This is a genomic window from Pseudomonas sp. LBUM1651, from assembly GCF_059716135.1.
Map to the genome: position 1 here is coordinate 56,980 of NZ_CP166805.1, position 113,775 is coordinate 170,754.

Annotated in this window: 107 protein-coding genes, 3 tRNA genes, 4 rRNA genes and 2 pseudogenes (1 of these 116 only partly in view); 66 read left to right on the forward strand and 50 right to left on the reverse strand. The window is 58.9% G+C overall.

What is annotated here, in order from left to right:
• Positions 1-39 precede the first annotated feature (39 nt).
• On the forward strand, positions 40-681 hold the full coding sequence (yihA, locus tag ACA066_RS00265; RefSeq protein WP_017341758.1) for a ribosome biogenesis GTP-binding protein YihA/YsxC: 642 nt from the start codon (positions 40-42) through the stop codon (positions 679-681).
• Positions 682-1,063: 382 nt separating this feature from the next.
• Here yihA and polA read toward each other — a convergent pair whose 3' ends face one another.
• Entirely contained in the window at positions 1,064-3,835 is a 2,772-nt protein-coding gene (gene polA, locus ACA066_RS00270; RefSeq protein ID WP_497697663.1) for a DNA polymerase I, read from the reverse strand.
• A gap of 74 nt (positions 3,836-3,909) precedes the next feature.
• Here polA and ACA066_RS00275 point away from each other — a divergent pair, with 74 nt between their 5' ends.
• Positions 3,910-4,200: a DUF2782 domain-containing protein gene (locus ACA066_RS00275; RefSeq protein WP_497697664.1), complete on the forward strand. Its 291-nt coding sequence runs from the start codon at positions 3,910-3,912 to the stop codon at positions 4,198-4,200.
• Between the two features lie 58 nt (positions 4,201-4,258).
• Positions 4,259-5,209 (forward strand): homoserine kinase, encoded by a 951-nt coding sequence (locus tag ACA066_RS00280; protein WP_497697665.1) that lies wholly within the window; start codon positions 4,259-4,261, stop codon positions 5,207-5,209.
• A 108-nt stretch (positions 5,210-5,317) separates the two neighbouring features.
• Here ACA066_RS00280 and ACA066_RS00285 read toward each other — a convergent pair whose 3' ends face one another.
• Positions 5,318-6,238 carry a zinc ABC transporter substrate-binding protein gene (locus tag ACA066_RS00285; RefSeq protein ID WP_497697666.1) on the reverse strand — a complete coding sequence of 307 codons (921 nt, stop codon included), beginning with the start codon at positions 6,236-6,238 and terminating at the stop codon, positions 5,318-5,320.
• 66 nt (positions 6,239-6,304) lie between these two features.
• Between ACA066_RS00285 and zur the strand changes: the two genes are divergently transcribed.
• Genes zur through ACA066_RS00305 form a run of 4 tightly spaced genes read left to right on the forward strand, consistent with a single transcriptional unit; the run spans position 6,305 to position 9,107 of the window.
• Positions 6,305-6,787 carry a zinc uptake transcriptional repressor Zur gene (gene zur, locus ACA066_RS00290; protein ID WP_017341763.1) on the forward strand — a complete coding sequence of 161 codons (483 nt, stop codon included), beginning with the start codon at positions 6,305-6,307 and terminating at the stop codon, positions 6,785-6,787.
• Positions 6,787-7,572, forward strand: coding sequence for a zinc ABC transporter ATP-binding protein ZnuC (gene znuC, locus ACA066_RS00295; protein WP_497697667.1), 786 nt, complete (start codon positions 6,787-6,789; stop codon positions 7,570-7,572). The genes zur and znuC overlap by 1 nt, the downstream gene beginning before the upstream one ends.
• The gene (znuB, locus tag ACA066_RS00300) at positions 7,565-8,353 is read left to right on the forward strand and encodes a zinc ABC transporter permease subunit ZnuB (RefSeq protein ID WP_497697668.1); all 789 of its coding nucleotides are present in this window, start codon (positions 7,565-7,567) and stop codon (positions 8,351-8,353) included. The genes znuC and znuB overlap by 8 nt, the downstream gene beginning before the upstream one ends.
• Positions 8,354-8,390: 37 nt before the next feature.
• Positions 8,391-9,107: a PA5502 family lipoprotein gene (locus tag ACA066_RS00305; protein WP_497697669.1), complete on the forward strand. Its 717-nt coding sequence runs from the start codon at positions 8,391-8,393 to the stop codon at positions 9,105-9,107.
• Between the two features lie 120 nt (positions 9,108-9,227).
• Here ACA066_RS00305 and katE read toward each other — a convergent pair whose 3' ends face one another.
• A complete protein-coding gene (katE, locus tag ACA066_RS00310; protein ID WP_497697670.1) occupies positions 9,228-11,366 on the reverse strand; it encodes a catalase HPII in 2,139 nt (712 codons plus the stop codon).
• 262 nt (positions 11,367-11,628) lie between these two features.
• Here katE and ACA066_RS00315 point away from each other — a divergent pair, with 262 nt between their 5' ends.
• From ACA066_RS00315 to ACA066_RS00325, 3 genes are read left to right on the forward strand one after another with little or no spacing between them, the layout of a single operon-like run.
• Positions 11,629-12,636 (forward strand): methionine ABC transporter ATP-binding protein, encoded by a 1,008-nt coding sequence (locus ACA066_RS00315; protein ID WP_497697671.1) that lies wholly within the window; start codon positions 11,629-11,631, stop codon positions 12,634-12,636.
• Positions 12,636-13,310 carry a methionine ABC transporter permease gene (locus ACA066_RS00320; protein ID WP_008002212.1) on the forward strand — a complete coding sequence of 225 codons (675 nt, stop codon included), beginning with the start codon at positions 12,636-12,638 and terminating at the stop codon, positions 13,308-13,310. Before ACA066_RS00315 ends, ACA066_RS00320 begins: the two co-directional genes overlap by 1 nt.
• A 56-nt stretch (positions 13,311-13,366) precedes the next feature.
• Complete coding sequence (locus tag ACA066_RS00325) at positions 13,367-14,137, forward strand: MetQ/NlpA family ABC transporter substrate-binding protein (protein ID WP_497697672.1); 771 nt, start codon at positions 13,367-13,369, stop codon at positions 14,135-14,137.
• Between the two features lie 150 nt (positions 14,138-14,287).
• On the opposite strand, the gene ACA066_RS00330 is transcribed toward ACA066_RS00325, so the two are convergent.
• Genes ACA066_RS00330 through ACA066_RS00350 form a run of 5 tightly spaced genes read right to left on the reverse strand, consistent with a single transcriptional unit; the run spans position 14,288 to position 18,190 of the window.
• Positions 14,288-14,923 carry an SCO family protein gene (locus tag ACA066_RS00330; protein WP_017341770.1) on the reverse strand — a complete coding sequence of 212 codons (636 nt, stop codon included), beginning with the start codon at positions 14,921-14,923 and terminating at the stop codon, positions 14,288-14,290.
• On the reverse strand, positions 14,920-15,819 hold the full coding sequence (cyoE, locus tag ACA066_RS00335; protein ID WP_084317506.1) for a heme o synthase: 900 nt from the start codon (positions 15,817-15,819) through the stop codon (positions 14,920-14,922). The genes ACA066_RS00330 and cyoE overlap by 4 nt, the downstream gene beginning before the upstream one ends.
• Entirely contained in the window at positions 15,807-16,880 is a 1,074-nt protein-coding gene (locus ACA066_RS00340) for a COX15/CtaA family protein (RefSeq protein ID WP_497697673.1), read from the reverse strand. The genes cyoE and ACA066_RS00340 overlap by 13 nt, the downstream gene beginning before the upstream one ends.
• A gap of 10 nt (positions 16,881-16,890) precedes the next feature.
• Positions 16,891-17,484 carry a PA_0111/PP_0108 family redox-active disulfide protein gene (locus tag ACA066_RS00345; protein ID WP_497697674.1) on the reverse strand — a complete coding sequence of 198 codons (594 nt, stop codon included), beginning with the start codon at positions 17,482-17,484 and terminating at the stop codon, positions 16,891-16,893.
• Positions 17,450-18,190, reverse strand: a complete 741-nt coding sequence (locus ACA066_RS00350) for an SURF1 family protein (protein WP_497697675.1) — start codon at positions 18,188-18,190, stop codon at positions 17,450-17,452. Before ACA066_RS00350 ends, ACA066_RS00345 begins: the two co-directional genes overlap by 35 nt.
• A gap of 70 nt (positions 18,191-18,260) precedes the next feature.
• Between ACA066_RS00350 and ACA066_RS00355 the strand changes: the two genes are divergently transcribed.
• Positions 18,261-18,464: a twin transmembrane helix small protein gene (locus ACA066_RS00355; RefSeq protein WP_008152470.1), complete on the forward strand. Its 204-nt coding sequence runs from the start codon at positions 18,261-18,263 to the stop codon at positions 18,462-18,464.
• Positions 18,465-18,511: 47 nt separating this feature from the next.
• On the opposite strand, the gene ACA066_RS00360 is transcribed toward ACA066_RS00355, so the two are convergent.
• The 4 genes from ACA066_RS00360 to coxB all read right to left on the reverse strand — a co-directional run bounded on the left by ACA066_RS00360 (position 18,512) and on the right by coxB (position 22,959).
• Positions 18,512-19,399: a cytochrome c oxidase subunit 3 gene (locus ACA066_RS00360; RefSeq protein WP_497697676.1), complete on the reverse strand. Its 888-nt coding sequence runs from the start codon at positions 19,397-19,399 to the stop codon at positions 18,512-18,514.
• Positions 19,400-19,424: 25 nt separating this feature from the next.
• A complete protein-coding gene (locus ACA066_RS00365) occupies positions 19,425-19,976 on the reverse strand; it encodes a cytochrome c oxidase assembly protein (RefSeq protein WP_214380049.1) in 552 nt (183 codons plus the stop codon).
• Between the two features lie 180 nt (positions 19,977-20,156).
• Positions 20,157-21,749 carry a cytochrome c oxidase subunit I gene (gene ctaD, locus ACA066_RS00370; protein WP_497697677.1) on the reverse strand — a complete coding sequence of 531 codons (1,593 nt, stop codon included), beginning with the start codon at positions 21,747-21,749 and terminating at the stop codon, positions 20,157-20,159.
• An 82-nt stretch (positions 21,750-21,831) separates the two neighbouring features.
• Complete coding sequence (coxB, locus tag ACA066_RS00375; RefSeq protein WP_497697678.1) at positions 21,832-22,959, reverse strand: cytochrome c oxidase subunit II; 1,128 nt, start codon at positions 22,957-22,959, stop codon at positions 21,832-21,834.
• A 370-nt stretch (positions 22,960-23,329) separates the two neighbouring features.
• Here coxB and ACA066_RS00380 point away from each other — a divergent pair, with 370 nt between their 5' ends.
• Entirely contained in the window at positions 23,330-23,980 is a 651-nt protein-coding gene (locus ACA066_RS00380; RefSeq protein WP_497697679.1) for a hypothetical protein, read from the forward strand.
• 98 nt (positions 23,981-24,078) lie between these two features.
• On the opposite strand, the gene ACA066_RS00385 is transcribed toward ACA066_RS00380, so the two are convergent.
• The 3 genes from ACA066_RS00385 to ACA066_RS00395 all read right to left on the reverse strand — a co-directional run bounded on the left by ACA066_RS00385 (position 24,079) and on the right by ACA066_RS00395 (position 27,731).
• Entirely contained in the window at positions 24,079-25,605 is a 1,527-nt protein-coding gene (locus ACA066_RS00385; protein ID WP_497697680.1) for a SulP family inorganic anion transporter, read from the reverse strand.
• Positions 25,606-25,697: 92 nt separating this feature from the next.
• Entirely contained in the window at positions 25,698-26,429 is a 732-nt protein-coding gene (locus ACA066_RS00390; protein WP_027926126.1) for a carbonic anhydrase, read from the reverse strand.
• 243 nt (positions 26,430-26,672) lie between these two features.
• Positions 26,673-27,731: a PA0069 family radical SAM protein gene (locus ACA066_RS00395; RefSeq protein WP_497697681.1), complete on the reverse strand. Its 1,059-nt coding sequence runs from the start codon at positions 27,729-27,731 to the stop codon at positions 26,673-26,675.
• Positions 27,732-27,962: 231 nt separating this feature from the next.
• Here ACA066_RS00395 and ACA066_RS00400 point away from each other — a divergent pair, with 231 nt between their 5' ends.
• Positions 27,963-28,265 carry a hypothetical protein gene (locus ACA066_RS00400; protein WP_497697682.1) on the forward strand — a complete coding sequence of 101 codons (303 nt, stop codon included), beginning with the start codon at positions 27,963-27,965 and terminating at the stop codon, positions 28,263-28,265.
• 192 nt (positions 28,266-28,457) lie between these two features.
• Positions 28,458-29,099: a phosphatase domain-containing protein gene (locus ACA066_RS00405; RefSeq protein ID WP_497697683.1), complete on the forward strand. Its 642-nt coding sequence runs from the start codon at positions 28,458-28,460 to the stop codon at positions 29,097-29,099.
• Between the two features lie 45 nt (positions 29,100-29,144).
• Here ACA066_RS00405 and ACA066_RS00410 read toward each other — a convergent pair whose 3' ends face one another.
• The gene (locus tag ACA066_RS00410) at positions 29,145-29,432 is read right to left on the reverse strand and encodes a YheV family putative zinc ribbon protein (protein ID WP_095126748.1); all 288 of its coding nucleotides are present in this window, start codon (positions 29,430-29,432) and stop codon (positions 29,145-29,147) included.
• Positions 29,429-31,480, reverse strand: coding sequence for an oligopeptidase A (prlC, locus tag ACA066_RS00415; RefSeq protein ID WP_497697684.1), 2,052 nt, complete (start codon positions 31,478-31,480; stop codon positions 29,429-29,431). Before prlC ends, ACA066_RS00410 begins: the two co-directional genes overlap by 4 nt.
• A gap of 89 nt (positions 31,481-31,569) precedes the next feature.
• Here prlC and ACA066_RS00420 point away from each other — a divergent pair, with 89 nt between their 5' ends.
• From ACA066_RS00420 to ACA066_RS00430, 3 genes are all read left to right on the forward strand, one after another.
• Positions 31,570-32,115 carry a gamma carbonic anhydrase family protein gene (locus tag ACA066_RS00420; RefSeq protein ID WP_497697685.1) on the forward strand — a complete coding sequence of 182 codons (546 nt, stop codon included), beginning with the start codon at positions 31,570-31,572 and terminating at the stop codon, positions 32,113-32,115.
• Positions 32,116-32,141: 26 nt separating this feature from the next.
• Positions 32,142-32,792: an HAD family hydrolase gene (locus ACA066_RS00425; protein ID WP_497697686.1), complete on the forward strand. Its 651-nt coding sequence runs from the start codon at positions 32,142-32,144 to the stop codon at positions 32,790-32,792.
• 173 nt (positions 32,793-32,965) lie between these two features.
• On the forward strand, positions 32,966-33,424 hold the full coding sequence (locus ACA066_RS00430) for an REP-associated tyrosine transposase (protein WP_497697687.1): 459 nt from the start codon (positions 32,966-32,968) through the stop codon (positions 33,422-33,424).
• A gap of 89 nt (positions 33,425-33,513) precedes the next feature.
• Here ACA066_RS00430 and ACA066_RS00435 read toward each other — a convergent pair whose 3' ends face one another.
• The gene (locus ACA066_RS00435) at positions 33,514-34,605 is read right to left on the reverse strand and encodes an aminopeptidase (RefSeq protein WP_497697688.1); all 1,092 of its coding nucleotides are present in this window, start codon (positions 34,603-34,605) and stop codon (positions 33,514-33,516) included.
• A 60-nt stretch (positions 34,606-34,665) separates the two neighbouring features.
• On the opposite strand from ACA066_RS00435, the gene ACA066_RS00440 reads away from it, so the two are divergent.
• Both ACA066_RS00440 and ACA066_RS00445 read left to right on the forward strand, forming a co-directional pair.
• The gene (locus ACA066_RS00440; RefSeq protein ID WP_497697689.1) at positions 34,666-35,088 is read left to right on the forward strand and encodes a PA0061/PA0062 family lipoprotein; all 423 of its coding nucleotides are present in this window, start codon (positions 34,666-34,668) and stop codon (positions 35,086-35,088) included.
• A gap of 40 nt (positions 35,089-35,128) precedes the next feature.
• The gene (locus ACA066_RS00445) at positions 35,129-35,551 is read left to right on the forward strand and encodes a PA0061/PA0062 family lipoprotein (protein WP_497697690.1); all 423 of its coding nucleotides are present in this window, start codon (positions 35,129-35,131) and stop codon (positions 35,549-35,551) included.
• Positions 35,552-35,557: 6 nt separating this feature from the next.
• On the opposite strand, the gene ACA066_RS00450 is transcribed toward ACA066_RS00445, so the two are convergent.
• Both ACA066_RS00450 and ACA066_RS00455 read right to left on the reverse strand, forming a co-directional pair.
• A complete protein-coding gene (locus ACA066_RS00450) occupies positions 35,558-35,791 on the reverse strand; it encodes a DUF1161 domain-containing protein (RefSeq protein ID WP_497697691.1) in 234 nt (77 codons plus the stop codon).
• 149 nt (positions 35,792-35,940) lie between these two features.
• Positions 35,941-36,372 carry an OsmC family protein gene (locus ACA066_RS00455; RefSeq protein WP_497332283.1) on the reverse strand — a complete coding sequence of 144 codons (432 nt, stop codon included), beginning with the start codon at positions 36,370-36,372 and terminating at the stop codon, positions 35,941-35,943.
• A 244-nt stretch (positions 36,373-36,616) separates the two neighbouring features.
• Here ACA066_RS00455 and ACA066_RS00460 point away from each other — a divergent pair, with 244 nt between their 5' ends.
• Positions 36,617-37,618 (forward strand): LLM class flavin-dependent oxidoreductase, encoded by a 1,002-nt coding sequence (locus ACA066_RS00460; protein WP_497697692.1) that lies wholly within the window; start codon positions 36,617-36,619, stop codon positions 37,616-37,618.
• Between the two features lie 68 nt (positions 37,619-37,686).
• On the opposite strand, the gene ACA066_RS00465 is transcribed toward ACA066_RS00460, so the two are convergent.
• Both ACA066_RS00465 and ACA066_RS00470 read right to left on the reverse strand, forming a co-directional pair.
• Complete coding sequence (locus ACA066_RS00465; RefSeq protein ID WP_497697693.1) at positions 37,687-37,908, reverse strand: DUF1161 domain-containing protein; 222 nt, start codon at positions 37,906-37,908, stop codon at positions 37,687-37,689.
• Positions 37,909-38,030: 122 nt separating this feature from the next.
• Positions 38,031-38,246 (reverse strand): dodecin, encoded by a 216-nt coding sequence (locus ACA066_RS00470; RefSeq protein ID WP_057011580.1) that lies wholly within the window; start codon positions 38,244-38,246, stop codon positions 38,031-38,033.
• A 159-nt stretch (positions 38,247-38,405) separates the two neighbouring features.
• Here ACA066_RS00470 and ACA066_RS00475 point away from each other — a divergent pair, with 159 nt between their 5' ends.
• Positions 38,406-38,732, forward strand: coding sequence for an ElaB/YgaM/YqjD family protein (locus tag ACA066_RS00475; RefSeq protein ID WP_497697694.1), 327 nt, complete (start codon positions 38,406-38,408; stop codon positions 38,730-38,732).
• Here the strand turns inward: ACA066_RS00475 and ACA066_RS00480 are convergent.
• Positions 38,729-39,622, reverse strand: a complete 894-nt coding sequence (locus ACA066_RS00480; RefSeq protein ID WP_497697695.1) for a LysR family transcriptional regulator — start codon at positions 39,620-39,622, stop codon at positions 38,729-38,731. The genes ACA066_RS00475 and ACA066_RS00480 overlap by 4 nt on opposite strands.
• A 126-nt stretch (positions 39,623-39,748) precedes the next feature.
• On the opposite strand from ACA066_RS00480, the gene trpB reads away from it, so the two are divergent.
• The 3 genes from trpB (at position 39,749) to ACA066_RS00495 (ending at position 42,346) form a co-directional block, all read left to right on the forward strand.
• Entirely contained in the window at positions 39,749-40,969 is a 1,221-nt protein-coding gene (trpB, locus tag ACA066_RS00485) for a tryptophan synthase subunit beta (protein WP_497697696.1), read from the forward strand.
• Complete coding sequence (gene trpA, locus ACA066_RS00490) at positions 40,969-41,781, forward strand: tryptophan synthase subunit alpha (protein WP_497697697.1); 813 nt, start codon at positions 40,969-40,971, stop codon at positions 41,779-41,781. Before trpB ends, trpA begins: the two co-directional genes overlap by 1 nt.
• Before the next feature lie 121 nt (positions 41,782-41,902).
• Complete coding sequence (locus tag ACA066_RS00495) at positions 41,903-42,346, forward strand: anti-virulence regulator CigR family protein (protein ID WP_497697698.1); 444 nt, start codon at positions 41,903-41,905, stop codon at positions 42,344-42,346.
• A gap of 55 nt (positions 42,347-42,401) precedes the next feature.
• On the opposite strand, the gene ACA066_RS00500 is transcribed toward ACA066_RS00495, so the two are convergent.
• From ACA066_RS00500 to ACA066_RS00545, 10 genes are all read right to left on the reverse strand, one after another.
• On the reverse strand, positions 42,402-44,363 hold the full coding sequence (locus tag ACA066_RS00500; RefSeq protein WP_497697699.1) for a DUF7844 domain-containing protein: 1,962 nt from the start codon (positions 44,361-44,363) through the stop codon (positions 42,402-42,404).
• Positions 44,360-44,680 carry a DUF2388 domain-containing protein gene (locus tag ACA066_RS00505; RefSeq protein ID WP_214380071.1) on the reverse strand — a complete coding sequence of 107 codons (321 nt, stop codon included), beginning with the start codon at positions 44,678-44,680 and terminating at the stop codon, positions 44,360-44,362. Before ACA066_RS00505 ends, ACA066_RS00500 begins: the two co-directional genes overlap by 4 nt.
• A 27-nt stretch (positions 44,681-44,707) precedes the next feature.
• A complete protein-coding gene (locus tag ACA066_RS00510; protein ID WP_497697700.1) occupies positions 44,708-45,016 on the reverse strand; it encodes a DUF2388 domain-containing protein in 309 nt (102 codons plus the stop codon).
• A gap of 105 nt (positions 45,017-45,121) precedes the next feature.
• Complete coding sequence (locus tag ACA066_RS00515; RefSeq protein WP_497697701.1) at positions 45,122-45,439, reverse strand: DUF2388 domain-containing protein; 318 nt, start codon at positions 45,437-45,439, stop codon at positions 45,122-45,124.
• 610 nt (positions 45,440-46,049) lie between these two features.
• Positions 46,050-46,265, reverse strand: coding sequence for a DUF1127 domain-containing protein (locus tag ACA066_RS00520; protein ID WP_007947887.1), 216 nt, complete (start codon positions 46,263-46,265; stop codon positions 46,050-46,052).
• A 319-nt stretch (positions 46,266-46,584) separates the two neighbouring features.
• On the reverse strand, positions 46,585-48,078 hold the full coding sequence (gene scpC, locus ACA066_RS00525; RefSeq protein WP_497697702.1) for a succinyl-CoA:acetate CoA-transferase ScpC: 1,494 nt from the start codon (positions 48,076-48,078) through the stop codon (positions 46,585-46,587).
• A gap of 180 nt (positions 48,079-48,258) precedes the next feature.
• Positions 48,259-49,692 (reverse strand): NAD(P)(+) transhydrogenase (Re/Si-specific) subunit beta, encoded by a 1,434-nt coding sequence (locus ACA066_RS00530; protein WP_497697703.1) that lies wholly within the window; start codon positions 49,690-49,692, stop codon positions 48,259-48,261.
• Positions 49,692-50,015 (reverse strand): NAD(P) transhydrogenase subunit alpha part 2, encoded by a 324-nt coding sequence (locus tag ACA066_RS00535; RefSeq protein ID WP_017335806.1) that lies wholly within the window; start codon positions 50,013-50,015, stop codon positions 49,692-49,694. The genes ACA066_RS00530 and ACA066_RS00535 overlap by 1 nt, the downstream gene beginning before the upstream one ends.
• A gap of 15 nt (positions 50,016-50,030) precedes the next feature.
• Positions 50,031-51,152, reverse strand: coding sequence for a Re/Si-specific NAD(P)(+) transhydrogenase subunit alpha (locus ACA066_RS00540; protein ID WP_497697704.1), 1,122 nt, complete (start codon positions 51,150-51,152; stop codon positions 50,031-50,033).
• A 434-nt stretch (positions 51,153-51,586) separates the two neighbouring features.
• On the reverse strand, positions 51,587-52,486 hold the full coding sequence (locus ACA066_RS00545; RefSeq protein WP_497697705.1) for a LysR family transcriptional regulator: 900 nt from the start codon (positions 52,484-52,486) through the stop codon (positions 51,587-51,589).
• Positions 52,487-52,643: 157 nt separating this feature from the next.
• On the opposite strand from ACA066_RS00545, the gene ACA066_RS00550 reads away from it, so the two are divergent.
• The 8 genes from ACA066_RS00550 (at position 52,644) to rrf (ACA066_RS00585) (ending at position 61,118) form a co-directional block, all read left to right on the forward strand.
• Positions 52,644-53,825 (forward strand): acyl-CoA dehydrogenase, encoded by a 1,182-nt coding sequence (locus tag ACA066_RS00550; RefSeq protein ID WP_497697706.1) that lies wholly within the window; start codon positions 52,644-52,646, stop codon positions 53,823-53,825.
• Between the two features lie 13 nt (positions 53,826-53,838).
• Positions 53,839-55,059: a CaiB/BaiF CoA transferase family protein gene (locus tag ACA066_RS00555; protein ID WP_497697707.1), complete on the forward strand. Its 1,221-nt coding sequence runs from the start codon at positions 53,839-53,841 to the stop codon at positions 55,057-55,059.
• A 642-nt stretch (positions 55,060-55,701) separates the two neighbouring features.
• Positions 55,702-57,238, forward strand: a 16S ribosomal RNA gene (locus ACA066_RS00560).
• A gap of 82 nt (positions 57,239-57,320) precedes the next feature.
• Positions 57,321-57,397, forward strand: a tRNA-Ile gene (locus ACA066_RS00565).
• A 28-nt stretch (positions 57,398-57,425) separates the two neighbouring features.
• Positions 57,426-57,501: transfer RNA gene (locus ACA066_RS00570), tRNA-Ala, on the forward strand.
• 236 nt (positions 57,502-57,737) lie between these two features.
• Positions 57,738-60,629: ribosomal RNA gene (locus ACA066_RS00575) — 23S ribosomal RNA — on the forward strand.
• Between the two features lie 151 nt (positions 60,630-60,780).
• Positions 60,781-60,896 (forward strand): 5S ribosomal RNA (gene rrf / locus ACA066_RS00580).
• A 106-nt stretch (positions 60,897-61,002) separates the two neighbouring features.
• A 5S ribosomal RNA gene (rrf, locus tag ACA066_RS00585) occupies positions 61,003-61,118 on the forward strand.
• The 16S, 23S and 5S rRNA genes sit together here with 2 tRNA genes alongside, the layout of an rRNA operon.
• A gap of 141 nt (positions 61,119-61,259) precedes the next feature.
• On the opposite strand, the pseudogene ACA066_RS00590 reads toward rrf (ACA066_RS00585), so the two are convergent.
• From ACA066_RS00590 to ACA066_RS00605, 4 genes and pseudogenes are all read right to left on the reverse strand, one after another.
• Positions 61,260-63,757 (reverse strand): annotated as a pseudogene (locus tag ACA066_RS00590) (TonB-dependent siderophore receptor).
• Between the two features lie 87 nt (positions 63,758-63,844).
• A complete protein-coding gene (locus ACA066_RS00595) occupies positions 63,845-64,858 on the reverse strand; it encodes a FecR domain-containing protein (protein ID WP_497699788.1) in 1,014 nt (337 codons plus the stop codon).
• On the reverse strand, positions 64,858-65,358 hold the full coding sequence (locus ACA066_RS00600) for a sigma-70 family RNA polymerase sigma factor (RefSeq protein WP_497697708.1): 501 nt from the start codon (positions 65,356-65,358) through the stop codon (positions 64,858-64,860). The genes ACA066_RS00595 and ACA066_RS00600 overlap by 1 nt, the downstream gene beginning before the upstream one ends.
• 19 nt (positions 65,359-65,377) lie before the next feature.
• Positions 65,378-65,689: a hypothetical protein gene (locus ACA066_RS00605; protein ID WP_497697709.1), complete on the reverse strand. Its 312-nt coding sequence runs from the start codon at positions 65,687-65,689 to the stop codon at positions 65,378-65,380.
• On the opposite strand from ACA066_RS00605, the gene ACA066_RS00610 reads away from it, so the two are divergent.
• Positions 65,669-67,549: a methyl-accepting chemotaxis protein gene (locus ACA066_RS00610; RefSeq protein ID WP_497697710.1), complete on the forward strand. Its 1,881-nt coding sequence runs from the start codon at positions 65,669-65,671 to the stop codon at positions 67,547-67,549. The two genes, ACA066_RS00605 and ACA066_RS00610, sit on opposite strands and share 21 nt — an antisense overlap.
• A 125-nt stretch (positions 67,550-67,674) precedes the next feature.
• On the opposite strand, the gene ACA066_RS00615 is transcribed toward ACA066_RS00610, so the two are convergent.
• The 5 genes from ACA066_RS00615 to ACA066_RS00635 all read right to left on the reverse strand — a co-directional run bounded on the left by ACA066_RS00615 (position 67,675) and on the right by ACA066_RS00635 (position 74,648).
• Complete coding sequence (locus tag ACA066_RS00615; protein ID WP_497697711.1) at positions 67,675-68,142, reverse strand: SRPBCC family protein; 468 nt, start codon at positions 68,140-68,142, stop codon at positions 67,675-67,677.
• Positions 68,143-68,164: 22 nt separating this feature from the next.
• Positions 68,165-71,581: an amino acid adenylation domain-containing protein gene (locus ACA066_RS00620; protein WP_497697712.1), complete on the reverse strand. Its 3,417-nt coding sequence runs from the start codon at positions 71,579-71,581 to the stop codon at positions 68,165-68,167.
• 13 nt (positions 71,582-71,594) lie between these two features.
• A complete protein-coding gene (locus ACA066_RS00625; RefSeq protein WP_497697713.1) occupies positions 71,595-72,524 on the reverse strand; it encodes a diiron oxygenase in 930 nt (309 codons plus the stop codon).
• Entirely contained in the window at positions 72,521-73,297 is a 777-nt protein-coding gene (locus tag ACA066_RS00630; protein ID WP_497697714.1) for a DUF3050 domain-containing protein, read from the reverse strand. The genes ACA066_RS00625 and ACA066_RS00630 overlap by 4 nt, the downstream gene beginning before the upstream one ends.
• A gap of 640 nt (positions 73,298-73,937) precedes the next feature.
• Positions 73,938-74,648, reverse strand: coding sequence for a GntR family transcriptional regulator (locus ACA066_RS00635; protein WP_497400875.1), 711 nt, complete (start codon positions 74,646-74,648; stop codon positions 73,938-73,940).
• Between the two features lie 197 nt (positions 74,649-74,845).
• Here ACA066_RS00635 and lapG point away from each other — a divergent pair, with 197 nt between their 5' ends.
• Positions 74,846-75,538, forward strand: coding sequence for a cysteine protease LapG (gene lapG, locus ACA066_RS00640; RefSeq protein ID WP_497697715.1), 693 nt, complete (start codon positions 74,846-74,848; stop codon positions 75,536-75,538).
• Between the two features lie 14 nt (positions 75,539-75,552).
• Positions 75,553-77,511: a cyclic di-GMP receptor LapD gene (lapD, locus tag ACA066_RS00645; protein WP_497697716.1), complete on the forward strand. Its 1,959-nt coding sequence runs from the start codon at positions 75,553-75,555 to the stop codon at positions 77,509-77,511.
• Positions 77,512-77,654: 143 nt separating this feature from the next.
• Here lapD and ACA066_RS00650 read toward each other — a convergent pair whose 3' ends face one another.
• A complete protein-coding gene (locus tag ACA066_RS00650) occupies positions 77,655-78,020 on the reverse strand; it encodes a tryptophan synthase subunit beta (protein ID WP_497697717.1) in 366 nt (121 codons plus the stop codon).
• Positions 78,021-78,250: 230 nt separating this feature from the next.
• Here ACA066_RS00650 and ACA066_RS00655 point away from each other — a divergent pair, with 230 nt between their 5' ends.
• The 11 genes from ACA066_RS00655 to ACA066_RS00705 all read left to right on the forward strand — a co-directional run bounded on the left by ACA066_RS00655 (position 78,251) and on the right by ACA066_RS00705 (position 89,764).
• The gene (locus tag ACA066_RS00655; RefSeq protein WP_497697718.1) at positions 78,251-79,138 is read left to right on the forward strand and encodes a TauD/TfdA dioxygenase family protein; all 888 of its coding nucleotides are present in this window, start codon (positions 78,251-78,253) and stop codon (positions 79,136-79,138) included.
• Positions 79,139-79,155: 17 nt separating this feature from the next.
• Positions 79,156-80,181, forward strand: coding sequence for an ABC transporter substrate-binding protein (locus ACA066_RS00660; protein ID WP_497697719.1), 1,026 nt, complete (start codon positions 79,156-79,158; stop codon positions 80,179-80,181).
• 5 nt (positions 80,182-80,186) lie between these two features.
• Positions 80,187-81,047: an ABC transporter ATP-binding protein gene (locus ACA066_RS00665; RefSeq protein WP_497697720.1), complete on the forward strand. Its 861-nt coding sequence runs from the start codon at positions 80,187-80,189 to the stop codon at positions 81,045-81,047.
• A 20-nt stretch (positions 81,048-81,067) separates the two neighbouring features.
• Positions 81,068-81,934: an ABC transporter permease gene (locus ACA066_RS00670; RefSeq protein ID WP_497697721.1), complete on the forward strand. Its 867-nt coding sequence runs from the start codon at positions 81,068-81,070 to the stop codon at positions 81,932-81,934.
• Between the two features lie 206 nt (positions 81,935-82,140).
• Positions 82,141-83,061 (forward strand): LysR family transcriptional regulator, encoded by a 921-nt coding sequence (locus tag ACA066_RS00675; RefSeq protein ID WP_497697722.1) that lies wholly within the window; start codon positions 82,141-82,143, stop codon positions 83,059-83,061.
• Positions 83,062-83,280: 219 nt separating this feature from the next.
• Positions 83,281-84,816, forward strand: coding sequence for an MFS transporter (locus ACA066_RS00680; RefSeq protein WP_497697723.1), 1,536 nt, complete (start codon positions 83,281-83,283; stop codon positions 84,814-84,816).
• Positions 84,817-84,842: 26 nt separating this feature from the next.
• Positions 84,843-85,907, forward strand: a complete 1,065-nt coding sequence (locus ACA066_RS00685; RefSeq protein ID WP_497697724.1) for an HlyD family secretion protein — start codon at positions 84,843-84,845, stop codon at positions 85,905-85,907.
• On the forward strand, positions 85,904-87,466 hold the full coding sequence (locus ACA066_RS00690) for an efflux transporter outer membrane subunit (protein WP_497697725.1): 1,563 nt from the start codon (positions 85,904-85,906) through the stop codon (positions 87,464-87,466). The genes ACA066_RS00685 and ACA066_RS00690 overlap by 4 nt, the downstream gene beginning before the upstream one ends.
• 114 nt (positions 87,467-87,580) lie before the next feature.
• Positions 87,581-88,171, forward strand: a complete 591-nt coding sequence (locus tag ACA066_RS00695; protein ID WP_497697726.1) for a hypothetical protein — start codon at positions 87,581-87,583, stop codon at positions 88,169-88,171.
• 43 nt (positions 88,172-88,214) lie between these two features.
• A complete protein-coding gene (locus tag ACA066_RS00700; RefSeq protein ID WP_497697727.1) occupies positions 88,215-88,373 on the forward strand; it encodes a hypothetical protein in 159 nt (52 codons plus the stop codon).
• Positions 88,374-88,456: 83 nt separating this feature from the next.
• Entirely contained in the window at positions 88,457-89,764 is a 1,308-nt protein-coding gene (locus ACA066_RS00705) for a glycosyltransferase family 39 protein (protein WP_497697728.1), read from the forward strand.
• Here the strand turns inward: ACA066_RS00705 and ACA066_RS00710 are convergent.
• Positions 89,761-90,519, reverse strand: a complete 759-nt coding sequence (locus ACA066_RS00710; RefSeq protein ID WP_497697729.1) for a slipin family protein — start codon at positions 90,517-90,519, stop codon at positions 89,761-89,763. The genes ACA066_RS00705 and ACA066_RS00710 overlap by 4 nt on opposite strands.
• Before the next feature lie 2 nt (positions 90,520-90,521).
• Entirely contained in the window at positions 90,522-91,052 is a 531-nt protein-coding gene (locus ACA066_RS00715) for an NfeD family protein (RefSeq protein WP_497697730.1), read from the reverse strand.
• A 260-nt stretch (positions 91,053-91,312) separates the two neighbouring features.
• Between ACA066_RS00715 and ACA066_RS00720 the strand changes: the two genes are divergently transcribed.
• The 10 genes from ACA066_RS00720 (at position 91,313) to ACA066_RS00765 (ending at position 100,180) form a co-directional block, all read left to right on the forward strand.
• Positions 91,313-91,774 (forward strand): aminoacyl-tRNA deacylase, encoded by a 462-nt coding sequence (locus ACA066_RS00720; protein ID WP_497697731.1) that lies wholly within the window; start codon positions 91,313-91,315, stop codon positions 91,772-91,774.
• A gap of 140 nt (positions 91,775-91,914) precedes the next feature.
• Positions 91,915-92,160 (forward strand): DUF2789 domain-containing protein, encoded by a 246-nt coding sequence (locus tag ACA066_RS00725; RefSeq protein ID WP_497697732.1) that lies wholly within the window; start codon positions 91,915-91,917, stop codon positions 92,158-92,160.
• An 82-nt stretch (positions 92,161-92,242) separates the two neighbouring features.
• Positions 92,243-92,488 carry a type II toxin-antitoxin system Phd/YefM family antitoxin gene (locus ACA066_RS00730; RefSeq protein ID WP_497697733.1) on the forward strand — a complete coding sequence of 82 codons (246 nt, stop codon included), beginning with the start codon at positions 92,243-92,245 and terminating at the stop codon, positions 92,486-92,488.
• A gap of 126 nt (positions 92,489-92,614) precedes the next feature.
• On the forward strand, positions 92,615-93,043 hold the full coding sequence (locus ACA066_RS00735; protein ID WP_497697734.1) for a MarR family winged helix-turn-helix transcriptional regulator: 429 nt from the start codon (positions 92,615-92,617) through the stop codon (positions 93,041-93,043).
• Positions 93,040-95,112, forward strand: coding sequence for an FUSC family protein (locus ACA066_RS00740; RefSeq protein WP_497697735.1), 2,073 nt, complete (start codon positions 93,040-93,042; stop codon positions 95,110-95,112). Before ACA066_RS00735 ends, ACA066_RS00740 begins: the two co-directional genes overlap by 4 nt.
• Complete coding sequence (locus ACA066_RS00745; RefSeq protein WP_008034684.1) at positions 95,109-95,318, forward strand: DUF1656 domain-containing protein; 210 nt, start codon at positions 95,109-95,111, stop codon at positions 95,316-95,318. The genes ACA066_RS00740 and ACA066_RS00745 overlap by 4 nt, the downstream gene beginning before the upstream one ends.
• Positions 95,315-96,202 (forward strand): efflux RND transporter periplasmic adaptor subunit, encoded by an 888-nt coding sequence (locus ACA066_RS00750; protein WP_392893189.1) that lies wholly within the window; start codon positions 95,315-95,317, stop codon positions 96,200-96,202. Before ACA066_RS00745 ends, ACA066_RS00750 begins: the two co-directional genes overlap by 4 nt.
• A complete protein-coding gene (locus tag ACA066_RS00755; RefSeq protein WP_497697736.1) occupies positions 96,199-97,647 on the forward strand; it encodes an efflux transporter outer membrane subunit in 1,449 nt (482 codons plus the stop codon). Before ACA066_RS00750 ends, ACA066_RS00755 begins: the two co-directional genes overlap by 4 nt.
• 82 nt (positions 97,648-97,729) lie before the next feature.
• Positions 97,730-98,365: an NADH:ubiquinone oxidoreductase subunit N gene (locus ACA066_RS00760; protein WP_497697737.1), complete on the forward strand. Its 636-nt coding sequence runs from the start codon at positions 97,730-97,732 to the stop codon at positions 98,363-98,365.
• Between the two features lie 309 nt (positions 98,366-98,674).
• On the forward strand, positions 98,675-100,180 hold the full coding sequence (locus ACA066_RS00765) for a YdgA family protein (protein ID WP_497697738.1): 1,506 nt from the start codon (positions 98,675-98,677) through the stop codon (positions 100,178-100,180).
• Between the two features lie 3 nt (positions 100,181-100,183).
• On the opposite strand, the gene ACA066_RS00770 is transcribed toward ACA066_RS00765, so the two are convergent.
• The gene (locus ACA066_RS00770; protein ID WP_497697739.1) at positions 100,184-101,710 is read right to left on the reverse strand and encodes an FAD-dependent oxidoreductase; all 1,527 of its coding nucleotides are present in this window, start codon (positions 101,708-101,710) and stop codon (positions 100,184-100,186) included.
• 139 nt (positions 101,711-101,849) lie between these two features.
• Between ACA066_RS00770 and ACA066_RS00775 the strand changes: the two genes are divergently transcribed.
• The 5 genes from ACA066_RS00775 to ACA066_RS00795 all read left to right on the forward strand — a co-directional run bounded on the left by ACA066_RS00775 (position 101,850) and on the right by ACA066_RS00795 (position 105,660).
• Complete coding sequence (locus tag ACA066_RS00775; RefSeq protein WP_497697740.1) at positions 101,850-102,410, forward strand: YbhB/YbcL family Raf kinase inhibitor-like protein; 561 nt, start codon at positions 101,850-101,852, stop codon at positions 102,408-102,410.
• Between the two features lie 86 nt (positions 102,411-102,496).
• Complete coding sequence (locus ACA066_RS00780) at positions 102,497-104,188, forward strand: vWA domain-containing protein (protein ID WP_497697741.1); 1,692 nt, start codon at positions 102,497-102,499, stop codon at positions 104,186-104,188.
• A 1-nt stretch (position 104,189) separates the two neighbouring features.
• Positions 104,190-104,756 carry an RNA polymerase sigma factor gene (locus tag ACA066_RS00785; RefSeq protein WP_497697742.1) on the forward strand — a complete coding sequence of 189 codons (567 nt, stop codon included), beginning with the start codon at positions 104,190-104,192 and terminating at the stop codon, positions 104,754-104,756.
• Positions 104,753-105,373, forward strand: coding sequence for a hypothetical protein (locus ACA066_RS00790; protein ID WP_497697743.1), 621 nt, complete (start codon positions 104,753-104,755; stop codon positions 105,371-105,373). The genes ACA066_RS00785 and ACA066_RS00790 overlap by 4 nt, the downstream gene beginning before the upstream one ends.
• Before the next feature lie 20 nt (positions 105,374-105,393).
• Positions 105,394-105,660: a hypothetical protein gene (locus ACA066_RS00795; RefSeq protein ID WP_497699789.1), complete on the forward strand. Its 267-nt coding sequence runs from the start codon at positions 105,394-105,396 to the stop codon at positions 105,658-105,660.
• Between the two features lie 20 nt (positions 105,661-105,680).
• Here the strand turns inward: ACA066_RS00795 and ACA066_RS00800 are convergent, their stop codons facing one another.
• Together ACA066_RS00800 and ACA066_RS00805 are read right to left on the reverse strand one after the other, a co-directional pair.
• Positions 105,681-106,529 (reverse strand): hypothetical protein, encoded by an 849-nt coding sequence (locus ACA066_RS00800; RefSeq protein WP_497697744.1) that lies wholly within the window; start codon positions 106,527-106,529, stop codon positions 105,681-105,683.
• 232 nt (positions 106,530-106,761) lie between these two features.
• Positions 106,762-107,100 (reverse strand): M48 metallopeptidase family protein, encoded by a 339-nt coding sequence (locus ACA066_RS00805; RefSeq protein ID WP_497699790.1) that lies wholly within the window; start codon positions 107,098-107,100, stop codon positions 106,762-106,764.
• A gap of 73 nt (positions 107,101-107,173) precedes the next feature.
• Between ACA066_RS00805 and ACA066_RS00810 the strand changes: the two genes are divergently transcribed.
• On the forward strand, positions 107,174-108,499 hold the full coding sequence (locus tag ACA066_RS00810; protein ID WP_497697745.1) for an S-type pyocin domain-containing protein: 1,326 nt from the start codon (positions 107,174-107,176) through the stop codon (positions 108,497-108,499).
• Between the two features lie 7 nt (positions 108,500-108,506).
• Complete coding sequence (locus ACA066_RS00815; RefSeq protein ID WP_347803078.1) at positions 108,507-108,761, forward strand: bacteriocin immunity protein; 255 nt, start codon at positions 108,507-108,509, stop codon at positions 108,759-108,761.
• Positions 108,762-109,340: 579 nt separating this feature from the next.
• Here the strand turns inward: ACA066_RS00815 and ACA066_RS00820 are convergent.
• Positions 109,341-109,523 (reverse strand): annotated as a pseudogene (locus ACA066_RS00820) (integrase arm-type DNA-binding domain-containing protein); the annotation flags it as partial.
• Between the two features lie 167 nt (positions 109,524-109,690).
• Positions 109,691-109,767: transfer RNA gene (locus tag ACA066_RS00825), tRNA-Arg, on the reverse strand.
• Positions 109,768-110,116: 349 nt separating this feature from the next.
• On the opposite strand from ACA066_RS00825, the gene gabD reads away from it, so the two are divergent.
• The 3 genes from gabD to ACA066_RS00840 all read left to right on the forward strand — a co-directional run.
• Positions 110,117-111,559 (forward strand): NADP-dependent succinate-semialdehyde dehydrogenase, encoded by a 1,443-nt coding sequence (gabD, locus tag ACA066_RS00830; protein ID WP_497697746.1) that lies wholly within the window; start codon positions 110,117-110,119, stop codon positions 111,557-111,559.
• Positions 111,560-111,741: 182 nt separating this feature from the next.
• Positions 111,742-113,019, forward strand: a complete 1,278-nt coding sequence (gene gabT / locus ACA066_RS00835; protein WP_497697747.1) for a 4-aminobutyrate--2-oxoglutarate transaminase — start codon at positions 111,742-111,744, stop codon at positions 113,017-113,019.
• A 141-nt stretch (positions 113,020-113,160) separates the two neighbouring features.
• Positions 113,161-113,775: the 5' portion of an HDOD domain-containing protein gene (locus ACA066_RS00840; RefSeq protein ID WP_497697748.1), read on the forward strand. Its footprint extends 600 nt past the window's final position; the window shows 615 of its 1,215 coding nt (coding positions 1-615); its start codon is at positions 113,161-113,163; its stop codon lies beyond the right edge, outside the window.

Below are 113,775 nucleotides of genomic sequence, written 5' to 3' on the forward strand. Positions count from 1 at the left end.
GCCGCGTCCATTCCCGGCGCCGCCCACATCGGAAATCCCATGCAACTCAAGAACCCCATCCTCGGCCTGTGCCAACAGTCCACCTTCATGCTCAGCGCTGCCAAAGTCGATCAATGTCCCGACGACGAAGGCTTTGAAGTGGCCTTCGCCGGGCGTTCCAACGCCGGTAAATCCAGCGCGTTGAACACCCTGACGCATGCCAGCCTGGCGCGGACCTCGAAAACCCCGGGTCGCACGCAACTCTTGAACTTCTTCAAGCTAGACGATGATCGTCGTCTGGTCGACCTGCCGGGCTACGGTTACGCGAAAGTGCCGATCCCGTTGAAGCTGCACTGGCAGCGTCACCTCGAAGCTTATCTGGGTGGTCGCGAGAGCTTGAAAGGTCTGATTCTGATGATGGACATCCGTCATCCAATGACCGACTTCGACCTGTTGATGCTCGACTGGGCCGTCGCCAGCGGCATGCCGATGCACATTCTGCTGACCAAGGCGGACAAGCTGACTTACGGCGCCGCGAAAAACGTGCTGCTCAAGGTTCAGTCGGACATCCGTAAAGGCTGGGGTGATGCGATCAGCATCCAGCTGTTTTCGGCGCCAAAACGCATGGGCCTGGAAGACGCCTACACTGTATTGGCGGGCTGGATGGAACTGGCTGACAAAGGCTCCGAACTCGCGGAGTAACAAATCGCGAGCAAAAAAAACCCCGGACTTCTTATGGGGAGGGGGAAGTTCCGGGGTTCAAGTTCCGGACCGCTAGGGCGGGGTCCAGATATCTGCCAACACTTAACACAACATAGGAGCATCGAAGGGCTTCACCAGCCATTCAGTTACTCTGAGTGACAGTTCACAGGTTTAGTTCCGGCGTTTCAAAAACCATTTGAAATAAGCCGGATCGTTTTCTGAAATAAGCGCCCTTCGAGCTCTCTGCCGCGGCACTATGCCGCAGCATTAAGATCCTGTAGGAGCGAGCTTGCTCGCGATGGTCGTTAACGATAACGCTGAAATTCTGACACTCTGCGGTGTTCTCAGGTTCATCGCGAGCATGCTCGCTCCTACAAAGGGTTTAGTGAGCCTCGTCCCAGTTATTGCCTACGCCAACCTCGACCAGCAGCGGCACATCAAGCTTAGCGGCGTCGGCCATGTGAGCGCGTATTTCCTCACGAACCTGATCGACCAGATCTTCACGCACTTCAAGCACCAATTCATCGTGCACCTGCAGGATGACTTTGGCGTCCAGACCCGATGAGGTCAGCCAGTTATCCACAGCCACCATGGCTTTCTTGATGATGTCCGCCGCCGTGCCTTGCATCGGGGCGTTGATCGCCGTGCGTTCGGCACCTTTGCGCAGGGCCGGGTTTTTCGCGTTGATTTCCGGCAAGTACAGGCGACGACCGAAGATGGTCTCGACAAAACCTTGCTCGGCCGCCTGGGCGCGGGTGCGTTCCATGTACTCCAGGACGCCTGGATAGCGGGCGAAATAGCGATCTATGTACGCCTGGGACTGTTTGCGATCGACGCCGATCTGCTTGGCCAGGCCAAACGCGCTCATGCCGTAGATCAAACCGAAGTTGATCGCCTTGGCGCTGCGACGCTGATCGGTGGTGACTTCGGCCAATTCAACCCCAAAGACTTCCGCCGCCGTGGCTTTGTGCACGTCCAGGTCATTGCGGAAGGCGTGTAGCAAACCTTCGTCCTTGGCCAGGTGAGCCATGATGCGCAGCTCGATTTGCGAGTAGTCCGCGGCCAGCAGCTTGTAGCCTTTTGGCGCAACGAACGCCTGACGAATCCGACGCCCTTCGGCGGTACGGATCGGGATGTTCTGCAGGTTCGGATCACTGGACGACAAACGCCCGGTCGCCGCGACAGCCTGATGATAAGAGGTGTGAATCCGCCCGGTGCGCGGGTTGATCTGCTCCGGCAGGCGATCGGTGTAGGTGCTTTTGAGCTTGCTCATTGAGCGGTACTGCATTAGCACTTTTGGCAGTGGGTAATCCTGCTCGGCCAGTTCCGCCAGCACGGCTTCGGCGGTGGACGCCTGGCCCTTGGCGGTTTTGCTGAGGATCGGCAAGCCGAGTTTTTCGTACAGGATCACGCCCAATTGCTTCGGCGAACCCAGGTTGAATTCTTCTCCAGCGATGGCGAATGCCTCACGCTCCAGTGCGACCATTTTCTCGCCCAGCTCAACGCTTTGAATGCCCAGCAGGTTGGCATCGACCAACGCGCCCTGGCGTTCGATTCGCGCGAGTACCGGCACCAATGGCATTTCAATTTCGCTCAGGACTTTGCTCAGGCTTGGAATCGCGTTGAGCTTTTCCTGCAAGGTCTGATGCAGGCGTAGCGTCACGTCGGCGTCTTCAGCGGCGTAAGGCCCGGCCAGTTCCAGGGAGATCTGGTCAAAAGTCAGCTGTTTGGCACCCTTGCCCGCAATGTCCTGAAAACCTGTGGTGGTGTGATTCAGGTACTTGAGCGCCAGGCTGTCCATGTCGTGGCGGGTCGCGGTGGAATCCAGCACGTAGGATTCGAGCATGGTGTCGAAGGCGATGCCTTGCACGGTGATGCCGCAGCTCTGATCGCCACCGATGGCGCAGTTGGCCAGGATGTTCATATCGAACTTGGCGTGCTGGCCGACCTTTAGTTTGTTCGGGTCTTCCAGGATCGGTTTCAGTGCGCGCAGCACGGTGTCGCGATCGAGCTGATCCGGCACGCCCATGTAGGAATGGGTCAGCGGGATGTAGGCCGCTTCGTTGGCCTGTACAGCGAACGACAGGCCGACCAGTTGCGCCTGCTGCGCATCGATGCCGGTGGTTTCGGTATCAAAGGCGATCAGCGTAGCGTCGTTGAGCTTATTCAGCCACAGGTCGAAATCGGCCTGAGTGAGGATCGTCGTGTACTTGAGTTCAGTCTCGACGGCGGCTTCTTCAATCACCGGCGCGCTGACTTCCTGGCCGGAACGCTTGGCGTCGCGCTGGTTTTCTTCGAACCAGCTCTTGAATTCCAGCAGCGTGTAGAGCTCGGCCAGTTTGTCGTGATCCGGCTTGCCCATTTGCAGGTCGTCGAGGCCGATATCCAGTGGCACGTCGATCTTGATCGTCGCCAGTTGGTAGGAGAGGAAAGCCATCTCCTTGTGCTCTTCAAGTTTGGCCGGCAGGGTTTTCGCGCCGCGAATCGGCAGGGTCGGAACGATGTCGAGCTGTGCGTAGAGCTCGGTCAGACCGCCGTTTACGCCGACCAACAGACCGGAAGCGGTCTTGGGACCGATGCCCGGAACGCCCGGGATGTTGTCGGAAGAATCGCCCATCAACGCCAGATAATCGATGATCTGCTCGGGAGCGACGCCGAATTTCTCCTTCACGCCCTCCACGTCCAGCGCGCTACCGGTCATGGTATTGACCAAGGTAATGTGGCCGTCGACCAGTTGCGCCATGTCCTTGTCGCCGGTGGAGATGACCACCGGGCGGTCGGCCGCCGCACTGCTGCGGGCCAGGGTGCCGATCACGTCATCGGCCTCGACGCCTTCGACGCACAGCAGCGGGAAGCCCAGAGCGATCACGCTCTGGTGCAGCGGCTCGATCTGAACGCGCATGTCATCGGGCATGCTCGGACGGTTGGCCTTGTATTCGGCGTACATGTCATCGCGAAACGTCCCACCCTTGGCGTCGAACACCACGGCGAACGGACTGTCCGGGTACTGCTTGCGCAGACTCTTGAGCATGTTCAACACACCTTTGACCGCTCCGGTCGGCAGACCCTTGGAAGTGGTCAGCGGTGGCAGGGCGTGAAAGGCGCGGTACAGGTAAGAAGAACCGTCCACCAGGACGAGGGGGGCTTGGCTCATGAGCAGGATCAACCTTTTCGGCGGGTCCGGCGCTAGAATAGCGGGACCGTTGACGACAAAGGGACAAGGTTATCATGCGCACACTAAATCACCTGTTGCTGGCTGGCTTGTTTGCAACCGTTCCACTGGCCGTCATGGCGGCGGATGATGCGCCGACTCCGGAGCCGGAAGTCACGATTCGCACGGAAGGCGATAAAACCATCCAGGAGTACCGCCAAAACGGTTTCCTGTATGCGATCAAGGTCACGCCGAAGAACGCACCGCCGTATTTCCTGGTGCGCGCGGACGGGACGGATGCAAACTTCATCCGCTCGGATCAGCCGGATATGCTGATTCCGTCGTGGAAGATTTTTGAATGGAAGTAGTTTCTTAATTTCAATCGGCGCTGGCTCAAGCAGCGGCGCCCGTACTGGCAGTTAAAACATGTCTGTGTTCACCCCGCTGGCTCGGCCCGAGCTGGAAACCTTTCTCGCCCCATACGGGCTCGGCCGCCTGCTTGATTTCCAGGGGATTGCCGCCGGTAGCGAAAACACCAATTTCTTTATCAGCCTGGAGCAGGGCGAATTTGTCCTGACCCTGGTTGAGCGTGGTCCGGTTCAGGAGATGCCGTTCTTCATTGAACTGCTGGACGTGCTGCATGAAGCCGACCTTCCGGTGCCTTACGCCTTGCGCACCACCGATGGCGTCGCCTTGCGCGAGCTGGCGGGTAAGCCTGCGCTGTTGCAGCCGCGCCTGGCCGGCAAGCACATCAAGATCGCCAACGCACAGCATTGCGCCCAAGTGGGCGAGTTGCTCGCGCACCTGCATCTGGCAACCCAGGCCAACATGATCAAGCGCAAAACCGATCGTGGCCTGGACTGGATGCAGGAAGAGGGCACGCAGCTGTTGTCGCACCTGAATGCCGAGCAGAGCGATTTGCTGCAGCGGGCGCTGGATGAAATCACACAGCAAAAAGAGAAAATTCTGGCGTTGCCTCGGGCCAACATCCACGCGGACCTGTTCCGCGACAACGCGATGTTCGAAGGCACGCACCTGACGGGATTGATCGACTTTTACAATGCTTGCTCGGGGCCAATGCTCTACGACGTGGCGATTGCCTTGAACGACTGGTGCTCGGACGACGACGGGTTGATTGACGGACCGCGGGCGCGGGCGTTGCTGGGGGCGTATGCAGCGTTGCGGCCATTCACCGCTGCCGAGGCCGACTTGTGGCCGACCATGCTGCGTGTGGCGTGTGTGCGGTTCTGGTTGTCGCGGTTGATTGCCGCAGAGTCTTTCGCCGGGCAGGACGTGTTGATTCACGACCCAATGGAATTTCAGCAGAGGTTGGCGCAGCGGCAGAAGGTCAGCACGCCGCTGCCGTTCGCCCTCTGAATTGTGGCGAGGGAGCTTGCTCCCGCTGGCCTGCGCAGCAGGCCCATTTTGGGGCCGCTTCGCTGCCCAGCGGGAGCAAGCTCCCTCGCCACAGGGTTATCGCTGTATTTACAACGACTCCAGACACCCCGCCAAATCATTCCCCAACTTCTCCAGCACCTGCTCATACCCCTGAGCAGTCGCCGGCGTGTACCCGCCCAACGCATCCAGTTCCGCCAGTTTCACAGGCAACCCCGCCACCAACGTTTCCGCCAGGCGCGGCCGCAACGGCGGTTCACTGAACACACAGGTCTTGCCCACTTCCTGCAACCGCGTGCGCATTGCCGACACATGCTGGGCACCCGGCTGGACTTCGGCGGCGACGCTGAACACGCCCGTGTGCTTCAGACCGTAAGCGTCTTCGAAGTAGTCGAACGCTTCATGGAACACAAAGTACGGTTTGCCCGCGATACCCGCCAGCCGCGCCTTCAAGCGCAGGTCCAGCGCATCCAGGCGCTCATCGAACGCTTTGAGATTGCTTTGATAACGCGCCGCATTGGCCGGATCGGCAGCACTCAAATCCGCGGCCATTTTCGTCGCGATCACCCGAGCGTTGACCGGCGATAACCACAAATGCGTATCCAGGCTGCCCGGACGGTGATCGTGATCATGCTCATCGGCTTCTTCTGCGTGGGAGTGACTGTCTTCGGCGAAACGACGCAATTTCAGCCCCGGCAGATCCTGCACGGCGACGCTCGGCAGCGTACGACCCTTCAGCACGCGAGGCAGGAAACCTTCCATGTCCGGACCGATCCAGTAAACCAGATCCACCGATTGCACCTTCCGTACATCGGAAGGGCGCAAGGCATAGTTATGCGGCGAAGCACCCGGCGGCAGCAGCACTTCCGGGATTGCCACGCCGTCCTGCACCGCAGCGGCAATCAGCTGTAGCGGCTTGATGCTGGTGAGGACTTTGACTTCAGCATGAGCAGAACCGATCAACAGAAAACTGGCGACAAATGCGACAAAGATAGAAAAAAGTCGGGACACGATGACCACTCGAAGAGGCGAGAACGGGTAACATAATAACGTCTCTCACAAAACTCGTCGCCGCTCATGCCTAAAACACCGATTGCCAGCCGTCCCCACGACCACTCTCATTGCGTTCACAGCGCACTGTCTGAGGCCGATGCCCTGTGCGCACGTCAAGGCCTGCGCCTGACCGCCTTGCGCCGGCGGGTGCTGGAACTGGTGTGGCAAAGCCACAAGCCGCTGGGTGCCTACGACATTCTTGCGGTACTCAGCGAGCAGGATGGCCGCCGCGCTGCGCCGCCGACCGTGTACCGCGCGCTGGATTTCCTGCTGGAAAACGGCCTGGTGCACCGCATCTCCTCGCTGAACGCCTTCGTCGGCTGCAATCACCCGGAACACGCCCACCAGGGCCAGTTCCTGATCTGCCGCGAATGCCACGCCGCCATCGAACTTGAGCAGAAGTCCATCAGCGACGCGATCATTGGCAGCGCCAGGGATGTCGGATTCGTCGTCGAAAGCCAGACCGTCGAAGTGGTCGGCGTCTGTTCGGGTTGCCAGGGGGCTTGATGAGCAACGCGCTGATCCGCCTCGAGCAGGTTGCCGTCACCTTCGCCGGGCAAAACGTGCTGGATAACATCGAACTGAGCGTCGAACCGGGGCAGATAGTCACCCTGATAGGTCCCAACGGTGCCGGCAAAACCACCCTCGTGCGGGCGGTGCTCGGCTTGTTGAAGCCGGACAGCGGCAGCGTGTGGCGCAAGCCGAAACTACGGGTCGGTTACATGCCGCAAAAACTTCACGTCGATCCGACGCTCCCACTGTCGGTGCTGCGCTTCTTGCGGCTGGTGCCCGGTGTGGATCGCACTCGCGCGTTGGCGGCCCTCAAGGAAGTGGGCGCCGAACAGGTGATCGACAGCCCGGTGCAAAGCGTTTCCGGTGGTGAAATGCAGCGCGTGCTGCTGGCCCGGGCGCTGTTGCGCGAGCCAGAATTGCTGGTGCTCGACGAGCCGGTGCAAGGCGTCGACGTGGCGGGTCAGGCCGAGTTGTACAGCCTGATCACCCGTCTGCGTGACCGTCACGGCTGCGGCGTGCTGATGGTTTCCCACGATTTGCATCTGGTCATGAGCACCACCGATCAGGTGGTCTGCCTCAACCGTCACGTCTGCTGCTCCGGTCATCCCGAACAGGTCAGCGGCGATCCGGCTTTCGTCGAGTTGTTCGGAAAGAACGCACAAAGCCTGGCGATTTATCACCACCATCACGACCACGCCCATGATCTGCATGGTTCGGTGGTCACCACGGCCTCGACGGCCCAACCCCACGTTCATGGAGATAGCTGCAAGCATGGCTGATTTTCTGCTCTACGCCCTGCTTGCAGGCCTGGCCCTGGCGCTGGTGGCGGGCCCGTTGGGATCTTTCGTGGTCTGGCGGCGCATGGCGTATTTCGGCGACACCCTGTCTCACGCAGCCTTGCTCGGCGTGGCGTTGGGCTTTTTGCTGGATGTCAGTCCAACGGTGGCGGTCACCGTCGGCTGTTTGTTATTGGCGGTGTTGCTGGTGACCTTGCAACAGCGTCAGCCGCTGGCGTCCGACACGCTTTTGGGAATTCTCGCACCGAGCACACTCTCTTTGGGCTTGGTGGTACTAAGCTTCATGCACGAAGTGCGGATCGACCTGATGGCGTATCTGTTCGGCGATTTGCTGGCGATCAGTCCGACCGATCTGGTCTGGATTCTCGGTGGCAGCGCAGCTGTCATGGCCTTGCTGGTGACATTGTGGCGGCCATTGCTGGCGATCACGGTGCATGAAGAGCTGGCAAGGGTGGAAGGTTTGCCGGTGCCGGCGCTGCGTCTGACCCTGATGTTGCTGATCGCCGTTGTGATCGCCGTGGCGATGAAAATCGTCGGTGTGTTGTTGATTACGTCGTTGCTGATCATCCCCGCGGCTGCGGCACAACGTCACGCCCGGTCGCCGGAACAGATGGCACTGGGCGCGAGCCTGCTGGGCATGCTCGCGGTGTGTGGCGGGTTGGCATTGTCCTGGTTCAAGGACACCCCGGCGGGCCCGTCGATCGTGGTGACGGCCGCCGCGCTGTTTCTGCTGAGTTTTGTCCTGCCCCGTCGAGGGGTGTAGACTTGCTCGTTTTTTGCGCAAATAGAGAGTCGCAGGAATGAAGCTGTTAGCCTCCCGTTATCTGCTCCTTGTTGCATTTTCGCTGCTACTGGGCGCATGTCAAAGCACGCCACCGGCGGCCACCGAGGCCACTGATGCGCGGGCCACGGCCATCGCACAGCTCGAGCAAAGCCTCGCCAGCAGCGAACTGGCCACTGCTGAAGATCAACTGGCGGCCTTGCAGGCCGGGTCGCCAAACGATCCATCCCTTGTGCAGTACCAACGGCAACTCGCCGAAGCCTATCTGCAACGCAGCCAGATCGTGCTGCAAAAAGGCGATGTGAATGCTGCTGCCACCGCCCTGAGCCGTGCGCGGGTATTGATGCCCAAGGCGCCAGCACTGACCGGCGGGGTCAACAACGCTATCGTCAATGCGCGCAAGGCTGAGCTCGATAGAGCGGAAGCGGCGCTGTTGGCTGCCGAGGCGAAACCACAGGCGAAAGTGATTGATCCGACCGCTGAGAGCACTACCGTCGCATTGAACCTCACCGATATGAGCAAACTTCGTCGTCAACTGGATGCGATCGCGGCCGATGTGGTGAATTATCAATGTGACGTGAGCATTCAGGCGCCGCGTACGCAGGATTATCCTTGGCTAGCCACGCTGCTGACGAAGAGGGTGAAGAAGCTGGATTCGGGGTTTGACCTGAATCTGCAGAAGCAGATTCTGCGCAATGTCCCGGCGCAGATGGTCTTGAGTCCGCGTAAACCTTAAAAACATCGCGAGCAGGCTCGCTCCCACAGTGGATCGGGGTGACCCTATGTTTGTGGTCAACCCGAACCCCTGTGGGAGCGAGCCTGCTCGCGATAGCGTCCTTGCTATCGATACAAATCCTTAAGCCGGAATCGCCTTGGCCTTAGGCTCCCGATCCCAAACCCGATGCTGCCCGATCGCCGCAAAAAACGCCTTGATCAACTTCGCGTCCGTCCCCACGATCAACCCCGCATCAGCCTCCAGCTTCAACACATCCAGCAATTGCTTCGCCTCGCCTTGCAGCGCGATCGCCTTCAAGTGCTTGTACGCCTCCAGCACGTAATGCAGCGCCACGCCATCACCGCTCAACGCTTTGATGGATGCCGCGCCACCCGGCACAAAGACCGCATCGAAGGCGATGGATGGCATGCCTTCCATGGAGGCATCCACCGGCAGCGTCTTGCCATCGGCCGTTGTCACCGGGGCGGACGTCGGGCCGAGCAGTTTGGCGTGCGCGCCTTCTGCTTTCAGCGCTTTTTTCATGGCATCGATTGCAGCGCCATCGACACCGTTGGCCGCCAGAATCGCGACTTTGCGGGTTTTGATATCGCCCGGCAACAAATTGGCCTGGCTCAGGGCCGGTGAGCGGTCCAGGGAGATTTTCGGCACATCGACCGTCCCGGCCTTCGGTGCCGGCAAGCCAAGGTTCTGCGCCACACGCTTGGCCAGTTCCAGGTCGATGTTGGCGAGGATCTCATTCACTTCGCGCGCACGGATAAACTCCCGCTCAACCTTGCCCAGCTCAAAGCTGTAGGCCGCGATGATGTGTTCCTGCTCGTGTTTGCTCATGCTGTGAAAGAACAGCCGCGCCTGCGAGAAGTGATCGCTGAACGACTCACTGCGCTGGCGGATCTTGTTGGCGTCGATGCGCTCTGGATAGGTCTCGAAGCCGCCATCTTGCGCGGCGGGCGGTGTTTCTTTCGGCCAGCCACCGTCGATGGAGTTCGGCTCGTAGGACGCGCGCCCCTTGTCGATGGTGGTGCGGTGCATCGCATCCCGCTGGCCATTATGGAAAGGGGCCACCGGACGGTTGATCGGGATCTCGTGAAAATTCGGCCCGCCAAGTCGGCTGATTTGCGTATCGGTGTAGGAAAACAACCGACCTTGCAGCAACGGATCGTTGGAGAAATCGATGCCCGGCACGATGTGCCCCGGGCAGAAAGCGACCTGCTCGGTTTCTGCGAAGAAGTTGTCCGGGTTGCGGTTGAGCACCATCTTGCCCAACGGCGTGATGGGCACGATTTCCTCTGGAATGATTTTGGTCGGGTCGAGAATGTCGAAATCGAAGGAATGTTCGTTTTCCTCTTCGACGACCTGTACGCCCAATTCCCATTCCGGGTAATCGCCCATCTCGATCGATTCCCAGAGATCGCGACGGTGGTAATCGGTGTCTTTACCGGCGAGTTTCTGCGCTTCATCCCAGACCAGCGAGCAGGTCCCGGCGGAAGGGCGCCAGTGGAATTTGACGAAACGCGATTTGCCCTCGGCGTTGATCATCCGGAATGTATGCACGCCGAAGCCTTGCATGCTGCGCAGGCTTTTCGGGATCGCCCGGTCGGACATCGTCCATATCACCATGTGCGCTGATTCCGGCACCAGCGAGACAAAGTCCCAGAAGGTGTCGTGCGCCGAGCCGCCCGTAGGAATCTCGTTGTGTGGCTCGGGTTTTACCGCGTGAACGAAGTCAGGAAACTTGATCGCGTCCTGTATGAAAAACACCGGCATGTTGTTGCCCACCAGGTCGAAGTTGCCTTCGTCGGTGAAGAACTTCACGGCGAAACCGCGTACATCGCGCACGGTATCGCCTGACCCGCGCGGACCTTGCACCGTGGAAAATCGTACGAAGACCGGGGTTTTCTTACCCGGGTCCTGTAAGAAACCGGCCTTGGTCAGTACGGAATGGTTTTCATAGGTCTGGAAAAAACCATGAGCGCCAGTGCCCCGGGCATGGACGATGCGCTCCGGGATCCGCTCATGGTCAAAGTGCGTGATCTTTTCACGCATGATGAAATCTTCCAGCAACGACGGGCCGCGGGCGCCGACTTTCAACGTGTTCTGGTTGTCCGAAACCTTCACGCCCTGGTTGGTGCGCAGGGCTTGGTCGGTGGCGTCGGAGCGGAATTTTTCCAGGCTGTCGAGCTTGGCATTGGTGTTGCCGCGGTCCAGTGTGTCGGTCCCGGCCAGTGCGCTTTTAGGGGCGGCAGGCTTCTTGGTACTCATCAGTCGTAAACTCCTCGTTGCGTTCTCGTCCTAGCCGGACTTGTGAGCAAGGTTCCAGGCACGGCACCTGGCGGTTATCGAGTTGCCTAATTAGTGACTGGCGAGGGTTTCAGCCGTTCCTTTTTTATGACCTTTGATCGCGTTATTGCCAAATGAAAGGTTGAATGCGGAATAAATGCTAATAACCTCTATACGGACAGGCTAAAATGCGCGCCCGGCTAACCGCTGATCCCTTTCTAACGCGCCCCACAAGGTTCGCTACGTGATCGAGTTTCAAAACGTCCACAAAACCTACCGCGTCGCCGGTAAGGATATTCCCGCCCTGCACCCGACCAGTCTGACGATTGAGAACGGTCAGGTCTTCGGCCTGATCGGTCATTCCGGTGCGGGAAAAAGTACCCTGCTGCGTCTGATCAATCGCCTGGAGAACTCCAGTGGCGGCAAGATCATCGTCGACGACGAAGAAATCACGGCGCTCGACGCCAACAGCCTGCGCCGTTTCCGTCAGCAGGTCGGGATGATTTTCCAGCACTTCAACCTGCTGGCGTCCAAGACCGTTGCCGACAACGTCGCGTTGCCGCTGACCCTCGCGGGCGAACTGTCGCGCAGTGAGATCGACCAGCGTGTGGCCGAGTTGCTGGCGCGGGTTGGCTTGTCCGACCACGCGAAAAAGTACCCGGCGCAGTTGTCCGGCGGCCAAAAGCAGCGCGTCGGCATTGCCCGCGCGCTGGCGACCAAGCCGAAAATCCTGCTGTGCGATGAAGCCACCAGCGCCCTGGACCCGCAGACCACGGCGTCGGTCCTGCAATTGCTGGCCGAGATCAATCGCGAGCTGAAGCTGACCATCGTCCTGATCACCCACGAGATGGATGTGATCCGTCGCGTCTGTGACCAGGTTGCGGTCATGGACGCGGGTGTGATTGTCGAGCAAGGCTCGGTGACCGAGGTGTTCCTGCATCCCAAGCACCCGACTACCAAGCGTTTCGTGCAGGAAGACGAGCAGGTCGACGAAAGCGAACAGCGCGACGATTTTGCTCACGTGCCGGGCCGTATCGTGCGTCTGACCTTCCAGGGCGAAGCGACCTACGCGCCATTGCTGGGGACTGTCGCTCGGGAAACGGGCGTGGACTACAGCATCCTGGCCGGTCGTATCGACCGCATCAAAGACATCCCCTACGGGCAATTGACCCTGGCGGTCACCGGCGGCGACATGGACGCGGCGTTTGCCCGCTTCACCGCGGCTGATGTCCACATGGAGGTGCTGCGCTGATGGAAGCCCTGACAAGTTTCTTCGCCAATATCGACTGGTTCGAAATCTGGCTGGCCACTGGCGATACCCTGCTGATGCTCGGTGGTTCGCTGTTGTTCACCGTGCTGCTGGGCCTTCCGCTTGGCGTGCTGTTGTTCCTTTGCAGCCCGCGTCAGTTGCTGGAAGCCAAGGGTGTATACGCGATGTTGTCGCTGGTGGTGAACATTCTGCGTTCGCTGCCCTTCATCATTTTGCTGATCGTGATGATTCCGTTCACCGTGTTGATCACCGGCACTTCACTAGGTGTTGCCGGTGCAATTCCTCCGCTGGTGGTGGGTGCCACGCCGTTCTTCGCGCGACTGGTGGAAACCGCCCTGCGTGAAGTGGATCGCGGCATCATCGAAGCGACACAGGCCATGGGCGCGACGACACGTCAGATCATCACCAATGCCTTGCTGCCAGAAGCCCGCCCGGGCATCTTCGCGGCGATTACGGTGACAGCTATTACACTGGTGTCCTACACGGCGATGGCCGGTGTGGTGGGCGCGGGTGGTCTGGGTGACCTGGCGATCCGTTTTGGTTACCAGCGTTTCCAGACCGATGTGATGGTCGTCACCGTGGTATTGCTGCTGGTCCTGGTTCAAGTGCTGCAAACCGTTGGCGATAAGCTGGTCGTACACTTCTCGCGTAAATAAGTCATGAGCCGGCCATTCGCTGGCAGGCGCCATGCGCCTCACAAGGAGTTAGCTGAATGAAAAAACTACTCGTCGCGTTTGCTGCTGTTGCAGCATTTTCCGCCCACGCCGACACCCTGACCGTTGCGGCCTCCCCAGTCCCGCACGCAGAAATCCTCGAATTCGTTAAACCGGCCCTGGCCAAGGAAGGCGTGGATCTGAAAGTCAAAGTCTTCACCGACTACATCCAGCCGAACGTGCAAGTGGCCGAGAAACGCCTGGATGCCAACTTCTTCCAGCACCAGCCGTACCTCGATGAGTTCAACAAGGCCAAGGGCACCAACCTGGTTTCCGTGGCCGGTGTGCACCTGGAACCGCTGGGCGCTTACTCCAGCAAGTACAAAGCGCTGACCGAACTGCCGGGCGGCGCCAACGTAGTGATCCCGAACGACGCCACCAACGGCGGCCGCGCGCTGTTGCTGCTGGCGAAGGCTGGCCTGATCAAGTTGAAGGATTCGAACAATATCCTGTCGACCGTCAAGGACATCACCGAGAATTCCAAGGACCTGAAATTCCGCGAACTGGAAGCCGCGACCCTCCCGCGCGTGCTGACCCAGGTCGACCTGGCGCTGATCAACACCAACTACGCGCTGGAAGCCAAGCTTGATCCGGCCAAGGATGCTCTGGTCATCGAAGGCAGCGACTCGCCGTACGTGAACATCCTCGTTGCCCGTCCGGACGACAAGGACAGCGAAGACATGAAGAAGCTGGTTGCCGCGCTGCACAGCCCGGAAGTGAAAGCCTTCATTCTCGAGAAGTACAAAGGCGCGGTGGTGCCGGCGTTCTGATTTGAAGCGGTAACGAAAAATGGGGCGCATTGAATGCGCCCCATTTTTTATGCCTGAAACACAGTTCCTGTAGGAGCACAGCTTGCTGGCGATGGCGATCTCACGGACGCCATCGCCAGCAAGCTGTGCTCCTACAGAGAAGCGTGTCGCTTATTTGCGGTTAAGCATCACCGGCAACTGCGCCACCAACTTGGCGTTGTTCAACGGCGCCCGAATAAACCCGCGCTGTGTCCCGTCCGGCCCGATCACCGCCAGGTTGCCGCTGTGATCAACCGTGTAATTCGGCTTGCTGGTGTCCGCCGGAATGAACGGAATGCTCACCGCGTTGGCCAGCTTCTGAATGTCCTCGACCGAGGCCGCCGTCAGCCCCTGAAACTGCGGATCGAAGTAACCCAGGTATTGCTTGAGCTGCTTGGGGGTATCGCGGTTCGGATCGACGCTCACCAGGATGATCTGCAATTTATCCACAGCTTCTGGCGGCAGTTCGCTCTTGATCTGGCGCAGCTGGGCGAGGGTGGTCGGGCAGATGTCCGGGCAGAAGGTGTAGCCGAAGAACAGCAACGACCACTTGTCTTTCAACGCATTGACCGCCACCGGTTTGCCGTCCTGATCGGTCATCGTCACGTCCGGCAGGTTACGGCTTTGCGGCAACAGGATGATCCCGGCGTCGATCAGTGCCGTTGGGTCACCCTGGCCTTTGCCCGACAGCACTTTGTTGATGGTCAGGCCCAGGACCAGCGCGATCAGGGCGACGAGGATGAAGACGGTTTTCTGGGTTCGAGTCATAGGTTCAACAGTAGGTAGTGGTCTACGAGCAGCGCGATAAACAGCAGGAACAAGTACCAGATAGAGTACTTGAACGTGTTGATCGCCGCGTGCGGCCGAGTGCCACGGTACAGCACGACGGCCCATTGCAGAAACCTCGCACCCAGTCCGACGGCGCAAATCAGGTAGAGGACGCCGCTCATGTGAATCACGTACGGCATCAGGCTGACGGCCAGCAACGCGAAGGTGTAAAGCAGGATGTGAATTTTGGTGTAGTGCTCGCCGTGGGTCACCGGCAGCATCGGAATATCAGCCTTGGCGTATTCCTCTTTGCGATGGATCGCCAGCGCCCAGAAATGCGGCGGGGTCCAGGCGAAGATGATCAGCACCAGCAGCAGCGGTTCGGCGCTGACGTGACCGGTGGCCGCGGTCCAGCCGAGCAGCGGCGGGGCGGCACCGGCCAGGCCGCCGATGACGATGTTCTGCGGCGTCGCGCGTTTGAGGAAACCGGTATAGACCACGGCATAACCGAGCAGGGAAGCCAGGGTCAGCCACGCCGTCAGTGGATTGGTGAACGCCAGCAACAACGCCTGCCCCAACACCGCCAGCACCAATGCGAACGTCAGCGCAGCCGTCGGTGAAACCCGGCCTTCGGCCAAGGGGCGCTTATGGGTGCGCGCCATCACCGCATCGATCCGCCGGTCCACTACATGGTTGACCGCCGCCGCCCCGCCGGCACACAACGCAATCCCCAGATTGCCGAACACCAGCACCGTCCACGGCACCCCGGCGCGGGTCGCGAGGAACATGCCGACCAGCGAGGTGATGAGCATCAGCACCACCACTTTCGGCTTGGTCAGCTCCAGGTAGTCACGCCAGATCGCCTGGCTGTGACGTGCGCCGATCAGAGTCGCCATGGCATCTCTCCTTTTATTGTTATGGGCCCGGCTGAATGTTTGCGCGGGCTGAAGCGCCAGCGTGTCGGTTGTTTGATCCGAACCAGACTGGTCCGGGCGTGGTAATTGACCAGCACCATCGTCAGCAGCAGCGCTGCGCCGCCGGCGTTATGCGCGACGGCCACCGGCAGCGGCAGGTGAAACAGCACGTTGCTGATGCCGAGGGTGATCTGTGCGGCGAGAGCAATCAGCACCAGCCCCGCCAGGCGCGTCATGCCGACGACTTTGAGTTGCCACGCCAGACCGAGCAGCACCAGCGTGACCAGCAATGCGCCGATGCGGTGAGTCAGGTGAATCGCCGTGCGAGCATCGCTGTCGAGCTGCCCGCCCAGGTAATTGGGGCCGATGTGTTGGGTCAGGTGAAAGCCGTTGGCGAAGTCCGCCGGGGGTAGCCATTGCCCATGACAGGTCGGGAAGTCGATGCAGGCCACCGCTGCGTAGTTGGAACTGACCCAGCCACCAAGGGCGATTTGCAGGATCACCAGCAGCAACCCGGCCGTCGCCCAGTACTGCAAACGCCGAGGCACTGTCAGCGCCGGCAGCACGCCGGACAAGCGCAAGGTCAGCAGAAACAACAGGCTCAGCGTGGCAAAACCACCGAGCAAATGCCCGGTCACCACTTGCGGCCAGAGCTTGAGCGTCACCGTCCACATGCCGAACGCCGCTTGGGCAATCACCACCGCCAACAGGAACAACGGCAGCTTCACCGGTTGCCCCGGATGCCGACGATGCACCCAGGCGCGCCCGGCCAGTACCGAAATCAACAATCCCAGCGTGCCGGCGAAGTAGCGGTGGACCATTTCGTTCCAGCCCTTGTGGGCTTCGACAGGAGCGTCGGGAAAATGCAGTTCGGCATGGGCCAGCTGGGCTTCGCTTTTCGGCACGCTGATAAAACCGTAGCAGCCCGGCCAGTCCGGGCAGCCGAGGCCGGCGTGGGTCAGGCGAGTGTAGGCGCCGAGCAACACCACTATCAGTGCCAGCAAGGTGGCAAACAGCGCGAGGCGAAATCCAGGTTTGGCCATGACGATGCCCTTATCCGATGTTCGACAGTTTCAGCAGATGGCGCAGGTCGTTGAGCAGCTCCTTGCCCTTGATCGACGGGTCGTAGCGCAGCACCAGATTGCCGTGGGGGTCGATGATCCACAGGTGCGGCGTGTCATTGCTCTGAGCGCCTTTGGTGTAGGTCGGCAGGTCCAGTGAATAACGCTGCAGCTGCGGGTACTCGCGTTGAAGTTTAGTCTCGTAATCGCTGTTCAGCGGCTGCGCGGTGGCGATGGCGTGACTGGCGCGACCGGCATCGCGGCCGAGGCCGATCTGGACTTGCCGCGCCAAGTACACCAATTGTTGGCAGTCGACCGAGCACTCCTTGGGCGCCGTGACCAGCAATTGCCAGCGATCCTCCTGCGCCTGCACGCCGAGGTCGACGCGGGTCTTGCCGTTGCCGATCAGCTCGCCGTGATAGCTGCGACCTTCCGGCACCCAGAACTGCAATTTGTACATGCCGGTGGCGAGGATCATCGGACCGATCACCCCAAGCAGGATCAGCAGCAACTGCAAGCGCCCCTTGCGCCGGTTCGTCGGCGTTTTCGCCTCAGACGTGCTGGGTGGATTCATGGCCGCTCCCATGGTGTTTCTCCTTTGCGTTGTGCCAGCCGAGGTAGAGAAAAAGGCCGAGCAGGACGATCGACATGGCGAACCACTGCACGGCATAAGCGATGTGTTTTTCCGGCCCCGTGGCCACCACCGGCCAATCGGCCTGGTAGGACGCGGGGCCGGTTTCTGCGCGTAATTCGTAGGCAAAACCTTCACGGTCCAGCGCCGTCCAGAGCTTTGAAGGCTCGACGGCAGTCACTAACCGAGGCCAGGTTTTAGTGCTCGGATCGGCCTGCAGTTGAAAGGTCGCGCCGGGTGAAACGTAGACCCAGGCGTCAAGGCTCAATGCCCGAGTCGGCGTGGTGAATTGCGGCGGTGTGCGCCGGTCCGGCCAAGGCAGCCAGCCGCGATTGACCAGCAGCCACAGTCCGGTCGCCTGATCCTGAAACGGTTGCAGCAGCTCGACGCCAACCTTGCCGTCGCGCTGACGGTTATCCAGCAACAAGCTGTGCGCCGCATCGAACTGGCCGTGCAGGCGAACCCGGCGAAAGGCCGGGTCCTCGGTGTGTTGCAGTTCGGTGCTGGCCATCGATGCGGCGGCGCGGCGCTCGGCGTAGGTGTGCAGCAGTGCGCTTTTCTCCGCCCCCCGGCTCAGTTGCCAGAAGCCGAGCGACACCAGCAGCGGCAGCAAGATGGCGACCACCAGCGTCGGCACGATGCCCGGCCGAAAGCGCTTCATGGCGTCGCCAGAAAGTCGGTAGTCGCGATAGCTATACTCAAGTGCATCGCCTTTCCCCCGGAGTCCCACCATGCTCAAAGCAGCCATCGTCCTGATGCTGATTGCCACGGTTGTCAGCCTGTTCAGCGGCCTGTTTTTTCTGGTCAAGGACGACAGCAGCTCGAACCGCCTCGTCATTGCCTTGAGTGTTCGTGTTGCCCTGGCCGCCATCACCGTCGGCTTGATCGCCTGGGGTTTTTTCAGCGGCCAGCTGGTGTCCCACGTTCCGTGGTAGCTACAAGCTTGAAGCTCGAAGCTTGAAGCTTGAAGCTCGAAGCTGCTCTAAAGCACATAGACGAAAACGAACAGCCCGATCCACACCACGTCCACGAAGTGCCAATACCAACTGGCCGCCTCGAAACCGAACTGATGGTCGTTGTCGAAGTGCCCGCGCATGACCCGCATCAGCATCACGAACAGAATGATGGTGCCCATGGTCACGTGGGCGCCGTGGAAACCGGTGAGCATGAAAAAGGTCGCGCCGTAGATGCCCGAGCCCAGGGTCAGGCCCAGTTCGTGGTAGGCGTGCAGGTACTCTTCGGCCTGGAAGCCGAGGAAGGCACAACCCAGCAACACGGTGATCGCCAGCCAGATTTTCAGCGCGCCGCGATGGCCTTTTTTCAACGCGTGGTGGGCGATGGTAATGGTGACGCTGGAGCTCACCAGCAGCACGGTATTGAGCAGCGGCAGGCCCCAGGGGCTGATGACTTCCTTCGGCGGCGGAAACAGTTTCGAGTCGGGGTTGTTCAGCAAGGGCCAGACAAATTCGAAGTTCGGCCAGAGCATGTGGGCAAGACCCTTGGCGCCTTCACCACCGAGCGCCGGACCGGAGACCTGCCGCACATAAAACAGGGCACCGAAGAAGGCGATAAAGAACATCACCTCCGAGAAGATGAACCAGCTCATGCCCCAGCGAAACGAGCGATCCATCTGGGCGCTATATAACCCCTGACGACTTTCCTTGATCACCGTACCGAACCAGCCGAACAGCATGTACGCCAGCAGCAGGCCGCCGACGAAAAAGATCAGCGGGCCGTGGGATTCCGGCCGCGCCGCTTTCAGATCGTTGAACCAGGTCGCCAGGCCGAACACGGTGACGAACATGCCGACCGTGGCGATGATCGGCCACTTGCTCTGGGCCGGTACGTAATAATGTTCATGAGTTGCCATTTATTGTTCTCCTTATCGGGCACGCTCAGCCGCCGGTATTTACAGCCACCGGTGGATGTCGGGCGGTGATATCGAACAGCGTGTAGGACAGCGTCAGGTGCTTCACATCCTTGGGCATGTCACGGTCAACGATGAAACGTACCGGCATCTCGATCCGTTGACCGGGCTGCAGCACTTGCTGGGTAAAGCAGAAACATTCGGTCTTGTGGAAATACGCCGCCGCGTTGCTCGGCGCGATGCTCGGCACCGCTTGCGCGCTCATTGGCTTGTCAGTCGGGTTGTGCGCGATGAAGATCATCTCGTTCACTGCGCCAGGGTTGGCCGTCAGTTCGTCGCTCTTGGGGTAGAAATCCCAGGACATGTCAGCAGAGTTGGTCGACAGAAACTGCACGCGTACCTGCCGCGAAGTATCGACGGTTTGCTCGCCTTCATACTGCCCGGCGGTCTTGCCATTGATGCCGAACGCCTTGCACATCACGTCGTAGATCGGCACCAGGGCAAACCCGAAAATAAACATCGCCACCACCACCAGCAACAGGCGGGTGACCAGCTTCTTCATCGAAATCGAGTCAGCCATGACAGCGAGCCTCTACACAAAACCCTGTGGCGAGGGGGTTTACCCCCGTTGGGTCGCGAAGCGGCCCCAAAACCTGTGACCGTGATGTGTCAGGCATACCGCAGGCGCTGGTTTTACGACTGCTTCGCAGCCGAACGGGGGTAAACCCCCTCGCCACAAAGGCGTCGCCGATTGCAGTGTTCATTTCACTTCCGGCGGCGTGGTGAACGTGTGATACGGCGCCGGTGACGGGATGCTCCATTCCAGGCCTTCCGCTCCATCCCACGGTTTGGCCGGTGCTGGCGGGCCGCCGCGGATGGTCTTGATCACGATGAACAGGAAGAAGATCTGCGTGGCGCCGAACATGAATGCGCCGATCGACGACACCATGTTGAAGTCGGCGAATTGCAGGTTGTAGTCCGGAATCCGCCGCGGCATACCCGCCAGCCCCACGAAGTGCATCGGGAAAAACGCCATGTTCATGCCGATGAACGAGAGCCAGAAGTGCAGCTTGCCGAGGGTTTCGTCGTACATGTGGCCGGTCCATTTCGGCAGCCAGTAGTAGGCCGACGCGAAGATCCCGAAGATTGCCCCTGGCACCAGCACGTAGTGGAAATGCGCGACCACGAAGTAGGTGTCCTGGTACTGGAAGTCTGCCGGGGCGATGGCCAGCATCAACCCTGAGAACCCGCCAATGGAGAACAGGATCACGAACGCCACCGCGAACAGCATCGGCGTCTCGAAGGTCAGTGAGCCTTGCCACATGGTGCTCGCCCAGTTGAACACCTTCACTCCGGTGGGCACCGCGATCAGCAGCGTGGCGTACATGAAGAACAGCTCGCCCACCAGCGGAATGCCGACCACGAACATGTGGTGCGCCCAGACGATGAACGACAGGAACGCGATACTCGCCGTGGCATAGACCATCGAGGTGTAGCCAAACAGTGGCTTGCGCGAAAAGGCCGGAATGATCGAGCTGACGGCACCGAAGGCCGGCAGGATCATGATGTACACCTCTGGGTGACCGAAGAACCAGAACACATGCTGGAACAACACCGGGTCACCGCCACCGGCGGCACTGAAGAAGCTGGTGCCGAAGTGGATGTCCATCAGCATCATCGTCACGCAACCGGCCAGCACCGGCATCACCGCAATCAGCAGGAACGCAGTGATCAGCCAGGTCCAGACGAACAGCGGCATTTTCATCAGCGTCATGCCGGGCGCGCGCAAGTTGAGGATGGTCGCGATCACGTTGATCGCGCCCATGATTGAACTGATCCCCATCAAGTGGATGGCGAAGATGAAGAACGTCACGCTTTCCGGCGCGTAGGTCGTCGACAGCGGGGCGTAGAACGTCCAGCCGAAGTTCGGTCCGCCGCCGGGGGTGAACAGGGTCGACACCAGCAGGATGAACGCCGCTGGCAGCAGCCAGAAGCTGAAGTTGTTCATCCGCGGCAGGGCCATGTCCGGCGCGCCGATCATCAACGGGATCATCCAGTTGGCGAGGCCGACGAACGCCGGCATCACCGCACCGAACACCATCACCAGACCGTGCATGGTGGTCATCTGGTTGAAAAATTCCGGCTGGACGATCTGCAGCCCCGGCTGGAACAGTTCGGCGCGAATCACCATCGCGAACGTACCGCCCAAGAGGAACATGGAGAACGCAAACCACAGGTACAGCGTGCCGATATCCTTGTGGTTGGTGGTCAGTACCCAGCGCATCAGGCCTTTGGCCGGGCCGTGGGCGTGATCGGTGTGGGTCTGAACATGGTCATCGATTACAGCAGTCATGTCCTGTCTCCTGCAAACAGATGGGCTGGGCGGGCCGGGGCGCATTGCCCCGACCGGTTCCTGGTGCACGCAATGGACCGGGTCATTTGCTTTCCGCCTGTTTCAGCTCCAGCACTTCTTTAGGAGTGACCATGTCGCCTTTGTTGTTGCCCCAGGCGTTGCGTTCGTAGGTCACGACCGCCGCGATATCGACTTCCGAGAGCTGCTTGCCGAACGCCGCCATCGAGGTGCCGGGCTTGCCGTGGAAGACAATGCCCAAGTGATCCTTGATTGGACCGGTGGCGATTTTCGAGCCCTTGAGCGCCGGGAACATCGGCGGCAAGCCCTGGCCTTCGGCCTGGTGACAGGCCACGCAAGTGGTGTGATAGACCTTGTCGCCACGCTCTTTAAGCTCGTCGAGGGTCCATTCCTTGCTGGTCAGCTCTTTGAGCTGCATGGCCTCGGCCTTGCGCTCACCCAGCCATTTTTCGTAATCGGCCTTTTCCTTGACCTCGACCACGATCGGCATGAAGCCGTGGTCCTTGCCGCACAATTCGGCGCACTGCCCACGGTAGAGGCCAGGCTTGTCGACGCGGGTCCAGGCTTCATTGACGAATCCCGGAATCGCATCGCGCTTGACCGCGAAGGCCGGCACCCACCAGGAGTGGATAACGTCGGCGGAGGTCACCAGGAAGCGCACCTTGGCGCCAATCGGCAGCACCAGTGGCTTGTCGACCTCAAGCAGATAGTGCTCGCCCTTCGTTTCCTTGTTGTGGATCTGATCGGCGGGGGTGGCCATGTTGCTGAAGAACTCAACGTCCTGGCCCAGGTATTTGTAGTGCCACTTCCACTGATAGCCCGTGACCTGGATATCGATATCCGGCTCACTGGCGTCGTACATCTTGATCAGGGTCGCCGTCGCGGGGACCGCCATGGCCACCAGGATCACGAAGGGCACGATGGTCCAGAGGATTTCGACGGTGGTGCTTTCATGAAATTTTGCGGCCACCTGCCCGGTTGAGCGACGGTGGAGGATCATCGACCAGAACATGGCGCCGAAGACGATGATGCCGATCACTACACAGATCCAGAAAATGGTCATGTGCAGGTCAAATACTGCGTGACTGATTTCAGTCGCTCCCGGCGCCATATTCACAGTCCAGGCGGCTTGCACCTGACCGAAAATCGACCACAACAGGAGGCCCATCCAGACGTGTGGATGTCGCATCATTGCGGGTTCCCCTTATCGTTCTTTTTATCCCGCCGGCTTTCACCTGCGGCAAGGGAGCGGCATTTCAGACTACGAACTTGAATCGCCGGGCCTTGCTGCGTGTGCAGTCGGGCGTCATCAGCTAACTCCATTCCCACCCGAGTATAGACAGCGACTGCCACCTCGCAACGTGACTGCGTAAATGATCTGAAACAGCTGGGACTTGCGTTCAAGGTCCCGAATGGAGAAGGATGCGGACGAGTGGTGGCAAATCGATATAACTGTGATGTCTCAAGGATGAAATAATTATGACAAATGCGTCTTAGCCTTTTTCATATGCCAGCTAAGTTATGTCTTCCCTATTTCATTGCCTTTGTTTCCTGGAGTTTTCATGAACACCGCCGCATTACGCGAGCAGATCCAAAAAGCCCAACAACACGAGGCCGAGACCGGCCTGTTGACGCGTCAGCTGGAAAGCAAACTGCCTCATTTACATCCGTCGATCCAATTGCCGGAGGCGGATGCCAATGGCGTGCTGACGCGTTTTGTCGCCGCCTATATCGATGAAGTGCCTGATCTGCTGGATGCAGCCAATGAAGTCGCCAGGGAAGCGGGTATCGAGTCACAGATCAAACCGGTGCTGACAATCGCCGAACAGTACTTCCTTCAGCCGCCGGCGCTTATGGCGGGTCACATCGGGCTCGACAGCCTGCTGGACGAAGCCTATCTGGCGCACCGGTTTGTCGAAGAGGTCAACGACCTGTACATCAAGCACTTTGGCCAGCCACTGATCCCCTTGGACATGACTGTCGCCAACCTGATTGCTCACCAACTGATCGGTGAGGAATTTGCTAACCAACTGGATGAGGCGGTGCATCACGCCGTGGATGAGATGCTCGACGACGAAAGCTTTGCGCTGGAGTCGGTGGAAGCCTACCGCGAGAAGCTCAGCAGCCCGGATACCGGCGCTGCGTGGAAGCGCTGGCCGTGCATGTCACGCCGGTTGGGCGTAGGGCTGGAGCTGGATCAGCCCGCCGCATAACCCCCTGTAGGAGCCGGCTTGCTGGCGATGAATGATGACGCGGTATACCTGACACACCGCATCATCGTTCATCGCCAGCAAGCCGGCTCCTACAAGGTTCAGCCGGCTGAACCTACGCCGGTGGTGGTCCGCAACCGCCCTTCCAGCCTGCGCTTCAACCCCCGCGCTTCAATCAACAGCGTCGAACCCTTGGCCGCATTGGCCCGACCCCATTCCTCAAGCAACTCCAGGCACGAGTGGTCGATGTAGCTCAGGTTATTGAGCGGCACATGCACCGTCGCACCGGCCGGAATGGTCCCCAACACCTGAGTCAACGCCGGCACCTTGAGAAAGGTCGCAGCCCCGATCAATCGCAACTCCATTTCGCCGTCCCTGGGCAGATCGATCAGGCTGATCTTCAACCGCGAGGCTTTCCACGCCAGTTTGGCCAGGGTCAGGCCGAAGCCTATCAGTACGCCGGTCAACAAGTCGGTGAAGACAATCGTCAGCGCCGTCGCGGCGTAGGTGAACATCGGCATCCGGCCATAACGGCCCAGACCGCGGAAGGCCTTGAGGTCGACCAGCTTGAAACCGGTGTAAACCAGCACACCCGCCAAGCTTGCCACCGGAATGCTTTGCAGCACGCTCGACAGCAGCAACACGAACGCCAGCAGCCAAAGGCCATGGAATATCGCCGACAGTCGCGTGGTGGCGCCAGCCTGCACGTTGGCCGAGCTGCGCACGATCACACCGGTCATGGGCAACGCACCGAGCAGGCCGCAGAGCATGTTGCCGACGCCTTGCGCCGAGAGTTCCCGGTCGAAGTCCGAGCGTTGACCGCTGTGCATGCGGTCCACCGCAGCGGCAGACAGCAAGGTTTCGGCACTGGCGATGAAAGCGACAGCGAAGGCGGCGATCAGCAAGGTCGGGTCGGCGAGATTGAGCAAGTCCGCCGGTTTCAGCCAGTCGATGGCTTCCGCCAGATTGGCCGGGACTTCCACACGTTTGACCTGCAAGGCGAGCATCAGGCTGGCGACAGTCGCCAGGCCTACACCCAGGAGCGCTCCCGGAATGAAGCGCAGGGAATGCGGGCGGAGTTTTTCCCACAGGTACATCACCGCTATGGTTGCGAGCCCGAGCAGGCCGGCCTGCCAACCAAAAGAAGGCAAGGCTTGCGCCACGGCAGCCGGAAAGGCCGCCAGGTTATCCAGCCCCGACGGTTTGGACACGGCGTCGAGCATCACATGCACCTGTGACAATACGATCAGCACGCCAATCCCGGCGAGCATGCCGTAAACCACCGCCGGTGCCGTTACCCGAAACCAGCAGCCCAGTTTCAAACGTCCGGCGACCAATTGCAGAAAACCCGCCAGCAGCAGAATCGGCCCGAGCATGGCGATGCCGTGCTGGCGCACCAGTTCGAACACCAGAACGGCCAGACCCGCCGCCGGACCGCTGACTTGCAGGGGCGAACCCGCGAGCCAACCCACGACCAGACCACCGATGATGCCGGTGATCAGGCCTTTGGCCGGTGGTAATCCCGAAGCGATGGCGATGCCCATGCACAAGGGCAGGGCGACCAGAAACACAACCACTGAAGCGAGCAGCTCCCGTGGCAGAACAGCTTTAAGTTGCGCAGCACGCATGGTGATACTCCCGAAGTTTTCTTCAGGCATGGCAAAGCCAGGCTGCTTGATCAGCAGCCTCGGCTAAAAACCACACAATGATTTAGGAGGATTTAGAAGCGCGCTTTGGGCGTCGCCACCGGAATCGGATGGCTGCCATCGAGGGGCAGGAAACAACCCTGATCCGCGTCGTAAGCTTTGATTTCGCTGGTTTCGATGCTGTAGACCCAGCCATGGATAAATAGCTGACCGTTGGCCATGCGCGAGGCCACCGACGGGTGCGTGCGCAAATGCTGTAACTGGGCGATTACATTCTCTTCGGTGAGGATGTGCATGCTTTCGTTTTCATCGGCGCAGTGGCAGTTTTCCTGGACCATGGTTTTCGCCACCTCGGCATGACGCAACCAGGCTTTGACCGTTGGCATTTTCTCCAGGCTCTGCGGGTTGAGCACCGCGCGCATGGCGCCGCAGTCGGAGTGTCCGCAGATGATAATGTGCTGCACGCCGAGCGCGAGCACGGCGTATTCGATGGCGGTGGAAACGCCGCCGTTCATTTGCCCATAAGGCGGCACAACGTTACCGACGTTACGGGTTACGAACAGGTCGCCGGGGGCGCTTTGGGTGATCAGTTCAGGAACGATGCGCGAATCGGCGCACGCAATGAACATCGCTCTGGGGCTTTGGGCCGTGGCGAGTTTTTTGAACAGTTCTTCCTGCTGCGGAAAAACTTCGTGATGAAAATGCAAAAAGCCGTCAACGATATGCTGCAGCGCTGCATCGGCGGTTTCCGCCTCCGGTTGGGCTGAAGCCGACGCAGCCAACGGCTGTTTATCCTTGTCACTCATGAATTCATCCTCATTGGCGAAGTCAGGGAATTTTCCCGTTTTTCCGGTGTGAAGCCAGTGGCTGTTTAAAAAACATCCGGGCGAGAAATCTCGACCCGTCAGTCACTCGATGAACAAGGTAGCTGCCGAAACTTAACTCAAACTGAATCAACTGCTCTAGAACGTGTGTTACAGGTTACAAAAAATGTGACCAGCCTAATTATGTCGCACGCTTCCTATTACTCAACCATAGGCCAATTGTCCTCAAATCAACGACATCTGGCGACCCGGCGGACAAAAGGCTTCGCAATCCAGATTGAAACCTTCCCGTCGATTGAGCCCCAGGCGTTTGATGGTTTTGGCAAATCGTTGTGCCAGCAGGTCGGCAAATGGACCTTCGCCACGCATCCGGCTGCCAAACCGACTGTCGTAGAGCTCACCGCCGCGGCTTTGGCGGATCAGGCTCAACACATGAGTGGCACGTTGAGGATAGTGGGCCGCCAGCCATTCCTCGAACAACGGCGCCACTTCCAGTGGCAGGCGCAGCATCATGTAGGCCGCACTTTGTGCGCCGGCCGCCTGCGCCTCGGTCAGCAGGCTTTCGAGCTCGCTGTCGTTGATCATCGGAATCATCGGTGAACACAGCACACCCACCGGAATCCCGGCTTCACGCATCACACGGATTGCCCGTAGACGGGCCTTGGGCGCAGCGGCTCGGGGTTCGAGGATGCGCTTGAGTTCATCGTCCAGGGTGGTGAGGCTGATCATCACCGCTACCAGCCGTTGTTCGGCGAGTTCAGCCAGCAGGTCCAGGTCGCGCAGAATCAGCGAGCCCTTGGTGATGATCGTCACCGGGTGACGGTAACGCAGCAGCACTTCCAGGGTTTTGCGGGTGATCTTGTGTTCGCGCTCGATGGGTTGGTATGGATCGGTGTTGGAGCCCAGGTTGATCGGTGCGCATTGATAGCCGCGTTTGGACAGTTGCTCCTCCAGCACATCGGCGGCATTGGTCTTGGCAATCAGTTTTGTTTCGAAATCCAGCCCCGGTGACATGTCCCAATAAGCGTGGCTGGGTCGTGCATAGCAATAAATGCAGCCGTGCTCGCAGCCGCGATAGGGGTTGATCGAACGATCGAAGGGCAGGTCTGGCGAGTTGTTGCGGGTAATGATGGTTTTCGCGGTCTCGATGCGCACCTCGGTGCCCTGAGTCATCGGCGCTTCCTGATACCAGCCATCGTCCTCCGCCACCGAGCGGTTGGGGGCGAAGCGGTTGTGCGGGTTGGTGACGGTGCCGCGGCCGCGGGGTGGCAAGGGAGTGCTCATCGATCGATACTCGTTGCTGTATGTACATACAGTATCGGAGGTTGAGCGAGCCGGCCAGTGCCGTTCGGCACTCCGACAAGGCAGGAAACTTCTTTGCAATGGAGTTGATCGACAAGTGCAATTTAGTGACATTCCGGGAAACATATAGTGAATAGCTTGGAAGCTAACTTGATAAGTAGTATTCGTCTCGCACGAAGTTTCGTGTATTAACTCTTTAAATGGAATTTATAAATGTCGTTTTTTAATCAGCGCGGTATTTTTTTACAACTTATGCAGCCAAGCCCTTCGGAACCAAACACGCTCGTTTCAATGCAGCTTGCCCGGAAGGAATTGGGTTGGGATGCCGCAAACGAAGCGCAGACCGAGGCCCTGGTGGATTCCGTCTATATGACTGCAACCTCGGTTGATGGCGGTCGTTCTTTCAACATCAATATAGTCAAAAGTGATGTGGACGGTGACGGCGATATTGACAGTGATGACAAGGAAAAACTGCTGGCTCTGGCGAAAGCTTATTCCAGTATCGTCAACCCATAAGCCTGTTTTATCACTGAGCCTGTGAAGATTCATGCAGGCTTGTTTGTAAGTAACAAATGGGATTATCTCTGGTGTTAAATATCGGATAAAAATTGGCCCCATCACGATTCTTTGACAGACGGCTCACAGGCCTTTGACTGTTGTGGGCTCAATCTGGCGTCGTCACCCCGCCTCTCAATACGGTCGCCGAGCATGTCCCCACGTATTATCCCTGCGATATGTCTGTCGCTGGTTGCACTGTTCAACCTGACGTTCGCTCACGCTGACGAGACAATCGTGCCCCGTCCTGCGGAGTGGGCTCAACCGGTCGAGGTCCAGTACAACCTTTTCCAGATGTCCCCGACGCTCTACCGCAGCGCATTACCCGACCGCGGAGCCGTTCCCTTGCTGGCAAAACTCAAGGTCGCCACTGTGATCAACTTCCTGCCCGAGTCCGATTCAAGCTGGCTGGCCACGCCCGGTATTGAACAGGTTCAACTGCCCTACCGCACCAATCACGTGGATGATGCGCAAGTCCTCGCGGCCCTTCGTGCCATTCAGAGTGCCGAAGCCAAAGGCCCGGTGCTGATGCACTGCAAACACGGCTCGGACCGGACTGGCCTGATGGCCGCCATGTACCGGGTGGTCGTGCAGGGATGGAGCAAGGAAGATGCCCTGAACGAGATGACTCAAGGTGGCTTTGGTGACAGCACCCACTTCAGGGACGGGGTTCATTACATGATGCAGGCCGATGCCGAGAAGCTGCGCACTGCGCTGGCCAACGGGGAGTGCAGCACGAGCCCGTTCGCCGCGTGCTCGATGAAAAACTGGTTCAAGTCCGCCCATGTCGAGTAATCAGCACCTCCCACGGCATTGCGCTGTGGGAAGTGATCACTGAACTCAGTGCTGTTCGTCAGGCTTTTTCTTCAGCTTCGGGTTCGGGAAAAACTGTACGGCCTGAACCTTGGCGTCCGGCACCTTCAGCGCTGAAATATTGACCCGCGTACCCAATTCCTTGGGTACGGACAGGCCTTGTTCATTCAACGTGTCCGAATACCCGCAAGCCACGCACTCGCGGTGCGGGACTTCGTCTTCGTTCCACATCATCAACTTGTCCGGCTCGCTGCACGCCGGGCAAACCGCCCCGGCGATGAAACGCTTTTTCGTCTTCACAGGTCCCTCACTCATGCTGCTGCGACCTCACTCAGGCCGCTGTGGCGCAAGAGTGCGTCAATCGACGGGGCACGGCCACGGAAGTCGACGAACAGCACCATCGGCTCCTGAGAACCGCCGCGGGCCAGGATCGCTTCGCGGAATGCGCGACCGGTTTCGGCATTGAGCACGCCGTCTTCTTCGAACTTCGAGAACGCGTCGGCGGACAGCACTTCGGCCCATTTGTAGCTGTAGTAACCCGCCGCGTAGCCGCCAGCGAAGATGTGGGCGAAGCTGTTCGGGAAGCGGTTGTAAGCCGGCGGGCGCATGACCGAGACCTCGTCGCGCACGCCTTCGAGCACTTGCAGCACGCTGCGGCCATCGCCGTGGGTGGCATGCAGTTCGAAGTCGAACAACGAGAATTCCAGCTGGCGCACCATCATCAGGCCGGACTGGAAGTTCTTCGCCGCGAGCATTTTTTCCAGCAGATCCTGGGGCAGTGGCTCACCGGTTTCGTAATGACCGGAAATCAGCGCCAGACCTTCCGGCTCCCAGCACCAGTTTTCCATGAACTGACTTGGCAGCTCGACCGCATCCCACGCCACGCCATTGATGCCGGACACACCCGCGTGTTCGACGCGGGTCAGCAGGTGATGCAGGCCGTGACCGAATTCGTGGAACAGGGTGGTCACTTCGTCGTGGGTCAGTAGCGCAGGCTTGCCGCTGTCGGCCGGGGTGAAGTTGCACACCAGATTGGCGACCGGATTTTGCAGTGACCCTTCAGCGGTGCGGCGACGGTCGCGGGCGCCGTCCATCCAGGCGCCGCCGCGCTTGTTGGCGCGGGCATAGAGGTCGAAGAAGAAGCGGCCGACATGCTGGCCGTTTTCCTTGATTTCGAACAGGCGAACGTCAGGGTGCCAGGTGTCGAAGCCTTTCTGCTCGGCGATTTCGATGCCGTACAGACGTTGAACGATGGCGAACAGACCGCTCAACACTTTATCAATCGGGAAATAGGCGCGCAGGGCTTCCTGGGCAACGCTGTAACGTTGTTCGCGGAGTTTTTCACCGTAGAAACCGCTGTCCCAGCTTTGCAGGTCCGGGCAGCCTTGTTCGGCGGCGTAGGCCTTGAGCTGTTCCAGATCCCGGGCGGCGAACGGCTTGCTGCGCTTGGCCAGATCGCGCAGGAAACTCAGCACCTGATCACTGGATTCAGCCATTTTGGTGGCCAGACTCAGCTCCGAGAAGCTGCCGAAGCCCAAGAGTTTTGCCAGCTCCTGACGCAGGTCGAGGATTTCTTCCATCACCGGGCCGTTATCGTTCTGACTGGCATTCGGACCCTGGTCCGACGCACGGGTGCAGTAGGCGGCGTAGACTTCCTCGCGCAGGGCACGGTCGTGGGCGTAGGTCATCACCGCGTAGTAGCTCGGGAATTCCAGGGTGATCAGGAAACCTTCCAGACCCTTGGCCTGGGCTGCGGCGGCCATTTGCGCCTTGGCGGAATCGGTCAGGCCGGCGAGGGCGGCTTCGTCGGTAACGTGCTTGGTCCAGGCCTGAGTCGCATCGAGCAACTGGTTGGAAAAGCGGCTGCCCAGCTCCGACAATTTGCTTTGCACCTCGGCGTAACGCTGTTGCTCGGCTTCTGGCAGATCAATACCCGACAGACGGAAGTCACGCAGGGAGTGTTCCAGGATGGTTTTCTGCGCCACGTCGAAACCGGCGGCTTCCGGACTGCTGGCCAGGGCTTCGAAGGCCTCGAACAATTCGCGGTTCTGGCCCAGCTCGGTAGAGTAGGCACTCAGGGCGGGCAGGCAGGATTCGTAGGCTTCGCGCAATTCGGCGCTGTTGCACACGGCATTCAGGTGGCTGACCGGGCTCCAGGCAGCGCCCAGGCGATCGTTGAGTTCGTCCATCGCCAGCACCAGGCCGGCCCAGGTCGGTTGTTTGCCCTGGGTTTTGAGGATCTCGATAATCGCGGCGCGGTTGTCAGCCAGGATCTGTTCAATGGCCGGTTGCACGTGTTCGGCACGGATTGCCGAGAACGGCGGCAGGTCGTAGGACTGCAGAAGAGGGTTGTTCACGCTCACGGTTGGCACCTTGGCTGGAAGAAACATGCGGCCATCTTAATTACAATCGACGCTCACCGCAGCTATCGGCAACAGAGAGAAACCCTATCGTGACCCTTCGCAAGTATCAGAACCACACGCCACTGCTGGGCAAAGGCGCTTTTGTCGACAGCTCGGCCGTGGTGATCGGCGACGTCGAAATCGGCGATGACAGCTCCGTTTGGCCGCTGACGGTGATCCGCGGCGACATGCACCGCATCCGTATTGGCGCGCGCACCAGCGTTCAGGATGGCTGCGTGCTGCACATCACCCACGCCGGGCCGTTCAATCCTGATGGCTTTGCGTGTTTGATCGGCGACGATGTGACCATCGCGCACAAAGTCATGCTTCACGGGTGCAGCGTGGGCAGCCGGGTGCTGATTGGCATGGGCAGTATCGTCATGGACGGCGCTGTGGTCGAGGACGATGTGATCATCGGCGCCGGCAGCCTGGTGCCACCGGGCAAGCACCTGGAAAGCGGTTTCCTGTATGTGGGCAGCCCGGTGAGGCAGATACGTCCGTTGACTGAGAAGGAAAAAGCCTTTTTCACCTACAGCGCGGCGAACTACGTGAAGCTCAAGGATCTGCATCTGGCTGAAGGCTACGACCAGCTCTGACCCTGCGCCCTTATTCAGGATTCAACATGCATTACCCAACCGTATTGTTCGACCTCGATGGCACCCTGACCGACCCGCGCGAGGGCATCACCCGCTCGATCCAGTTCGCCCTGGGCAAACTGGGGATCGAAGAACCCGACCTGACCAAACTGGAACACTTCATCGGCCCGCCGTTGCTACAGGCGTTCATGCAGTTCTACGACTTCGACGAACCCAAGGCCTGGGAGGCGGTGAATTTCTATCGCGAGCGCTTCAAGGTCACCGGCCTGTATGAAAACCGCGTGTTCGATGGCGTTACGCCGCTGCTGGAAACCCTCGGCGGGCAAGGGCGCCAGCTGTACATCGCGACTTCCAAGCCGTGGATCTTCGCCCGGGAAATCGCCCGGCACTTCGACTTCGCCAAACACTTCAAAGTCATTTACGGCAGCGAGCTGGATGGCACGCGGACCAACAAGGTCGAGCTGATAGCCCACTTGATGGCCGAAGAAAACCTGGACCCGGCCAGCACCCTGATGATAGGCGACCGCAAACACGACCTCATCGGCGCGCGCAGCAACGGCCTGGATGCTGCGGCGGTGGGTTATGGTTTTGGCAGCCATGAAGAGTTGAGCGCAGAAGCGCCGACGTATCACTTCGAAACGCTGGATGAGATGCATCAGGCGTTTTTGCAGCGTTAGTCAGATCGCTTTCGCGGGCAAGCCTCGCTCCTACAGGGAAACACCGAACTTGTAGGAGCGAGGCTTGCCCGCGAAGGCGTCCTCCCATACACATCCTGATCAACAGTTCTCACTCAAATCCCTTCTTATCGTCCTAGCCTGAAGACTAAGGCCACGATCAAGGAGGATCATCATTGCCGGAGTTAAAACACGCTCACCGATTGCGCACGGGACGATATTCGGAGTCCGGCCAGATTTACCTACTAACGGCGGTACTTTTGAATCGAGAGCCGTTGTTCCGCGACTTCAACAATGGGCGCTTGGTAGTCGACGCTTTTAGAACGGCTGAGGGAGAAGAGTTGGCGAAATCTTTAGCCTGGGTCGTCATGCCCGATCATTTCCATTGGTTGATCGAGCTACAAAATACTCAGCTACCCAAGTTGATGGCTCGGACTAAATCACGCATTGCAGTGACGCTTAATCGTTCAATTGGCCGTCAAGGTCCGGTTTGGCAACACGGCTATCACGATCGCGCCATTCGAAAGGAAGAGGACTTGCAGGCGGTTGCTCGCTACATCGTCGCTAACCCGTTGCGTGCGGGTTTGGTTGAGAAGGTAGGGAATTATCCGCTGTGGGATGCGATTTGGTTGTGACCTTTTGAGGGCGCTTTCGCGGGCAAGCCTCGCTACTACGGATCGGTATCTGTCCCGTAGGAGCAAGGCTTGCCCGCGAAGAGGCCCGTTCAATCGCCGGAAATGTTCGATTCCGCTAATGCTTTCAATGCCGCCTTCCGCCCACCTACGGGCAATGCGCCAAGCGTTTCCACCGCCGTATAAAAGTTCACCCAATCCCCACCCGTCTGCCGGAACAACGCCGCAAACGCCGGCACCCACTGGTCGTACAAACCAAACGGCAGCAATCGGGCGTTATTCATCGGCGCGTTGATCCAGGCGTCATAACGTTTGTCCCCAGACCATTGGCTGTCGCGCAACTGCCGGTATTCAACGCGTAACCGCTCAAACTCAGCGGCTTTGCGTTGACGCATCAGCTCGGTGGCGAGCGGCTGAGCGTATAGCTTTTCCAGTCGCGTGCGAGTGTCCAGAACCAGTTGAATAAACTGATCCCGCCGCTGCGCCAGGGCGCCACTGTCCGGCGCCAACCCGCGATGCGCACGCCATTGCCGAGTGCCTTCCTGCTCCACAAAAGTGGCGAAAGACTCGTTGAATTCAGTGTCGTCCTTCACATAAAAGCGCTGGTGCGCCAACTCATGGAAGATCAAGGTCGCCAACCGTTCATCCCCCCAACCCATCATCGAACTGATGATCGGATCGTTGAACCAGCCGAGCGTCGAATAAGCCTCGACACCGCCGATCGACACGTCCATACCTTGCAGTCGCAGCAATGCTGCCTCGCCACGGGCCGCGCTCTGGTTGTAATAGCCGCGATAGGCCACGCAACCGGCGACGGGGAAACAATGGTTTTGTGGTGTGAGGGAAAATTCCGGCGTGGCAAACACATTCCAGACTACGAACGGTCGGCCAATGTCAGCGTACAAACGGTAGCTCTGGTTATCCGGCAGATGCAGCTGCTGGCTGGCGAACGTTCGTGCCTTCTGCGACTGGGTCAGATGCGCACGAAGCTTCTGATCCCGAGCAGGATTGGCAATCACGTCGGAAACCGGTTCCCGAGCCCGCAGCAGTTTCAACTGACCACTGGCCAATTGGCCGTAATAGCTGACGCTGGCGCAACCATTGAGCAACAAAAGCAACACACCCGGAAACAAAACGCGCAAAACGCGATCAAGTAACCCAAGGCTTGGAAGCGGCCTGATCAAAATAAAATCATCCCTGGAGAGTCTGCCCGCAAGACTATCCCGCCTGACTGGAGCTCCGCTATGCGCAAGATGATGCTGACGGGAGGCCTGTTGATGCTGACAGGCTGTGCAGGATTCGGATTGCCCCACCCTGATCCCGCCCAAGCGTGGATCGATCTCCATACACAGCAACAAGACACCGCGCTGCAGGCGCTGGAAGTCGATGACAAGGCCTCCACCGACAAGCGCTATTTCGAGGTTCAGCCCGGCAGCCATGAGTTGACGGTGCGTTATCAATTCCCGGTCGAGCCGAGCAACATCGGGCCTGACGCCGAGCCGCTGTGGCGCGATTGCCAACTGAATGTGAAATTCAACAGCTTCAACGCCGGTGAGAAATATCAGCTGCAAGCAGGGAATATCGGTTTTCGGCCGTGGGCCAAGCTCTATGACCAACAGCGAAAAGTGATAGGCCAGGGCACACCGGCAGGCTGCCAACGCACTTGATCAGCGTTATGCTGAATGACCAATCCTCGGGACATTCATCATGCGCAGGTTGTTGCTATTGCTCGCGGCAGGCGCCATCGCCGGTTGCCAGAGCCCGCTGCCGGCGGTCAATCCACAGATGGCCTGGGTCGAGTTCTCGACGCCTTTCCCCAACGATAAGTTGCTGATGGCGGAACGACTGGACAAGCAGCGATTGCGCGATGGGCGTTACTTCCAGGTGACGCCCGGCAGCCATGAGCTGATCGTTCGTTTCGACTTTGAAGTGCCCGGTGGCGGGGGCTTGGGCGTGATGAACGGTCCCTCGGAACGGTTGTGCTACCTGACCATCAACTACGATCATTTCGAAGCAGGCCAGCGTTATGTGCTGGAAGGCCGTTCGATAGCGTTCACCCCCGGCGCTCGGTTGTACAACGCCAAGCGGGAAATCGTCGCTGAAGACCGAGAGTCCTATTGCCTCATGTGAGGCGGATCAGCGGTCGTTCTTCTGGTAAATGATTTTCTTCGTGCCGCCTTCGCACGAGCCAACGACCATATTCTGATCGTGCACTTCGTCGTTGGTGACGATTTCCAGCGTGTAGGACGAGACGTTATTGGCCTGGATCTTGGCTTCGATCTCGGCCTTGAGTTCTTCACAGGATTTCGGTGCCGCGAGGGCTGATGTGGCCAGCGCGCAACAGATAACCACCAAGGCAAAACGTTTCATGGTTGAAGCTCCTTTGAGGCAGCACGCAGGTTGATGCGTTTTCGCTGCTGTCATTTATTCGACCACAGTCACGCCAGCCGCGTTTTGTTTCAACGCAAAAAAATCGCAGCCTGTGGAAGGCTGCGATCACTTATCGCGACAACGCGGATCTAATTGACCAGTGTGGCATCCAGACTGATCTTCGCATTCAACACTTTGGAGACCGGGCAGCCTTCTTTGGCTTTATTGCTGAGCTCCTCGAACTGCGCTTGAGTCGCGCCAGGGATTTTTGCCTTGAGGATCAATTTCACCGCCGTGATCGCGAACCCGCCGTCCACTTGGTCCAGTGTGACCTCGGCATTGGTATCGATGCTGTCAGCCTTGAGACCGGCATCGCCGAGAATCATCGAAAATGCCATGGAGAAACAACCGGCGTGGGCCGCGCCGATCAGCTCTTCCGGATTAGTGCCTTTACCGCCCTCGAAACGAGCCTTGAAGCCGTAGGGCGCTTCTCTGAGAACACCGGTTTCCGTGGAAATCGAGCCGATGCCGGTTTTCAGATCACCTTCCCAATGCGCTGATGCTTTCTTGGTAATAGCCATGTCTGCCTCCTCAGGATCCGGCGCGAAGCGTCGCGCCTTCGTGGTTTTCGGTTGCTAGGGTTCTGAGGATAGACGGTGGTGCAAAGTTCACCTGATCTCATTAATCCTACCGTTTTCGTAGGATTTTTTGCCTTGGCTATTGAAACTCGGGTATATGCCCTCATTGCATGAAACACGCTTATGGATTCGGCAGGTTTTCGTTTTCAAGAAAAAACCTGCGTCCTCAATTTGGAGAAGCAGGTTTATGAAACAACTGTCCGATATCAAATTCTCGACCCTTGATCTGGTGCCTGTGCGCGAGAATGGCAGCGCAGCCCAGTCGCTGCGTAACTCTCTGGACCTGGCGCAGCACGTCGAAAAATTCGGCTACAACCGTTTCTGGGTGGCGGAGCACCACAACATGGACGGCATCGCCAGTTCGGCGACCTCGGTGTTGCTTGGCTATCTGGCTGGCGGCACGTCCACCATTCGGGTCGGCTCGGGTGGCGTGATGTTGCCCAACCACGCGCCGCTGGTGATCGCCGAGCAGTTTGGCACCCTCGAAAGCCTTTATCCGGGCCGGATCGACCTCGGCCTGGGACGCGCCCCCGGTTCCGATCAGATGACCGCCCGCGCCCTGCGCCGTGAGCGCTCCGGCAGCGCCGACGATTTCCCTGAAGATGTGGCGGAGCTGATGCGCTACCTCGGCCCACGCACGCCGGATCAACGGATCATCGCAATGCCGGGCACCGGCACCAATGTCCCGGTCTGGTTGCTGGGTTCGAGCCTGTTCAGTGCACAACTGGCGGGTGAGCGCGGTTTGCCCTACGCCTTCGCTTCCCATTTCGCACCGCGTTTCATGCATGAGGCGATTCGCGTCTACCGCAATCACTTCAAGCCTTCAGCGGTATTGGATAAGCCTTACGTGATGCTTGGCGTTCCACTGGTAGCGGCTGATACCGACGAGCAGGCCGAGTATCTGGCAACGTCGGTCTATCAGCGCATCCTCGCGTTGATGCGTGGCCAAAGCCTGGTGCAACGTCCGCCGGTGAAAACCATGGATGGCCTGTGGCTGCCCCATGAGAAAGACGCGGTCCATGATTTCCTGGGGCTGGCAATGGTTGGCAGCCCGCAGAAAATCCGCGCCAAGCTGGACGTATTGATTGAGCAGACCCAGGCAGACGAGCTGATTTTCACCTGCGACCTGTACGAACATGCCGATCGGGTGCACTCCTACGAGCTGCTGGCGCAGGTCATGAAGGGCTGACGCTGAAACAACGCGCACAAAAAAGCCGACGCCATTGCGTCGGCTTTTTCATTAACGATGGAATCAGCCTATCGCTTGTAGACGATTTCCTTGGTGCCTTTTTCACAGGTGCCGACGACTTTTCCGTCAGTAGGAGTGCCTTTATCGACGATCTCAAGCGAATAACCTGATACGCCCTTGGCATCAAGTCCCGCAGCAATCTCGGCTTTGAGCTCTTCGCACGACTTGCCTTCAGCAAAGGCTGTACCTGCAAGGCTCAACAAACCTACCGCCAACATAAACTTCTTCATCGGTCGCACTCCCTGGTCGGATCAAAGGGAGCATCCAGCCATCAGCCGGATGCACTCATGTAGCGCTTTGCCATTCCTTATGGCATTTGGCCGGCGCGCAAGTTCAGGAGACTTGCTCAAACTCAGCTGCTGGCAATCCGGAACCCGACTTTGAGCGTTACCTGGAAGTGTGCTGCCTTGCCGTCCTTGATGTGTCCGCGGGTTTCGGTCACTTCAAACCATTCCAGGTGCTTGATGCTCTTGTTGGCTTCGGCCAGCGCGTTGTTGATGGCGTCTTCAATGCTGGTGGTGGATGAGCCGACAAGCTCGACTTTCTTGTAAGTGTGATGGTCAGTCATGGGCTTTCTCCCTTGGGGTTTGAAATACAGCCTAGCAGTGATTTTTCGTATTACTTCTGTCGGCCTGTCCGACACAGAAGTTCAGATTTACTGCACTTTCTCGAACCCCTGAAGTCCCAACCAACACACGCCACTCATCATCAATGCAGGAGAGCCACCATGGCCAACACCTCTTTACGTAAAGCCTCATTGCAAAGCATGGAAGCCGAGATCGAGAGTCTGCTGAAATCTTTGGAAAACCTGAAGGACGACGCTTCGGACGAGTCGCGTAAAACCCTCACGGCCTTGAAAGCCAACGCCGAGAGTGCCCTGAAACATTCGCGCCATCTGCTCAGTGATGCGTACGAAGAAGTCAAAGTCAAAACCCGTGAAACCGGGATCGCCACCCGGGACTACGCGCAGGAACACCCTTGGACTACAGCCGGTGTCGCTGTGGGTGCGCTGGGTCTGCTCGCCGCTTACCTGCTGTTCAAACGCGGCGACTAATCTGCTTGGCGCAGCTCGTTTTTGAGCCACTGTGCCAGTTGCCGAGCGCGCCCGTCCGCGGAGCGCTTGGGTAGCCACAACGCCAGTTGCGCCGGGGTTTCACTGAAGCCCCACGGCGCAACCAGGCGACCGGCCTTCAAGTCCTCGGTCACCAGTGGTTCAGGGGCAATCGCCACACCCAGCCCGGCGACCGCCGCCTCCAGCAAATAATACAAATGCTCGAAACCCTGCCCGTACTTCAACGCATTGGCGTCGAGGCCGCTTTGCTGCGCCCAGCTTGGCCAGGCCTGCGGACGTGAGGTGGTGTGCAACAACGGCTCGTTCAACAGCGCGCTTGCCGGTGCCTTTTCGAGTCGGTCGTAACCGGCGATGCGTGGGCTCATGACCGGGCCGATGCGTTCGCTGGCCAATTCGTAGACTTGCATGTCCGCGGGCCATGGCGGCTCGGCAAACACCAGTAACGCGTCCAACCCCGGTCGACGAGGATCGAGATCGCCTTCTCCGGCCGACAGGTGCAGGCGCAGGTCTGGCAAGTCAGCATTCAACCGCCCCAGGCGCGGAATGAACCAGCGCGCCAGCAGACTCCCCGAGCAGCCAAGCACGAACGGTGCGTCGGCTGTGCTTTGCGTCAATTCGGCGCAGACGGTGCGCAACCGTTCGAACGCTTCACCGCTGGCGTCGCGCAATCGCACGCCGGCATCTGTGAGTTTAAGGCCGCGTCCGTCCTTGATGAACAGACTCACGCCGAGATGCTCTTCGAGCACTTTCAGTTGCCGGCTCACTGCGCCGTGGGTGACGTGCAGCTGTTCGGCGGCCTGGCTGACGCTGTTCAGGCGGGCAGTGGCTTCGAAGGCGCGAAGGGCGTTCAGCGGTGGAAGGTCATGGCTCATGGAATCTGTGAGTTTTCCTGACGGGTTGCGGCGATCTTATCGGTTTTCAGCTCAGGGCGTCAGGGGTAGAGTTAAGCGCACTCTCTCTTCAAAAGCTTCATCTCACCCATTCAACCGGAGCGACCCATGACCCAGACTAATCTGCGCAACGGCCCCGACGCCAACGGCCTGTTTGGCGCGTTCGGTGGCCGCTACGTCGCCGAAACCCTGATGCCGTTGATCCTCGATCTGGCCCGCGAATATGAAGCGGCCAAGGAAGATCCGGCATTCAAAGAGGAATTGGCCTACTTCCAGCGCGACTACGTCGGACGTCCGAGCCCGCTGTATTACGCCGAACGCCTGACCGAATTCTGCGGCGGCGCGAAGATTTATCTGAAGCGTGAAGAGCTGAACCATACCGGCGCGCACAAGATCAACAACTGCATCGGTCAGATCCTGCTGGCCCGGCGCATGGGCAAAAAACGCATCATCGCCGAGACCGGCGCCGGCATGCACGGCGTGGCAACCGCCACCGTGGCCGCGCGTTTTGGCCTCGACTGCGTGATCTACATGGGCACCACCGACATCGAGCGCCAGCAAGCCAACGTATTCCGCATGAAACTGCTGGGCGCCGAAGTGATCCCGGTGGTCGCCGGCACCGGCACTCTGAAAGATGCGATGAACGAAGCCCTGCGTGATTGGGTGACCAACGTCGACAGCACCTTCTACCTGATCGGCACCGTGGCCGGCCCGCACCCTTATCCGGCGATGGTTCGCGACTTCCAGGCCGTCATTGGCAAGGAAACCCGCGAACAGCTGCAAGCCCAGGAAGGTCGTCTGCCCGACAGCCTGGTGGCGTGCATCGGCGGTGGTTCCAACGCCATGGGCCTGTTCCATCCGTTCCTCGACGACAAAAGTGTCGAAATCATTGGTGTCGAAGCGGCCGGTCACGGCATCGAAACCGGCAAGCACGCCGCGAGCCTGAACGGCGGCGTACCGGGTGTGCTGCACGGCAACCGCACTTTCCTGCTGCAGGATGACGATGGCCAGATCATCGATGCTCACTCGATCTCCGCCGGCCTCGACTACCCGGGTATCGGCCCGGAACACGCCTGGTTGCATGACATCGGTCGCGTTCAATACACCTCGGTGACCGATGACGAGGCCCTCGACGCATTCCATAAGTGCTGCCGCCTGGAAGGGATTATTCCTGCATTGGAAAGCGCCCACGCCCTGGCCGAAGTATTCAAGCGCGCACCGAGCTTGCCGAAAGATCACCTGATGGTGGTCAACCTGTCCGGCCGAGGCGACAAAGACATGCAAACCGTGATGCACCACATGGAACAATCCAAGCAGGAGAAACACTGATGAGCCGCCTGCAAACGCGTTTTGCCGAACTCAAGGAACAGAACCGCGCCGCCCTGGTGACCTTCGTCACCGCCGGCGACCCAAGCTATGACACTTCGCTGGCGATCCTGAAAGGCTTGCCCGGTGCTGGCGCCGACGTGATCGAGCTGGGCATGCCGTTCACCGATCCAATGGCCGACGGCCCGGCGATCCAGCTGGCCAACATTCGCGCACTGGGTGCCAAACAGAACCTGTTGAAAACCCTGCAAATGGTTCGCGAGTTCCGTGAAGGCAACAGCGAAACGCCGCTGGTGCTGATGGGCTACTTCAACCCGATCCACATGTACGGCGTGCCACGTTTCATCGCTGACGCCAAAGAGGCCGGCGTGGATGGTCTGATCGTGGTCGACCTGCCGCCCGAGCATAACGGCGAGCTGTGCGACCCCGCGCAGGCTGCCGGTCTGGACTTCATCCGTCTGACCACCCCGACAACCGATGATGTGCGCCTGCCGACGGTTCTGAACGGCAGCTCCGGTTTCGTCTATTACGTGTCTGTGGCTGGGGTGACCGGGGCCGGCGCGGCGACGCTGGAACACGTTGAAGAAGCGGTTGCGCGTCTGCGTCGCCACACCGATCTGCCAATCAGCATCGGTTTCGGCATTCGTACACCGGAGCAAGCGGCGTCCATCGCGCGTCTGGCTGACGGTGTCGTGGTGGGTTCGGCGTTGATCGATCACATCGCCAATGCATCGACGCCGGATCAGGCGATTGATGGCGTGTTGAGTCTTTGCGCGGCGCTGGCCGATGGCGTGCGTAAGGCCCGTGTCAGCTGAAGGTAAAGTTCCTGATACAGAGGAATTAGAGCCTCGCGGCACAGACTAAACAGCAAGACCGAGGGCTTCAGGACTACGTTCTGAAGCCCTTTTTGCTGTAGGTGCAGTGAGGAAAGACCTGATGAAAATGCCGAAACGTCTGATTGCCAGCCTGGGCGCGCTGATGCTCAGTGCCACCCCATTGCTGCACGCCAGCGCCGATCAGCGCGACGATCACGACCGCGGCGGCCAGCAACAAGGCCATTACGACAACCACGGCGATGACCACCGTGGCCCGCAGGACAACCATCGCGGCGGCCCTCCGCCACGGGACTTTGGCCCGGTGCGCCAGTCGATTCGCGACAATCATGGCTATTTCGTACGCGGTGCGCCGCCACCTCCTGGCATTCATCTGGAACGTGGTCGGCCATTGCCGCACGGTTATTACGGAGAACGCCTGGATAATCGCGCGCTGAGTCGGCTGCCGTATTACCAGGGTTATGAATGGCGGCGCGCGGGTGGCGACATTGTCCTGATTGCCGTGGGCACCGGGATCGTCTATGAAATTCTGGATGGGGTGCTTTGATTTAACGGACAGGCAAAAAGAAGGCTTCGTGGTTCATCCACGAAGCCTTTTTCCTTTATGGCAGTTCCAATCCGCCCGACGCTTTATGCAATTTCCGCAAATGCTCGCCAACCTGCTTCAGGTTGGCTTCGTTGGCGGCCATCTCCGCTGCACGGCTCGGCTCGAGCAACGCTCTCACTTCCTTGTCCAAATCACCGGTCAATGCCTGAAGCTGCTTCTGCCGCAGGCTGCTTTCCGATTCCAGGCGTTGCCATTCACTGGGCTGAGGCAATCCATAACCGCCGGTGCCGAGCAGCTCCGCCGGACGGCTGAGGAAGCCGCTGTTGGCGAGAATCTGCTGCAACGTCGCGTTGGCCTTGTCCATGCCGCCGTTCTTCAACTCCCGGGCGCCGAGATAGCGTTGCTTCACTTCGTCCTGGGCCAGCACCAATTGTTGTCGGAAAGCGGCCTGTTCCAATAGCAGCAAAGCCGCGCTGGTGCGCAAGTCAGCCTGGTCAATCCACTGGCGACGTTCTTCAGCCTTCAAGGACAACCAGTCTTCGACCTTGTCCTGTTTGATCGGCAGGTGCTTCTTCAGCACTTCGAACATCGCTTGATAGCGATCACGGAAAGAGTCGAAGCGATAGCCAAGCCGCAGTGCTTCGCGAGGATCGTCCAGCACGCTGGTATCCGCCAGTCCGCGTCCCTTGAGCACTTCCAGCAAGCCGTTGGGCATGATGTTGTCCAGCCCGACCAGTTTCGCGTTGTTGGTGCCGCTGCGTAGCAACTTCAAACCTTCAACCGCGCAGTTGTTGGACAGGAAGAAGTAATTGCCGTCGTAGCTCCAGTGCATTTCGGCGGCGTGTTCCACCACGTCTTCAATCTCGTTGCGCGACAAATTCAGCGGCACCGAGGCGAGGCTGCGCAGTTCGGTCTTGGTGTACTCGTCGATCACTTGGGCCAGCGGCAGGACGAACAGGCGCGACGGGTACTTGCCGACTAATCCGTCCCAGCTCGACAGCTGTACGTCACCCACGAAGGCACGGTAGGACAACACCAGGTGCTGGTCCAGATCCAGCCGACAATCCGGCCCGCGTGGCCGGCCCGGTGCGCAGATTACAAGGCGCAACATGCTGTGGCCCCAGCGGCTGACCCAGTTCTGGTTGGCTTCGGCCAGCAGATAGTCCACGGCATACACCCGTTCCGGGTCGACCTGGCCCAAGGGCTGTTTGGCGAAGTCATTGCCGGCGTTGAGGAAGGCGAAGGATTTGCCGCAGATGTCTTTGGCGGCGGGTGCCCAGCCAAAATGTTCTTTGTAGTAGCGGTACAGCGCAGGGCGGCGACAGGCGTAGCTCGGGTCGAGGAGGAAATACTCCATGTTCACCGCGACGAACTCTTTCGGACTGCTCGTTTCGTAGATGTCCGGGCTGCGGGCGATCTGTCGGTTGTGCTGTTCGCGTTCGCCGCGACGGCCGACGTATTGCGGCCAGCCAGCAAGGTCGAGCAGGCGCGGGTCATCGCTGAGGGTAAAGCGTCGGGAGGATTGGCCGCGGCACTCATCCGGAATGCCGATCAGCCCGGAACTGTTGTTACGTCGGGTGCAGCGTTGGATCAGCGTGCGCTCACTGGTGGACCAGAGTCGCGAGCGGTCGTAAATGTGGGTGAGTTCGTGCAGCACCGTGGCCAGCATTTCACGGCGGACGGTGCCGTGAGGGCGATAAGTCTTTTTGGTTGCAGCGCTGCCGTCGGTGAGGCTGGCAAGCAGGTTGCGGTTGAGATCAAGCTCGGATACCAGTGCCGCCTGGCCGTAGGCGTTGCTCGGCATGTCATCGGTCCAGCCAACGTCGATGCGCCGGTCGAGTTGCTCGATGAACCGCGGCGGCAATGCCTGTATGGCTTCATCAAGCAGCGCCTGGCTGGCCTGTTGTTGCGCAGGGCTCAAACCTTCTGTCTTGAGCCGTAATTGCAGGCCGGCCTGGGCCGTATTGCCGAGCAGCAACACGACCCCGGCCAGGAGCCAGGCACTTAACGACCTCACAGTGCGAGGATGGCTTCGGCGAGTACCTGATCACTGGCGTCCCGAGCTTCCGGTACGCGGGTGCGCAATGTATTGAGGGCGGCTTCCAGGTGCGCACCACGAATCTCGCCATCGCTGGCGACGAAACTGGCTGCATCGTCATGGGCTTCACGAACGATTTTCGAATCACGGATGGACGTGGTGGTGTCGGACGTGAAATTGAGTGTGCGTTGGGTGGCGTTGATGATCATGTTACTGGTGGCAACCAGGGTGTGCGCCTGGGCCAGATCGGCCAATAACAGCAGGCCAAGGGTGGCGACAATCAGTGGGCTACGCATGGAACGACTCCGGACGAACGAGGATAACTATTGGACGAGAATAGCCTGCGCCAGTTCAAGATCGCTTGCATGAAGTTTTGGCTGGGCCCGACGCAGGTAATCCAGCGCGGATTCCAGTTGTGCTCCTCGCAATTGTCCGTTACTGGCAATGAATGACGCGGCGTCGTCCCGGGCGGCCAGCAGCAGCTTACGGTCGAAGGGGGCGGAGATCACCATGCTTGTGGCGTAGCCAGTGGCCACGAGACCCTGTGTCGTCAGGTCAAAGGCATGGGCCGAGCCCGCCCAGCAGGCCACCATGAAAACCGGTGTCATCAATAGATGTGTAGGAAAACGCATGAGACTCGACAGTTGAAGGCGAGTCCCAAGGCTAGCGCAACGCCCGGTCTAGAGCCAGCGCGAAACATTGGGACACGTTGGGCGTATCCCGGGAGGAGATGACTTTTAGATAGTCAGAATAGCCTGAGCCAGTTGAGCGTCCGTTGCGTTCAACCCTGGCGCCTGATGGCGAATGTGGTCAAGTGCGCTTTCGAGTTTCACGCCGCGAATGGCGCCCTCGCTGGCGACGAAGCTGGCGGCATCATCTCGGGCGGCACGGACGATCTTGTCATCACGAAAGGACGACGTGACATCGGAAGTGGCGTCGGACGTAGCCTTGAGTGCACCGACGACGGCATCGGTGGTCACGATGAAGCTGGTGGCGTGGGAATTGGCAGCCACGGCAAACAGGGCTGCAGCGCTGAGCAGACGAAGACGGGACATGGTGTAACTCCTTTGGTGAGTCGATTGAGAGGTGGCGCGGTTTCTGTTGAGTCAGACGCCTGTCGCGCAGTCATCGCCACGTTCTGGCTTGATATTAGGCCTGTAGGTGTCGGTTCGCACAGTCCCGTCTGTTCAAGCGGACGTCAGCGCCAGAACGGCTTATCCAACTCTCTGACTCGATCTGAATGACTGATGCCCAGGTCAGACAGCTGCCTGCCATCGAGTTTGCGCCAGTAAACGCGGGGTTCTGGCTCTCTCGCGGCTGTCGGCGAGGCCTCTGAGCAATCTTCCAGGCCAGGTAAACCGAGGCTTGGAGTTCGGGGTGGTAGCGGCAAGATCCAGAAGGTGATCCATGGTGCAGTCCTTTTGCTGGCAGGTCGGGATTTCATGATGATCCCGCCCGATACCCCAGGACAGACACACTCAAGTAAAATTGTACTGGTTCAGTTTTGTATTATTGCTAACTGTACCTGTCACTCGCTATGACTATTGTCTTGAGAATTTCGTGGCCCAAAACGACAAAACCCGTCGTGGTTTCCCACGACGGGTTTTGTTTGTTCAATTCGGGTGCTGGCGGTTGACCTTAAGGATCAGAGCCAGCGACGCTAACTTAGCGCCAGAACGGCTTGCTCAGCTCTTCGTAGCGTTGTGCTTCGCTAATCCCGGCGTCAGCCAGCAGACGCGAATCCAGACGAGCCAGTTGGTGGCGGCTGGAGATGCGGCGCTGCCACAGCATCAGGTTGGCGATAACGCGAAGAGGCATGGAAGCCTGGGTTTTTGCAGCGGTGTCTTCGAAGAACAGATCGGAACTGAGTGTACGTTCCATGGTTTTCATCCTTCCGCTTGTGGCGGGATTAGGTAGTGGTTTAACTGATGCCAATGATCCTCTCGTTTGGCCAGTCTCTCTAGATACAGTTCACCTGTATTGTGAGGGACCAGTTAACTGTTAAAGGGTGGTGTACTGGTCCAAATTGAGGCAACTGTACCTGTCGGCACTTATATGGTGCATTTTTTAGGATTCAGGTCGGAAACGTAGGCAATTACGGTAGGAAATGACCGGTACAGCAGTACAGTTTTAAACACATTTCTGTCTGGCAACAGCGAGCTGACGAAACTGTGTTTGCGTCAGCTGCTATCTGTACCATTTACTCGGCGAGCATCCGCCCGGTTTCTTCCAGCTTCATGTGCCAGCTCAGTGCGTCACGCAGGATATGTGGCGTGTGCCCGCCGAGTGCGCAGGCGGCGGTGAAGTAGTCATCCAGGGCTTGGCGGTAATCGGGGTGCACGCAGTTGTCGATGATGACGCGAGCCCGTTCCCGCGGTGCCAAACCGCGCAAGTCCGCCAGACCCACCTCGGTCACGAGAATGTCGACGTCATGTTCTGTGTGATCGACGTGGCTGACCATCGGCACCACGCTGGAGATCGCGCCGCCCTTGGCGATCGACTTGGTCACGAAAATGGCCAGGTGCGCGTTGCGCGCGAAGTCGCCCGAGCCGCCGATACCGTTCATCATCCGCGTGCCGCAGACGTGGGTGGAGTTGACGTTGCCGTACAGGTCAAACTCCAGCGCGGTGTTGATGCCAATGATGCCGAGCCGGCGCACCACTTCCGGGTGGTTGGAAATTTCCTGCGGACGCAGGACCAGTTTGTCCTTGTAGCGCTCCAGGTTACCGAACACATCGGCGTTACGACGGCTCGACAAGGTGATCGAACTGCCTGAGGCAAAACTCAGCTTGCCGGCGTCGATCAGATCAAAGGTCGAGTCCTGCAACACTTCGGAATACATGGTCAGGTCTTCGAACGGCGAGTCGATCAGGCCGCACATCACGGAGTTGGCAATGGTGCCGATGCCGGCCTGCAGTGGGCCAAGTTTGTTGGTCATGCGCCCGGCCGCCACTTCCTGCTTGAAGAAGTCGATCAGGTGGTCGGCAATGGCCTGAGTGTCGACGTCCGGTGGCAGCACGGTCGAAGGCGAGTCGGACTGGTTGGTGATCACGATCGCGACGATCTTTTCTGGCGGGATCGGAATGGCGGTGCTGCCAATGCGATCGTCCACTTTCACCAGCGGAATCGGCGTGCGGGTCGGGCGATACGTCGGGATATAGATGTCGTGCAAACCCTCGAGGTTCGGGTTGTGCGCCAGGTTGATTTCGACGATCACGTGTTTGGCGAAAATCGCGAAGCTGGCCGAGTTGCCCACGGAAGTGGTCGGCACGATGTGGCCTTGTTCGGTGATCGCCACGGCCTCGATGACGGCGATGTCCGGCAGTTTCAGCTGCTGGTTGCGCAGTTGCTCCACGGTTTCCGAGAGGTGCTGGTCGATGAACATGACTTCGCCAGCGTTGATCGCCTTGCGCAAAGTGCTATCGACCTGGAATGGCATGCGACGCGACAGTACGCCGGCTTCGGTGAGCTGTTTATCGAGGTCGTTGCCCAGGCTGGCGCCGGTCATCAATGTGATTTTCAGCGGGGTGACTTTGGCGCGTTCGGCCAATGCGTGAGGCACGGCCTTGGCTTCACCGGCGCGAGTGAAACCACTCATGCCGACGGTCATGCCGTCCTCAATCAGAGCGGCAGCATCGGCGGCGCTCATCACCTTATCCAACAACGAAGGCAAGCGAATACGATCACGGTACATGGGTTGTTATCTCGGGTAACGGAAGCAAGGTGTGCAGTCTAGTGGCTTGAAAAAAATCCGTCCCGCTACCATGGTCGAATGCCGAGCCCTGATTTAGAGCCTTTGGTCGGGTTTCACGGGGAAATAAAAAACCCCAGCCTACTAAAGGCTGAGGTTTTGGGTATTGCGTTGGAGCAGGTTTTACTCGACGGCTTTGACCATGTCTTCGATGACCTTCTTGGCGTCGCCGAAGACCATCATGGTTTTATCGAGGTAGAACAGTTCATTGTCCAGACCGGCATAACCGCTGGCCATCGAACGCTTGTTGACGATGATGGTCTTGGCTTTGAACGCTTCGAGAATCGGCATGCCGGCAATCGGCGATTTCGGATCGTTCTTCGCGGCTGGGTTGACCACGTCGTTCGCGCCGAGCACCAGCACCACGTCGGCCTGACCGAACTCGGAGTTGATGTCTTCCATCTCGAACACCTGGTCATAAGGCACTTCAGCTTCGGCCAGCAAGACGTTCATGTGGCCAGGCATCCGACCGGCAACCGGGTGGATCGCGTACTTCACGGTCACGCCGCGGTGGGTCAGCTTCTCGGTCAGCTCTTTCAGAGCGTGTTGTGCCCGCGCTACCGCCAGACCGTAACCTGGAACGATGATCACGGTATCGGCGTTGGTCAGCAGGAAGGTCGCATCGTCAGCCGAGCCGGATTTCACCGGGCGAGCTTCCTTGGCGCCAGCCGGGCCTGCGTCGGCTGTATTGCCGAAGCCGCCGAGCAGCACATTAAAGAAGGAGCGGTTCATCGCCTTGCACATGATGTACGAGAGGATCGCACCGGACGAACCCACCAGCGAGCCGGCAATGATCAGCATCGAGTTGTTCAGCGAGAAGCCGATACCCGCTGCTGCCCAGCCGGAGTAACTGTTGAGCATCGATACCACCACCGGCATGTCCGCGCCGCCGATCGGGATGATGATCAGCACGCCCATCACGAAGGCCAGCGCCAGCATCAACGCGAAAGCGCTGAGGTTGCCGGTCATCATGAAGGTGATGCCCAACGCGAGCGTCGCCAGACCCAGCAGCAGATTCAGCTTGTGCTGGCCACCGAACTGTACCGGTGCGCCTTGGAAAAGACGGAACTTGTACTTGCCCGAGAGCTTGCCGAACGCGATCACCGAACCGGAGAAGGTGATTGCACCGATGGCAGCGCCGAGGAACAACTCCAGGCGGTTACCGGCAGGAATCGAATCGCCCAGTTGTTTGACGATGCCCAGCGATTGCGGCTCGACCACCGCCGCAATGGCGATGAACACTGCTGCCATCCCGATCATACTGTGCATGAAAGCGACCAGTTCCGGCATCTTGGTCATTTCTACGCGCTTGGCCATGATCGAACCGGCAGTGCCGCCGACCAGCAGGCCGACGATGACGTAACCGATGCCGGCGGTGGCAAGCTCTGCGCCCAGCTTATAGATGAGGCCCACGGTAGTGAGGATCGCCAGTGCCATGCCGAGCATGCCGTACAGATTGCCGCGCCGCGACGTGGTCGGGTGCGACAGGCCTTTCAGGGCCTGGATGAAGCAGATGGACGCGATCAAGTAGAGCGTCGTTACAAGGTTCATGCTCATTACTTGGACGCCTCTTCTTTTACCGCTTTCGGGGCTTTTTTCTTGAACATCTCAAGCATCCTGCGAGTCACCAGGAAGCCACCAAAAACGTTCACCGCCGCCAGAGCCACCGCCAGGGTGCCCATGGTTTTGCCCAGGGGCGTGACGGTCAATGCCGCCGCCAGCATGGCGCCGACGATTACGATCGCCGAGATGGCGTTGGTCACGGCCATCAACGGCGTGTGCAGTGCAGGCGTAACGTTCCAGACCACGTGATAACCGACATAAATCGCCAGCACGAAGATGATCAGGTTGTAGATACCGGGGGAGATAAGCTCTTCCATCGTCTGAATCCCTGCTTAGGCGTTTTTGCGGATGACTTGGCCGTCGCGGCACATCAGGCACGCGGCGACGATGTCGTCTTCGAGGTTCACTTCGAACTGGCCTTCTTTGTTGAAGACCAGCTTCAGGAAGTCCAGCAGGTTGCGCGCGTACAGGGCCGAAGCGTCTGCCGCGACCGCGCCGGCCAGGTTGGTCGGGCCGCAAATGGTCACGCCATTCTCCACCACCACCTGATCGGCTACGGTCAGCGGGCAGTTGCCGCCCTGAGCCGCTGCGAGGTCGATGACCACGGAACCTGGCTTCATTTGCGCGACGGTTTCCGCGCTCAACAGTGTCGGTGCCTTGCGGCCGGGAATCAGTGCGGTGGTGATGACGATGTCAGCCTGCTTGGCGCGTTCGTGCACGGCCAGGGCCTGACGCTGCATCCAGCTCGCAGGCATTGGGCGTGCGTAACCGCCGACACCGACGGCGCATTCACGCTCTTCATCGGTCTCGTAAGGCACGTCGACGAACTTGGCGCCGAGGGATTCGATCTGTTCTTTAACCGCAGGACGCACGTCAGACGCTTCGATCACCGCACCCAGACGTTTCGCCGTAGCGATTGCCTGTAAACCGGCAACACCGGCGCCAAGAATCAACACGCGCGCCGCTTTCACGGTGCCCGCAGCGGTCATCAGCATCGGCATGAAGCGAGGATAGTGGTGAGCGGCCAGCAACACGGCTTTATAGCCGGCGATGTTGGCTTGCGAAGACAGCACATCCAGGCTTTGAGCGCGGGAGGTGCGCGGCGCGGCTTCCAGCGCAAACGCGGTAATGCCGCACTCGGCCAGCTTGGCGATGGTTTCATTGCTGAACGGGTTGAGCATGCCCACCACTACGGTGCCACTCTTTATCAAAGTGAGTTCGCTGTCGCTGGGGGCGACCACCTTGAGAATCAGCTCGGCACCAAACGCATCGTTGGCGCTGCCAATGGTTGCGCCCGCCGTTTCATAAGCACTGTCGACAACGCTGGCATTAATGCCGGCGCCGCTTTGCACAGTGACCTTATGGCCCTGGCCGATCAGCTTCTTGATGGTTTCCGGGGTTGCAGCAACCCGTGTTTCACCCGTCTGGGTTTCGAGAGGAACACCAATGTGCACGACAAAATCTCCTGCGTGATCTTATTGAGTAAACCCAGGCACTTCGGATGGTGCGGCTGGGGCGGCCGATCAGCACGATCCCGCCAAATCAGAGCGGGGCGCGGCATTTTGCAGGCGAACTTTGTGCCCTTCAAGGGTTTATGACATGTGACGGAAAATTAACTACAAGTCACCCCGTGACCGAATGTCGCACTGAACGGTTCAATCCCTTGCAGGCCGTGCCTTGTAAGGATTTTGGCCAAAATTCAAGAATTTACACATCGGCACGGTGAATGAGGTGATATTGCTGCTGAATAGCGGCTCAAGGCCACGTCTTCAGGCGCTTGTGGGACGTTTGTACCGTTTTTCGGTACAGTCTGCGATATGCGACAAATACTTATATCTGTAGGGCTTTTGAATTGCTGACTACGGGGTCAAATAATCGCGTCAAGCCTTTATCCCTCTAGGTTGTAGCTTTGCGCCTGATTCACCAGCCAGTCGCGAAATGCCTTCAAAGACGCGGATTCGACCTTTCGCTCGGGAATCATCAGGTAATACGCCTTGATGCTGGACAGTGCTTGAGCATTAGCAATCACCAGTCGCTTCTCCGCCAGTTCGCGCTGAATCAGGAACGGCGGGATCAAGGCAATCCCCATGTCGTGCATCGCCGCTTGGGCAAGCATGGAGAATAGCTCGTAGCGCGGTCCTGTCATGTCTCGCGGGATATTAAGGTTCTGCGAGTTGAACCATTGGCGCCAGGCGTAAGGGCGGGTGGTCTGTTGCAGCAGGGGCAGCTCGGCAATTTCAGCGGGTGTGATGTTTGTCTTTTTGCCCAGTAGGGTGGGGCTGCACACGGGCATCGGATTTTCGCCCATCAGCCTGTGGGATTCAGTACCTGACCAGTCCGCATCGCCAAAATAGATCGCCGCATCGAAGTCGGTGTCGGCAAACAGGAAGGGGCGGGTGCGGTTGGTGAGATTGACCGTCACTTCCGGATGTCTTTGCTGGAAATCCTTGAGTCTTGGCAACAGCCATTGGGTACCGAAGGTGGGCACGACTGCCAGTTCGATCACGTTGGCGCCTTGCTGGCCCATGACCGACAGCGTGTCTCGCTCAACGGCGTCCAGTTGGGTGGCGACCCTGCGGCTGTAGGAAAGTCCTGCTTCCGTCAGCTTGACCCCGCGCCGGGAGCGTCGGAACAGTTCCACGCCGAGGAACTCCTCAAGGCTGGCGATCTGTCGGCAAATCGCTCCCTGGGTGAGTGAGAGCTCCTGGGCTGCCTTGGTAAAACTCTCGTGGCGTGCGGCCGCTTCAAAGCTGATCAGGGCCGTTGTGCTGGGAATCTTTCTGCGCATGTACGTCAACCTCACTAATGCATCGCATTAAAGCTGTTTCGCGGCGTTTCGGAGTGAGAAATTAGCACAACAGTATGCAAAATCCTCGTTTGCCGTGACGCCGAACCGGGCCTAGGATCAGTCCACGTTATTTGACCCGATTCGAGAGGACACACTCATGGGCGGTAAAGCTAGCTTCAACTGGATTGATCCCCTGCTGCTGGATCAACAGCTCACCGAAGAAGAACGCATGATCCGCGACACCGCCGAGCAATTCGCTCAGCAAAAGCTCGCGCCGCGTGTTCTTGAAGCATTCCGTCATGAGAAAACCGATCCGGCAATCTTCCGCGAGATGGGTGAAGTCGGCCTGCTGGGTGCCACCATTCCTGAGCAGTATGGCGGCAGCGGCCTGAACTACGTCAGCTACGGCCTGATCGCCCGTGAAGTCGAGCGCGTCGACTCGGGTTATCGCTCGATGATGAGCGTGCAGTCCTCTTTGGTGATGGTGCCGATCAATGAATTCGGTACTGAAGCGCAAAAGCAGAAGTATCTGCCAAAACTTGCAACGGGCGAGTGGATCGGTTGCTTCGGTCTGACCGAGCCTGACCACGGTTCCGACCCGGGCTCGATGATTACTCGTGCACGCAAAGTGGAAGGCGGCTACAGCCTGACCGGCAGCAAGATGTGGATCACCAACAGCCCGATCGCCGACGTGTTCGTGGTCTGGGGTAAGGACGATGCGGGCGACATCCGTGGCTTCGTTCTGGAAAAAGGCTGGAAAGGCCTGAGCGCTCCGGCGATCCACGGCAAAGTCGGCCTGCGTGCGTCCATCACCGGTGAGATCGTCATGGACAACGTGTTTGTCCCTGAAGAGAACATTTTCCCTGACGTCCGTGGTTTGAAAGGCCCTTTCACTTGCCTCAATTCTGCGCGTTACGGCATTTCCTGGGGCGCCTTGGGTGCTGCGGAGTTCTGCTGGCACACCGCTCGCCAATACACCCTGGATCGTCAGCAGTTCGGTCGCCCGCTGGCCGCTACTCAGCTGATCCAGAAGAAACTGGCCGACATGCAGACAGAGATCACCATGGCGCTGCAAGGCTGCCTGCGTCTGGGTCGCATGAAAGATGAAGGCACGGCGGCGGTCGAGATCACTTCGATGATGAAGCGCAACTCCTGCGGCAAGTCCCTGGACATTGCCCGGATGGCGCGCGACATGCTGGGTGGTAACGGCATCTCCGATGAATTCGGCGTGGCCCGTCACCTGGTCAACCTGGAAGTGGTGAATACCTACGAAGGTACGCATGACGTCCACGCGCTGATCCTCGGTCGTGCGCAGACTGGCATCCAGGCGTTCTATTAATAGGAGAACGGCCATGGGCGCGCTTTCGCATCTACGGGTACTGGATTTATCGCGGGTGCTGGCCGGGCCTTGGTCCGGGCAGATACTGGCGGACCTTGGCGCCGAGGTGATCAAGGTTGAGCGTCCCGGTAATGGCGATGACACGCGCGCCTGGGGGCCTCCTTTCCTGAAGGACGCCTATGGCGAGAACACCAGCGAGGCCGCCTATTACTTGTCGGCCAATCGCAACAAGCAATCAGTGACCATCGACTTCACGCGCCCGGAGGGGCAGAAGCTGGTGCGTGATTTGGCGGCCAAGTCGGACATCCTGATCGAGAACTTCAAGGTCGGCGGTCTGGCGGCTTATGGGCTGGATTATGAATCACTCAAGGGTGCCAATCCGAATCTGATCTACTGCTCGATCACGGGATTTGGTCAGACCGGTCCGTATGCCAAGCGCGCAGGTTATGACTTCATGATCCAGGGCTTGGGCGGCTTGATGAGCCTTACAGGTCGGCCGGAAGGAGATGAGGGCGCGGGGCCGGTGAAAGTCGGCGTGGCGCTGACGGATATTTTGACCGGGCTCTATTCGACGGTGGCGATCCTGGCGGCACTTGCGCATCGGGATCATGACGGTGGCGGTCAACATATCGATATGGCGTTGCTGGATGTTCAGGTGGCTTGCCTGGCCAACCAGGCGATGAACTACCTGACGACGGGCAATGCGCCGAAGCGTCTGGGTAATGCACATCCGAACATCGTGCCTTATCAGGACTTTCCTACAGCAGATGGCGATTTCATCCTTACCGTGGGTAATGATGGGCAGTTCCGCAAATTTGCGGAAGTGGCCGGGCAGCCGCAGTGGGCGGATGATCCGTGCTTTGCGACCAACAAGTTGCGGGTGGCGAACCGGGCGGTGCTGATTCCGTTGATCCGTCAGGCTACGGTGTTCAAGACCACTGCTGAGTGGGTAACGCAACTGGAGCAGGCGGGCGTGCCGTGTGGGCCGATCAATGATCTGGCTCAGGTGTTTGCCGATCCTCAGGTGAAGGCGCGCGGGTTGGCAATCGAGCTGCCTCATGTTCTGGCCGGAATGGTGCCGCAGGTGGCGAGTCCGATTCGTCTGTCCGAGACGCCTGTGGAGTATCGCAATGCGCCTCCTTTGCTGGGTGAGCATACGCTGGAGGTGCTGCAGCGGGTGTTGGGTCTGGATGCGTGTGCGGTAGCGGCTTTTAAGGAGGCCGGGGTGCTTTGAGAATGCCCTTTATATAGAGGGCGTGTTTTCGCTCTTCTATATAGAGAGAAACGGGCTGTTTTCCGGGCTTCTGCAAGTTATTGATAGAAAAGCGTAATTAAGGGTTGACGGCAGATTCTGGAAGTCTATAATTCGCCCCACTTCCGGCGCAGTCGAAACGGGAAACTCCTTGGTAAACAAAGAGTTACGCTGTTTTCGGCAGTGAGTTGCTTCAGATCATCGAAGTCCCCGAAGGAGTTGAAAGAGCGATGTTGTTTGGCTCTTTTGACGGTTCGATCTTCTCGGTCGAAAGCGGAGAAAAAGAGGTGTTGACAGCAGCGAACAACGCTGTAGAATTCGCCTCCCGCTGACGAGAGATCGGAAGCGCAAGTGGTTGAAGTTGCAAAGGAAACTTTGAAAACTTCTGAAAATAACCGCTTGACAGATACAGAGGACGCTGTAGAATGCGCGCCTCGGTTGAGACGAAAGTCCTTGACCAACCGCTCTTTAACAACTGAATCAAGCAATTCGTGTGGGTGCTTGTGGAGTCAGACTGATAGTCAACAAGATTATCAGCATCACAAGTTACTCCGCGAGAAATCAAAGATGTAACCAACGATTGCTGAGCCAAGTTTAGGGTTTCTTAAAAACCCAAAGATGTTTGAACTGAAGAGTTTGATCATGGCTCAGATTGAACGCTGGCGGCAGGCCTAACACATGCAAGTCGAGCGGTAGAGAGAAGCTTGCTTCTCTTGAGAGCGGCGGACGGGTGAGTAATGCCTAGGAATCTGCCTGGTAGTGGGGGATAACGCTCGGAAACGGACGCTAATACCGCATACGTCCTACGGGAGAAAGCAGGGGACCTTCGGGCCTTGCGCTATCAGATGAGCCTAGGTCGGATTAGCTAGTTGGTGAGGTAATGGCTCACCAAGGCGACGATCCGTAACTGGTCTGAGAGGATGATCAGTCACACTGGAACTGAGACACGGTCCAGACTCCTACGGGAGGCAGCAGTGGGGAATATTGGACAATGGGCGAAAGCCTGATCCAGCCATGCCGCGTGTGTGAAGAAGGTCTTCGGATTGTAAAGCACTTTAAGTTGGGAGGAAGGGCAGTAAATTAATACTTTGCTGTTTTGACGTTACCGACAGAATAAGCACCGGCTAACTCTGTGCCAGCAGCCGCGGTAATACAGAGGGTGCAAGCGTTAATCGGAATTACTGGGCGTAAAGCGCGCGTAGGTGGTTTGTTAAGTTGGATGTGAAATCCCCGGGCTCAACCTGGGAACTGCATTCAAAACTGACAAGCTAGAGTATGGTAGAGGGTGGTGGAATTTCCTGTGTAGCGGTGAAATGCGTAGATATAGGAAGGAACACCAGTGGCGAAGGCGACCACCTGGACTGATACTGACACTGAGGTGCGAAAGCGTGGGGAGCAAACAGGATTAGATACCCTGGTAGTCCACGCCGTAAACGATGTCAACTAGCCGTTGGGAGCCTTGAGCTCTTAGTGGCGCAGCTAACGCATTAAGTTGACCGCCTGGGGAGTACGGCCGCAAGGTTAAAACTCAAATGAATTGACGGGGGCCCGCACAAGCGGTGGAGCATGTGGTTTAATTCGAAGCAACGCGAAGAACCTTACCAGGCCTTGACATCCAATGAACTTTCCAGAGATGGATTGGTGCCTTCGGGAACATTGAGACAGGTGCTGCATGGCTGTCGTCAGCTCGTGTCGTGAGATGTTGGGTTAAGTCCCGTAACGAGCGCAACCCTTGTCCTTAGTTACCAGCACGTAATGGTGGGCACTCTAAGGAGACTGCCGGTGACAAACCGGAGGAAGGTGGGGATGACGTCAAGTCATCATGGCCCTTACGGCCTGGGCTACACACGTGCTACAATGGTCGGTACAGAGGGTTGCCAAGCCGCGAGGTGGAGCTAATCCCATAAAACCGATCGTAGTCCGGATCGCAGTCTGCAACTCGACTGCGTGAAGTCGGAATCGCTAGTAATCGCGAATCAGAATGTCGCGGTGAATACGTTCCCGGGCCTTGTACACACCGCCCGTCACACCATGGGAGTGGGTTGCACCAGAAGTAGCTAGTCTAACCTTCGGGAGGACGGTTACCACGGTGTGATTCATGACTGGGGTGAAGTCGTAACAAGGTAGCCGTAGGGGAACCTGCGGCTGGATCACCTCCTTAATCGACGACATCAGCTGCTCCATAAGTTCCCACACGAATTGCTTGATTCATTGAAGAAGACGATAAGAAGCAGCCCGAAATTGGGTCTGTAGCTCAGTTGGTTAGAGCGCACCCCTGATAAGGGTGAGGTCGGCAGTTCGAATCTGCCCAGACCCACCAATTTTTGTGTGGGATCCTGTAGCAATACGGGGCCATAGCTCAGCTGGGAGAGCGCCTGCCTTGCACGCAGGAGGTCAACGGTTCGATCCCGTTTGGCTCCACCACTACTGCTTCTGATTGTATAAAGCTTAGAAATGAGCATTCCATCGTGATGGTGGTGAATGTTGATTTCTAGTCTTTGGCTAGATCGTTCTTTAAAAATTTGGGTATGTGATAGAAAGATAGACTGGACGTTACTTTCACTGGTAACGGATCAGGCTAAGGTAAAATTTGTGAGTTTAATCGCGAATTTTCGGCGAATGTCGTCTTCACAGTATAACCAGATTGCTTGGGGTTATATGGTCAAGTGAAGAAGCGCATACGGTGGATGCCTTGGCAGTCAGAGGCGATGAAAGACGTGGTAGCCTGCGAAAAGCTTCGGGGAGTCGGCAAACAGACTGTGATCCGGAGATGTCTGAATGGGGGAACCCACCTAACATAAGTTAGGTATCTTAAGCTGAATACATAGGCTTAAGAAGCGAACCAGGGGAACTGAAACATCTAAGTACCCTGAGGAAAAGAAATCAACCGAGATTCCCTTAGTAGTGGCGAGCGAACGGGGACTAGCCCTTAAGTGGCTTTGAGATTAGCGGAACGCTCTGGAAAGTGCGGCCATAGTGGGTGATAGCCCTGTACGCGAAAATCTCTTGGTCATGAAATCGAGTAGGACGGAGCACGAGAAACTTTGTCTGAATATGGGGGGACCATCCTCCAAGGCTAAATACTACTGACTGACCGATAGTGAACTAGTACCGTGAGGGAAAGGCGAAAAGAACCCCGGAGAGGGGAGTGAAATAGATCCTGAAACCGTATGCGTACAAGCAGTGGGAGCCCACTTTGTTGGGTGACTGCGTACCTTTTGTATAATGGGTCAGCGACTTATTTTCAGTGGCGAGCTTAACCGAATAGGGGAGGCGTAGCGAAAGCGAGTCTTAATAGGGCGTCTAGTCGCTGGGAATAGACCCGAAACCGGGCGATCTATCCATGGGCAGGTTGAAGGTTGGGTAACACTAACTGGAGGACCGAACCGACTACCGTTGAAAAGTTAGCGGATGACCTGTGGATCGGAGTGAAAGGCTAATCAAGCTCGGAGATAGCTGGTTCTCCTCGAAAGCTATTTAGGTAGCGCCTCATGTATCACTGTAGGGGGTAGAGCACTGTTTCGGCTAGGGGGTCATCCCGACTTACCAAACCGATGCAAACTCCGAATACCTACAAGTGCCGAGCATGGGAGACACACGGCGGGTGCTAACGTCCGTCGTGAAAAGGGAAACAACCCAGACCGTCAGCTAAGGTCCCAAAGTTATGGTTAAGTGGGAAACGATGTGGGAAGGCTTAGACAGCTAGGAGGTTGGCTTAGAAGCAGCCACCCTTTAAAGAAAGCGTAATAGCTCACTAGTCGAGTCGGCCTGCGCGGAAGATGTAACGGGGCTCAAACCATACACCGAAGCTACGGGTATCACTTAGGTGATGCGGTAGAGGAGCGTTCTGTAAGCCTGTGAAGGTGAGTTGAGAAGCTTGCTGGAGGTATCAGAAGTGCGAATGCTGACATGAGTAACGACAATGGGTGTGAAAAACACCCACGCCGAAAGACCAAGGTTTCCTGCGCAACGTTAATCGACGCAGGGTTAGTCGGTCCCTAAGGCGAGGCTGAAAAGCGTAGTCGATGGAAAACAGGTTAATATTCCTGTACTTCTGGTTATTGCGATGGAGGGACGGAGAAGGCTAGGCCAGCTTGGCGTTGGTTGTCCAAGTTTAAGGTGGTAGGCTGAGATCTTAGGTAAATCCGGGATCTTAAGGCCGAGAGCTGATGACGAGTGTTCTTTTAGAACACGAAGTGGTTGATGCCATGCTTCCAAGAAAAGCTTCTAAGCTTCAGGTAACCAGGAACCGTACCCCAAACCGACACAGGTGGTTGGGTAGAGAATACCAAGGCGCTTGAGAGAACTCGGGTGAAGGAACTAGGCAAAATGGCACCGTAACTTCGGGAGAAGGTGCGCCGGTGAGGGTGAAGGACTTGCTCCGTAAGCCCATGCCGGTCGAAGATACCAGGCCGCTGCGACTGTTTATTAAAAACACAGCACTCTGCAAACACGAAAGTGGACGTATAGGGTGTGACGCCTGCCCGGTGCCGGAAGGTTAATTGATGGGGTTAGCTAACGCGAAGCTCTTGATCGAAGCCCCGGTAAACGGCGGCCGTAACTATAACGGTCCTAAGGTAGCGAAATTCCTTGTCGGGTAAGTTCCGACCTGCACGAATGGCGTAACGATGGCGGCGCTGTCTCCACCCGAGACTCAGTGAAATTGAAATCGCTGTGAAGATGCAGTGTATCCGCGGCTAGACGGAAAGACCCCGTGAACCTTTACTATAGCTTTGCACTGGACTTTGAATTTGCTTGTGTAGGATAGGTGGGAGGCTTTGAAGCGTGGACGCCAGTTCGCGTGGAGCCAACCTTGAAATACCACCCTGGCAACTTTGAGGTTCTAACTCAGGTCCGTTATCCGGATCGAGGACAGTGTATGGTGGGTAGTTTGACTGGGGCGGTCTCCTCCTAAAGAGTAACGGAGGAGTACGAAGGTGCGCTCAGACCGGTCGGAAATCGGTCGTAGAGTATAAAGGCAAAAGCGCGCTTGACTGCGAGACAGACACGTCGAGCAGGTACGAAAGTAGGTCTTAGTGATCCGGTGGTTCTGTATGGAAGGGCCATCGCTCAACGGATAAAAGGTACTCCGGGGATAACAGGCTGATACCGCCCAAGAGTTCATATCGACGGCGGTGTTTGGCACCTCGATGTCGGCTCATCACATCCTGGGGCTGAAGCCGGTCCCAAGGGTATGGCTGTTCGCCATTTAAAGTGGTACGCGAGCTGGGTTTAGAACGTCGTGAGACAGTTCGGTCCCTATCTGCCGTGGACGTTTGAGATTTGAGAGGGGCTGCTCCTAGTACGAGAGGACCGGAGTGGACGAACCTCTGGTGTTCCGGTTGTCACGCCAGTGGCATTGCCGGGTAGCTATGTTCGGAATAGATAACCGCTGAAAGCATCTAAGCGGGAAACTAGCCTCAAGATGAGATCTCACTGGGACCTTGAGTCCCCTGAAGGGCCGTCGAAGACTACGACGTTGATAGGTTGGGTGTGTAAGCGCTGTGAGGCGTTGAGCTAACCAATACTAATTGCCCGTGAGGCTTGACCATATAACACCCAAGCAATTTGTGAACTCGAAAGAGGCCAGATTGCGGTGTGTGAAGACGAGACGAACCGAAAGTTCGAGAGCAACGCACAAACTATCGCATACCCATTCGCTGGAGCGTGAACCGAAAGGTAAACGACCTGGCTCCCGAATTTCTTGACGACCATAGAGCATTGGAACCACCTGATCCCATCCCGAACTCAGCAGTGAAACGATGCATCGCCGATGGTAGTGTGGGGTTTCCCCATGTGAGAGTAGGTCATCGTCAAGATTAAATTCCGAAACCCCTATCTGCGTATGCAGGTAGGGGTTTTGTTTTAGTAGAAGTCACCAATTTTGCTGGCACGTTACTGCGTAACGGGCTGGTCACAGAATTTCTTGACGACCATAGAGCATTGGAACCACCTGATCCCATCCCGAACTCAGCAGTGAAACGATGCATCGCCGATGGTAGTGTGGGGTTTCCCCATGTGAGAGTAGGTCATCGTCAAGATTGAATTCCGAAACCCCTGTCTGCTAACGCAGACAGGGGTTTTGTCGTTTCGGGCTCGCTAAAAGCCCGATAGCTCGCCTCGGAGAAACAAAAAAGCCAGCCCTTGGAAATCAAGGGCTGGCTTTTTTGTAGGCCGGGTATTTAGAACTGGTAGCTGATCGTGGCGGCGACGTTGCGTTCTTCGCCCAGGTAGCAGAAGTTCAGGCTGGCACAGGAGGCTACGTAGGACTCGTTGGTCAGATTGTTCGCATTCAGGCGTGCGTCAACGCCCTTCAGGCCAACCTTGCCCAGGTCATAACCGACAGACGCATCGAACAGCGTGTAGGACGGTACCTTCATGGTGTTTTCCGCATCGGCCCAGCTGTAGCCGACATAACGTACACCACCGCCCAGCCGCAAACCATCCAGTGCCGCACTGTCGAATTTATAATCCGCCCAGAGCGACGCCATATGCCGCGGTGCCTGGGTTGGCGAGTTGCCCTTGTTCTCGATCACGTCCGTAGGTGTGCTCAAAGTGCTGATCATCGACTTCGAGTATTCGATGTCAGTGAAGGTGTAGCTGCCGAGCACTTTGAGTTTGTCGGTCAGCTGCAAGTGCGCTTCCAGTTCCAGGCCTTGGGAGCGCACGGCGCCGACGGCGCGATAGAAGTTTTCGTGAGGCAGTTTCGTCGCCAGGTTTTCCTGATCGATGCGGAACAGCGATGCAGTGAACAAGTTGTCGGTACCCGGCGGCTGATACTTCAAGCCGACCTCCCACTGTGTACCATCGGTGGGTGCCAATGGATTACCCGCGCTGTCCGCGTAGGAGTTTGGGTTGAAGGACTCGGAGTAGCTGATGTACGGCGCCAGACCGCTATCAAACAGGTAAAGCGCACCTGCACGCCCCGTCATCTTGGTTCGTTGGTCGCTGACTTCAGTGCCCGCTGGGCGCCCGGTTTCAGCCAGCCGATTCTCATCCGAGGTTTCGACCCAGTCCTGCCGCAGGCCGAGGGAGAAGCGCCACTTATCCATCTCGATCAGGTCTTGCAGGTAGACGCCCGTTTGCTCCAGGCGTCGCAGATAGCTGGGGTCGGACTGTAGAAATCGATGTCCGAATTGCCGTACACCGGATTAAACGCATCAATCGGCGCAAGCCCGCCGCTGGTCCAGTCGACCACGGTTTTGCGGCGCTGATAATCCACCCCCAACAGCACGGTGTGCTTGGTTGCCCCGGTGAAGAACTCCGCTTGCAGCATGTTATCGACAATGAAGGCGTGAAGCTTTTCATCACCGCCGGTGTAGTAACGGTTCAACTCATTACTGGTCGGAGTCGTCCAGCCATAGGCGTAGACCTGATCGATCTTCACCTTGGAGTCGAGATACCTGAAGTTCTGCCGTGCGGTGAAGACGTCATTGAAGCGGTGTTCAAACTGATAGCCGAAGGACTGCTGATCACGCCGGTAACCATCAATGCCCGGCTCGCCTTCGAAGAAGTGTGGCGAGATGCGGTTGCCATTGCGTTGGTGCAGGGTGCCGTCCGCCGGTACGCCACCGTGGTAGCCGCCATCCGGATCGTGTTGCAGATAGGCCTGTAACGTCAGCGACGTATCTTCGGTGAAGTCGATATTTACCGTCGGTGCCAACGCGAAGCGCTTTTCCTTGTTGTGGTCAAACTGTGTGTCGGACTGATCCGCCAACCCCGTCAGGCGATAGGCGATGCGCTTGTCGTCATCCACCGGGCCACTGAAGTCGAAACCCATGCCGCGCTGACCTTGCGTGCCCACCGTGGCCTGAACCTGATGATAGGACTCGTAGAGCGGCTTCTTGCTGGTCAGCGCCACCAGGCCGCCCGGTGAACTGCGGCCGTAGAGCACTGATGACGGTCCCTTGAGGATATCGACGCGTTCGAGGAAATACGGGTCTACCTGCATGGTGCTGTAGGTGCCGCTGTCACCCATGGATTTGAGGCCATCGAGGTAGATGTTGTCCACCGAGCCGTCGTTGAAGCCGCGCATCGCCACATAGTCATAGCGATGGGTAGCGCCGTAGGGATTGATCAGCACGCCGGGGGTGTAGCGCATGGCCTGGGCAACGGTTTGCGAACCCTGGTCGTCCATTTGCTCGCGGGTCACCACCGACACACTTTGCGAGGTTTCCAGCAGCGCGGTGCTGGTTTTGGTGGCGATCTGGCTGTGCGTCGCGTTGTAGCCGTCCATGCTGCCCAGTGCGTTGCCGAGGGCAAAGCCTTTGATGTCGGTCGTAGGCAGTGCCAACGCTTCGGTGACTGAGCGCAGCACGTAGCTGCTGCCATCCTGGCTCACCGCCTCCAGGCCAGAACCGCTGAGCAAGTGGCTCAGCGCCTGATCCGCAGAGTACTCTTCTTGCACACCGGGGGACTGAAGTCCCGCCGTTTGCGAAGGCGTGGTCGATAACGTGATGCCCGCCTGACGCGCAAACTGATTGAGTACATCGCTCAATGGCCCGGCGGCAATGTTGTAGCGATGGCTGCTGACCGCGCTGCTCCCTGCCGCCACAGCGGATATCGGCAATAGACCCACACCCAGCGCGGTAGAGAGCAACGCTGTGCGAATGGCATGACGCAAGACGCCGGCATCCGCGGTGAAACTAGGAGAGTTCTTACTGATGTTGCGGACAGTCATTGTAGGTTTCCGTAGGAAGTCGCTGAAGTCAGAGTTGAAGTGCTTACTGACTAAGCCGGTCTCCCACGGAAAACCCGCCAAAAAAATTCAGGCCTGACGCTCCAGTGCCACCCACCAGCGCGTGCGGTAACGCAATTGCACCGGCAAGGTTTGCGCAAGGATGGCCAGTAGCTTGTCGGTGCTTTCCAGGCGAAAAACACCGGACAGGCGCAGGTTGGCAATGTCCGCTGCGCACGTCAGATATCCGTGTCGATAGCGTCCGACCTCCTGCAGGAAATCGCCCAGACGCATGTTGCGGGTGACGATCAGACCATCGACCCAGGCACCGGCATCCATGTTCAGCGGTGAGGCCGGGCGCGCCTGCTGGTGATCGATCAGATAGCTCTGTCCGGCATGAACCTGAGTGGGCGCGCCATCGGCAGATATTGGCGAGTGGATCACGACCATGCCGCTGGTCACACTGAGCCGCGTGCAGCCCGCTTCCTGGCGGAGGATGAAGCGTGCCGCCACCCCCTCATACACACCCTGTCCACTCTGCACCCGTAGCGGTCGATCAAACGAAGACCCTTCATCGGCACCGCCGCACGTCACGATGATTTCGCCGCGGGCCAGTTTGATCAATCGCTGGTGCGCGGTGTAGTCCAGATCCACCGCGCTCGCCGTATTCAGTTCCAGCCGCGTGCCGTCCGGTAGCTGGAAACCACGACGCTCGCCCGTGGCGGTGGCGAAGTCGGCGGTCCACTGTTGCCAGCCCGTCACATCCCTGCCCAGCCATGCCGCCGACCCCATCAACACTGCGCCCGATAGCAGCTTCAAGGCCTGGCGTCTGCCCAATCCTTGAACACTGTTTTCCAGGGTGTTGAAGGCGACGTGAGCACCGGGCACCGCACGCAGGTTGCTGCTCAGTTCGGCCTGCAGGGACTGCACCCGTTGCCACGCCACTTCGTGCTCATGGTGTTCCGCCCGCCAGACATCGCATTGCTGACGCAGCCGGGCATTGCTCGCGTTGTTTCGCAGGCGCAGCAGCCAGTGGATGGCTTGTTTGACCACCTGCTGATGAGGCTCGCCACGGCGGTTCACCGACAGATTATCCACAGGCATCATGCTTCGTACCGCAGCAGGTAGCAGTGAAACAGGGCGTCGGCGACGTAGCGTTCCACCGAACGGAGAGACAAGCCCATCTGTTTGGCGATCTGTTTGTGAGTCAGCCCTTCGCACTGAGCCAGCAGAAACGCCTGACGCACTTTCGGCTTCAGTCCTTCACGCATGCGCGCGATGGTTTCCAGCAACTCAAGCACCAGTGCCCGGGCTTCCGTGCTCGGTGTTTCGGCCTCTGGCAAATGGGCGATGGTTTCCAGGTACGCGCGCTCGATTTCTTCGCGGCGCCAATGATCGATCACCAGGCCGCGAGCAATCGTTCGCAGAAACGCGCGTGGGGCCTTGAGTTCCAGGCGTTCGGTTCTTTGCAGCAGGCGTACGAATGTGTCCTGGGCCAGGTCCGCCGCATCGGCGGCATTGCCCAGTCGCGCGCGCAGCCACGTGTTGAGCCAACCGTGATGGCTACAGTAAAGCGCCTGTACTGCAAACTCAGGTGAGGACATGAACGCGACAGCCCGGACGTCACAAATGATAATTAGTCGCATTGTCATCAAGGGTTGGGGAATTTGCAACTGCCGCTCGAATAACCGTCATCACAACAATGCTACTCAGGCGCTCTAGCACGCCGTTCGGCGGGTATCTGACGGAAATGCCGGCCATTTCGTACATGTCCCTAAGTTTTATCGCACCAGTGCCGAAAGACTGATGAGACATGCGTGCACCAAAGTAGAGCAGCCATAGAAGCCGCTCGAGCTGTACATGGAATGTTGCAACCCGGAACGCATCCCACTTTCTGCATAGAAGTCCCATGAAATGAATCTCAAGTTCAGCCATAAAATCCTGTTGGCCGCCTCCGGCGTCGTGGTGCTGGCTTTTGCGTTGTTCACTTTGTACAACGACTATCTGCAACGAAATACCATTCGGCAAAACCTCGAATCCTCTGTTCAACAGGCCGGCGACCTGACCGCCAGCAGTGTGCAGAACTGGATGAGCGGCCGCGTGCTGGTGCTGGAAAACCTCGCGCAGAACGTCGCTCATCAAGGTGCCAATGCCGATCTGCCGGGTCTGGTTGATCAGCCGACCTTCACCTCGAACTTCCAGTTCACGTACGTCGGCCAGACCAATGGCGTGTTCACCCAGCGCCCGGACGCGAAGATGCCGGACGGCTACGATCCGCGTCAGCGGCCCTGGTACAAGCAAGCCGTTGCCGCTGACAAAACCATGCTGACCCCGCCTTACATGGCCGCCGTCGGTGGCCTGGTCGTGACCATCGCCATGCCGGTGAAAAAGAACGGCGAATTGCTCGGCGTGGTCGGCGGTGACCTGAGCCTGGAAACCCTGGTGAAGATCATCAACTCGGTGGATTTCGGCGGCATCGGTCATGCGTTTCTGGTCAGTGCCGACGGTCAGGTGATCGTCAGCCCGGACAAAGACCAGGTCATGAAAAACCTGAAGGACATCTACCCCAACGCGGGCCTGCGCATCGAGAAGGGTAATCAGCAAGTCACCCTGAACAACCAGGCGCGCATCCTCTCGTTCACTCCGGTCAACGGGTTACCGAATGCGGCGTGGTACATCGGTCTGTCGATCGACAAGGACAAGGCCTACGCACCATTGAGCCAATTCCGCACCTCGGCGTTGATCGCGATGTTCATCGCCGTGGCCGTGATTGCAGTGCTGTTGAGCCTGTTGATCAACGTGCTGATGCGTCCGCTGACCACCATGGGCCGCGCGATGCAGGACATCGCCCAGGGCGAAGGCGACCTGACCCGTCGTCTGTCCGTGGAAAGCAAAGACGAATTCGGCGAGCTGGGCGGTTCTTTCAACCAGTTCGTGGAGCGGATTCATGCGTCGATTTCCGAGGTGTCGTCGGCCACTCGCCAGGTCCATGACCTGTCGCAACGGGTCATGGCCTCGTCCAACGCCTCGATCGTCGGCTCTGACGAGCAAAGTGCGCGCACCAACAGTGTGGCGGCGGCGATCAACCAATTGGGTGCCGCGACCCAGGAAATCGCTCGCAACGCCGCTGATGCCTCGCAGCACGCCAGCGGCGCGAGCGAGCAGGCGGACGACGGTCGTCAGGTGGTGGAAAAAACCATTCTGGCCATGACCGCGCTGTCGCAGAAAATCAGCCTGTCCTGCACGCAGATCGAAACCCTCAACGCCAGCACCGACAACATCGGGCACATTCTCGATGTGATCAAAGGCATCTCCCAGCAGACCAACTTGCTCGCCCTCAACGCGGCCATTGAAGCGGCCCGCGCCGGTGAAGCCGGGCGTGGTTTTGCGGTGGTGGCGGACGAGGTGCGCAACCTGGCCCATCGCACGCAGGAGTCGGCCGAGGAGATTCACAAGATGATCACTTCGCTGCAGATCGGCTCGCGCGAAGCGGTGACCACCATGAACGCCAGTCAGGCTTCCAGCGAAGAGAGCGTCGAAGTGGCGAACCAGGCCGGTTTGCGTCTGGTCAGCGTGACCCGGCGTATAGGCGAAATTGACGGCATGAACCAGTCGGTGGCGGCGGCGACCGAAGAGCAGACTGCGGTGGTGGAAACCCTCAATGTCGACGTCAACCAGATCAACCTGCTGAACCAGCAGAGCGTGGCCAACCTCAATGAAACGTTGAAGGATTGTGATGCGTTGTCGTTGCAGGCGAACCGGTTGAAGCAGTTGGTGGATAGCTTCAAGATTTAATTCGCGTCAGTTCTACCGCGTTATCGTTCTTCGCGGGCAAGCCTCGCTCCTACAGGGTATCGAGTAACCTGTAGGAGCGAGGCTTGCCCGCGAAAGGGACTTCCGCATCACCGAAAAAATGTGCCCTACGCAAACAGCTTCAGCACATTATTCATCGCATCATCCGCAAACCCCTGCACAAAATCCTTGAACCCTGGCAGCGCCTCGGCATCGCCCTGGGCCGGTTCAGCGATGATGGTCCACGTCGCCCGGGACTTGCCTTCACCCGCCGCTTCAACCGTCATGGCCGCCCACAAATTAGCCACGCCCAGCGTGTTGTAAATCGTGGTCCAGGTCATGCTCAATGCCTGGTCATCCCGCGAGTTGAGTTGCTCGACCACCAGGTTGCCGTCCCTGAAGAATTTCTTGCGCAGGGACGACACGCCTTCGCCCGTCATCTCGATGTGCGACAACGCCGGGATGAAGCGATCGAAGCCGGCAAAGTTGCCGACAACCGCCCAGACTTTCGTGGCCTCGGCCGGCACGTCCACCGAAGACTCGACGTGGCAGCCTTGAGGGTTTTTGATCAGGGTATCGGGTTGCAGGGTTTTCATGGTTTTGCTCCGGTTGAGTGAATCAGATGAAGTTGATTTCTTTGAGGTAGTCGCAGCCGCGACGCAGCAGTGCCGGGGATTTTTCCGGGTAGTGCGCGTCCATCTGGCGCACGCCGGCCTGGGCGTTGTCGTGGCCGATCATCGAGATATCGCCGATGTCTTCCTCGAAGCCGTTGAGGTAGAAACCGAGTACGCCGAACAGCGCGTTGTCGCTGTCGACCCGGCCCAGTTGCTGCTGCCAGTCGGCCACGCTGACCATGGAGAATTTGCGACCCGCTTCACGGAAGGAGGCAACGTAATCGTCCCAACTCAAGGGTTCGGGGTTGTGCAGGTTGAACACCGCTTTTTCCGCTGAATAACGACTGGCGTGGAACGCGATGAAACGGGCGAGAAAATCCACCGGCATCAGGTCGAAATTCAGCGCGAACTCCGGCACCTGACCGAGCTGAATCGAGCCCTTGAGCATCAGCATCAAACGATTCTTGTGCGGTTGGCAGACGCCGGTGAGGCTGTTGAAACTGATGTTGCCAGGGCGATACACATTGACCCGAACCCCACGCTCCCGCGCTCGCTCGAGGATGCGTTCACCGACCCACTTCGACAGGTTGTAGCCATTCTTGATGTAGATCGGCGGGGTCTGGGCGGCGGGCAGTTCAAGCACCCGACCGTCGTCGGAAATCGTGCTCGACGCGGACAATGTCGAAACGAAATTGAAGATCTTTTTACTGCGTCCTTCGCACAGGCGCAGGCACTCGAAAATCGGCTCGACGTTGTCCCGCGCCAGCGACTCGTAATCGAGCACGTGATTGACGTTGGCGGCGTTGTGCACGAGTGCGCCGAACTCGCGATCCAGGCGCTCGTAAACCTCCACGGCGAGCCCGAGTGAGGGTCGTGTGATGTCCGCCGCGTACACCCGCACCCGGCTCAGATCCAGATGCTCCAGACGGTTCTCGCGCAGTGCATGAGCAAAACGCTCGGCCGCCGATTGCCCGCCGCCATCGCGCACCAGACAAGCCACTTCGCTGGCGCCCCAGGCCAGCAACGCTTCGACGATGTGCACGCCGACAAAACTATTGGCGCCGGTGACGATGACCTTGTGCACATCGCCCATGCGGCTGACCGGCAGCGGCTGCACCTCCAACTCGCGGAAGGCGTCCGCCATGGCTTGTTCGCTCAGCACTTCTTCGGTGCCGGAGCCGCGCACCAGCGTCGCGAGTTTTGCGATAGTGGGCAGTTCAATGAAGCGATTGATCGAGATGCTGCGCCCGAATTCTTCACGCAAGCGCAACAACATGCGCGACAGCAGGATCGAGTGGCCGCCCAGATTGAAGAAGCTTTCGTCGGTGGAAATATCGCTGGCGGGCAGCTCCAGCAGTTCGGACCAGATCTCCAACAGCAGCGCTTCATCGGCGCTGGCGGGCAAACGCCGCGACGGGTTTTCGGTCATGCTGACGGGCAGCTCCAGCAGCGCTTTGCGGTCAACCTTGCCGTTGCTGGCGAACGGCATGCTCGTCAGTTCGGTCCAGGCAGTGGGCTGCATGTAGTCCGGCAGAAACCGGGTGGCGTGCGCCTTCAGCGCTTCGCGTGCGGCGCCGGGTCGATCCTCCTGAGGCTGGGCGAGGAATGCGAGAATCCGCCGCTGGCTGTCGATCACCACCGCCACCTGACGATACAACTGACTGTCGCGCAGGCAGCGTTCGATCTCTTCCGGTTCGACCCGAAAGCCACGAATCTTTACCTGATTGTCCCGGCGTCCGCACAGCTCGATGCCTGCGCCGGTCCACTTCGCCATGTCGCCGGTGCGATAGGCGCGCAGGCTCTCACCGTTCGGCAGGCTCAGGTGCAGATAGCGTTCGGCGGTCTGTTGCGGGTTGTTCAGGTATCCCAGGCAAACGCCCGGTCCGACGATGTACAACTCGCCGACGGTCTGTTCGGCCACCGGTTGAAAATCCTCGTCGAGAATCAGCACCTGACTGTTGGCGATCGGCGCGCCGAGGGTGCGATTGCTGTCGCCGGCGCGCAGTTGCCGCGCGGTGATCAGCACCGTGGCTTCGGTCGGGCCGTAGAGGTTGTAGAGATTGCCCTGACGGGTGAGTTGCTCGATGACATAGGGTTCGCAGACATCGCCGCCGGTCATCACGTGGTCCAGTACCTGCAACTGATCCAGGGGCAGAATGCTCAGCAAGGCCGGTGGCAAAAACGCATGGCTCAACTGTTGGTGCCGGATCAGTTCCACCAGTTGCAGCGGGTCACGGCGTTGATCGTCACTGGGTACGATCAGCTCGGCGCCCTGCAACAGCGTCGGGAAGATATCGATCAGCGACGAGTCGAAGCTCAATGACGAAAACTGCAATACGCGGCTCTGTTCAGTCAGTTGCACATAGTCGGCGTACCACGCGGTGAAGTGCGCGAGGTTGGCCTGGCTGAGCAGCACGCCTTTGGGATGACCGGTGGTGCCCGAGGTGTAGAGCGCCATGCACGGCGCGTCGAGATCGGGGCGCTGGCGCATCAACGGTTGATCGACATCCACGTGCTCGATGTCGATTGCGCTGATGTCCAGGCTGAGTATTTCGCAGGCGAGCGGATGCTGTCCGTCGTGCAGCAACAACACGGCGCCGGCATTCGACAAAATGTATTGCTGGCGCTGCAACGGATGGCTCGGCTCCAGCGGCAGGTACACCGCGCCGCTGCCGAGAATCGCCAGAATCCCCGCATACAACGCGCTGCATTTCGGCAGGCAGATTCCGACCACCCACGGCTTGTCGTGCTGTTCGAGCAATGGTTGCAATCGCTGCGCGATGGCACGGCTGTGAGCATGCAGTTGGCGATAGCTGAGGGAAGTGCCGGCAACGTTCAGCGCCGGTCTTTCGGCAGACTCAATGAAGCGCTGCTCAAGGCGCTCGATCATCGGCAGCTGAGCGAGTTGCAGCAAGCCGGGGTCAGCGGTGGTATTGAGACGATGGACGAAGGCCAGGGTTTCTAAAAACAGCAGACTTTCCACCTGTTCGAAATGAACGGGAGTCGCCGGTTCGACGAGCAGAAAATGATCCGCATCCCGGGAGAAGCGACTGACCAGCAATGCTGCATGGTCCACCAGTTGCGCCACCGCTCGCAGACGCAGCGCCTGGCCGTTGCCCGAAGGTTCGTCGGCAATCGGCACGCGGGTGAGCAGCGTCGAACAGTACAGGCACAGCAGGTCCAGCGGCGGCAAACCTGAATCACCCCGGACTCCGACACCCAGGCTCAACGTCAGTCGAGGGACATCGCCCAAAGGCTGGAACGACAGGCTGGCATCGTCGATCAGCAAATCAGCGTTGCTCGACGGCGGCGGGTCGAGGGCCGTCAGCCGCGTCAGTGAATGACCGTGTTGTTCAAGTTCCAGCGCCAGGTCGGTCAGGGCCTGGCTCTGCCCAATGAGCAGAATGTCGAGACGTCTCATGATGTGCTCCTCGTTAAACCAGGTAGTCGCTCAGGGCTTCTTGAACACACGGCGAATCGAGCAGCGAACTGCTGTGGAAAAACCGCACGATGTTGGCGACCAGCGGGTGATGGCGGTTGATCGGGAAGGCCAGCCCCGACACTTCGCTCTTGAGTGCGCGGCGCGCGGCATCGCTGATCTGCAAGGACTCGATCAGGCGGAAGTCGAAGGATTTCTGGATGTCGTTGGTCAGGTAATGGCCGATGAACACCGGCAGAATCTGCGCGATGCACAGACGGTCGACTTCGCTTGCGGTGTGCCAGTAGATGCGCACCAACCGCGCCCAGAACCCGGAATGACGGCCCTCATCGAGCAAGTGATCGGCCATCAAACCCTTGATCGATTGCTTGACCGTGTCGTCCTTGGCGAATGCCGCCACGTCGCCGGTCACGGTGTTCTCTGCGATGGCCACGCAGATCAATTCCACGGCGCTGCGCAAATGTTCCGGTGCCAGCGCAACAGCCGCCGGAATCGCCCGGCTCAGCTCGATTTCATCCGGCAGCTCGATCGGCGTGATGCCCGTCATGGCGACGGTTTGCTGCATGAAATCCATCGCCACCAGCGCGTGGTAATCCTCGTCCACCACGACGGTCATGGCGTCGTAACGGCAGGCGAACGGGAAAGCCACGGCGAAGCGATTCTTGGCGATGCTGCGCGCGGTTTTGTCGACGATCTCGGTTTCGAAAATCACCACGTCGTTGATGAATTTGTAGAGCGTCTGCACCAGGGCGAAATCCCGTTGCTCGGGGCATTCGCGCAGAAAGGTTTCGCTCAACACCAGCGGCTGACGACTGAGCGGGTAGATCAGCTTTTCGTCGTTCTCCAGCACGCGGCGCGGGCGGGTGCGGATGGTGGCGCGGCTTTCCCAGGCTTCGGCGAAGGATTGGTAGTCGGCGGCGTTCATGCGTTCACCTCCGCCACCGGTTCGCTCATGCTCAGGCGCAGGCCGTCCCACAGGGCAATGCGGCTTTCCACGGCCGCCAGGGCGCTGGCGTAGACGTCTTCTTCCCGTTGCGGATCGCCATTGACTAGCCGCGCGAGGAGTTTTTCCGCTGCCGGGCCGTGGTCTTCGGAATCGACTTCGATGTGCCGCTCCAGGTAGTAGCGGAAGGTCGGCGCCTGCTCAAAGCCGATTCCCCAATCGTCGAGAATCCGCTGGAACATCTGTGGAATGACGCTCTCGCGCCCGTGCAAAAACGCCGCCGCAACACTGTGGCCGGGCGCATGCAGCGCGGTGTGCAAGGTGTGGCGCACGAATTGCGCAGCGGCCGGGTCGATGTCCACGCTTTGCAGCGCCACGTCGTAATTCACGCCTTCTTGCTGCAGGGCCACGAAGCGCTCGACGGCAACCGTGCTGGCACCCACCTCGCGCATCGCATCCAGGTACAACTCGAAATGGCTGTAATGACCGTGGGCCGGACGATCATCGGACTCTTCACCCAGCACAATCTCGTTGATCAGTCGGGCAGCCTGCGGATCTCCTGGCGGCAGCCAGGGCAACTGGACGCAGGTCAGTTCCTGTTGCAGGCGCTTGGTCAGCGACATGAAATCCCACACCGCAAAAACATGGGATTCCATGAAGCGTTGGAGTACCGAAAGCGAATGTATTTCAGAAAAAATCGGGTGCGCACTCAGTTCTGCTTTCTTCTGATTAAGACGGTCTTTAGTCGATTTCATGGCGAGCCTATAGGTGATCCGGTATGAGGGGTGATCAATAATTAATGGGCGCTTTAAGTAGTCTGATGGCGAGCAAGTGCCTCAAATGAATTGATCAGTGTTAGTTACATATAAGTCGTGTGGTTGCGGCCTTTCGGCCAGTGCCTTCAGTGGTGGCGGAGAAAAGCTAATACACCAATAAAGTTCTCGGCAAGTTATTTTTATACTATTTAGAAGTTCAGCCTTTTCTGGCGCGACAAGTTCCAATAAGACTTTTGATTAAAGTTTTATTTAGGCGTAGTTACTCCTTCCGGCTTATATAAGTCGAAATCGAAATGAAGAGTGAATGCCTCACTCGAAGCAACTTTCCAAGGGTGATCGTTAGTGTGATTTGAGGGGTGGAAGTTGGCCGGGATGCCGATGCTTCCTTTCCCGTGGCAAGACTCCTTCCGTAGGTTCTTGATGCGGGGACTGTGCCGCTCATGCGGTACGTCACCCGTTTATTATTGGTTGGCAGGCCAAGAGTGAGCGTAAATCAAGGCAGCCGCTATCGCCGACGCGTCATACGGTCGATGCAATTGTCTGGCTTGGGAAACGGACACGCAGGCGCGGCAAGCGCAGGCGAGCAGGTTGATCTGCTCGCTGCGGTTACCGATATGATTTATTTCGAGGTTTTTCTGCTTTGTGCTTCGGGGCTGTTGAGGTAGCGCGTGATGACCTCCACGCCCCGGTTGAGGTGTTGTTCGAGCAGCTTCACCGAACGCTCGATGTCGCGGTCTTCCACTGCGCGCAACAGCGCACGGTGATCTTCCTGTGACAGTTTGCCCAGGCCCATGGCCTCCAGGTTGAAGCGCAGGAAACGTTCTTCTTCGTTCAACCCGTCTTCGACCAGTCTCAAGAGCCGACGATTAGGTGCCTTGCAGTACATCGCCATGTGAAACAGGCGGTTGAGGCGGCCAATTTCGGTGTAGTCGTGCTCCGTTTCCAGTTCGTCGATGTAGCGGGCCGCCTGCTCAAAATCCTCGGTGGTGAGCAAAGGAACCGACAGACGTAGAGCTTCGGACTCCAGCAGGATCCTCAACTCGTACGTTTCGGCGGCATCGCCCTGAACCAATGGCGCGACCACCGCACCTTTGTGAGCGATCACATTAAGCAACGCTTGCGCTTCGAGCTGGCGCAAGGCTTCACGGACCGGCATGCGGCTAACCCCGAACAGGTCGGCCAGGTCTTGCTGACGAAGGGCTGTGCCGCAAGGAATACGGCCATCGAGAATGGCGGCACGCAGGGTTTCTTCGATGACCGAGCGTGCCAGATGAGCGGGAATCGGACCGTTGACCTTGATGCTGCTGAGAGGGTTGGGCTTCTGTGGCACTACTACACACCCTGAATGACTGAAAGAATTTGGATCCAAGAGGACACTAGTGACTGCCTGACAGGTTGTCAAACGCGCAGCCTAAACAGCTCACACCCCAAGTTTAGCCCGCCCCGGTGATCTCACCGTGCCATTGTCTTTTAACCAGCTACCCTTCACCATCAATCGACTCCACCTGCCTACCTGGATGTCTCGCATTGGCGGTACGTTTCGCGATCCCTCGGACTTTGCGCTGGCTGTGCTGTGTGTTGCTGCTGGCCGGCGTCATGCCGGGCAGTCTGCATGCCGACTGGGATTTTTCCCTGATCAGCCGCCGGGCGCAGGCATTGTACGGGCCATTGGGCGCAGGGCAGCAGCGTATTGACGCCTGGCAGCATTTGCTGGCCACGCAGAAGCAGATCAGCGAGCTGGAGCAGCTCAACGTGGTCAACCTGTTCTTCAATAAACAGATGCGCTACGTAGAGGACGTCGACCTGTGGCACGAGGTCGACTATTGGGAAACCCCGATCGAAGCCTTGTCGAAGGGCGCCGGTGACTGTGAAGACTACGCCATCGCCAAGTATTTCAGCCTGCGCCACCTCGGCGTTTCCAGCGACAAGCTACGCATTACCTATGTCAAGGCCGTGAGCCTGAACCGCGCGCACATGGTGCTGACTTACTACGCCAGCCCCGACGCCATGCCGCTGGTGCTCGACAGCCTGATCGATGCGATCAAGCCCGCCAGCCAACGAACCGATCTGCTGCCGGTCTACGCTTTCAATGCCGAAGGGCTTTGGTTGCCCGGAGCCAAGGGCAATAAAAAAGTGGGTGACACCAAACGCTTGTCCCGTTGGCAGGATGTGTTGAAGAAAATGCAGGCGGAAGGTTTTCCGGTCGAGACGATTAACTAGGAGCACGCGCTCAGATGTCTTTGTTCAAACAGCTGTTGATCGCAATCTGTCTGTTCCTGGTGGTCGCCTTCACCGGCAGCTTCATGGTCAGCCTCGAGAGCTCGCGCACCCAGTACGTCAATCAGTTGCGCTCCCACGCGCAGGACGCCGCGACGGCGCTGGCGCTGTCGTTGACGCCGAACATCGACGACCCGGCGATGGTCGAGTTGCTGGTCAGCTCGATTTTCGACAGCGGTTATTACGCGAGCATCCGCGTCGTCGATCTGTCGAACGACAAGACCCTGGTCGAGCGCAGCGGCATTCCGGCGGTGACAAACGTGCCGGGCTGGTTCGTCAAGCTGATCGGCCTGGAGCCGGCGGGCGGCGACGCGATTGTCAGCCGTGGCTGGGAGCAGGCGGCACGGGTCGAAGTGGTCAGCCACCCGATGTTCGCGCTGGCCAAACTTTGGCAGAGTGCCTTGGGCAGCCTTGGCTGGCTTCTGATCTGCAGCGCGGTGAGCGCGGCACTGGGCGCGTTGCTGCTGCGTCGGCAATTGAAACCGCTGGACTATATGGTCTGGCAATCCCACGCCATCGCCCGCCGGGAATTCCTCAGCCTGCCCGACCTGCCGCGCACACCTGAATTGCGCCGCGTGGTGCAGGCCATGAACCAGATGGTCGAGAAGCTCAAGGCGTTGTTTCAGGAACAGGCCGAGCGCAGTGAAAAATTGCGCGACGAGTCCTATCAGGACACGTTGACCGGATTGGCCAACCGGCGCTATTTCGAGATGCAATTGAATGCGCGGGTGAGCAATCCGGAACAGGCGAGTTCAGGTTATTTGCTGTTGCTGCGGGTCAGGGACCTCGCTGGGTTGAATCAGCGTCTGGGCGGCCAACACACCGATGATTTACTGATCGCTGTCGGCGAGCAGCTGTCCCGTGAGTGCGCCAAATACCCCGAAACGCTGAACCTCGTCACGCGGATCCGCGGCGGCGAATTCGCCGTGCTGGCGCCGGGGCTGGTGCACGCCGAAGCGTTGCAACTGGCGCAAAACCTCGACAGTGCCCTGGCGAGCCTGCATGCAACCGGCGCTACCGATGTGGCCGCCGTGGCGTACATCGGGCTGGCGCCGTTTATGTATGGCGACTCACCGCAAGCGGTGCTCGGGCTGGCGGATCAGGCGTTGGCTCAGGCTGAAGGCCAGGGCGATTCGAGGTGGGTCTGCCTGGATCACACGGCGGCGTCGAACCTTGGCGATGATCATCATGCCTGGCACAGCTTGCTCGATGAGGCGCTGAATCAGCGGCGGTTCGAGCTGTATTTCCAGCCGGTGGTGGCGAGCCAGGACACGACACTGGTGCTGCATTACAAAGTGCTTTCGCGCCTGATTGACGAGCAGGGTCAGGCGATTCCTGCCGGTCGATTCCTGCCGTGGCTCGAGCGTTTCGGTTGGGCTGCGCGGCTGGATCGCCTGATGCTGGAGCGGGTCCTTGAGCAAATGGCTGATCATGAAGCGTCGCTGGCGCTGAACCTGTCATCGGCGACGCTGATCAATCCGCAGGCGCTGGGCAAAATCCTGGATATTTTGCGCGCGCATTCCAGCTTCGGCCCGCGGCTGACCCTGGAAATCGGCGAGGAGCAACTGCCGGAGCAAGCGAAGCTGGAAGACCTGACGCGACGCCTGCGAGAAATCGGCTTCTCGTTGAGCCTGCAACATTTTGGTGGACGCTTCAGCATGATCGGCAACCTGGCGCGGCTCGGGTTGGCTTATCTGAAGATCGATGGTGTTTACATCCGCGCGATTGATCAGGAGAGCGACAAGCGTTTGTTTATCGAGGCGATTCAGCGGGCGGCGCACAGCATTGATCTGCCGTTGATTGCCGAGCGGGTCGAGACCGAAGGGGAGTTGTCGGTGATTCGCGAGATGGGGATTTATGGCGTGCAGGGGCAGTTGTTTGGGGAGCCAAAGCCTTGGGACAGGACTTTTGAGTGATTTGTCTGTACTGACGCCATCGCGAGCAGGCTCGCTCCCACAGTAGATCTTCAGCGGGCACAGTATTTGTGTACGACCGAGATCCAATGTGGGAGCGAGCCTGCTCGCGATGGCGTCAGTACAGACAACAAAGACAGTGAGAGCTAGATCAACCCCGAATCTTCCTCATCCACCAAACTACTCAACCCACCCAACTCCTCCCGGGCCTGGGAACGGCCCATGAGTTTGGCCTGTGCAGCGGCCGGCAGGTCGGTGATGCGCATCACGCCCTTATCAGTCAGCACCTTAATCAGGTCGTCAAGTACCCGGATCATGTCCAGGTCGCTCTGCTTCAACTGCTTGAGCTGACTGGTTTGCTGCAGTTGCTTGTGGTTGATGGCCATGACTTTGCTGGCGAACCAGGCCTGGAGGTCCGGGTGATCGGCGGGCAGGCTTTCGGTGGACTCGGCATAGGCCTCGGCTTCCACGCGCATCAGTTGGCCATCTGCATTGCGTTGCACGTAGAACATTGAGCGTCCCTCAAGCGTTGAGCAGCATCATCCTGTCAGCAGCATAGGTGAAATAAGCCATATGGTTATTCGCTAACGGTATTTAAATTCACGTTCTTATACCTATAAAGTCAGCCTCCTGCGTACCTGCCGACCAATCGGCGCGCCGCACGACACGAACCAACACGGGACCTCCGTGAGTTTCTGATCGACGCGCGCGCCCTTGAGCGTGCCGTGCGTGGGAGTGATTTATGTCTGTCGTCTCTGCAACTCAAAGCATCGCGCCGCAAATTTTCGAAATTCGCCCGTTCAGCGGCGCTGTCGGTGCCGAAATCATCGGGCTCGACCTGTCTCGCCCGGTCAATGACCAGGACTTCGCCCGCATTCACCGCGCGCACCTTGATCACCATGTCGTGGTGTTCCGCGACCAGCGCATTACCCCCGAACAGCAAATCGACTTCAGTCGCCGTTTCGGCGTGTTGCAGATCCACGTGCTCAAGCAGTTCCTGCTGACCGGTCACCCGGAAATCCTCATCGTTTCCAACATCATCGAAAACGGCCAATCCATCGGCCTCGGTGACGCTGGCAAGTTCTGGCACTCCGACCTTTCCTATAAAGAATTGCCCAGCCTGGGCTCGATGCTGCACGCCCAGGAATTGCCGTCCGAAGGTGGCGACACCTTGTTCGCCGACATGCACAAAGCGTGGGACAACCTGCCCGAAGCGCTGCGTAAAGCCGTCGAAGGTCGCTCGGCGGCGCACTCGTACACGGCGCGCTACAGCGAAACCAAGTTCGAAGGCAACTGGCGCCCGACGTTGACGCCGGAGCAACTGGCACAAGTGGCGGAAGTCGTCCACCCGATCGTCCGTACCCACCCGGAAAACGGTCGCAAGGCGTTGTTCGTCAGCGAGGGTTTCACCACCCGCATCGTTGGCCTGCCGGACGACGAGAGTCAGCAACTGCTGGACGAGCTTTACGCCCACAGCGTGCTGCCGCACAACATCTATCGCCATCAATGGCAGCCCCACGACCTGGTGTTCTGGGACAACCGCTCGTTGATCCACCTCGCCGCCGGATGCCCGAGCCATCTGCGCCGCAAGTTGTATCGCACCACCATCCAGGGCGACGCGCCTTTCTGATTTGTCGGAGAATTTTCATGTCCAGACGTCTTCCATTTGCACCGTTGGCTGCGGCCATCGGCCTGGGTTTCAGCCTCATCGCCAGCAGCCTGGTGGCGCCGACCGTGGCCCACGCCGAAGGTGAAATCCGCATTGCCGAGCAGTTCGGCATCGTTTATCTGTTGCTCAACGTGGTGCGCGATCAGAACCTGATCGAGAAGTACGGCAAACAGGAAGGCGTCGACATCAAGGTCGACTGGACTCAGCTGTCCGGCGGCGCGGCGGTCAACGATGCGTTGCTCTCCGGCTCCATCGACATTGCCGGCGCGGGCGTCGGTCCGCTGCTGACCATCTGGGACCGCACCCACGGCAAGCAGAACGTCAAGGCTGTCGCCTCCCTCGGCAACTTTCCGTACTACCTGGTGAGCAACAATCCCAAGGTCAAAACCATCGCCGACTTCACCGAGCAGGACCGCATCGCGGTGCCGGCGGTGGGCGTGTCGGTACAGTCGCGCTTCCTGCAATACGCGGCGGCCAAGCAATGGGGCGACAAGGAGTTCAATCGTCTCGACAAGTACACCATCGCTGTTCCGCACCCCGACGCCACGGCGGCGCTGATTGCCGGCGGCACCGAGTTGACCGGGCACTTCTCCAATCCGCCGTTCCAGGATCAGGCGCTGGCAAACCCGAACGTCCATGTGGTGTTGAACACCTATGACCTGCTCGGCCCGAACTCGCCGACGGTGCTGTTCGCCACGGAGAAATTCCGCAACGAGAACCCGAAAACCTACAAGGCGTTCGTCGAGGCGCTGACCGAAGCCGCGCAATTTGCCCAGAACGATAAAGGCGCCGCCGCCGATACCTACATCCGCGTGACCAAGGCGAAAATCGATCGTGCTGCGCTGCTGAAAATCATCGACAACCCACAGTTCGAATTCAGCGTCACGCCGAAAAATACCTACCCGCTCGCCGAGTTCCTCTACCGCGTCGGCGCGATCAAAAACAAACCGGATTCGTGGAAGGATTACTTCTTCCAGGACGCCAAACCGTTGCAAGGGAGCTGACCGACATGAACGCCCCTTTGCAAGGCCACACGGTCAGCAAACCGAACGCCACAGCCCAGGCGCTGCTGTCGGTCGATAATGTCAGCCTCGAATACCGCACGCCGCAGCGGGTGGTTCGAGCGACCCACCAAGTCAGTTTTGAAATCGATCCGGCAGACCGCTTTGTGCTGCTCGGGCCGTCCGGTTGCGGCAAGTCGACATTGCTCAAGGCCGCCGCAGGATTTATCCAGCCAGTCGAAGGGGAAATCCGCCTGCAAGGTCAGCGCGTCGATGCGCCGGGGCCGGACCGGATTGTGGTGTTTCAGGAATTCGATCAACTGCCGCCATGGAAGACGGTCAAGCAGAACGTGATGTTTCCGCTGCTGGCCTCGAAAACCCTCAAGCGTAAAGAGGCCGAAGAACGGGCCCTGCACTATCTCGACAAGGTTGGTCTGTCAGCGTTTGCCGATGCGTATCCGCACACCTTGTCCGGCGGCATGAAGGCGCGAGTGGCGATTGCCCGGGCGTTGGCGATGCAACCGAAAATCCTGTTGATGGACGAACCCTTCGCCGCACTCGATGCGCTGACCCGCCGCAAGATGCAGGAAGAATTGCTGCTGCTCTGGGAAGAGGTGCGTTTCACCCTGCTGTTCGTCACGCACTCGATTGAAGAAGCGCTGGTGGTGGGTAATCGCATTCTGCTGCTGTCGCCGCATCCCGGCCGGGTACGGGCGGAAGTCCACAGCCATCAATACGATTTGCACAGTCTCGGCGGCGTGGCGTTTCAGGAGTCGGCGCGACGGATTCATCGGTTGTTGTTTGATGAAGGCCAGTCGCCGGAAACCGCGCGCGAGCTGGATTTTTCCGACATTCGCATCGCTTACTGAGCCATTGAGAGGAGTGCCCGATGAGCCAGTTATCATCTGCGCGTGAAGAATTTGAAACCGTTTTGCAGCCGCTGACCAGCGTATCGCTGGAACGTGAATTACCCCTCGGCCAGCGTCTGTGGCAACAGGGCTGGATTCGTAAAAGCCTGATCCTGATTTTGCTCGCGGTCCTGTGGGAAGTGGTTGCACGCATTCAGAACAACGACCTGCTGCTGCCGAGTTTTTTGCAAACCGCCAGCGCGCTGTATGACGGCCTGCTCAGCGGCGAATTGCTGGGCAAAGTGTGGATTTCCCTGGTGGTGTTGCTCAAGGGTTACCTGATCGGCATCGTCCTGGCGTTTGCCCTGACCACACTGGCGGTGTCGACGCAGTTCGGTCGCGATCTGCTGAGTACGCTGACGTCGATGTTCAACCCGCTGCCGGCGATTGCACTGTTGCCGCTGGCGCTGCTGTGGTTCGGACTGGGGCAGAACAGCCTGATTTTCGTGCTGGTACATTCGGTGCTCTGGGCGTTGGCGTTGAACACCTACGCCGGGTTTTTAGGTGTCTCGGAAACCCTGCGCATGGCCGGGCGCAATTACGGTTTGAAGGGCATGCGCTTCGTGCTGTTCATCCTGATTCCGGCAGCGTTGCCGTCGATTCTCGCCGGGCTGAAAATCGGCTGGGCGTTCGCCTGGCGTACCTTGATTGCCGCTGAATTGGTGTTTGGTGCTACCAGTGGCAAGGGTGGATTGGGTTGGTACATCTTTCAGAATCGTAATGAGCTGTACACCGACAAGGTGTTTGCCGGGTTGGCGGTGGTGATTTTGATTGGGCTGCTGGTGGAGAATCTGGTGTTTGATTCGCTGGAGCGGGTGACGGTGAAGCGGTGGGGGATGCAGCGTTAAGTTCTGTGGTGTCTGTACGGGCCCTATCGCCGGCAAGCCGGTCTCGCTCCCACAAGGTGTTTTGTCGTACACAAAATCTTCATCGACTGAAGATCACTGTGGGAGCGAGCCTGCTCGCGATGGCGCCGGGGCTGCCAACACATCACTTAAGGGATGTTTGCTAGCATTGCGTCTGAATCAATCCAGATCAGCCACGAGTGCTCAGCATGCAACTCCCGGACATGAATCTTCTGGTCGCCCTCGACGCCTTGCTCGACGAAGGCAGCGTGGTGGGCGCCGCGCGCCGCATGAATCTAAGCCCGGCAGCCATGAGCCGCACGCTCACACGAATCCGCGAGGCCATCGGCGATCCGATTTTGGTGCGCGCCGGCCGTGGCCTGGTGCCGACGCCCAAGGCACTGGCGTTACGCGAGCAGGTGCGGGATCTGGTTGAGCAGGCCGCGCTGCTGTTCCGATCTGCCGATGACGTAGAACTGGGCAGTTTGCGTCGTCGCTTCAGCATTCGCGCCAACGATTTCTTTGTAGGCGTCTACGGCGGCAAGCTCTTCGACACGATGGAACGCCAGGCGCCGCACTGCGAACTGCGCTTTGTCCCGGAGGGCGATGGGGATGACGAAGCGTTGCGTGAAGGACGCATCGATTTGAGCGTCAGCAACAACCGGCCGCTGATGCCGGAAGTGAAGGTGCAGAACCTGTTCTCCACGCACTTTGTCGGCCTGGTGCGCGACGACCATCCGCTGTTCGACGAAGAGATCACGGCCGAACGCTATGCCGGGTTTTCTCACATCAGCATGTCTCGTCGCGGCATCGCTCGCGGCCCGATCGACACGGCGCTGAATGCCTTGGGGCTGGAGCGGCGGGTGGCGGTGATTGCGCCGAGTTTCCATGCCGCAATGTTTGCGTTGCCGGATTCCGATCTGATTCTGCCGGTGCCCAAGGAAGCGCTGCTGAGCGTGCGGCGCCTGGGGCTGAAGCTGCGTTCATTCACGCTGCCGATCCCGTTGCCGACCCTCATGCTGACCCAGGCCTGGCACCCGCGTTTCGACAAAGATCCGGCGCATCGCTGGATGCGTGAGACGCTCAAGGCGTGTTGCGATGAGACGTGGTTGGCCGCGCAGCCGACCTGAAGCTGATCGCAAATCCCTGTGGGAGCGAGCTTGCTCGCGAAAGCGGTAGATCAGACAAAGATAATGTTGGATGTAAGGGCCCCATCGCGAGCAGGCTCGCTCCCACAGGGTTATGTATTGCTGCATGGAACACACTTATAACCTGCCAATAAGTTGATTTTCGTCAGCTTCGACGCTTCCTAAAATGCTTCGGTGTTCAAATCCCGGAGCTTGCAGTCCATGACTTCCCTCACGGCCCCGGCACCTCTCGCCGCGGCCAGCCCCACCGCCGTTATGCCACCGGTCTTTGGCCCGCGGATCATCATCGGTCTGGTGGGCGTGTTGCTGGCGGTGCTGGTGTCGGGCCTCAACGAGATGGTGACCAAGGTCGCCCTCGCCGACATTCGCGGCGCATTGGCCATCGGCTACGACGAAGGCACCTGGCTGGTCGCCAGTTACACCGCGACCTCGGTGGCCGCGATGGCGTTCGCACCGTGGTGTGCGGTGACGTTTTCGTTGCGGCGCTTCACCCTCTGCGCGATCAGCGTGTTCACCTTGTTGGGCGTGCTGTGCCCCTTCGCCCCGAACTACGAAAGCCTGCTGGTGATGCGCACCTTGCAAGGTCTGGCGGGCGGTGCGTTGCCGCCGATGCTGATGACCGTCGCCCTGCGCTTTTTGCCGGCAAACGTGAAGCTCTACGGCATGGCCGGTTATGCCCTGACGGCGACGTTCGGCCCCGGGCTCGGCACGCCGCTGGCCGGGTTGTGGACCGAGCATGTCGGCTGGCAATGGACCTTCTGGCAAATCATCGCGCCGTGCCTGATCGCCATGGCGGCGGTGGCTTACGGATTGCCGCGGGACCCGGTGCGTCTGGAGCGTTTCAAGCAATTCAACTGGCGCGGGTTGTTATTGGGTTTCCCGGCGATCTGCATGCTGGTCATCGGCATCCTGCAGGGCAACCGGCTGGACTGGTTCGAGTCGAGCCTGATCTGCGGCTTGCTTGGCGGCGGGCTGCTGTTGCTGGTGCTGTTCCTGATCAACGAATGGTCGCAACCGATCCCGTTTTTCAAGATGCAGATGCTCGGCATCCGCAACCTGTCGTTCGCCTTGCTGACCCTGGCCGGGGTGCTGGTGATCTTGCTGGCGGTGATCATCATTCCGTCCAGTTATCTGGCGCAGGTGCAGGGTTATCGCCCGGTGCAGACCGCGCCGATCATGTTGCTGGCGGCGCTGCCGCAACTGATTGCGCTGCCGCTGGTGGCGGCGCTGTGCAACTTGCGTTGGGTCGATTGCCGTTGGGTGCAGGGTATCGGCCTGAGCATGCTGGCGCTGTCGTGCATCGGCGGTTCGCAGCTGACATCAGTGTGGATTCGCGACGATTTTTACGTGCTGCAACTGCTGCAAATCTTCGGGCAACCCATGGCGGTGTTGCCGCTGCTGATGCTCTCGACCGGCAGCATCAGCCCGCTGGAAGGGCCGTTCGCGTCGGCCTGGTTCAACACCGTGAAAGGCCTGTCGGCGGTGATCGCCACGGGAGTGATCGACGCGCTGACCACATCGCGGCTGCACTTTCATTCGACCATGTTGGTGGACCGCCTCGGCAACTCGCCGCTGGCCGACAGCGACAGCGCGGGGCTTGCCCATCGGTTGCATGAGCAGGCGGTGGTGCTGACGGCTTCGGATCTTTACCTGTGCATGAGCGGCGTCGCCCTGGCGCTGATCCTGCTGATTTTCTGGCTGCCGACGCGGATCTTTCCGCCGCGTGCACCGACTTGAATGCACCACCGAAACAGAAGGTTTTTATGACGACTCAATCAACGAAAAAAGTGGCCGTGGGCGTCGCCGCCCTGGTGGCGGTCGGCGTGCTGGTGTATCTGCTGGCGCCGGGGATGTTCGGCAAGCGCACGCAACAGAACACCAATGACGCCTTTGTCTCCGCGGACTTCACCTTGGTGGTGCCCCGCGTCGCCGGGTTCATCAAGGAAGTGCTGGTGGAAGACAATCAGCAGGTCAAGGCCGGGCAATTGCTGGCGCTGATCGATGACCGGGATTTGCGCGCTGCCGCTCAGGCCGCGGATGCCGAAACGCTGGTGGCGCGGGCGCAACTGCAAAACGCTGGCGCAACCCTTGAGCGCCAGACGTCGGTGATCGCTCAGGCGCAAGCCACGGTCGTGTCGGCCAAGGCGGAGATGGCGTTCGCCGAACATGAATTGAATCGCTACAACCACCTCGCCGGCGTTGGCGCGGGTACGGTGCAGAACGCTCAACAAGCCCGCACGCGTATCGATCAGGCCAGCGCTCGGTTGGCCAATGCGACAGCGGTGTTGGCGGCGGAACGCAAGCAGGTGGAAATCCTCACCGCCCAGCGTGACGCGGCAGACGGTGGATTGAAGCGGGCGCAAGCGGCGCTGGAAATGGCCAGCTACGAGCTGTCCTATACGCGCATCGTCGCGCCTCAGGACGGTATGGTCGGCGAGCGCGCCGTGCGGGTTGGCGCGTATGTCACGCCGGGCAGCAAGTTGCTGGCGGTGGTGCCGCTGACGCAGGCGTATGTGGTCGCCAATTTTCAGGAGACCCAACTGACTGACGTGCAACCGGGGCAAAGCGTGCAGGTGCGCGTCGACAGCCTTGGCGGCGAAGCGTTACGCGGTCGCGTCGAGAGCATTGCTCCGGCCACGGGCGTGACCTTCGCTTCGATCAAACCGGACAACGCGACCGGCAACTTCACCAAGGTTGTGCAGCGGATTCCGGTGAAAATCGTTCTGGATCCGGGGCAAGCGTTGGCTGATCGGCTGCGCGTGGGGATGTCGGTGGAGGCGAGTATTGATACAGCTGATACCGGTGAGCATGAGGTTGCGCAACGATGAACTTCGTTAATTGCGCACCTTTGTGGCGAGGGAGCTTGCTCCCGCTCGAGTGCGCAGCACTCGCAAATTTTGGGTCCGCTTCGCGGCCCAGCGGGAGCAAGCTCCCTCGCCACAAGGTCAGTGTTCATTCAGTAGCGTTGGTGCTGAGCCTCCTGACCCTGAGCGCCTGCACCGTCGGCCCGGACTTCCAGAAACCCCAGTCACAACAAGTTGCCGAATGGTCGAAACCATCGAAAGCGACCTCCAGCCTAGCCGTCGCCGAAACCATGGACGAACGCTGGTGGGAAGTCTTCCACGACCCGAAACTCTCGGCCCTGACCCAGCGTGCCCTGACCGACAACCTCGACCTGAAACTCGCCAGCAGCCGCCTGCAGCAAAGTCGCGCCGCGCGCCAGGTGGTCACCGCAGATCGCTACCCCAACATCGCCGCCACAGGCAGCTACGGGCGTAAACGCAACAGCGGCGAAGGACTGAGCGATCCCTCGGGGAACAATGGCAACTCGGCGTTCAATCTGTGGGACGCCGGCTTCTCGGCCTCCTGGGAACTGGATTTCTGGGGTCGGGTCCGTCGCGAAACCGAAGCGGCGGATGCCACGCTGGAGGTCGCGGAAAACGAACAGCGCGGCGTGTTGTTGTTTGTTCTTGCCGAAACCGCTCAGGACTACATTCAGCTACGCGGCGTGCAAAGTACGCGAGCCGTCACGGAAGAGAACCTCGACGTCGCCCGTCATAGCCTGAAACTGTCGCAGCTGCGCCTGGCCGACGGTGTCGCCACCGACCTCGATGTCGCCGAAGCCGCCGCGCAAGTCGCGGCCATCGAATCGCGCTTGCCGGCACTGGAGCAGCGTCAGTCGCAATTGATCAATGCCTTGAGCCTGTTGATGGGCGAACCGCCGCAAGCGCTGCATGCCGAGTTATCCACTGACGCGCCGGTGCCACAAACCCCGCGCCAGGTCGCCATCGGCCTGCCGTCGCAACTGGCCGAACGCCGTCCGGACATCCGCCAGGCCGAAGCTCGCCTGCATGCCGCCACGGCGAACATTGGTGTGGCCAAGGGTGATTTCTATCCGCGCATCACCCTGTCGGGAAACGTCGGCTCCCAAGCGATGCAATTGAGCGATTTCGGCTCCTGGGGCTCGCGCACGTTCGGCATCGGCCCGCAATTCAGCCTGCCGCTGTTCGAAGGCGGTCGCCTGCGCGGCGTGCTGAACTTGCGTGAAGCCCAGCAGCAGGAAGCCGCGATTGCCTACCAGAAAACCGTGCTGCGGGCCTGGCATGAAATCGACGACCAACTGACCGCCTACAACGCCAGCCAACTGCGCCGCGACAGCCTCTCCGAAGCCGTACGCCAAAACCAGATCGCCTTGCATACCGCGCAACAGCAGTACGTGGAAGGGGTGGTGGATTTCGTCAACGTCCTCACCGTGCAAGGCGAGTTGCTGGCGACCCAGCAGCAATGGGTCGAGAGTTCGACCGGGGTGTCGTTGGCGATGGTCGGGTTGTACAAGGCGTTGGGCGGGGGATGGGAGTCGGTGTATCCGGTGGCGGTGCAGCGCTGAGTGAAATCGGGAACCTGAAAGTAGGAATCGTCTTGTTTTTTTTGTGTGGGCATTGTCCAAGGCACTCGCGCGTTAGCATTTTCGCGAATTCCTTGAGCAAGGTTGCGCACATCTATGATCGCCAGTTCCGGTAAGCTATTTTCGGTCGAACTGTTGGAAACATCGCCAAAGCGTCCAACTTTTTATGTCGTTGGCCAACGTAAGTTTGCGTTGCTGTTTGTCTCGACATTCGGTTTCTACTGGACCTATTGGACCTACAAAAACTGGAGGCTTTACCGTGCAGCCACCGGCAATAAGGTTCTGCCATTGGCACGCACAATTATGGGTGTGTTTTTTGTGTACTCGCTGTTCATGAAAGTCGACCGTCGAATATTCGCTTCAGGCCGACGATACCGCTGGTATCCACGCAGCCTGGCGCTGGCTGTGATCCTGACGGCGTGTGCGGGTGCAACGCGGGTATGGGTTCTGGACGCGCACGTCAGCTTCGCTTTGTTTCTATTGGTTTTGCTCTTGCTGACCTGCTGCCTCATGCGCGTACAAGCGGCAATCAATTTCTCGGAGTATGGTGTTGAAGAGCCGATTAACTCGACGCTGACGTTCGCTAACGGTATCTGGGTAGGTCTGGGCTTGAGCTGGTGGGGGGTGGTGATACTCACCTTCTATTTTCTTGTGCAGGGCGGACCGTTAGAGGGTGCAAACCCGTGAAACTGCCTGTGAATGTGTGAACCTCGTGGACAAGGAAGGGTGGATGGTTGCTGTGGGTCAGGTCAACTCGATGGCGCAGCGATGGCTTCAGTCGGCTCGCGAATGCGGGTTGTTGCCGATCCTGATCCTCGCCGCCGTCGTTCGGCTCTATGGCCTCACCGACTCGGCCATCTGGTGCGATGAAGGCCCAGCCTGCTGCTGAGCCAATACTCACCCGCGCTGACCTGGTTTCACACCGCTCACGATGTACACCCGCCGCTGTATTACCTGTTGCTGCACGGGTGGATGAGCCTGTTTGGCAACGGCCTCTTTTCGATCCGATTCATGAGCGTTGTGCCCGCGCTGGGCACCGTCGCACTGGTGATCTGGCTGGTGCGCCTGATCGCAACGCGGCGTGCGGCGGTGTTGGCCGGAGTGCTGGTGGCGTTGCTGCCGATTGCCGTGCGTTACAGCCAGGAAGTGCGGATGTATTCGCTGATGGGCTTTTGGCTGATCGGGGCGACCATTGCCCTGGTACTTTGGGTCAAGCATCCGCAGCGTTATCGTTATCTGGTTATCTACGTAGTGCTGATGACGGCCAGTTTCTACACCCATTACTTCACGGCGCTGTGCGTTATGTCGCACTGGGCGTATCTGCTGGTGCTTCTGCTAAGCGGCTCGAGCAACAAACTGATCACGCGCCCGGCGTGGTGGCTGGCCAACGTCGCCATCGTCGCGCTCTATATGCCGTGGATTCCCAGTCTGGTGGGTCAACTGCAGCACCTGGAGCAACTCAAGCTCGGCGGTGATGTGGGCTGGATCGAGCCGGAAACCCTCACGTCGATACCGTCGGTCCTCTGGCAATTTCTGACCTATGACGAAGGCCTTGGGCACCCAGGGCTGGTCTTTGTCCTGCTGCCGCTGGTGGTAGGGCTGGTGACGATGTTGATCCTTCGAGCTGACCGCAGCGAATACCGATTCAACACGCTGATTGCGGCGTACACGCTCGTCCCGTTGCTGGTGATTGCGTTGGCTTCGCTGGCAACCCCGCTGTTGGTGGATCGTTACCTGATGTTTGCGGCGCTGGGCTTGCCGATCATTCTGGCCATAGCGCTTGATCGGCTCGCCGAGCACTACCGGGTGTGGGCGCTGACGGCGTTGCTGCTGGTGATCTGCGTGCAAGGCGTCGGACTGAAGAACATTTACACCACCGCTCCCGATCGAATCGATCGAATGGTCGACTACGTGAACCAGCAGTACGTCGCCGGTGATCGCATCGTGGTCAGCGATCTGTTCTGGTACTTCAGTTACGTCTATTACAATCGCACGGCTGCTGCGCCGATGCTTTACACGCCGCCGCAGCCCGACGGACGCGCGGGTCGTCCCAATGCATACGGATTTGGCACGTTGGTAGAGGACAGTGGCGAAAAAATCTACCTCGATACACTGACGGATTTACCGCGCGGCACCGGGCGTGTCTGGCTGATCAGCAGCAGCGAAGCACCTTATGATTTCGCGCCGGTACCCAGTGGCTGGAAAGCCATCGATGAGCTGAAAGTCGACGACACGCTGGCGCGGCTGCACGTCATCTGTCCGGACGAGGGTTGTCCTTAAGGTTTCGACGACAAGTCCGCCATGCCCTTGAGCAACTCAATCGGCAACGGAAAGACGATGGTCGAACTCTTGTCCCCGGCAATCGAGCTCAGGGTCTGCATGTAGCGCAGTTGCATGGCGCCCGGCTGACGACCGAGCATTTCGGCGGCTTGCATGAGCTTTTCCGAGGCCTGCAGTTCACCTTCGGCGTGGATGACTTTGGCCCGGCGTTCCCGCTCGGCTTCAGCCTGTTTGGCGATGGCGCGGACCATTGATTCGTTGAGGTCCACGTGTTTGATCTCGACGTTGGCCACTTTGATGCCCCAGGCGTCGGTCTGGGCATCGAGCACTTGCTGGATATCGATGTTCAGCCGTTCGCGCTCGGCCAGCAGCTCATCGAGCTCGTGTTTACCGAGCACCGCGCGCAAGGTGGTTTGGGCCAGCTGGCTGGTGGCCATGAGGAAATCTTCAACCTGGATAATTGCCTTCTGCGGATCGAGCACGCGGAAGTACAGCACCGCGTTGACCTTGACCGAGACGTTGTCGCGGGTGATCACGTCTTGCGGCGGCACGTCGAGCACCACGGTACGCAAATCGACGCGAACCATTTGCTGCACCACCGGAATCAACAGGATCAGGCCGGGGCCTTTGACTTGCCAGAAACGGCCGAGCTGGAACACCACCCCGCGCTCGTATTCGCGCAGGATGCGAAAAGTCGATCCCGCCAGCGCAATGACCAACAGCAGCAGTGCGGCAAAACCCAGTTGCAGGCCCATGGTTATTCTCCACCCGGCGCCGCGTCAGCCGCGGCCACTTGCAGCAGTAATCCCTTGCGCGCCACTACCCGGACCTGTTGCCCGGTTTCCAGTGGCGTGGCGCTGAGGACTTGCCACTTTTCTCCTTGCAGGTGCACCCAGCCGTTGCAGGCATTGCCGGGCTGCAACGACATCACCGGAGCCACGCTGCCCACGAGCCCGGCATCGCCACTGACGGTTTGGCGCGGTCGGGTTTTCAGGGCGTGGATCACCAGGAATATCAACAACAACGCACTGATCAGGCCCAGGCCGATCATCAACGGGACTGGCACCTCGGTGTTGCTCAGGATCACCGCGCCGATGACGAACATCACAATCCCGCCCAACCCGATAACGCCGTAATTGGGCAAGGCGGCCTCGGCGATCAGAAACGCAATGCCGAACGTAATCAGCCAGATCCCCATGGGGTTGGGAATCAGCACGAGGGTGTCCGCCGCGAACGCCGATCCGCTCAAGGCCAACAGCAACGCCACTGCACAGCAACGAGTGTTCACTTGACCCTCCTTGTAGGAGCGAGCTTGCTCGCGATGAACCTGAGAGCGCCTCGCCCATCCATTCAGTCCGCATTCCCGTTAACGCCCATCGCTTAACTCAGTCTAGTCGAGCCATGGGTTGTACGAATTTTGCTCAGTTGTCGACGATGTTCCAGTGGGCAGATTTCCCGCGCGGAGGCTTCAGCCGGCCTAGACTTTTGAGTGGTGAGAACAGGTTTATTCATCGTCCGCCAACGTTGTTGCGGACACCGAGGTGCATCATGCGTATGGCAAAAACCGTGCAGAGCAGCCTGGACAGGGCGCACTGCGAATTTGACATCGTTAGCCACCCACACTCGGCCAGCAGCCTTGAAACGGCGCGGGTCGCGGGCATTCCTGCCGAACGGGTGGCCAAGTCGGTGATTCTCGACGACCACCACGGTCATTTCCTGATGGCCGTGCTGCCGGCGAGTCGTCACCTGGACCTGACTAAAGTGCGCAGCAGCGGCGAATGGCAAGTCACCCGGGAAAGCACCCTGGCGCATCTGTTCGAAGACTGCGAGCGCGGCGCGGTGCCGGCGTTGGGTGAGTCCTATGGCATGGACATGGTCATCGACCCCTTGCTGACCCGGCAGCAAGACATCTACCTGGAGGCCGGCAACCACAACAATCTGCTGCACATGAGCATGCCGGAGTACTTGAAACTGGTGCCGCATGCGGAGGTGCGGGAGTTGAGTCATTGAGTTTTGCAGCGTCTGTTACACCGCCTTCGCGGGCAAGCCTCGCTCCTACAGTGGACTGCAATCCCCCTGTAGGAGCGAGGCTTGCCCGCGATTGACTGCGCAGCAGTCACCCATCATCTGCCATAAAAAAGGAGCCCGACATGGAATCCCCAACCCACAGCCTCCCCTCTCTGTTCAAACAACTCGGCCTGGCGGATGACGCCGAAAGTATCGATAAATTCATTGCGACCCACTCACCGCTCAAGCCCGAATTGCATTTGGCCGATGCTTTTTTCTGGAGTGAGAGCCAAGCGCAGTTTTTGCGCGACGATATTCTGGATGACGCGGATTGGGCAGAGGTGGTGGATCAGTTGGATGTGCTGCTGAGGAAGGGGCGAGGGGTGTAAAACCTGGTCACAGGTTTTTTGGAAGCTCTCAACCTGACTGGCGTAGCTTTCCAAGGCACAAATTCAACGATGAGATCGAATCATGCAGCTCGTTTTGGCAGAAAGAGTCATCGGTATCAACGAACTTGAGCAAAACGTGGATGCTGTCATGCGCGAATCGCTAAAGGGTCCTATAGCCGTGGTGGAAAACAACCAAATCAAAGCGTACCTGGTGTCGTCAGATCTATATGGCGCGATGCTTGACCGTCTGGAAGATTTTGATTTGGCGGCGCTCATCCGCGCCCGTAGTCATGAAATCGCCGAACCTGTCAGCCTGGATGATCTATGAACGCGGTGTGTTAGCAGGAGAATTGTTTCAAAACTTGACCGACTTTCCCCTCAAATGCCATATTGATAGTTAGCAAACTAACAGTGTGTCTTTTCCCCCGTGTCAAAAAACCTCGACGTTCTCCAGATGAACATCAGCAGCTCCATGGTGGTGGCCGCCCGGCACTGGCGGAAGATCTGCCAGACCACGCTGGTCAACTATGGAATCTCCGAAGCCTGCGCCGTCCCGTTGTTGATGATCGGGCGGCTGGGCGAGGGTGTGCGGCAGGTGACGGTGGCGCAGGCGGCCGGGATGGAGAGCCCTTCTCTGGTGCGTCTGCTCGATCAGCTGTGTCATGCCGGCTACGTTTGTCGAACCGAAGATGCTCAGGACCGCCGGGCCAAGTGCCTGAGCCTGACCGACACCGGCCGCGAACTGGTCCAGGCGGTTGAAATCGAGCTGGTGCGCTTGCGCAATGAAGTGCTTGAAGGAATTGCCCCGAGTGATCTGGAAGCGGCGTTGCGGGTATTGAAAGCGTTCGAAGCGGCCAACGCTCCATCGGTGGTGAACCCTTGAGCGGATTTTTTACCGGCGTTCCCCCGGCGCGGGACTGGTTCTACGGCGTGCGGACTTTCGCGGCGTCGATGATCGCGTTGTATATCGCCATGCTCATGCAAATGCCGCGTCCGTATTGGGCGATGGCCACGGTGTATATCGTTTCCAGCCCCTTCGTCGGCCCGACCAGTTCCAAGGCGCTGTATCGCGCGGTCGGTACGTTTCTGGGCGCAGCAGCGGCGGTGTTTTTCGTGCCGATGTTCGTTCAGAGCCCCTATGTGCTGGTGGTGGTCATTGCGCTGTGGACCGGGATTCTGTTGTTCCTGTCACTGCACCTGCGCACCGCCAACAGTTACGCGTTGATGCTCGCTGGCTACACCTTGCCGCTGATCGCCTTGCCGGTGGTGGATAACCCGTTGGCAGTGTGGGACGTGGCCGAGGCGCGGACTGAAGAGATCTTCCTCGGCATCGCCGTCGCGGCAGTGGTCGGCGCGATGTTCTGGCCCCGGCGGCTGGCGCCGGTGTTCAACGATTCGGTGAACAAATGGTTCGCCGATGCCTCGACCTATAGCCTGCGTTTTCTCAGCCGCAACGTGCAGCCAGACGAAGTCAGCGCGCTGCGCGCATCAATGGTCGCAACCTTCAACACCCTGGAATTGATGATCGGCCAGTTGCCCCACGAGGGCGCGCGTCCACAAACCGTGCGCAACACCAAGGAACTGCGCGGGCGAATGATTCATTTGTTGCCGGTGATCGATGCCCTCGACGATGCGCTCTATGCTCTTGAGCGGCGCACGCCGGAGCTTGTGGAGAAGTTCGCACCGTTGCTGGCCGCCACCACGGAATGGCTCGATCACAAAGACGCCGACCTCGACCGCTGGCAAGCGCTGAAAGATCAACTCGAAGCGCTGCAACCCAATGCCGAAGCGCTGGATGATCGCAAGCAACTGCTGTTCTCCAACGCCCTGTATCGTCTCGGCGAATGGATCGATTTGTGGCAAGACTGCCGCAGCCTGCAATACGCGATTCAGTGCGAAAGCCAGGACAGCTGGCGCGCGGTGTATCGACACTGGCGCCTTGGTCGCCTGTCACCGTTTCTCGATCGTGGGCTGATGTTTTACTCGGCGGCGTCCACGGTCACCGCGATCATTGTCGCCTCGGTGCTGTGGATTCTGCTCGGCTGGACCGACGGTGGCAGCGCGGTGATTCTCGCGGCCGTGGCGTGCAGCTTCTTCGCCTCGATGGACGACCCGGCGCCGCAGATTTACCGGTTCTTTTTCTGGACGGCGATGTCGGTGCTGTTCGCCAGTCTTTATCTGTTTCTGGTCCTGCCCAACCTGCATGATTTCCCGATGCTGGTGCTGGCGTTCGCCGTGCCGTTCATTTGCGTCGGCACCCTGACGGTCAAGCCGCAGTTTTACCTGGGCATGCTGCTGACGCTGGTCAACACCTCGTCCTTCATCAGTATCCAGGGCGCTTACGACGCGGATTTCCTCAGCTTTGCCAACTCCAACCTGGCCGGCCCGGTCGGCTTGCTGTTCGCCTTTATCTGGACCCTGATTGCGCGGCCGTTCGGCGCGGAACTGGCGGCCAAGCGCCTGACCCGTTTCAGCTGGCGCGACATCGTCAGCCTCACCGAACCGGCTTCGCTGGCCGAACACCGGCACCTGGGCGTGCAGATGCTCGATCGCCTGATGCAGCATTTGCCGCGTCTGGCCATGACCGGGCAAGACACCGGCATCGCGCTGCGGGAAGTGCGCGTGGCGCTGAACCTGCTCGACCTGCTCGCCTACACGCCGCGAGTGCTCGGCGTACCGCAGGCGCTTCTGCATCAAGTGGTGAGCGAAGTCGGCGAGTATTTCAAAGCCTGCCTCAAGGCTGGCGAGCGTTTGCCGGCGCCCAGTGCGTTGTTGATGACCATGGACCGCACGCGCCGTGCCCTGAACCGCGATTGCGATGACGGCGCCCGTCTGCACCTGCTGCACGCGCTGAGCGGTCTGCGTCTGGCATTACTGCCCGGCGTTGAATTCGTCGGCGCCGGCGAACTCGAAGAACCGCTTCCCCATGGCATCGATGGAGCGCCTTTATGATCGGTGATCTGGATATCAGCGGGGTGTTCCTGCCCACGCTGCTGGTGCTGATGGGCATTACCTATGTGATTTACCTGCTGGTGCACGGGTTGCTGACGCGCCTGCACTTTTACCGTCTGGTCTGGCACCGGGCATTGTTCAACGTGGCTCTCTACGCTTTGCTGCTCGGCGCCGTGGACTCACTCAGTCGATACCTGATGACATGAAAAAACCTTTTTTGACCCTCGGCCGTGTGGTCCTGACGCTACTGATCGTGACCTTCGCCGTCGTCGTAGTGTGGCGCATGGTGATGTATTACATGTTCGCGCCCTGGACCCGTGACGGGCATATCCGCGCCGACATCGTACAGATCGCACCGGACGTGTCCGGCCTGATCCAGCAAGTCGAGGTGCGCGACAACCAATTGGTGAAACGCGGCCAGGTGCTGTTCAGCATCGATCAGGACCGTTTCAAACTCGCGCTGCGCCAAGCCAAAGCAGCGGTCGCCGACCGTCAGGAAACCCTGGCGCAAGCGCAACGCGAAGCCAAGCGTAACCGCGGCCTCGGCAACCTGGTGCCGGGCGAGCAGCTGGAAGAGAGCCAATCGCGGGTGGCCCGCGCCGAAGTGGCGTTGATGGAAGCGCAGGTGGCGGTGGACAGCGCCCAGCTCAACCTCGATCGCTCGACCATCCGCAGCCCGGTCGATGGCTACGTCAACGACCGTGCGCCGCGTGCGCAGGAGTTCGTCACCGCCGGGCGTCCGGTGTTGTCGGTGGTGGACAGCAATTCGTTCCACATCGACGGCTATTTCGAGGAAACCAAACTCGACGGCATTCATGTTGGCCAGAGCGTCGATATTCGGGTGATCGGCGACCGCGCACGTTTGCGCGGCCACGTGGAAAGCATCGTCGCCGGCATCGAAGACCGCGACCGCAGCAGCGGCAGCAACCTGTTGCCTAACGTCAACCCGGCGTTCAGCTGGGTGCGGCTGGCCCAGCGGATTCCGGTGCGTATCGCCTTCGACGACGTGCCGGCGGACTTCCGCATGATTGCCGGGCGGACCGCGACCGTGTCGATCATCGATGACCAGCAGCAGGAGCCGGGCAAATGAGCAGGGCCTCGGGTTTGGCGGTTGCCGGATTAGGTCTGCTGCTGTCGGCGTGTCAGGTGGTCGGGCCGGATTATCACGTGCCGGACGAAGCCGCCGTACGCCGTGAAGACCTGCAGGGCGATCTGGTGGTGAACGGCAAAAATGTGGTTTCGGCGCCGGTGCCCAGTGATTGGTGGCGCCTGTATCAAGACCCTCGTCTGGACCAGTTGGTGCAGCAGGCCATGGCGTCCAACACCGACTTGCGCGTGGCGGCCGCGAACCTTTCCCTCGCTCGCGCTCAGGTTGACGAAGCCCAGGCCGCGGGTGGCTGGAGTGGCGGCGTGAAGCTCGGCGCCCAGCGTTTGCAGGAGTCCGGCGAAGCCTTCTTGCTTCCGGAAAAAGTGCCGGTGGCCAACGTCGGTGACATCGGCATCACCACCTCGTATCAATTCGACCTGTTCGGCACCTTGCAGCGCGGGATCGAGGCGGCCAAAGCCAATGCCGATGCGACGCAAGCAGCGGCGGATACGGCGCGAATCACCTTGGTGGCCGATGTCGTGCGGGCGTACACCCAAGTGTGCGCGGCCAACGAAGAACGGGAAATCGCTCAGCATTCCCTCGACCTGCAAGCCCAGGGCACCACGCTGATCCAGCGTTTGCGCGATGCTGGGCGTGGCGATGAAACCCAGGTCACCCGCTCGCAAACCCAATTCAAATCCCTGCGCGCCGACATGCCGCGTTATGAAGCGGCGCGTCAGGCGGGATTGTTCCGTTTGTCGATGTTGCTGGCCAAACCGGTTGATCAATTGCCGACCGGCACCAGCGACTGCGCGCAATTGCCGAAAATCGCGCAACTGTTGCCGGTCGGTGACGGCGCCACGTTGCTCAAGCGCCGCCCCGATGTGCGTCAGGCCGAGCGCCGACTGGCCGCCGCGACCGCTGGTATCGGCATTGCCACCGGCGAGTTGTACCCGGACATCAGCATCGGCGCGACCGTCGGCACCGTCGGTATTCTGGAAAATCTCGGCAAACCGGCGACCAACCGCTGGGGTTTCGGCCCGTTGCTGACCTGGACCGTGCCGTCCAATGGCTCCCGGGCACGTATCCGCGAGGCCGAAGCGGCGACCCAGGGCGCGCTGGCGCACTTCGATGGCGTGGTGCTCAACGCCATTCGCGAGACGCAGACCGGTCTGGCGCAGTACTCCGCGCTGCTGCAACGCCGCGATGCGCTGGCGGATGCCGAGCAGTCTGCGCAACTGGCGGCTGACCAGACACACCGCTTCTTCCAGGTTGGTCGTGCATCATTCCTCGCGGACCTGCAAGCGACCCGCACCTACACCGACGTAACCGCACAACTGGCTTCCGCCAACACGCAAGTTGCCATGAGCCAGATCGATTTGTTCCTGGCGCTGGGCGGTGGCTGGGAAAGCGGACGAACGCAAGCGACGAACACCAGCAAACCCTGAGGCCGTTGCTATGCTTTGACTTGATGAGGTCGCGTGTCGAACTCATCAATCAAGGCTCGCGTTGGTCATGGGGACTCTAATAATGAAAAACCCTTATGCTCCCGGCTTCTGGTGCGCTATTACGGCACTGGTGTTGCTGTCGGCCACTTATTTCTACGGCATCATGCTGGCCCACCAGATCGACAAGGCGCTGGTGTTCCTCGACAGCGCCGCCGCGCTGATCGCCGTGATGGCCATCGTGGTGGTGGCCTGGGCTTCGCTCCAGGGCCAGCGCATCAAAAAAAGACAACTGGAACAAGGCAAGACGCTGGTGCTGATCTGGGACACCAAGGTCGCTTTGCGTCGGGTCGAAACGGTGTTCGACCGGTATTTCTGGGGCAGTTACTGGCAACCGGGGCGTACCTTTCAGGAAGTCATGGGCGAACTCACCGGCACACCGCTGGAAAAAAGCCTCGAAACCTTGAAGAAGCAATGCCTGGCCCTGGACAAGCAAGTGTCCGACGACGGTTGGCATTGGCTGACCAACGCCCGTGAACTCTCCGATGTCGCCGCCGCCATGGCCCGCGAACGCTATCAGCTGGACTTCTGCGACCCGCGCGCGGATGTGACGGGCGGCGCGGTGATCAATCGGGATTTCGAGGTGCTGGTTTATACGTGGACCGCGCGGCTGAAAAGTTTTGATCATCAGCTGGATGAGATTGAGGTTCAGTATTCCTGAATTGATGTTGCCTGGGCTGACGCCTTCGCGGGCAAGCCTCGCTCCTACAGGGTTAGCGTCGTGCGCGATATTCGTGAACGACACAAACTCTGTAGGAGCCGGCTTGCTGGCGATGGCGATTTCATGGCCGCCGAAACTCTCGACCAATGCATACGGTCCATAGACACTCTTTAACCTTTAAACATTGGGCCGCCCGGTGCGCCTGATGCTAATCTCCATCGCACTTTAAAACGCAGTCATGACCGCAGCCCGTCAAGGGTTCAGGGAAGACGACCGCACCTCAAACAACGGACATTGATCGGGTCATTCATGAATAAATCAGCAGGCGTGCTTCTTGGAATTGTCGTGGCCATCGGTGCAATCAGCGCCGGCGGTGCCTGGTTCACCGGCACCAGACTCGAAGGGGTACTGAACACCTCGATCACCGACGCCAACAAGGAACTGCAAGCCGCGCTGGTCGGTTCCAACGGCACCGCGTCGCTGGAGCTGGTGTCGCTTGAGCGCCACGTGTTCAGCAGCACCGCGCACTACCGCCTCAAGGGCCAAGGCGAGATGTTCGGCGAGGCGCCGGTCGAATTGCTCTTCGTCGACCACATCGAACACGGCCCGCTGCCGTTCTCGCGCCTGGTGTCGCTGAAGTGGCTGCCGGTCCTGGCCACCAGTCACTACGAGCTGGAAAAGACGCCGGTTACCGAGAAGTGGTTCGCCGCCGCCAAGGACAAATCGCCGCTCACCGGCGTGGTCAACATCGGCTACGACAATACCACCAACGGCACCCTCGAATTGCTGCCGCTGGATGTCGCGCTGGACGACAAGTCCCACCTGAAATTCTCCGGCCTGAACCTCGATGTCGCGGCCAACGCCCAGGCACAGAAAGTCAAAGCCAACGGCTACATGGACAGCTTCACACTGACCACCGTGGCTGAAGACCAGACACCGGTAAAAATCGAATTGAGTGGCCTGACCCTGGCCAGCAACCTGGTGAAAAGTACCTACGGCTACTACACCGGCGAAAACACCGTCGAACTGACCGACAGCAAAACCACGTTCGGCGCGCAGCAGTCGGTGTTGGGCATCAAGAAATTTGAAATGAAGAACCAGACCGAGGAGTCGGGCACCAGCGCTTCCGGGCGTGCCGATTACAAGATCGGCGAAGTGTCCCTGAACGGCAAGACGGTCGGATCTGCGCAGATGGCCATGAGCCTGAAGAACCTCGACATTCCGGCGACGATGTCGTTGATGCAGATCTACCAGACCAAACTGCAGCCCTACGAAAAAGCCGCCGCCGAAGCAGCGGCCGCTGGCGAGCCGGCACCCGAGCTGGTCTTGACCCCGGCCGAAGAGGCCCAGGTGAAAACCGGTCTGGAGAAACTGCTGGCGGCCGGTCCGCAGGTCGCTCTGGAAAACCTGTCGTTCACCACCGCCAACGGTGAAAGTCGCGCCAACCTGGTGCTCGACCTGACCAAACCACAATCCATGGACCTGCCGCCGGATCAACTGACCCAACAGCTGATCGCCCTGCTGGACGTCAATGTTCAAGTGTCCAAACCGATGCTGGTTGATTTGCTCAGCGTACAGGGCCAAATCGATGGTCAAACCGACGCCAAAGTCATCGTCGATCAGGCCACGGCCACTGCCGACATGTTCGGTGCCATGGCGGTCGGCACGCAGTTCGCCAAACTGGACGGCAACAACATCGTCACCAAGCTGCACTACGCCAACAAACAAGTGGAATTCAACGGCCAGAAGATGACCGTCGAAGAGTTTGTCGGCTTCGTCATGAGCAAACTCGGTGGTGCTGGCGTCGTCCAGTAACGTCTAGACGTCCCGAATCAGCCGCCACGCCTCATCAACAGGCAGCGGCTGTTTCATTCGCTCGGCAAGCATCGCCATCGCCCGCTCTTCATCGCAGGCGATGGCGGCGGTTACTACGCCGTTCTTGCCGAACAGGCCGATAAAGGGTGGATGGTACGGATCGCCCTTGAACTCGACCTCGTCCCACGTTTCGGCGTGACCGAGGTAGTCGTAGTTTTTGCCGAAGTGCCAGGTCCAGAAATACGGCACATCCAGGTAATGCTCGTCGCCGCCCAGCATATTTGCCGCTGCAATCCGTGCGTGCTGTTGTGCCAGGCGCCAATGCTCGATTCGTTGCGGCTGGCCGTTGAGCGGGAAGGTCGCGATATCACCGGCCGCCCACAGTCCTTCGGTCACGCGCATGCCGCCGTCGACCTTCAGGGAATGATCTTTTTCCATGGGCAAATCTTTAAACGGTCCGGTTGCCGGGCTGACGCCAATGCCGACCAATACCAAATCCGCCGGTAAACGCTGACCGTTTTTCAGTTTCACCGCTTCAACCTTGTCTGTGCCCTCAATCTGCGCGGCTTCGCTGTCGGTAAGAAACACCACGCCGTGGGCCACGTGGCGGGCAAGAATCGCTTTGCCGACCGTTTCGCCAAACTGTTTGGCGAAGGGCACCTCGTGGCGGGCCAGCACGGTGACGTCCAGACCGTATTCGCGTAGCGCCGCCGCGGATTCCATCGCGATAAAGCTGTCACCGATGATCACTGCCCGTTGGCCTGGCTGGGCGGCGGCCAGGATTTTTTGTGCCTGGTCTTTCGAGCGCAGCAGGAACACTTGCGGCAGGTCGGCGCCAGGTAAATCGAGAGATTTGGGTGTGCCGCCAGTGGCCAGCAGCGCGGCGTCATAGGTCAATGTCTGGCCATCCTTGAGCTCCACTGTCCGGGCCTTGGCATCCAGGCTCGCCACTTCACCGTTTATGCGATCGATGCGCTGCTCGCGATAAAATTTTTCATCGCGCAGCGGCGGGACTTCCTCTGGCGGCATCTCCCCGGCGATCACGTATTTGCTCAACACGGTGCGGTCGTAGCCAGCGTCTGGTTCGCGGTCGATCAGCAGCACGCGGCCGCCGAAACCCTTTTCGCGCAACGCCGCCGCACCCGCCGTGCCTGCGGCGCCAGCGCCGATAATCACAAACGTACGTTCATCATCGGCCGGTGGGGTATGAGCATCCGGAAGCGGGTTTTCGTCGACCCAGACTTCGTCGTCGCGCACTTCCAGGGGATAGCGCTTGAGACTGTCCAGTGACGGTGGTTCACACAACGCGCCGTCCTCGATCCGGTACGCTGCCTTGTGCCACGGACAAATCAGGCGCCCGTGACACAGCGCCCCCTCGGCCAGCGGCGCCCCGGCGTGCGGGCATTCGCCCTGATAGGCGCGCAGTTGATCGCCGACCCGCAGCAAGACGATTTTGGTGTCCCCAATCCGGACTTCCAGGCCGCGGTTATCGGGCACATCGGCAAAACGGGCAACGCGGTGCAGTGCCATGATCGCTCTCCAGGCAGGCGTTTCACTTAAGAGTTTGGCGCTTATCCTGTGGTTCAGCCAATTCCCACTGCCACCGCACGAACGGTCCGGCTATAGTTTGCACGCCGACCACGGCCCCACCCGCACAAGGTGCTCCGGTATGACCCGATTGACCTCACTGAACCCTTGGCTGGCGGCCGTTGCCGTCGCCCTTTGCGTGCAGTTTCCGGCGCAGGCCCAGGAACGTTTCACCGTCAGCATTCCCGGTGTGACGGACAACCGCCTGTTCACCTCGGCGGCGGCCAGCGATGCGGCCGGTTGCGGCGGAAAGAACCAGTCCCCGGCCCTGAGCTGGACCGCGCCCCCGCCGGGCACTTTGAGCTACGCGATCGTCATGCACGACCCTGACGGTCAGAAAGGCCTGGGTGTCGATCACTGGATTCACTACGGCATCAAACCCGCGACCCGCCAGATTCCGCCCGGTGTCGGCGCCAAATCCGCCCTCGAAGGCGTGGGTGGCAGCAACAGCAAAGGCACCACCGGCTACATCGGTCCTTGCCCGCCGGTCGGCGACAGCTCTCACCACTACATCATCCAGCTCTACGCGCTCGACCTGGCTCCGGACGCCTTGCCCGCCGGCCTGACCCGCGTGCAGCTGCTGGAAAAAATCAAAGGCCATGTGCTGAAAAACAGCAGCGTGGTGCGGCGTTATCACCGCTGAAGTTTTTTCAGCGGATTTAACCCGAACCGACCGGGCTGCCCGTCTCAGAGGATGAATGGATCAATTTCCTCCTGAGGTCAGCCCCCATGTCCCTCCCTCTGCATGTCCTCCGCCCGGCCGCCCAGGGTTTCGCTGCCGGGTTGCTAATGGCCGTTGCCGGTTGCGGTGTTTCGTTCAAGCCTGAGTCCGCTGCTGTTCCGGTTTCACCTCCGGCGCAAAGTACCTTGGTGCGCAGTGAGGCGGTCATGGCCGATGCGACCATGGCCAAACGCAGCGTAAGTCCGGCGCCCATGGCAAGTTTTGCGCCTGAAACTTCGCCGCCGGGTTATCAGGATGAACAGCGTGAGCAATATCAAGCGCTGGCGGATAACCCGATTCACAGCGTCGCCGAGGCGCCGGTCTCCACCTTCAGCGCCGATGTCGACACTGGCGCCTACGCCAATGTTCGCCGCTTGCTTAATCAAGGTCGCCTGCCACCCGAAGGCGCGGTGCGGCTGGAGGAGATGGTCAATTACTTCCCTTACGATTACGCCTTGCCCACCGATGGCTCGCCGTTTGGCGTGACCACCGAGCTGGCGCCGTCCCCGTGGAACCCGCATTCCCGCTTACTTCGGATCGGCATCAAGGCGTCGGATCGCGCGGTTACTGAACTGGCCCCGGCAAACCTGGTGTTTCTGGTTGACGTGTCTGGCTCGATGGACCGTCGCGAGGGCTTGCCGCTGGTTAAGAGCACCCTGAAATTGCTGGTCGATCAGTTGCGCGAGCAGGACCGGGTGTCGCTGGTGGTTTACGCCGGCGATTCCCGTGTGGTGCTCGAACCAACTTCCGGACGGGAAAAAGCGAAAATTCGCACAGCCATCGACCAATTAACCGCACGCGGCTCCACCGCCGGGGCGTCGGGCATCGAACTGGCTTATCAAATGGCGCAGCAGGCGTTTATCCCCAAAGGCATCAACCGCATCCTGCTGGCCACCGACGGCGATTTCAACGTCGGCATCAGCGACTTCGACAGCCTCAAGCAAATGGCTGTGGATAAACGCAAGACCGGCGTTTCCCTGACCACCCTGGGTTTTGGTGTGGATAACTACAATGAACACCTGATGGAACAACTGGCCGACGCTGGCGATGGCAACTACGCCTACATCGACAACCTGCGCGAGGCGCGCAAGGTGTTGGTGGATCAGCTCGGCTCGACCCTCGCGGTCGTGGCGAAGAACGTGAAACTGCAAGTGGAGTTCAACCCGGCGCAGGTCAGCGAGTACCGGTTGCTGGGTTATGAGAATCGCGCATTGAAGCGCGAGGATTTCAGCAACGACAAAGTCGATGCGGGCGAGATCGGTGCAGGGCATACGGTCACGGCGTTGTACGAAATTGTGCCGAAGGGCGAGAAGGGTTGGTTGGAGCCGTTGCGGTATGGCAAGTCCGATTCGGTTGTTTCCGGGATTAACGGAGAATTGGCGATGCTGCGTGTGCGTTATCAGCTGCCCGAAGGTGGGAAAAGTCGTTTGATCGAGCGGCCGATTGCAGGTGGTTCGGAAGGCAAGGCCAGTGACGATCTGCGATTTGCCGCGGCTGTGGCGGCGTTTTCCCAGCAGCTCAAGGACGGCCGTTACACCGGTGATTTCAACTTGAAGGACACCGAAGCCCTGGCTCGCGGTGCGCGAGGCGAAGATCGATTCGGTCTACGTGCAGAATTCGTTCAACTGGTGGAACTGGCACAGAGCCTGCGAACCACCACAGCATCCAACAGTGAGCCGCTTAAAGGAGGCTACAACTGACATGTCTGCTCCTGAATCGAGCGACGAATCACTGCTGGCCCGCTATCGCTCAGGCGACGGGCCAGCGTTCGAGATTCTGTACGCCCGTCACCGGCAAGGTCTTTATCGTTTCCTCCTCGGCCTCAGCGGCAAGTCCGAACTGGCCGAAGAGGTGTACCAGGAAACCTGGCTAAGCCTGATCCGCAGCACTAGTCAGCCACAAGGTCGGGCGAATTTTCGCACCTGGCTCTACCAGATCGCCCGCAATCGCCTGATCGATCACTGGCGCAAACACGGAATCCATAACCCCTTGCACGACAGCTACGACGAACAGACCCACGCCCTGGCCGATGACGCCACCGATCCCGAACAACTGCTGAGCCTGAGCCGCGATACCCAGCGCCTCGAATCCGCCTTGCAAACCCTGCCTACCGACCAGCGCGAAGTGTTCCTGCTGCGCGCCCACGGCGATCTCGACCTGCCACAGATCGCCGCCCTCACCGAAACACCGCTGGAAACCGTCAAGAGTCGCTTGCGCTACGCCCAGCAAAAACTGCGTCGGCTGCTGGCCGAAGAGGTACTGACATGACTGACGCCCGCAAACCATCAGAAGACCAAGTGCTTCAGCATTTCCGCGAGCATTCGAGCGGCGAACCACCGGCCCATCTTGATGCCTTCATCCTGGCCGCCGCGCACCGTGAAGTCCCCGCGACGAAACCGAACCTGTGGCAACGCTGGGTTCAGGCTTGCCAGAAACCCCGTTGGCAAGTGGCCTTCGCCAGCCTCGTCGGCGTTGCATTGATGCTGGCGCTGGTACAGCGAACCCCAGAGCAACCTGCAAGTTACGACTTCGCGCCCAAAGCGTCCGCACCGGTCGCCAAAAAAGAGGCCACACAGGCACCGTCGTCGGTTGCGCGCTCGCTGGCGGCTCCAGCTCCAGCTCCTGCTCCAGCTCCAGCCGCACCGATGGCAGATTTTGCGGCACCTGCGCAGAGCGAATCGATCAATACCGAAATGGCCGATGAAGCAAAAGTCAGCAAGCGCGCAGCCACCCCAGCGAAAACCCTGGATGAGCAATTACTTGAAGTGGTTCGCCTGCAGAACGCCGGTCAGACACACGCGGCGGATGACTTGATGGCGACATTGCACAAACGCTTTCCCGAGGAAAACCTCAACGCCCGACTCAAGGAATTGAAAAAAAACTGAGGAGAACGGTGCTCCACGATTTGGCATCAACCCCCGAAAGCGCGCACTATCGGCCTATAGCCGATGCGTTGGAGGATGCCGTGGCAAAAAAAATCGACCGCATCGCCCAAATGCTCAACTGCCCGGAAAAGGGCGAGGAACTGCGGCGAGCAGTGACGGAGAGTCGTAAGGAGTTTCTTCTGGCGAAGCAGGCGGAAGAGGCTCTGGAGGAAGACGTCCTTGATGAAGAAGAATTTGAGGGCGACGAGGACGATGATTACGACGAGTTTGACTGGACGACTGAATGAAAAAACCGCTTCGGCGGTTTTTACCACTGCCGAGTTCGGTGGCTGCCTAGCACGTTGCTGATGCGTGCATGAAGAGCTACACATTCGATTACACAGTCGAAGCCTATCTCTATGCGTAGATAGCATCCGTCTTTAAGTCGAGTCAGCGAAGCCCTCACTGGGCCGGAAAATTGGCTGCCGCGTATATCTATCTCACTAATTCCCGTGACTGATAAATCGAGCTCGCAATATGTGAACGCATTGCTGGGTGGCCAATGCAAAGGTCGAAACATCAATTGGTTTAATTGGCCTTCGGCACGCAAGGTCAAACCGTCACTTAAGCAAATGGGGCCGCTGGTTTTCAGATCGGATGGCGTAACAGCGAGGTTGAAAACCTCTTTCCAGGCTTCAGAGTTGTCCACGCTGAACAACCAATCACGGGAACCAAGGTCGCGTTCTGGTATATCCCTGCAACTCTGCAGGGACGGCAAACTTGAGCGTTGAAGATCTTCCCTCCAGACCTCCTTTGCGATATCTCGTATTGTTTGGAACAGACCTCGAGGGTCGTCAATCTCCGGCCATTCGTATGGCCACACCCAGGTATAGAAATCATCTTCATCATCTTCCCAGAGGGAGGCGAAGTCGAAAGTTGGGTCGGTCAGTGCTGACTCAAGTAAATCAAATTGAGCCCTTCGGTGACGAAAATTTTCGCCAGGGGTCAGATCCAGGCAATACCGCCTAATCAGTAAGTCACGATCCACCGGATCATTCGGGTTATACCTGCTCAGCTCATCACTGAAGGTTTCCTCGCTGTGGCACACATCAAAGCTTCCGATAAAGTAGGAAAGCCTGGGTTGGTAAGGTTGATTCAGATATCTGTCTAGCAGCAAGGACTACCTCCTTTCAAATTCAGGCGTGCATCAAACCTCTAAATTTGAGGGGGTGGAAGACTCGGTGTGTATCCGCATTTTTAAAGCTAGAGTCTCAACCATCTGAATATCTGATCGACGCTGAAAGTGACGTGATATGTAGGGAAGATGGAGCGATTTTGGAAGCCTCCGGTAATCCATTTCCGAGACTGTCTTTGAAACCCGATACGACATGCGTTCGATCATTGGATAACTAGTCGTTTTCCCGTTTCGGTAGGTCGCTGAGAACAAGCGCTGCCATCCCATCCAACCGCGCTTTGACTTTTTCCCAGGTCGGCATCACCTGTTTCAGCAATCGATAGAAGCGTTCGCTGTGGTTGTGCTCAGCGATATGGCAAAGCTCATGAAGAATGACGTAGTCGATACAGTCGCGCGGGGCTTTGACGAGGTGCGGATTTAGGGTGATCCGTCCATTCGGGGAACAACTGCCCCACTGGGTTTGCATCGCCTGGATGCGTAAGGGCGGTTCGACGGTAAGTCCAATAAACCCTACGAAGGTTATCTGTGCATCCCTATGGCCTTCTGCCGGTATTCAAGGGAGCGGGCTGTACCGGGTATCATTTGCAATCTAAGGAATTGCACTTACACGGATAAGGAATCAAGGATTGAGCGGCTACGTGCCAAACGCCCCCAAGGGCCACCGCTACAGCGGCGTAGAACCTGTAGACACTCATGCCCAGCGTTGGGCTGAGTACAAGGACATTCCCACCAAAGACCACCCCAAACCAAACAGTTTGGGGTGTGTGTTCGCCAAGAGCTGCGATCTGCCTGACGGTGTGATCGATCACAAAAAACCGTCTGGCTTCATCCCTGTTGAGAAGGTAGGCAATTACGGTGAGTTCGCCATTCTCGGTGGCCGTGAAACGGACGCACAGGGAAACATTCCACTCAAGAAAATCAGCGGTTCACTACCTGCAACGCTGGGAACACTTCTTTTAGGCGAGGCTGCCGCATCAGCCGCTACTGTCTCCTGTGGTGGTTTGTGCACTGCTGGTGCTGCTGTAGCCACTGAAACTGCTGCAACTGGGGCCGCTGGTGGAACCGGGGTACTCACTGCGGGTGTGGCTGCTGGTACTTTGGCAGGTATTGTCGCCATGATGTGGCCGTCGAGCCTGGGCGATAGCAGCCTGTATACAGACGAACAGCTCAAATCCCTTAAAGAAGGCCGCACACGCGTTCGGATACATGTCGAACAGCAAGCAGATGGCACCTTGAAGGGATACGGGTACAACACTCAGAAGCGCACCGACTGGGAGATGATTCCGGTGGTGCAATTCGTTGAGCAAAGTTCTCAGCAGGTGGCAGACTTTGGCAACGGGGTAACGCTGATTTGGACGCCAGCCATTGACCCATCCAGCACCTCAGGAGTTCCACCGTTAGAGGGCGCACCCCAAACACCCCAAATATGGATTTATCCGCCTACGGAACAGGCAGATAACATCATCGTCAGCCCGATCTACCCCGATGAATACAAAGACTTCATCCTTGTGTTCCCGGCTGACTCCGGTATCTCGCCGCTGTACATCGTTATCAGTGCCCGTCATGCGCCGGGGATAGCTACAGGGAGGGGCGAGGATGTAACAGGGGTCTGGCTCGCAGATGCTGGTGTCGGGCTTGGTGCGCCAATCCCTACGCGGATAGCGGACGCATTGCGAGGCCAAAGTTTCGGAACGTTCGATAGCTTCAGGCGGGCTTTTTGGAAAGCTGTAAGTAACGACCCGGAGTTACTTAGCCAACTGAGCGAGGACGATCAGGCGCGTGTGCTAACTGGTAATGCGCCTACGGTTCGATTCAGAGATTCGGTAGGAAAACGGGTGACGTTCGAAATACACCATGTCGAACGAATCGTAGACGGTGGGGCTGTGTACGACGCGGATAACTTGAGGGTGAATACCCCACGAAACCACATTGACCTTCACAAGAGAAAGTAGGCACAACATGGAAGATATTTCTGATTTTACCGAAGTCGAATTCATCGCCTTCATCAAAAACATACGAGTCGTTAACAAGGGCGGCACGGACGATGAGCTGGGTGAATTGCTTGAACAGTTCAGCAAGCTCGCGGGCCATCCAGATGGTTACGACCTTATTTTTCACCCAGAACCCGGTGCGGACAACTCTGCCGAAGGTGTCACTAGGACGGTGAAAGAATGGCGCGCTGCTAACGGCCTATCGGCATTTAAAAAGGACTGATTCAGGTCTTGGCCCATTACGCGACGCTAGCTGCCAGCCCACCCGGTAAATGCTGCGTTTATTCAGAAGGATTGCAACATGCATGGATTGGGGCAGGGCGCACTGGTGGCTACAGCGGCAGCAGGTAGAGCACTCACGCTGGCGTTAATGCACCCGTTCCCCCTGCAAGTGAGCTGCATCCGTTTCTCGGCCGACTCCCTGCCGTGACCGGCAGATAGCGGCCAAAAGCAGCCTCTTCGGCGCGCCCGCGCGCGACCGCTGACGACTATAAAACTGGGGTTGATTCAATTCAATCGCAGCAGGGTTCTGAGATTAGTCAGCTCTGCTGCCCGGTGGGTTTGCATCAAGCGCTCTGCCATAAGGTCGCTTATTCACCGATACGTTTCAGCCTACATCAACTCCACCGGTAACCTGTTCTCCTCCAAAAGACCCCTCGTCTCATGCGTATATTTTTGGGGAGGCTACAGAATTCGGAAAAAATCGTACGGTAAGCCCCAGGCTGTCAAGTTTAGGTCATAGAAGTTGAAAGCGAGCCGTCAGGAAATGCAGAAACAGCCCTATTCTGACGCTGCGCCAGTGCCCCAGCCAGGACCATTTCCCGTCTGGTTTTTTGTAGCGCAACTCCCACGACTTCTGCCCATTTGCCTTGACCCGAAAATACAAGCCGTTGCCGTCTTGCTTGCGGTACGTCGCACTCTCTGCCTCCAAGCCTGCAAGAGTAGTGTCGGCCAGTGGGCGGCGTTTGATTTCAGTACGCTTCACTGCGTGTATGCCTCCAGTTCAATGAATCTCAAAGCATACACGTGGGCATACACGGCGTGAAGTTATAGGGGTAGACAGGGAGGGATAGCCAGAAACAAGAAAGCCCGCACGGGGCGGGCTTCTTGGGGTGTTTCGTAGACTGTCTGAGACAGGTCTAGACTGCTATATGGTGCACCAGGCGGGATTCGAACCCACGACCCCTGCCTTCGGAGGGCAGTACTCTATCCAGCTGAGCTACTGGTGCAAGCGGGCGCCATGATACTCATATGCACTGCGGGCGTCCATGCTGCTGAATCGACAGCGCTTTTCCGAAGCGTAACCTGCGTTTGATACGTTGATCAGAAAAATTGGGCAAATGCGGCGTTTTCGTTCTTTTTTTCGAACAGCCTATTGTCCTTTACCCCCTTTGATCCTAGGATTCGTTTGAGATTTCAAACGCTCTTGTCTGGGTGCTGAACCGCACGAGTTCATTCCGTGCGCTATTTATGTGCTTCAGCCCGGTGAATGATTTCCCTGACGGCAGCCTTTTGAGGCGCCTTTCTACAATCATAATTTGCTCCGCGCCTGCCGCGGTGCTGTTAAGGAAAGCCGACATGCAGCTTAAAGACACCCAGTTGTTCCGCCAGCAAGCCTTTATCGATGGCGCTTGGGTCGATGCGGACAATGGTCAGACGATCAAGGTCAACAACCCGGCAACGGGCGAAATTCTGGGCACCGTGCCGAAAATGGGCGCTGCCGAAACCCGCCGTGCGATCGAAGCCGCTGACAAGGCGCTGCCGGCCTGGCGTGCACTGACCGCCAAGGACCGTGCGAACAAGCTGCGTCGCTGGTTCGAACTGATCATCGAGAACCAGGACGACCTGGCTCGCCTGATGACGCTGGAGCAAGGCAAGCCATTGGCCGAAGCCAAGGGCGAAATCGTTTACGCCGCTTCCTTTATCGAGTGGTTCGCCGAAGAAGCCAAGCGCGTCTACGGTGACGTGATTCCGGGCCACCAGCCAGACAAGCGCCTGATCGTGATCAAGCAGCCAATCGGCGTGACCGCTGCAATCACCCCGTGGAACTTCCCGGCCGCGATGATCACCCGTAAAGCCGGCCCGGCCCTGGCCGCCGGTTGCACCATGGTACTGAAGCCTGCTTCGCAAACTCCGTTTTCCGCATTCGCTCTGGCTGAACTGGCCCAGCGTGCCGGCATTCCTGCTGGTGTGTTCAGCGTTGTTTCCGGCAGCGCCGGCGACATCGGCAGCGAGCTGACCAGCAACCCGATCGTGCGCAAATTGTCCTTCACCGGCTCGACCGAAATCGGTCGTCAGCTGATGGCCGAATGCGCCAAGGACATCAAGAAAGTGTCCCTGGAACTGGGCGGCAACGCGCCGTTCATCGTGTTCGACGACGCGGACCTGGATAAGGCCGTCGAAGGCGCGATCATTTCCAAATACCGCAACAACGGCCAGACCTGCGTCTGCGCCAACCGTCTGTACATTCAGGATTCGGTCTACGACGCGTTCGCCGAGAAGTTGAAAGTGGCGGTGTCCAAACTCAAGATCGGCAACGGTCTGGAAGAAGGCACCACCACCGGTCCGCTGATCGACGAAAAAGCCGTGGCCAAGGTTCAAGAGCACATTGCTGACGCCGTTTCCAAAGGCGCCACTGTGCTGTCCGGCGGCAAGTCCATCGAAGGCAACTTCTTCGAGCCGACCATCCTGACCAACGTGCCGAAGAACGCAGCCGTGGCCAAGGAAGAAACTTTCGGTCCATTGGCGCCACTGTTCCGCTTCAAAGACGAAGCCGAAGTGATCGCGATGTCGAACGACACCGAGTTCGGTCTGGCCTCGTACTTCTACGCTCGCGACCTCGGCCGTGTGTTCCGTGTGGCGGAAGCCCTGGAATACGGTATGGTCGGCGTCAACACCGGGTTGATCTCCAACGAAGTCGCGCCGTTCGGTGGCATCAAGGCGTCGGGCCTGGGCCGTGAAGGCTCCAAGTACGGCATCGAAGATTACCTGGAAATCAAATACCTCTGCCTGGGCATCTAAGTCCGGCAAGGCATTGCTTCAAGCGCAAAGGGCACGAGAGCGCTGACCCTTTGCGCGCTTCAACCGGAATTTTCTCTGTGGCCGGGAACGCTGTGGCAGTCGATCATCGCATGCTGTCGCCGTTGCACCCCGCCGCATTTTCCTTGAACGACGCCGCCCGATGAGCGGTGAATGAGGACTTTATGAGCAAGACTAACGCTTCCCTGATGAAACGCCGCGAAGCCGCTGTACCACGCGGTGTTGGCCAGATTCACCCGATCTTCGCCGAGTCCGCGAAGAACGCCACCGTGACCGACGTTGAAGGTCGCGAGTTCATCGACTTCGCCGGCGGTATCGCCGTGCTGAACACCGGTCACGTGCACCCGAAAATCATCGCCGCGGTGACCGAGCAGCTGAACAAGCTGACCCACACTTGCTTCCAGGTACTGGCTTACGAGCCGTACGTGGAAGTGTGCGAAAAAATCAACGCCAAGGTGCCAGGTGATTTCGCCAAGAAAACCCTGCTGGTGACCACCGGTTCCGAAGCCGTGGAAAACGCCGTGAAAATCGCCCGTGCCGCCACCGGGCGTGCCGGCGTGATCGCTTTCACCGGCGCTTACCACGGTCGCACCATGATGACCCTGGGCCTGACCGGTAAAGTCGTGCCTTACTCGGCCGGCATGGGCCTCATGCCAGGCGGCATCTTCCGCGCGCTGTACCCGAACGAACTGCACGGTGTGAGCGTCGACGATTCGATCGCCAGCATCGAACGCATCTTCAAGAATGACGCCGAGCCGCGTGACATCGCTGCCATCATCATCGAGCCGGTCCAGGGCGAAGGCGGTTTCTACGTCGCGCCTAAAGAGTTCATGAAGCGCCTGCGCGCTCTGTGCGACCAGCACGGCATCCTGTTGATCGCTGACGAAGTGCAAACCGGCGCTGGCCGTACCGGTACTTTCTTCGCCATGGAACAGATGGGCGTTGCTGCCGACCTGACCACCTTCGCCAAATCCATCGCTGGCGGCTTCCCGCTGGCCGGTGTGTGCGGCAAGGCCGAATACATGGACGCCATCGCTCCAGGCGGCCTGGGCGGCACCTACGCCGGTAGCCCGATCGCTTGCGCCGCGGCCCTGGCCGTCATGGAAGTGTTCGAAGAAGAGCACCTGCTGGATCGCTGCAAGGCTGTCGGCGAGCGTCTGGTCACTGGCCTCAAAGCCATCCAGTCCAAGTACCCGGTGATCGGCGAAGTCCGTGCTCTGGGCGCGATGATCGCGGTCGAACTGTTCGTTGACGGCGACAGCCACAAGCCGAACGCGGCTGCTGTGGCATCGGTTGTGGCCAAGGCTCGCGACAAGGGCCTGATCCTGCTGTCCTGCGGCACCTACGGCAACGTTCTGCGCGTCCTGGTACCGCTGACTTCGCCGGACGAGCAACTGGACAAAGGTCTGGCGATCATCGAAGAGTGCTTCTCGGAGCTGTGATCTCCAGGCTCTGATCGATTTGTGACCTGATCGACAAAAAAACCCGCTTCGGCGGGTTTTTTTGTGTCCCTGGAGCACATCGCACTGTTTGGAATGGCCAGCATTGGACTAAGGTGCAAGCATTGCCAATGGAGGGTGCAGATGACCGCTGTGGTTTTCCCTGCTGTACCGCGTGTGCTAATAGCAGAGGCTGACCCTTGGTCTCGCGATTTGCTCAAGCAGGTGTTGTTGAATGTGCGCTGTGACGCACGGCTGGATCTGTGTGCCGATGGTCAGGAAGCGCTGCACTTGCTGGCGGAAAATCCATACGACCTGGTGATCGTTGACTGGGAGTTGCCCGGCGTCGATGGCTTGAATGTCTTGCGCAGTGTTCGTCAGCGTAAACGCAATCCACCGCTGCCCTTCATTCTGATGAGCAGCCGCAACGACAGCGCCAGCGTGCGCGAAGCCTTACCCCTGGCGCCCAGCGCCTACCTGACCAAACCCCTGAACATGGAAAGCCTGACCCATCGCCTGCAGGAATTGCTGCTGAACGCTGGTGAAGAGGTGTCGTGCGAGACGCCGTCGCTGGCGCCGGGCATGACGCTGTCGGTGTACCTGGAGCGTCGTCGTGAATTGGCGGACGGCGCACCGCTGATGACCGACGTGCAGTTGGCGGTTAAACGCAGTCTCAATCCCAATGGCCTCGATCTAACGTTGCTGGAAGACGAAATCAAGACCGATCCGCAGGTCACCGCCGTGCTGATCGCCGCCGCC

Coding starts and splice junctions, on each gene's coding strand:
- yihA (WP_017341758.1), top strand. CDS start 40: ATGCAACTCAAGAACCCCATCCTCGGCCTGTGCCAACAGTCCACCTTC.
- polA (WP_497697663.1), bottom strand. CDS start 3,835: ATGAGCCAAGCCCCCCTCGTCCTGGTGGACGGTTCTTCTTACCTGTAC.
- ACA066_RS00275 (WP_497697664.1), top strand. CDS start 3,910: ATGCGCACACTAAATCACCTGTTGCTGGCTGGCTTGTTTGCAACCGTT.
- ACA066_RS00280 (WP_497697665.1), top strand. CDS start 4,259: ATGTCTGTGTTCACCCCGCTGGCTCGGCCCGAGCTGGAAACCTTTCTC.
- zur (WP_017341763.1), top strand. CDS start 6,305: ATGCCTAAAACACCGATTGCCAGCCGTCCCCACGACCACTCTCATTGC.
- znuC (WP_497697667.1), top strand. CDS start 6,787: ATGAGCAACGCGCTGATCCGCCTCGAGCAGGTTGCCGTCACCTTCGCC.
- znuB (WP_497697668.1), top strand. CDS start 7,565: ATGGCTGATTTTCTGCTCTACGCCCTGCTTGCAGGCCTGGCCCTGGCG.
- ACA066_RS00305 (WP_497697669.1), top strand. CDS start 8,391: ATGAAGCTGTTAGCCTCCCGTTATCTGCTCCTTGTTGCATTTTCGCTG.
- katE (WP_497697670.1), bottom strand. CDS start 11,366: ATGAGTACCAAGAAGCCTGCCGCCCCTAAAAGCGCACTGGCCGGGACC.
- ACA066_RS00320 (WP_008002212.1), top strand. CDS start 12,636: ATGGAAGCCCTGACAAGTTTCTTCGCCAATATCGACTGGTTCGAAATC.
- ACA066_RS00325 (WP_497697672.1), top strand. CDS start 13,367: ATGAAAAAACTACTCGTCGCGTTTGCTGCTGTTGCAGCATTTTCCGCC.
- ACA066_RS00330 (WP_017341770.1), bottom strand. CDS start 14,923: ATGACTCGAACCCAGAAAACCGTCTTCATCCTCGTCGCCCTGATCGCG.
- cyoE (WP_084317506.1), bottom strand. CDS start 15,819: ATGGCGACTCTGATCGGCGCACGTCACAGCCAGGCGATCTGGCGTGAC.
- ACA066_RS00340 (WP_497697673.1), bottom strand. CDS start 16,880: ATGGCCAAACCTGGATTTCGCCTCGCGCTGTTTGCCACCTTGCTGGCA.
- ACA066_RS00345 (WP_497697674.1), bottom strand. CDS start 17,484: ATGGGAGCGGCCATGAATCCACCCAGCACGTCTGAGGCGAAAACGCCG.
- ACA066_RS00350 (WP_497697675.1), bottom strand. CDS start 18,190: ATGAAGCGCTTTCGGCCGGGCATCGTGCCGACGCTGGTGGTCGCCATC.
- ACA066_RS00355 (WP_008152470.1), top strand. CDS start 18,261: ATGCTCAAAGCAGCCATCGTCCTGATGCTGATTGCCACGGTTGTCAGC.
- ACA066_RS00360 (WP_497697676.1), bottom strand. CDS start 19,399: ATGGCAACTCATGAACATTATTACGTACCGGCCCAGAGCAAGTGGCCG.
- ACA066_RS00365 (WP_214380049.1), bottom strand. CDS start 19,976: ATGGCTGACTCGATTTCGATGAAGAAGCTGGTCACCCGCCTGTTGCTG.
- ctaD (WP_497697677.1), bottom strand. CDS start 21,749: ATGACTGCTGTAATCGATGACCATGTTCAGACCCACACCGATCACGCC.
- coxB (WP_497697678.1), bottom strand. CDS start 22,959: ATGATGCGACATCCACACGTCTGGATGGGCCTCCTGTTGTGGTCGATT.
- ACA066_RS00380 (WP_497697679.1), top strand. CDS start 23,330: ATGAACACCGCCGCATTACGCGAGCAGATCCAAAAAGCCCAACAACAC.
- ACA066_RS00385 (WP_497697680.1), bottom strand. CDS start 25,605: ATGCGTGCTGCGCAACTTAAAGCTGTTCTGCCACGGGAGCTGCTCGCT.
- ACA066_RS00390 (WP_027926126.1), bottom strand. CDS start 26,429: ATGAGTGACAAGGATAAACAGCCGTTGGCTGCGTCGGCTTCAGCCCAA.
- ACA066_RS00395 (WP_497697681.1), bottom strand. CDS start 27,731: ATGAGCACTCCCTTGCCACCCCGCGGCCGCGGCACCGTCACCAACCCG.
- ACA066_RS00400 (WP_497697682.1), top strand. CDS start 27,963: ATGTCGTTTTTTAATCAGCGCGGTATTTTTTTACAACTTATGCAGCCA.
- ACA066_RS00405 (WP_497697683.1), top strand. CDS start 28,458: ATGTCCCCACGTATTATCCCTGCGATATGTCTGTCGCTGGTTGCACTG.
- ACA066_RS00410 (WP_095126748.1), bottom strand. CDS start 29,432: ATGAGTGAGGGACCTGTGAAGACGAAAAAGCGTTTCATCGCCGGGGCG.
- ACA066_RS00425 (WP_497697686.1), top strand. CDS start 32,142: ATGCATTACCCAACCGTATTGTTCGACCTCGATGGCACCCTGACCGAC.
- ACA066_RS00440 (WP_497697689.1), top strand. CDS start 34,666: ATGCGCAAGATGATGCTGACGGGAGGCCTGTTGATGCTGACAGGCTGT.
- ACA066_RS00445 (WP_497697690.1), top strand. CDS start 35,129: ATGCGCAGGTTGTTGCTATTGCTCGCGGCAGGCGCCATCGCCGGTTGC.
- ACA066_RS00450 (WP_497697691.1), bottom strand. CDS start 35,791: ATGAAACGTTTTGCCTTGGTGGTTATCTGTTGCGCGCTGGCCACATCA.
- ACA066_RS00455 (WP_497332283.1), bottom strand. CDS start 36,372: ATGGCTATTACCAAGAAAGCATCAGCGCATTGGGAAGGTGATCTGAAA.
- ACA066_RS00460 (WP_497697692.1), top strand. CDS start 36,617: ATGAAACAACTGTCCGATATCAAATTCTCGACCCTTGATCTGGTGCCT.
- ACA066_RS00465 (WP_497697693.1), bottom strand. CDS start 37,908: ATGAAGAAGTTTATGTTGGCGGTAGGTTTGTTGAGCCTTGCAGGTACA.
- ACA066_RS00470 (WP_057011580.1), bottom strand. CDS start 38,246: ATGACTGACCATCACACTTACAAGAAAGTCGAGCTTGTCGGCTCATCC.
- ACA066_RS00475 (WP_497697694.1), top strand. CDS start 38,406: ATGGCCAACACCTCTTTACGTAAAGCCTCATTGCAAAGCATGGAAGCC.
- ACA066_RS00480 (WP_497697695.1), bottom strand. CDS start 39,622: ATGAGCCATGACCTTCCACCGCTGAACGCCCTTCGCGCCTTCGAAGCC.
- trpB (WP_497697696.1), top strand. CDS start 39,749: ATGACCCAGACTAATCTGCGCAACGGCCCCGACGCCAACGGCCTGTTT.
- trpA (WP_497697697.1), top strand. CDS start 40,969: ATGAGCCGCCTGCAAACGCGTTTTGCCGAACTCAAGGAACAGAACCGC.
- ACA066_RS00495 (WP_497697698.1), top strand. CDS start 41,903: ATGAAAATGCCGAAACGTCTGATTGCCAGCCTGGGCGCGCTGATGCTC.
- ACA066_RS00505 (WP_214380071.1), bottom strand. CDS start 44,680: ATGCGTAGCCCACTGATTGTCGCCACCCTTGGCCTGCTGTTATTGGCC.
- ACA066_RS00510 (WP_497697700.1), bottom strand. CDS start 45,016: ATGCGTTTTCCTACACATCTATTGATGACACCGGTTTTCATGGTGGCC.
- ACA066_RS00515 (WP_497697701.1), bottom strand. CDS start 45,439: ATGTCCCGTCTTCGTCTGCTCAGCGCTGCAGCCCTGTTTGCCGTGGCT.
- ACA066_RS00520 (WP_007947887.1), bottom strand. CDS start 46,265: ATGGAACGTACACTCAGTTCCGATCTGTTCTTCGAAGACACCGCTGCA.
- scpC (WP_497697702.1), bottom strand. CDS start 48,078: ATGTACCGTGATCGTATTCGCTTGCCTTCGTTGTTGGATAAGGTGATG.
- ACA066_RS00530 (WP_497697703.1), bottom strand. CDS start 49,692: ATGAGCATGAACCTTGTAACGACGCTCTACTTGATCGCGTCCATCTGC.
- ACA066_RS00535 (WP_017335806.1), bottom strand. CDS start 50,015: ATGGAAGAGCTTATCTCCCCCGGTATCTACAACCTGATCATCTTCGTG.
- ACA066_RS00545 (WP_497697705.1), bottom strand. CDS start 52,486: ATGCGCAGAAAGATTCCCAGCACAACGGCCCTGATCAGCTTTGAAGCG.
- ACA066_RS00550 (WP_497697706.1), top strand. CDS start 52,644: ATGGGCGGTAAAGCTAGCTTCAACTGGATTGATCCCCTGCTGCTGGAT.
- ACA066_RS00555 (WP_497697707.1), top strand. CDS start 53,839: ATGGGCGCGCTTTCGCATCTACGGGTACTGGATTTATCGCGGGTGCTG.
- ACA066_RS00595 (WP_497699788.1), bottom strand. CDS start 64,858: ATGCCTGTGGATAATCTGTCGGTGAACCGCCGTGGCGAGCCTCATCAG.
- ACA066_RS00600 (WP_497697708.1), bottom strand. CDS start 65,358: ATGTCCTCACCTGAGTTTGCAGTACAGGCGCTTTACTGTAGCCATCAC.
- ACA066_RS00610 (WP_497697710.1), top strand. CDS start 65,669: ATGAATCTCAAGTTCAGCCATAAAATCCTGTTGGCCGCCTCCGGCGTC.
- ACA066_RS00605 (WP_497697709.1), bottom strand. CDS start 65,689: ATGGCTGAACTTGAGATTCATTTCATGGGACTTCTATGCAGAAAGTGG.
- ACA066_RS00615 (WP_497697711.1), bottom strand. CDS start 68,142: ATGAAAACCCTGCAACCCGATACCCTGATCAAAAACCCTCAAGGCTGC.
- ACA066_RS00620 (WP_497697712.1), bottom strand. CDS start 71,581: ATGAGACGTCTCGACATTCTGCTCATTGGGCAGAGCCAGGCCCTGACC.
- ACA066_RS00625 (WP_497697713.1), bottom strand. CDS start 72,524: ATGAACGCCGCCGACTACCAATCCTTCGCCGAAGCCTGGGAAAGCCGC.
- ACA066_RS00630 (WP_497697714.1), bottom strand. CDS start 73,297: ATGAAATCGACTAAAGACCGTCTTAATCAGAAGAAAGCAGAACTGAGT.
- lapD (WP_497697716.1), top strand. CDS start 75,553: ATGTCTTTGTTCAAACAGCTGTTGATCGCAATCTGTCTGTTCCTGGTG.
- ACA066_RS00650 (WP_497697717.1), bottom strand. CDS start 78,020: ATGTTCTACGTGCAACGCAATGCAGATGGCCAACTGATGCGCGTGGAA.
- ACA066_RS00655 (WP_497697718.1), top strand. CDS start 78,251: ATGTCTGTCGTCTCTGCAACTCAAAGCATCGCGCCGCAAATTTTCGAA.
- ACA066_RS00660 (WP_497697719.1), top strand. CDS start 79,156: ATGTCCAGACGTCTTCCATTTGCACCGTTGGCTGCGGCCATCGGCCTG.
- ACA066_RS00665 (WP_497697720.1), top strand. CDS start 80,187: ATGAACGCCCCTTTGCAAGGCCACACGGTCAGCAAACCGAACGCCACA.
- ACA066_RS00670 (WP_497697721.1), top strand. CDS start 81,068: ATGAGCCAGTTATCATCTGCGCGTGAAGAATTTGAAACCGTTTTGCAG.
- ACA066_RS00675 (WP_497697722.1), top strand. CDS start 82,141: ATGCAACTCCCGGACATGAATCTTCTGGTCGCCCTCGACGCCTTGCTC.
- ACA066_RS00680 (WP_497697723.1), top strand. CDS start 83,281: ATGACTTCCCTCACGGCCCCGGCACCTCTCGCCGCGGCCAGCCCCACC.
- ACA066_RS00685 (WP_497697724.1), top strand. CDS start 84,843: ATGACGACTCAATCAACGAAAAAAGTGGCCGTGGGCGTCGCCGCCCTG.
- ACA066_RS00690 (WP_497697725.1), top strand. CDS start 85,904: ATGAACTTCGTTAATTGCGCACCTTTGTGGCGAGGGAGCTTGCTCCCG.
- ACA066_RS00695 (WP_497697726.1), top strand. CDS start 87,581: ATGATCGCCAGTTCCGGTAAGCTATTTTCGGTCGAACTGTTGGAAACA.
- ACA066_RS00700 (WP_497697727.1), top strand. CDS start 88,215: ATGGTTGCTGTGGGTCAGGTCAACTCGATGGCGCAGCGATGGCTTCAG.
- ACA066_RS00705 (WP_497697728.1), top strand. CDS start 88,457: ATGAGCCTGTTTGGCAACGGCCTCTTTTCGATCCGATTCATGAGCGTT.
- ACA066_RS00710 (WP_497697729.1), bottom strand. CDS start 90,519: ATGGGCCTGCAACTGGGTTTTGCCGCACTGCTGCTGTTGGTCATTGCG.
- ACA066_RS00720 (WP_497697731.1), top strand. CDS start 91,313: ATGCGTATGGCAAAAACCGTGCAGAGCAGCCTGGACAGGGCGCACTGC.
- ACA066_RS00725 (WP_497697732.1), top strand. CDS start 91,915: ATGGAATCCCCAACCCACAGCCTCCCCTCTCTGTTCAAACAACTCGGC.
- ACA066_RS00730 (WP_497697733.1), top strand. CDS start 92,243: ATGCAGCTCGTTTTGGCAGAAAGAGTCATCGGTATCAACGAACTTGAG.
- ACA066_RS00735 (WP_497697734.1), top strand. CDS start 92,615: ATGAACATCAGCAGCTCCATGGTGGTGGCCGCCCGGCACTGGCGGAAG.
- ACA066_RS00745 (WP_008034684.1), top strand. CDS start 95,109: ATGATCGGTGATCTGGATATCAGCGGGGTGTTCCTGCCCACGCTGCTG.
- ACA066_RS00750 (WP_392893189.1), top strand. CDS start 95,315: ATGAAAAAACCTTTTTTGACCCTCGGCCGTGTGGTCCTGACGCTACTG.
- ACA066_RS00755 (WP_497697736.1), top strand. CDS start 96,199: ATGAGCAGGGCCTCGGGTTTGGCGGTTGCCGGATTAGGTCTGCTGCTG.
- ACA066_RS00760 (WP_497697737.1), top strand. CDS start 97,730: ATGAAAAACCCTTATGCTCCCGGCTTCTGGTGCGCTATTACGGCACTG.
- ACA066_RS00765 (WP_497697738.1), top strand. CDS start 98,675: ATGAATAAATCAGCAGGCGTGCTTCTTGGAATTGTCGTGGCCATCGGT.
- ACA066_RS00770 (WP_497697739.1), bottom strand. CDS start 101,710: ATGGCACTGCACCGCGTTGCCCGTTTTGCCGATGTGCCCGATAACCGC.
- ACA066_RS00775 (WP_497697740.1), top strand. CDS start 101,850: ATGACCCGATTGACCTCACTGAACCCTTGGCTGGCGGCCGTTGCCGTC.
- ACA066_RS00780 (WP_497697741.1), top strand. CDS start 102,497: ATGTCCCTCCCTCTGCATGTCCTCCGCCCGGCCGCCCAGGGTTTCGCT.
- ACA066_RS00785 (WP_497697742.1), top strand. CDS start 104,190: ATGTCTGCTCCTGAATCGAGCGACGAATCACTGCTGGCCCGCTATCGC.
- ACA066_RS00790 (WP_497697743.1), top strand. CDS start 104,753: ATGACTGACGCCCGCAAACCATCAGAAGACCAAGTGCTTCAGCATTTC.
- ACA066_RS00815 (WP_347803078.1), top strand. CDS start 108,507: ATGGAAGATATTTCTGATTTTACCGAAGTCGAATTCATCGCCTTCATC.
- gabD (WP_497697746.1), top strand. CDS start 110,117: ATGCAGCTTAAAGACACCCAGTTGTTCCGCCAGCAAGCCTTTATCGAT.
- gabT (WP_497697747.1), top strand. CDS start 111,742: ATGAGCAAGACTAACGCTTCCCTGATGAAACGCCGCGAAGCCGCTGTA.